The organism is Marinovum algicola (assembly GCF_900109145.1).
In the GTDB taxonomy this organism is placed as follows: Bacteria; Pseudomonadota; Alphaproteobacteria; order Rhodobacterales; family Rhodobacteraceae; genus Marinovum; species Marinovum algicola.
Genome location: NZ_FNYY01000004.1, coordinates 164,730 through 278,436, shown reverse-complemented (window position 1 = coordinate 278,436; position 113,707 = coordinate 164,730). Strand labels below are relative to the sequence as shown.

The following is a 113,707-nucleotide window of genomic DNA, read 5'->3' as shown; positions in this document are numbered from 1 at the left end:
CCCGACTATTGGGTCGGCCATCTTCGGAACACCGTGCGGTTCGCCGATTGCATCGGCACGCTGGCGCAGGGCCAGCCCCGGGTCTTTCTCGAAGTCGGACCGGGCAAGGCGCTGGCCTCGCTGGCCCGTCTGCATCCCGATCTGCCGGCCAACCAGGTGCTGGGCACATTGCGCCATCCCGAAGACAGCATCGAGGATGACGCCTATTTCCTTGCCGCGCTCGGCCGTCTCTCGGCGCTGGGGGTCGCGGTCGACTGGGCGCAGATCTGGGGCGAGGCGCGGCGCAACCGCGTGGTACTGCCGACCTATGCCTTCCAGCATCAGACCTATTACATCGAACCGGGGCAGGTACGCGAGAGCGGGGCCGAGCGTTTCCTCACCCGCTCGGACGAGATCGACACCTGGGCCAGCCGCATGGCCTGGGTGCCGGGACTGGCGGCCTGCGAGGTGGATGTCGAGGCCGAACTGCATCTGACCGCGCCGGAAACCTGGCTGATGTTCATGGATGACGCCGGCCTGGCGCGGCGCACCGCCGAGCGGCTGCGCGCCGCCAATCACACCGTGATCGAGGTCTGGCCCGGCGATGCCTTTGCCCGCTCGGACGACAGCGCTTACGTGCTGGCGCCGGAACGCGGCCGCGAGGGGTATGACCTCCTGATCCGCGATCTGATGGCGCGCGGCATGGTGCCGGGCCGGGTGGCGCATTTCTGGCTGGTCACCCGCGACGAGAGCCACCGCCCCGGCTCGTCCTATTTTCACCGGGTGCAGGAGCACGGGTTCTATTCGCTGCTGTTTCTCGCGCAGGCCATCGAAGAGGAAAACTTGCCCAAGCCGCTGCACATCACCGCGCTGACCAATGGCGCGGCCCGGGTGCGGCAAGAGGCGCTGCGCTGGCCCGAGAAATCGACGCTTGCCGGCCCGCTCCGGGTGATCCCGCGCGAGTTGCCCGGCGTGACCACCGCCATGATCGATCTCGAGCTGCCCGAGGGCCGCGGCAGCAAGGACCGGCTCGACGCGCTGGCCCTGCATGTGCTCGAAGACCTGCTGGCGCCGCCGACGACCGCCGAAGCCGCGCTGCGCGGCGCGCGGCGCTTTGTCCGCGCCCCCCGGGCCCTGCCGCTCGCGGCCGCGCCGGCGCCGCAGATCCGGGACGGCGGCAGCTACCTCATCACCGGCGGCTTTGGTGGCATCGGCCTCAGCATCGCCCGTCGCCTGGTGGCCGAGGGCGCGCGCCATATCGTTCTGGTGTCGCGCGGCGCACTGCCGGCACGCGACACCTGGGACCGGTATCGCAAGAGCCACGGGCCACAGGACGCCACCGCTCGCCGGATCGAGGCGGTGCTGGCGCTCGAGGCGCAGGGCGCCGAGGTTCTGCTGGCCGAGGCCGACGTCAGCAACCTGCAACAGATGCAGGCCGTGGCCGCCGATGCCCGCGCCCGGTTTGGCGCGCTTCATGGCGTGATCCATGCCGCCGGCGTGGTCGATGACGCGCTGCTGCTGACCAAGACGCAGATCGGCATCGAAAACGTTCTGACGCCGAAGATCCACGGCACCAAGGTGCTGGCCGAGGTCTTTCCCGACGGCACGCTCGACTGGCTGGTGCTGTTTTCTTCCAGCTCCACCGTCACCGCCCCGGCCGGTCAGGTGGATTACGTCGCCGCCAATGAATACCTCAACGCCTTTGCCCAAGCCCGCCGCGACGGCAAGACCCGGGTGCTGGCGCTCAACTGGGGCATCTGGTCCGAGGTCGGCATGGCGGCCCAGGCCGTGGCGGAACGCACCGGCGATCTGCCGGAGCCGCCGCGCGAACCGGTCGGCCTGCCGCTGCTCGACATTGCCACCTTTGACGACACCGGTGCGCGGCTCTTCGAGGCGAGCTGGCGGCCCGCCGAACGCTGGGCGCTCGATGAACACCGCACCCGCGACGGCCAGGCGCTGCTGCCCGGCACCGGCTATCTCGAGCTGGCCGCCGAGGCGCTGGCGGCGCAGGGCGAGACCGGGCCTTTCGCGATCCGCGACCTGACCTTCCTGCGGCCGCTTTATACCCCCGACGGCGCCGAAACCGAGGTGCGCCTCTACCTGCGCCGCTCCGACGCCGGCTATGCCATGCAGGTGCGCAGCGCCATTCGCCACGAGGGCCGCACCGGCTGGCAGCTTCATGCCGAGGCCGAGCTTGCGCTCCGGCCGCAGCCCGCGCCGCCGCCGATCGACCTGGCCGCCATTCGCGCGCGCTGCGAGGGCGGGCATTTCAGCGATATCCCGCTGCGGTCGGCGCAGGAGATGCATCTTGATTTCGGGCCCCGCTGGCGGGTGCTGCGGGCCACGGCGCTGGGCGCGGGCGAGGGCATCGCCGATCTTGTGCTGCCGCCCGAGGCGCAGGAGGATGGCGCGCCGCTGCACCCGGCGCTGATGGATATTGCCACCGGCTGGGCGATGGAGCTGATCGCGGGCTACGACCGGGCGGCGCTCTGGGTGCCGATGTCCTATGGCCAGGTCCAGGTCTTTGGCCCGCTGCCGGAGCGGTTGGTGAGCTGGGTGCGCAACGCCGGGGCGAACAGGGCCACCGATCCCGTCGCCCGGTTCGACATTACCCTGACCGACGCGCAGGGCCATGTCTGCGCCGTCATCCAGGGCTTTTCGATCAAGCGGCTCGACGCCGGCGGGTTGGCCGCGGCGCCCCGGCCCACCGCCGCCGATCTGCGCTTTGACCGGGCGCAGGACATCCAGCCGCTGTCGCCGGCCGAGGAACGCCTGCACCACAATCTGAGCCAGGGCATCCGCCCCGACGAGGGCGCCGAGGCCTTTCTGCGCGCCCTGGCGACCGATCTGCCGCAGCTGGTGGTCTCGTCGCTCGACCTGCCGGCGCTGATCTCTCAGGCGAGTGAGACCGGCGCGCCGCAAGGCGCGGGCCAGCAGTTCGAGCGCCCCGACCTCGACACCGATTTCGTGCCGCCGGAGACCGATATCGAACGCACGCTCGCAGGTTTCTGGCAAGAGCTTCTGGGGGTCAGCGAGATCGGGGCCGAGGACAATTTCTTCGATCTCGGCGGTCACAGCCTGATCGCCGTGCGGCTGTTCGCGATGATCAAGAAGACCTATCGCACCGAATTCCCGATCTCGGTGCTGTTCGAGGCGCCCACCATCCGCGCCTGCGCCGCGCTGATCGAGGCCCGCGTCGGCCCGCAGGAGGGCACGACAGCGCCTCAGCGGACCGAAGAGGACCAGCGCCGCTTTACCCATGTGGTGCCGATGCATGAAGGCGAGGGCAGCGACCGCACGCCGTTCTTCCTTGTCGCCGGCATGTTCGGCAATGTGCTCAACCTGCGCCATCTTGCCAATCTGATCGGCAGCGACCGGCCCTTCTATGGCCTTCAGGCGCGGGGACTTTATGGCGACGACCAGCCGCACCGCGATATCCGCGAGGCCGCCCGCGACTACATCGCCGAGCTGCGGCAGGTACAGCCGCGGGGCCCCTATCTGCTTGGCGGGTTCTCCGGCGGCGGCATCACCGCCTACGAGATGGCCCATCAGCTCGAGGCGGCGGGCGAGGAGGTGGCGCTTGTGGTCATGCTCGACACGCCCCTGCCGGTGCGCCGCAAGCTGACATTGAAGGACCGCGCGCTGATTCAGGTACAGGAGCTGCGGCGCGGCGGCGTGACCTATCCGCTGCGCTGGGCGGCGCGGCGCATCCGCTGGGAGTTCGACAAGCGGCGGCGCCCTGTGGCCGAGGCGGCGCCGGAGCACCAGTTCCACAATGCCGCCATCGAGGCGGCGTTCTACGAGGCCATCGCCCGCTATCCGCTGCGCGGCTGGACCGGAAATCTGCACCTGTTCCGGCCGCCGCTGCGGGGCAAGTGGCAGGTGTCGGGCGGGCGCCTGGTGGATGCCGACCGGGCCTATGTGCTGCCCGACAACGACTGGACGAGCCGGGTGCCGGGCCTCCAGGTCGAAGAGGTGCCGGGCACCCATGATTCCATGGTGCTGGAGCCCAATGTCCGCGTCCTTGCCGCCCGCATCCGCGCCGCGATCGAGGCGGCGGAAACGCCGACCCCTGTGTTTGTCCCGAGTGAGAAAGCGGCGGAGTGACCATGAGCCAAGCGCGCCTGTTGTGTATCCTGTTGAATTATCGCACCGCCGAGCTGTGCCGCCGGGCTGCGCGCACGGCGGTGACGGCGTTGCAGGGGCTCGATGCCGAGCTGCTGATCATCGACAATGACAGCGGCGATGGCTCTTTCGAGCAGTTGACCGCCTTCGTCGCCGCCGAGGGCTGGCCGCAGGTCCGGGTGATCTCGGCCGGGCGCAACGGCGGTTTTGGCGCCGGCAACAACCACGGCATGCGCGCCGGTCGCGACGATGGCCAGCCGGCCGATTACATCTATATCCTCAATCCCGATGCCTTCCCCGAACCCGAGGCGATCCGGGTGCTGGCCGATTGGCTCGACAGCCATCCCGAGACCGGTATCGCCGGCAGCCTGATCCGGAGCGAGACCGGCGCACAGGAATATACCGCCTTCCGCTTTCCCTCGATTGCCGGCGAATTCGAACATTCGGTGCGCTTCGGCCCGGTCAGCCGTCTGCTGCACAAGGCCCGCGTGCCGATCGATCTGCCGGACCGGCCGCAGCCGGTCGACTGGCTGGCCGGGGCCTCGATGATGCTGCGCCGCGAGATGCTCGACCGGATCGGGCTGTTCGACGAGACGTTCTTTCTGTATTTCGAGGAAACCGATCTCTGCCTGCGCGCCGCGCGCGACGGCTGGCAGACGGTCTATCTGCCCGAAAGCCGCGTCACCCATATCGGTTCGGTCTCGACCGGCATGAAGTGCTGGGACCGGGTGCCGCGGTATTGGCTGGATAGCCGGCTGCATTATTTCACCAAGTCCCACGGCGGCGCCTATGCCGCGCTGGCCACGCTGACCCATGCCACCGGCGGGCTGATGTGGCGTCTGCGCAAGGTTCTGCAACGCAAACCCGACGCCGATCCGCCGCATTTTCTGCGCGATCTGGTGGCACATCATGTCCGTGCGCTGCTGTCCCGGTCCGAACGCCGCGCCACGCCGCAACCCGCCAGGAGGCTGCCATGAGTGCATTCACCGCCATCGTCGTCGGAAACGACACGCTCACCCGCGCCTGCGCCGAACAGATGCTGGACCGGGGCCATGCCATTGCCGCGCTTGTCACCCGGTTGCCGGAGCTGCGGGCCTGGGCCGAAGCGCAGGGGGTGCGGGTCGAGACGCCGGGGAAGGATCTGCCGGCCCGGCTGGAGGGGCTGGCCTGCGACTGGCTGCTCTCGATTGCCAATCTGGATGTCTTGCCGGCCGAAGTGCCGGCGCTGGCCCGCCGCGGCGCGGTGAATTTTCACGACGGCCCACTGCCGCGTCATGCCGGTCTGAACGCGCCGGTCTGGGCGCTGCTGGCAGGTGAGGCGCACCATGGCATCACCTGGCACATGATCGCGGGCGGCATCGACGAGGGCGATATCCTGGTGACGCGCGAGATCGCGCTGGCCGCGGACGAGACCGCCCTGAGCCTCAACCTGAAATGTTATGCCGCCGGGGTCGAGAGCTTCCCCGCGCTGCTGGATCAACTGGCCGGCACGCCACAGCGTCAGCCGCAGGATTTGAGCCAGCGCAGCTATCACGGGCGGACCGCCCGGCCCGAAGCCATGGGCCTGCTGCAATTCGACCGGCCGGCGGACAGGGTGGCGCGGATGGTTCGGGCGCTGGATCACGGCGATTATCCCAACCCGCTCTGCACTGCAAAGGTCAGGATCGCGGGCGAGGCCTTTGCGGTTGGCCGGGCCCAGCCCGTCGCGGGGCAGGGGGCGCCGGGCGAGGTGCTGGCGGTGGCCGAGGCCCTGACCGTCGCCTGTGGCCAAGGCGCGGTGCGGCTGGCCGGGCTGCGGCGGATGGACGGCAGCTTTCCCGAGATCACGGCGCTTGCGAAGCCCGGCGACAGGTTGGCCCCTGTCGCGCCCGAAGAGGTGCAGGCGCTGACCGGTTTTGCCGAGGCGCTGGCCCCGGCCGAACCTTTCTGGCGCCGCGCCTTCGCCGGTTTCACGCCCGCGACCCTCGCCGGCGGTGGGCAGGGCGCCAGTGGCACCGAAGAGATCGCTTTCGACTGGCCGGAGGCGCTCGACCTGCAACAGAAGGCCGATCTTGTCCGGCACTGGGCGGCCCAGGCCAGCGGCATGCCCGACGCCGGGATTGCGCTGGTGCATGCCGGGCTTGAGACGCGCGGCGGATTGGCCCTGCCCTGGGTACCGTTCCAGCGCGGCGATGACATCGCGCGGCTGCAAACAAGGCCCGCCGTGCCCGCCGATCTGGCGCTGCGCAGTCCGGAGATCCCGGCGCTGCGCCTGCCGGATGTGGCCTTTGCGCTGGACGTCCCCTCCGAGGCTCCGCTCACCGTCACCGCCGCCGGCAGGCTGGTCTTTGACCGCGCCCGGATCAGCCCCGCGATGGGCCGCATCCTCGCCGACCGTCTCGCCGCCATGGCCGAGGCCCGTATCCAGGGCGCGGCGCTGCCCGACATGCCGCCCGCCGAGCGCGATCTGGTGCTGTACGGCTGGAACCGGACCCAAGCCGATCATGACCGCAGCCTGACGATGCAGACCGCCTTTGAGGCGCAGGTCGCCCGCACGCCCGAGGCCACGGCGCTGGTGGTCGGCCGCGAAGAGATGAGCTACGCCGCGCTCAATGCCCGCGCCAATCGCGTCGCGCATGTACTGCGTGGCATGGGGGTCGGCCCCGGCACGCTGGTCGGGCTCTGTACCGCGCGCAACATCCATCTGGTGGTTGGCGCGCTGGCGATCCTCAAGGCCGGCGGCGCCTATGTGCCGATGGACCCCACCTATCCCGCCGACCGGCTCGCGCTCTACCTCGAAGACAGCGGCGCGCCGGTTGTGCTGACGGAACAGGCGCTGAAGGACCAACTGCCCGAGAGCGCCGCCCATGTGCTCACCCTGGACGCCGCTCCGGAGATCGAGACCGCGCCTTCGGACGACCCCGCGCCGCAGGCCAGCCCCGAGGATCTCGCCTATCTGATCTATACCTCCGGCTCCACCGGCCGGCCAAAGGGTGTCATGGTGGAACATCGCAATGTGGTGAACTTCTTTGCCGGCATGGATACCCGGATCGGCCGCGAGACGCCGGGCACATGGCTGGCGCTGACCTCGCTCAGCTTCGACATCTCGGTGCTGGAATTGTTCTATTCGCTGGCGCGCGGTTACAAGCTGGTGCTGGTCAACGAGGAACAGAAGCTCGAGACCACCCAGCCGGGCGAGGGCATGGACTTCAGCCTCTACTACTGGGGCAACGACGATGGCGTCGGCCGCGACAAATATCGCTCGCTTCTGGAAGGCGCGAAATTCGCCGATCAGAACGGCTTTTGCGCGGTCTGGACGCCGGAACGGCATTTCCACGCCTTCGGCGGGCCTTATCCCAACCCTTCGGTCACCGGCGCCGCCGTCGCGGGTGTCACGCAAAACATCGCCGTGCGCGCCGGCAGCTGTGTCGCGCCGCTGCATCATACCGCCCGGATCGCCGAGGAATGGGCGGTGATCGACAACCTCACCAATGGCCGCGCCGGGATGGCGATTGCCAGCGGTTGGCAGCCCGACGATTTCGTGCTGCGCCCCGAGAACACGCCGCCCGAGAACAAGCCCGCCATGCTGCGCCAGATCGAAGAGCTGCGCCGGCTCTGGGCCGGCGAGGCGGTGGAATATCCCAAGGCGGACGGTACCCTGCATGCGGTGGTGACGCAGCCGCGACCGGTGTCGAAAAAGCTGCCGATCTGGGTGACGACGGCAGGCAACCCGGCGACCTGGAAAGAGGCCGGCAAGATCGGTGCCAATGTGCTGACCCACCTGCTGGGCCAGACGGTCGAGGAAGTGGCGGGCAAGATCGCGCTCTACCATGACGCGCTACGCGAGGCCGGGCATGATCCTGCGGAATTCACCGTCACGCTGATGTTGCACAGCTATGTCGCCGAAACCCGCGAGGCCGCGCGCGAGGTGGCCCGCGAGCCGATGAAGGACTACCTGCGCTCGGCCGCCGGGCTGATCAAGCAATATGCCTGGGCCTTTCCTGCCTTCAAGCGGCCCGAGGGGGCCAAGAACGCCTTCGACCTCTCGCTCGACGGGCTCACCGAGGAAGAGATGGACGCGATCCTCGATTTCGCCTTTCAGCGCTATTTCGAGGACTCGGGGCTTTTTGGCACGGTCGAGGATGCGGTGGCGCGGGTCGAGAGCCTGAAAGAGATCGGCGTGACCGAGGTGGCCTGCCTGATCGACTATGGCATTGATGTCGACACCGTGTTGGCCGGGCTGAACCCGCTGGCCGAGGTGCTGCGGCGCTGCAATGCCGGGGTCGAGCGCGATTATTCCATTGCGGCGCAGATTGCCCGCCATGGCGTGACCCATCTGCAATGCACCCCTTCGACGATGCGTCTGTTGCTGTTGTCGCCGGAGACCCGCAAGGCGCTGGCCCAGGTCGAGCGGATCATGCTTGGCGGCGAGCCGCTGGCCGGGGCGCTGGTGGACGAGCTTCACGGGCTCACCGACGCCCGGATCGAGAACATGTACGGGCCGACCGAAACGACGATCTGGTCGTCCACCGGCCCGGCCCGTGGCGGCGAAGCGATCTGTGGCATCGGCACGCCGATTGCCAATACGCAGCTTTATATACTTGATAACAAAGGAAACCCCGCGCCGGTTGGCGTTACCGGCACGCTTCATATCGGCGGCGAGGGGGTGACCCGCGGGTATTGGCAGCGCGCCGGGCTGACAGCGGAACGCTTTGTCGCGACCCCCTTTGCCGACGGTCGCCTCTACGACACCGGCGATCTGGCGCGCTGGCAGGCGGATGGCACGGTGGATTTCCTCGGCCGCGCCGACACCCAGGTCAAACTGCGCGGCTATCGGATCGAACTCGGCGAGATCGAGGCCCGGCTCGAGGCGATGGAAGGCGTGACGCAGGCGGTTGTGGTGGTGCAGGACGGCCAGACGCTGGTGGCCTTCCACGATGGCCCGGCCCCGGCGGGTGCGCTGCGCCGGGCGCTGGCGGAGGCGGTGCCGGGGTACATGGTGCCGTCGCGGTTCGAACATCTGGCGGAATTCCCCCTGACACCCAACCGCAAGGTCGACCGCAAGGCATTGGCCACGCGCGCACCGGCCGCCGCCCCTGCCGCCCCGGCCAAGGCGCCGCCGCCTGCGGCCGGTGCCGATGCAACGGCGGTTCAGGCGCAGGTGGCCGAGGTCTGGCAAAGGGTGTTGGGGCTGGGCGAGATCCCGGCGCAGGGCAACTTCTTCGACCTGGGCGGTCATTCGCTTCTGGCGGTGCAGGCGCATCGCGAGCTGCGCAACGAGCTGGGGCTGACACGGCTCAGCATCGCCGATGTCTTTGGCTACCCGACCCTGACCGGCCTGGCGGCGCGCATTGCCGAAATCGGCGGCGCGAAACCGGCGGCCAGACCACGGCCCGAGCCGCAGCGGGCGCCGCCGCCGGCCAATGGGCAGACCGAGCCGCGCAGCGAAGCGCCCCTGCCGGAGCACCCCGGTGCCGCGGCGCGGAAAGAAGCGATGGCCCGGCGTCGCGAGATGCGTGCGCGGCGGCAGGCGGGGTAAGCGCCTCCGGCCGCTGGCAGAACCGTGATGAGGCCGGTAATCACTTGGATTGTTTATGAAAAAGCCTGTCAGGAAACGGAGTGTTTCCGGAATTCCAGGCTGAAGTAGTGGCGAATTTAGGACAATTCGCCTAGATTGCAGATGGGGCAAATCACCGGGGCCTTCTGCCGACCTGTTTCGGCAGGCGCGGCCGGCTCGGTCAGGTGAACTGCCCCCCGCGGGGGCGCGTGTTGGAGCTAGAAGATGAACCAGTTGGGATCGTTTGCCGATCTGAGAAACGTGCTGCGCCGGCGGCTGCCCCTGATCATGTTGATCACGCTTGTGGGCTGTGCGCTGTCGATCCATTTCGCCCTGAGACAGCCCAAGGTCTACGAGGCGATTGCCGTCGCCCAGATCGAGGATGCCACCATCATCGACAGCCGCACCGGCCGCACCGATGCCGCCCATCGGCTGACGCTGATCGAACAGCGGATGATGGCCCGCGACAACGTGATCGAGATCATCGAGGATTTCGGCCTCTATGCCGATGAGGAAGACTCGATCGGCTACAAGGTGGCGCTGTTCCGCGAGGCTACCTCGATCATTCCGGTGATGGACAGCACCCAGCCCTGGCTGACCAACGGCAGCCCCACCGGCCTGACCATCCGCGTCGCCATGTCCGATCCGGAACAGGCGGCGGATGTGGCCAACGAGCTTTTGGCACGGGTGGTCGATCAGGGCCGCTCGCAACAGGAGACCCAGACCGAACAGGCGCTTGTGTTCTTCAGCGGCGAGGAACAGCGGCTCACGGCCGAGATCATCGCGCTCGAAGAGCGGCTGGCCCGGTTCAAGCAGGAGAATGCCGACAGCCTGCCGTCGGTGATTACCGGCCAGCGCAGCCGGCTCGACACCCTGCGGCAGACCGAGCTCGATATCGAACGCGACATCATTCAGCTTCAGACCAGCGCGCGGCGGTCGCGTGAAGGCGTGCTCGAGGCGCAGATCGCCCAGCTCGCCGAGCAGCGCCGGCTGGTGCAGGAGCGCATCGCCGTGGTCGAGGCGGCGCTGAGCAACAGCCCGCAGGTCGAGCAGGAGCTGAACGCGCTCGATCGTGAGCTGACCCAGCTGCGCGATCAGCTGAGCCAGATCACCGCCAGCAAGGTCAAGGCCGAGACCGATCGGACCTTGCAGCAGCAAAAACAGACCGAGCGGTTCGAGGTACTGGAAACCGCGCTGGTGCCCGAATACCCGGTGTCACGCAGCCGCAAGAAGACGGCGTTCATGGGCGGCGTGGCCAGCATCGTCTTTGGTGTCGGCCTGGCTCTGATCCTCGAGATCATGAACCCCGCGATCCGCAACGCGACCCAGCTTGAACGCGCGCTTGGCATTCAGACGGTGGTGTCGATCCCGGTCGTCCAGACGCAGCGCGAACAGCGAATGCGCAATGTCATGATCCTGGGGTGGCTGTTGGGGATGCTGGCGCTGGTCCCGGCGGCGCTGCGGGTGATCAACGACCGATGGCCCAATATCAACCCTTTTGACACGGGCGAACGCCAGGCGGCCCGGCTCTGACCCCCAGCCCCGCGCGGCGCGGTCTCAGTAGCTGTAGATCTGCGCTGCCTCGCCTTCGGAGCGGTTGAGCACGACGCCAAGCAGCGGCGTCTCGGTGCCGAGCCTGCGCTCGACATCGCGGACCTGCTGCGGCTTGGTGATGCCGCCGCCGACAACGAGGATGATGCCGTCGAACAGCGGCCGCGCGGCCAGCACATCGTCATTGACCAGCGCCGGCGGCATATCGAACAGCACCACATCGGGCGCAAGCGCCACTTCCATCCCGCTCAGCACCGCGGCAGTGTCGGGGTCTTGCAGCAATTCCGCGGCATAGGGTTCACGCCGGGCATTGACGCCGAAAGCCACCTGATCGCCGATCTTGAAGTCGTTTTCCGCCGGGCGGCGCAGCAGATCGCCGAGCGGCAGGTTGCCGCGCAGAAAGGCCGGAAGGTCTGGCGCATCGGGGATATTCAGAACCTTGTCGAGCGTCGGGTGACGCATGTCGAGATCCAGCAGAACCGAGCGGCAATTGCTCTGCCGCGACAGCGAAATCGCCAGGTTGGCGGCGAGGAAGGTCTTGCCGCAGCCTTCGGTGGGCGAGGTGATGGCGACGCGGGTCCAGCCATTTTCGCGCAGCGCCCGCAGGAGCTTGGTGCGCAAGACGTCAAAGGCCGAATGCACCGGGTCTTCGCGGGTGGCGGTGATGATGCGATTGCGCTCGAGCTTGCGGGCATTGACGTGAAAGCTCGGCAGCGCCGCCCAGGCCCCGGGTTCTCCGCGTTTGCGGCGGGGGGGCGGGGCGGGCTCCGTTGGCTGATCGGGCTCCGGCGCCTCAACGGCAGGGGCCGGGGCCGGCTCTGGTGCGGGCTCTCGCGGCGCGACGGCGGGCCGCGCGTCTTTCGCGGGCGCTCTGGGCTTGGCCTCGGGCGAGGGCGCCGCTTCAGATGTACGCTCTGCCTCGGATCTGACGTCCGCCGGTGTGGGTGTTTCCGGTGGCGTCAGCTCTTCCGGCTCCAGCGGCGTTTCGCGTTCGGGCGCCAGGTGGATCGGCCCGGTCAGCGCCGGTTTCGGCGCCGGTCCTCCGGCCTCGCGCGATGCGCGTTTCTTCCTCGTCCAGCGTTTTTCCATGATCAATCGCTCTTGCCCCGGCGGGGTCCGATGTGTCCCGCCTTGTCACTCTCCGGCAGCAAACACCGAAAATCAGGCAGAAATAAGCCTATTCCTTGGACCTTCTCAGAAACCAAAGAGGTTGGCCCCGGTGATTGCCTTGTCCACGAACCTCGCACGGTCGGCCTCGGGCTGCCAGCCCAGCAGGCGCTTGGGCTTGGCATTGTCGAAAGGCGAGAGATGCGCCCGGCTCTTCCAGTCGCGCAACGAGGCGCGGAGTGCGTCCCGGCTACCCAGGGCATGCCGTTTCAGCCGGTATTTCACTGCATCCGCCGCCCAGAACAGGTGCAGATTGCCTGGCTTCACCGCGATCCGCGCGCCGGTGGCCTGATGGATCGCGTCGAAATAATCGCGCGCGCTCATCATCGGCTCACCCACCAGGGTAAAATCTTCGCCCACCGCCTCGGGGTGTTCGCCCATGGCGATCAGCCCGTCGCAGACGTCGTCGATCAGCACGAAGGGCAGGATATTGTGCCCCTTGCCCCAGATCCGCACCGCGCCGGCGCCATGCCAGCGCCCGATCCCCCAGTGCTGCAAGGGTCCGCCGGGGCCGACGACGATACCGGGCCGGGCGATGGTGACCGGCAGGCCGCTGTCGCGATGCATCTGCATCAGCCGGCGTTCGCATTCCGCCTTGGACCGGGCGTAGAGGTTGCGGTCTGCCATGTCGGCGCCAAAGCCGGTGGTCTCGGTGATCGTCTGGCCCGGATCGGACATGTCATACGAGGCGATGGTGCCGGTATAGACCAGCCGCTTGACCCCCGCCGCCTGCGCCGCCTCGGCCACGCGCAGGGCGACACCCACGTCGTTCTCGAGCGCGGCCGCCCAGGTGGTTTCGAGCGCGCGGGCGAGGTTGTAGACCACTTCGATCCCTTCCATCGCCGCCCGCAGCCCGGCGTCATCCTTGAGCGAAACCGCCACCGTCTCGACCTGATCCGGCAGGTCGTCAAATGGCCCGTCACGCCCGCGCGACAGCACCCGCACATCGGTGCCCCGCGCCACCAGCGCCCGGGTCAGGTGTCGGCCGATAAAGCCGGTGCCGCCGATCACCAGCGCCTTGGGCTGCGGATCGCGGGTTCTGGCGGGCAGATTCGGGCCGGCCAGTGCGGGCAGCCTGTCCAGCGTCTCATCGATCGCCCGGGTCACCGTCAGCGCGGCTTCGGGGCCAAAGCGTGCATCCACCGGCGTGCCGCTTTCGGCGGTGGCATAAAAGGCCCGCACAAGGCCCTGAAACGACAGCGCATAAGGTTGCTTGCGGTTCAGCGACAGCAACTGCCGCGTGCCGTTCACCATACCTTCGCGCAGCGCCTGACCGGCGAGACCCATCTGCCGCAGAAAGGGGTTGGCGACGATATCGGCGGTGTTGTCGCGGCTCACCTGCAACGTGTCATTGGCGTAATCCAGCCGCGCCATGGCAGAGGAACCCCGGATCGTGACCGAGCGGTCATCCATGATCTCGACCAGCGAGATGTTGAACGCCAGATCCACCGCGCCGGCCCGCGCCAGTATCCGCCAGACCTGCGGTCTCTCGCCCATGCCGGGCAATGCTACCGGCTTGGCGACATCGAGAAACACCACCTCGACCGGGCCAAAGAGATCGACGGCGAAAGCGAAGAGATGCGGCCCCAGCTCCTTGAGCAGATTGCCCGGCTCGCGCAGCAGCCAGAGGCCGTATGGTCCCGAGCGCAGTGGCGGCAGCGGGAAATGCCAGTTGATCTCGGCCTGTGCCACGCGGCCCAGCGCACCGGAGCGGAGCATGGATTTCAGACGCGCATAGGTCGGCACGCCGAGGAAATTGTGGCCGGCGGCCAGGATCTTGCCCGAGGTCTCGGCCGCCCGCGCCATCTCTTCCATTTCCGGTACCGAAAGCGCGACCGGCTTTTCCACCAGGCAATGCAGCCCGCCCTCCAGGCATTGCACCGCCAGCGAGGTGTGCAGCTGCGGCGGGGTGCAGATATGTACGGCGTCGACCACGCCCGCCGCGATCATCTCGTCCACCGAGGTGAAGACCTGCGCGCCATGTGCTGCCGCCAGCGCGCCTGCCGCATCGGCCGAAAGATCGCAGACAGCCGTCAGCCTGGCCGCGCCGGTCATCTTTACTGCATCCGCATGCCAATCCGCGATGTAGCCCGCGCCGATAATACCTGTTCTCAAAACCATTACGTTCACTTGTACTCGATGATCCGCATGTCCCGCCCCATCCACCTGCGCAGATGAAACCGGAGCATGCCGATCAGGTTGGGAAATTTCGACAGCGTCAGAAAGACCGCGTGATGCAGCGCCGTGGCGCGCGGAAGGCCTTCCTGTCGCATCAGCCCCCGCGCCGTGCGCAGCCAGGACAGGACATAGGCCAGCAGCACCAGCGCCGTCAGCCAGGGCGCCGCAAACAGGCCGACGAGCGCCAGAACCGGCGCCAAGAGCCCCCAGAGCCAGCTGCGCATCCGCTCGCGGCGGAAATAGTCCGGGTGCAGATGGCCGACCTGGGCAAACCCATGCCCGGTCCGCACCGCCCGCTGCCACCAGGCGCCAAAGCGTGTCATCGCGGCGTCATGCTGGGTCATCTCTTCGGCAATGCGCAGCAATTGCCAGCCGGCCTTGCGCAGCCGGCAACACAGCTCGTCATCCTCGGCCGCGATCACCCGCGCGTCGAAGCCGCCGGCCTCGAGATAGGCAGTGCGGCGCAGCATCATGTCGCCTCCGCAGGCGCGGATTTCGCCCGCCGGCCGGTGCCATTCCACCTGCGCCAAGGCATTGTAGATCGAGGCCCCGGGCGCGATCTCGCGCCGCCAGCCGGTGACCAGCCCGCGCTTGGGCTCGGCCAGAAGCGCGGCGCGCGCGGTCTCGATCCAACCCGGTGCAATGGCGCAATCGCCGTCGATGAACTGGACGATCTCCGCCGCGCCGCCGGTGGCTTCGAGATGCAGGAACCCTTGGTGCCGAGCGCGCGCCGCGGTGAAGGGCCGGCTGAGGTCGAGATGTACCACTTCGGCCCCGGCCGCCTCGGCCGCGGCGACGCTGCCGTCGGAAGATCCGCTGTCGACATAGACCATCCGCCGCGCCTGCCCCTGCGCCGAGGCCAGACAGCGCCGCAGCCGGTCGCCCTCGTTGCGGCCGATCAGGATCAGGTCGACCGCGCTCATGGCCGCTTGCCCGGATGCGCCGCGCCGTCGGCGTAGACCTCGAACAACCGGCCGAGCCAGGCCGCCTCCTTGCCGATGTCGAAGTCCTCGACGACGCGGGTGCGCCCGGTCCGGCCCATTTCGATGCGGCGGTCCGGGTCGGCCAGGACGGCGCGGATTGCCTGCGCCAGCCGCTGCGCATCGCCGGGCGGCACGAGAAAGCCGCTCTTGCCGTGCTCGACCAGTTCCGAGACCCCGGCGACGCCGGTGGTGATCACCGGCCGCCCGGCCGCCATCGCCTCCATCAGCACCACCGGCACGCCTTCGGCAAAGCTCGGCAACACCAGCGCGTCGGTCACCTTCAGCGCCCGGGCGACTTCGGACTGGCTGCGATAGCCGGCAAAGTCCACCACGTCGCGCAGGCCGAGATCCGCCGCGTCCTGCTCCAGTCGCGCCCGTTCCGGCCCGTCGCCGATCAGGGTGACGCGCAGCCTGGGCAGCTCGCCTTTCAGGAAGCTCAGCGCCTCGAGCAGCACCGGCACGCCCTTGACCGCCGCCAGCCGCCCGACAAAGGTCAGATGCGGCGGACCCTGGCGCGGGGCCGGATCGTAGCGTGCCGGATCGATGCCGCAATGCACGATGTGCAGCTTGTCCCAGAGCGCGCGGTCGGAAAAGATCATCGCCTGCGCCCGGCAGAATTCGGAGATGCAGGCCACGAAACGCGCCCGGGCGATCTTTTCGTCGAGCCGCCAGTGGTCCGGGGCAAAGAAGATATCCGGCCCGTGCAGGGTAAAGCTGTAGGGGATGCCGCTGAGCTCCGAGGCCAGCATCGCCACGGTGCAGCTCGCCTTGGCGATATGGTTATGCAGGTGGCGCACGCCATGGCGCTGCATGTGATCGGCCAGCACGATGGCCTCGGCGAAATAGAACATCTGCCAGAGCCAGTTGCGCAAGCCGCCGGGCGCGGTGCGCCAGACCAGCGCGAAGGCGCGAAAGAACCGCCCCGGATGGCGCAACAGGCGGAGCTTGGCGGCGGCGAGCCGCAGCGGATGTTTCGCCGCCTCGAGCACGTGAAAGGTCTGCGCCGCCTCGGCGATCTGTTCCTCGCCCACCAGATGCTCTGGCCCGGTGCGGCGGATCGAAGCGGTCATGATCGTGATCCCCTGCGCCCTGAGCGCCGCGACCTCGCGCTGGATGAAGGTATCGGTGGCGCGGGGGTATTCGCCGGTGAGGTAGAGGAGGGGGCCGGTCATCCCTGGGCCTCATGCATCAGCGCCTCGAAGCTCTTCGCCTGCCGCAGGCCCAGGGTCTCGCGCATCCGGCTGTTGTCGTAACACAGCGGCAGAAACCGCGCCCGCAGCACCTCGGGGCGCAGCAGGCCGGGCAGCCTGTGGCGTGGCAGAACCGTCGCGGACAGCCGCGCCAGGGGCATCACCCAGCGCCAGTTGAGCGGCAGGACCAGCGGCGGCGTGCCAGCGAGATTGGCGAGATAGCGCTGCCGGGTCGGCAGGTCTTCGTCGAGCACGTTGATCGGCCCGGTGGCCGGGTGTTCGGCGGCCTTGATCAGCGCCCCGGTGCAGGTGGAGATATGGCACAGCGGGATCTCGCCGCGGCCTGCCAGGCGCAGCAGCACCGGCCCGAGGGCAAGACCCAGATGCGCGTTCCAGAGCCGGTCCGGGCCGAAAACCGCGCCGGGCCGCAGGATGGTGACACCGTGTCCCCGTGTCTTGGCGGTATCGGACACCAGCCGTTCCTGCGCCGCCTTGTTGGTGGCATAGGCATCGGCCCTGGCTCCGGCGTCCAGCAGCGCGGAGCTCTCGGTGATCATCGCGCCCGGGTCGGCGTGGGCCATGTCATAGACCGCCATGGAACTCATGTGGACCAGCCGCGTGCCGTCGGGCAGGGCGGCCAGCAGGCTCCGGGTCGCCTGCAAGGTATCGCGCGCCTGCCGCGTGGCATCGCCGGAGAGCGAGGCCGCCAGATGCAGCACCACGTCGGCCGAGGCGCAGGCCGCGGGCAGGGCGGGGCAGTCTGTCAGGTCGCCGGCAATCACCGTGATACCGGCGTCGTCGCGCCAGCTCTCGGGGGCGGCGCTGGCGTCGCGCAGCACGGCGATCACCGCGTGGCCCCGCGCCCGGGCGGCCGCGACGCTGTGGCGGCCGACATAGCCTGCCGCGCCGGTGATCAACAGGGTCAGCGCGCCCATGGCATCGGCTCCGGTTGGGGACAGGTGGTTGTCATGTCCTGCGGTCCGGTCTCTTCGCCGGCGTTCTGCATTGCCAAGGTCACCTCGGTCAGATGTAGCGCGAAATCGCTGTCGAGCCGGCAGGCGCGGCCTTCGGCCAGCGCGTCCAGCATCTCGACCGGGCCGAGCGCGAAATTCATCGCCGCCGCGCCCCTGCGCGAGACCTTGGGATGGGTCGGCCCGCCGGGCCTGCACCGCCGCCCGAAAGGCAGTTCGAGCAGCCGCCGCCGCAGGTTGACCCGCCGGTGAAAGCACACCGGGGCGGCATTGTTCCAGGCCTGTTTCACCTCCAGCACGCCGGCATCGCCGATGGCGCGGATGCGGTGATCATGCGGCGCGGCGATCGAACAGGTCAGCCGCGCCACCGGTCCCGCGTGGAAAAACAGCGTGGCGGTGGCGAAATCGGGGGTGTTTGCGCCGCCGGGCTTGTCGGGGATCACCTCGGCCGAGGCCGCCACCACGCGCCTGACCGGCCCGAAGGCGGCGATCAGCCATGTCAGGTAATAGCCCGCGTGTTCCAGCGTGCAGCCGGTGCGAAACTCGTCCTCGGCCGGCCAGGGCGCACCGCTTTCGCTGATCCAGCTGCCATGGCGGGCCTGCGGCACAAAACCGTCGTCAAGCTCGGCATAGACCAGCCGCACCGGGCCGGCGGTGCCGCGGCGTATCTCGCGCAGAAAGACCTGTGCCGCCTCGCCCAGCACGCTGCTCGGCGCCGAGGCGAGCATCAGCCCGGCGTCATCGGCCATGGATTTGAGCGCCTTGGCCTCCGCCATCGTCAGCGCCAGCGGCTTTTCGCACCAGACATGCCGGCCGGCGGCCAGGCAGGCGCGGTTGACGGTGTAATGCGCGCCCGGATTGGTCAGGTTGAGCACGATGGCGTCCTCGGGCAGCGCGGCGAGGAAGTCTTGCAGATCGGCCTGCGGCGGCACGTCCCAATGGGCGCAAAAGGCCGCCAGCCGCGAGGCGTCGGTGTCATGTGCGGCGGCAACCGACAGATCGTCATAGAGCGCCAGCGAGCGCATGTAGAGATCGGCGACAAAGCCGCAGCCGATGAGGCCCACGGCGCGCATCAGCACGGCCCCCCGCGCGGGGCAGGGCCAAGGGTCGTGCCGGTCCGTATCAGGGGCATGCGCGCGCGGGTCCGTCTGGTTGCTGTCAGGCGCGGTTTAATCACCCGAAGATGGCAATTTTTCGGCTGTCGCCGGCGCGGGCGCAAAAAATGCCGCGGCGCCGCGTGGAATCTGCGATTTGTTCTTACCTTCGCCATCTTGGACCCCGATGATATGTCCGACCATGCGGAGGACAACGTGTACTTTGAGGTAGGGAATTACCGGCTGGCAATCAACATGCCCCGGCGTGCCGGGCTGATGGCCGAGGTCGCGGCGCGCCTGGCGCGGGGCGAGGGCTTTGCCCTCGCGACGGTCAACCTCGACCACCTGGTGAAACTGCGGCAGAGCGCGGAATTTCGCGAGGCCTATCGGGCGCAGGATCTGGTGGTGGCCGATGGCAACCCGCTGGTCTGGCTGTCACGTCTGGCCGGCGATCCGGTCGAGCTGGTCCCCGGAGCGGACATGGTGGTGCCCCTGGCCGGGCTGGCGGCGCGGCAGGGCGTGCCGGTGGCCCTGCTGGGAAGCACCGAGGCGGCCCTTGCCGGCGCGGCAGAGGCGCTCTCGGCCCGGGTGCCGGGGGTGAAGGTGGCGGCGCGGATCGCGCCTCCGATGGGGTTCGATCCGGCGGGGCCGGGCGGCGATGCGGTGCTGCGTGAGGTCGAGGCTTCCGGCGCGCGGCTGGTCTTTCTGGCGCTGGGCGCGCCGAAGCAGGAGATTCTGGCGGCACGAGGCCGGGTGATCACGCCGGGGCTCGGCTTCGCCTCGATCGGCGCCGGGCTCGATTTCCTTGCCGGGGCGCAGCAGCGCGCGCCGCGGATCATGCGCCGGCTGGCGCTGGAATGGCTCTGGCGGATGCTGTCCAATCCCCGCCGGCTGGTCGCGCGCTATGCGCAATGCGCCGCCATCCTGCCCGCGCATGCCGTCAGGGCCCTGCGCCAACGCCACACCGGGGTCCGAGAGAGAACGCCGTAGGCGGGGCTTCCGCCCGTCCCCTTCCGCCGTCACGCCCGCGAGGACTTGATCTCCGTCACGCCCAGCACTTCGAGCACCTTGGCTTCGATATCCTCGGCGTTGAGCCCGGCCACGGCATACATGTCGCGCGGGCTGGCCTGATCGATGAAGATGTCGGGCAGCACCATCGAACGGTACTTGAGCCCGTTGTCGAAAACGCCCTCTTCGGCCAGAAGCTGCGCCACATGGCTGCCGAAACCGCCCACCGCGCCCTCTTCGACGCAGATCAGCGCCTCATGCTCGGCGGCAAGCTTGAGAATCAGCTCGCGGTCGAGCGGCTTGGCAAAGCGCGCGTCGGCCACGCTCGGGCTGATGCCCTTGGCCCCCAATGCCTCGCAGGCGTCCAGCACCTCCTTGAGCCGCGCGCCAAACGACAGGATCGCCACGCCCTGACCTTCGCGCACCATGCGGCCGCGGCCGATTTCCAGCGGCACGCCCGTCTCCGGCATCTCGACGCCCACACCTTCGCCGCGCGGATAGCGAAAGGCGATGGGGCCGTCGTCATGGGCGGCGGCGGTGGCCACCATATGCACCAGCTCGGCTTCGTCGGCGGCGGCCATCACCACCATTCCCGGCAGATTGGCCATGAAGGCCACGTCGAACGCGCCGGCATGGGTGGCGCCATCGGCCCCGACAAGCCCCGCGCGGTCAATGGCGAAGCGCACCGGCAGGCGCTGGATCGCCACGTCATGCACCACCTGATCATAGCCGCGTTGCAGAAAGGTGGAATAGATCGCGCAGAACGGCCGCATGCCGCCCGCCGCGAGCCCGGCCGAGAAGGTCACCCCGTGCTGTTCGGCAATGCCCACGTCGAAGCAGCGGCTGGGATAGCGTGTGCCGAACAGATCGAGCCCGGTGCCATCCGGCATCGCCGCCGTCACGGCGCAGATCCGGCTGTCCCTTTCGGCGGCCTTGATCAGCTCCTGGCCGAAGACCTTGGTATAGGCGGGCGCGTTGGACGGCGCTTTCTTCTGCTTGCCGGTGACGACATCGAATTTCGCGGTGGCGTGGCCCTTGTCGTCGGCGTTTTCGGCCGGGTGATAGCCCTTGCCCTTGCGGGTCAGCGCGTGGATCAGGATCGGCCCGGTGGCCCGTGCCTGCACCGTGCGCAGCACCGGCAAGAGCTGGTTGAGGTCGTGGCCATCGATCGGCCCGAGGTAGGAAAAGCCCAGCTCCTCGAACAGCGTGCCGCCCACCGCCATGCCCTTGATCATGTCCTTGGCGCGCTTGGCACCTTCGCGGAACGGCTCTGGCAGCAGCGAGACCGCGCCCTTGGCCGCGGCCTTGAGATCCTGGAACGGCGCCTCGGCATAAAGCCGCGACAGATAGGACGACATCGCCCCCACCGGCGGGGCAATCGACATTTCGTTGTCGTTGAGGATGACGATCATCCGCTTGCCGAGGTGGCCGGCATTGTTGAGTGCCTCGAAGGCCATGCCGGCGCTCATCGCGCCATCGCCGATCACCGCGATGGCATCGCCATGGCCGGTGTCGCAGGCGCCGCCGAGATCGCGCGCCACGGCAAATCCCAGCGCGGCGGAAATCGAGGTCGAGCTATGCGCGGCGCCGAAGGGATCGAAGTGGCTTTCCGAGCGTTTGGTGAATCCCGAGAGCCCGTCTTTCTGGCGCAGAGTGCGGATGCGGTCACGGCGGCCGGTGAGGATCTTGTGCGGATAACACTGGTGCGACACATCCCAGATGATCTTGTCGCGCGGCGCGTTGAACACCGCGTGCAGCGCTACGGTCAGTTCCACCACGCCAAGGCCCGCGCCCAGGTGGCCGCCGGTCTCGCTCACCGCGCTGATGGTCTCCGTGCGCAGCTCATGCGCCAGCCGCACCAGTTCCGCGTCGGAAAAGCGTTTCAGGTCGGCGGGGCCGTGGACAGTATCCAGCAGCGGGGTTTCCGGGCGGTCAGACATGCGCGGCTCCTTGGCCTCTCAATTGTCGCGCGAGATAACGAAGCGGGCGGCCTCGCGCAAGGTTCGGGCCCGGGGCCCGTAAGGCGAAAGCGCGTCGCAGGCTTCGGTGACAAGCTCCTGCGCCCGCAGGCGCGCGGCTTCGAGCCCGAGCAGCGAGACAAAGGTCGCCTTGCCCGCCGCCGCGTCCTTTTGCAGCCGTTTGCCGGCCTTCTGCGCATCGCCTTCCACATCCAAGATGTCGTCGGCGATCTGAAAGGCAAGGCCCAGCGCCTGCGCATAGTGCCGCAAGGGGGCGGTGTCGGCGCGGGCGAGCCGCGCCCCGGCTTCGGCCGACCATTGAATGAGCGCGCCGGTCTTGCCGGCCTGAAGCCGGGTGATTTCCTGAAGGCCGAGCGGTGCATCGGCGCTTTCGGCCGCGATATCAAGCGCCTGGCCCAGCACCATGCCGCGTGCGCCCGCCGCCCGTGCCAGCGAAAACGCCAGCTCGGCACGGACTTCGGCGTCGGGGTGGCAGCGCTGATCAGTGACCATCTCGAACCCCAGGGTCTGGAGCGCATCGCCGGCCAGCACTGCCGTCGCCTCGTCCCATCTGACATGCACCGTGGGCTGACCGCGGCGCAGATCGTCATCGTCCATGCAGGGCAGGTCGTCATGCACCAGGCTGTAGGCGTGTACCGCCTCGATCGCCCCGGCGGGCCAGAGCGCATGGGTCTCGGCGATGTCGTGCAGCCGGGCGCTTTCCATCACCAGAAAGCCGCGCAGCCCCTTGCCGCCCGCGACCGCATAGCGCATCGCCCGGGTCACCGGCAGGTCGTCGATTCCGGCGATCAACAGGTCGAGATGGGCCGAGACGCGCGCGGCGTCGGATTTCAGGGTATCGGTGAACATCCGGGGCGGTCCTCTTGGCGGGCACACTCAGGTGGGGCGGCCTCTGCGGGGCCTCCGGCGTGTGTCGGGCTGGGTGAAGCCGGTGCGCCGGCGCTCAGAGGCCTTCGACGGGCTTGGTGCCGGTGGCATTGCCCTCGGCATCGGTGGTGATGGCGTGCACCTTTTCCTCGGCGTCCTTGAGCTTTTGTTCGCAGCGTTTCTTCAGCGCCGCGCCGCGCTCGTAGAGCTTGATCGAATCGTCGAGAGCCACGTCGCCCCGTTCCAGCTGGCCGACCACGCGCTCCAGCTCGGCCATGGCCTCTTCGAATGTCAGTTCGTCTACCTTTTTCTCGCTCACGCCGCGGCCTCCTGAAGCGTTTTCACATGGACGGTGACTGCCTCCGCCAATGCGGCGAGATCATAACCGCCTTCCAGAACAGAGACCACCCGGCCCTCGCAACACTCTTGCGCGACCTGACAGATCTCCTGCGTCAACCAGACGAAATCCTCGGTGGACCAGTTGAGATTGGCCAGCGGATCGTCGCGATGGGCATCGAACCCGGCCGAGATCAGGATCAGCTCCGGGGCAAAATCGCGCAACCGGGGCAGCACGTCATGGGTATAGGCGTCGCGCATCTCGTAGCCGTCCGAGCCGGGGGCGAGCGGAATGTTGCACACATTGTCATGCGCGCCGCGTTCCGACGGGTCGCCGCTGCCGGGCCAGAGCGGCATCTGCTGGCTGCTGATCAACTGCGCGCGCGGCTCGTCCCAGAGCAGCGACTGGGTGCCATTGCCGTGGTGAACGTCGAAATCCACCACTGCGACGCGCGCCAGGCCGTGCCGTTCGAGCGCGTGTTTCGCGCCGATGGCGGCATTGCCGAAGAAGCAAAAGCCCATCGGCGTTTCCTGTTCGGCGTGATGGCCGGGCGGGCGCATGGCGCAAAAGGCGTTTCGCGCGTCACCGGCAAGCACGCGGTCCACCGCCTCGCGCACCGCGCCGACGCCGTGCCAGGCCACGGCCAGGCTGCCGGGCGATATCCAGGTGTCGGCGTCGAGCTGGTGCAGCCCCTCGGCCGGGAGCGCCGCCTCGAGCCGGGCGATGTACCGCTCGGGATGGCAGAGCAGCACATCCTCGCGCCGGCCTTCGGGCGCGGTTTCCACTGCGATGTCGTTCTGGCGGAAGGCGTGCAGGATGTGCTCGAGCCGTGCCACCTGTTCGGGGTGGCCCTGCGGGGTTTCATGCCGCAGCCCGGTCTCATGGGTCAGTACCAGCGTGGTCATGGTCTCTCCTCCCTCTGGGTGGCGGTTTTGCCGATCTGGCAGGTTTCGGGGGCGGGTTGCAAGCTGGGCGTTGCGGGCGGTGGGTTGAAAACTCACCCTACAGGGGTGGCCGGCCGTGGGCTGGGGTGGCAACCTGTTGCGTGGTCATGAAGCGGGCGTGGGGTGGGTGCGCGGCCCCCGCCGGGTCACAACTCGGCCGTAGGGTGGGGTTGTGAACCCACCATCGCCTGCGGCTCAGTCCGGCGCCAGCATATAGCCCGCGCCGCGCACGGTTTGAAGGTAGCGCGGCTGTTTCGGATCGGCCTCGAGCTTGCGCCGAAGTCGGGTGATCTGCACGTCGACGGCGCGTTCCTGGCTCTGCCCCTTGTCGCGGCCCAGGTCCTCGACCAGCTGCGCGCGGCTCACCGCCTCGCCCGGCCGGGCCGCAAAGATCCGCATCAGCTGGCTTTCTGTGGCGGTCAGGCGCACCGCGTCCTCGCCCTGCCACAGTTCGCCGCGCTCGATGTCGTAGCGCAGCGGCCCGAGCGACAGCAGCTTGGGCATGGCATTGGTCTCCGGCGCTTCCGGCATGCGGCGCAGGATGGCGTTGATCCTGAGCAGAAGTTCCTTGGGTTCGAAAGGTTTGACAAGGTAATCGTCGGCCCCGGCCTCGAGCCCGGCGATGCGGTCCTCGGTCTCGCCCTTGGCGGTGAGCAGCAGGATCGGCGTGGCCGAGTCCTCGCGCAGATCGCGGGTCAGGCTGATGCCGTCTTCGCCGGGCATCATCACGTCCAGCACGATGAGATCGAAATCGAGCCCCGAGAGGATGCGCCGGGCATGGCCGGCGTCCCGCGCGGCAGACACCAGGAAACCGTTGCGGATCAGGAATTTCTGCAACAGCACCCGGATGCGTTCGTCGTCGTCGACGATCAGAAGATGCAGATCCTGCGCGCTCATGTCCTGGGCTCCCGCAGGGCGCGGTAATTGCGCCGCATGTCGGCGTCCATCATCGCCTCGAGCACCTGGCGAAAGCCGGCCACGGCCTCCGGCCCGGCTTTGCGATAGGCGGCGCGCATCCGCGCTCTCTGGGCATCCGACAATTTCGCCTCCAGGGCTTTTCCCTCCTCGGTCAGGTACAGGTGGCGTTCGCGTTTGTCCAACCGGCCGACCCTGCTTTCCACAAGACCGTCCGCGATCAACGTGCGCAACACACGGTTCAGCGATTGTTTCGTGACTCCGAGGATATTCAACAGGTTGTTGACCGTCGTGCCGGGGGCGCAATTGATGAAATGCACCGCCCGGTGATGGGCGCGGCCATAAGACAATTCGTCGAGGATCCGGTCGGGATCGGCGGTAAAGCCGCGATAGGCAAAGAACATCGCCTCAATCCCTTGCCGAAGCTGTTCGTCGGTCAGATAAAGCAGCTGTTCTCCGCTGGGCTCTGCCATGCCTCTCCCTTGTGTACTGGCGCTGTCGGGTCACAGTACGTCAGCCTTGTTGACATTCCAAGTCTCAACTGGTAGCGACTCACAGTTTTTGCGCAATATTATGTCCACACCGGACCAAATTCGCGCAACATATGGAAAATGAAGGGCTTTGGAGGAGCGACATGGCTGGCTCATATGATGATCGCGACGGCAAGATCTGGTTGGATGGCACGCTTGTCGACTGGCGGGATGCAAATGTGCATATCCTGACCCACGGGCTGCATTACGCCAGCTCGGTGTTCGAGGGCGAGCGCGCCTACAATGGCAAGATTTTCGAGAGCCTGCGCCATTCCGAGCGGCTCCTGGCCTCCGGCGCGCTGCTCGACATGCCGGTCCCCTATTCGGTCCAAGAGCTCGAGGCGGCGAAATACGAGGTGCTGAAGGCCAACGGGCTGACCGACGCCTACGTTCGCGTGGTGGCCTGGCGCGGCTCGGGCGAGGACATGGGGGTCGCTTCGGCCAAGAATCCGGTGCGGGTCGCGGTCGCGGCCTGGGAATGGGGCGCCTATTACGGCGATGCCAAGATGAAAGGCGCCAAGCTCGACATTTCCAAGTGGAAACGCCCAAGCCCGGAAACCATCCCGACCTCGGCCAAGGCCGCCGGTCTCTACATGATCTGCACCATGTCCAAGCACGCCGCCGAGGCCAAGGGCTGCTCGGACGCGCTGTTCATGGATTATCGCGGCTATGTGGCGGAAGCGACCGGGGCCAACATCTTCTTTGTCAAGGAAGGCGAGGTGCACACGCCGCTGCCCGACTGCATTCTCAACGGCATCACCCGCCAGACCGTGATCAACATGCTCCGGGACCGTCAGATCAAGGTGCACGAGCGCCACATCATGCCGGAAGAGATGGAAGGCTTCGAGCAATGCTGGCTGACCGGGACGGCGGCAGAGGTGACACCGGTGAGCCAGATCGGCGACTACACCTTCGAGGTCGGCGCGCTGACCCGCGAGATGTCGGACGCCTATGAGAAGCTGGTGCGCAACTGACCGATCGGTCCCGCGCCACCCGCCCCGGCCCCCGCGCCGGGGCCTCCCGCTACAGGCCAGGCGACCGGCCCGGCGCAATGTCCCGGATCAGGTCCGGGGCGCAAGACACTCCGGCCCCTCATTGGAAAGGAGAGCGGTCCCGCCACCCGGCTCCCGCTGGATGACACCGCCGCCGGAAGCTCCGGCAAAAAAAGACCCGGGCCGGGGCCCGGGTCAGTCCAACAGGGAGGAGCATGTGATAACCCGCACATGCAACGGGATCTCTGTCACCTACAAAAGGTGACCGTAACATAGCACTTTATCGCCCTTCGATCTATGCGCCCTTTCAGGCATTGAGCCGATATCCGCCAGATTCGGTTACAAGGAGGCGGGCGTTCGAGGGTTCCGGCTCGATTTTCTGGCGCAATCTGTAGATGTGCGTCTCGAGCGTGTGTGTCGTCACGCCTGCATTGTAACCCCAGACCTCGTGCAGCAGAACGTCGCGTGGCACGACGCCTTCGGGGGCGCGATAGAGGTATTTCAGGATGTTGGTCTCTTTCTCGGTCAGCCGGATCTTCTTTTCGTCTTCGGTCACCAGGGTCTTCATCGCCGGCTTGAACGTATAGGGGCCCAGCGCAAAGACGGCGTCCTCGCTCTGCTCGTGCTGGCGCAGCTGGGCGCGGATACGGGCCAGGAGCACCGGGAACTTGAACGGCTTGGTGACATAATCATTGGCCCCGGCGTCGAGGCCGAGAATGGTGTCGGCATCGCTGTCATGGCCGGTCAGCATCAGCACCGGCGCCTTGACGCCCTGCTTGCGCATCAGCCGGCAGAGCTCGCGGCCATCGGTGTCGGGCAGGCCCACGTCGAGGATGATCAGGTCGAAATGCGAGGCCTTGACCCGCTCCATCGCCTCGGCGCCGTTGGAGGCCTCGAAGACCTCGAAATCCTCGGTGATGATGAGCTGTTCGGCCAGCGCCTCACGCAGGTCGTCGTCATCATCGACAAGAAGCAGGTTCTTGAGCTGTGCCATCTCGGTCCTCCAAATCTCTTCTTCGTGAGATTGGGGCGCAGCCGGCGAGGGGCAAGATTTGCTGCAAGCCGTTCACGCGCTCGTGTGAATATCACCCGGGAGGCGAGGAAATGTTTCAATTCCCGATCATTACCGGCTACATGACAGGCCTGATGACTGGACATTTTGCACCTGACACGGCGGAGCTGATCAACCGCGCCCGCGCCGATCTTCGGATGGGGGTGCCGGTCGTGCTCTGCGGTCACGGCAGCGCCGCGCTGGTGCTTGCGGCCGAAACCATGGGGCCGGCGCGGCTGGCCACCCTGCGGGCGCTGGGCGGGGCGCCGGTGCTGGCGATCACCGGACGCCGGGCCGAGACGCTGAAGGCGCGCCCCTATGACGGCGATGTCGCCCGGCTGCCGCTGCCGGAAGAGGCCGATTGCGCCTGGATCCGCGCCATCGCCGATCCGGCCGATGATCTGCGGACACCGATGAAGGGCCCGCTGTTCGCCTTGCGCGAAGGCGATGCGGCGCTGCACCGGCTGGCGGTGTCGCTGGTGAAATCGGCACAGCTCCTGCCCGCCGCCGTGGTGCTGGAAACCGCGGTCGAGAGCCTGCCGGAAGCCGCGCTGCTCACACGGCTCGAGGCCGGGAGCGCCGGGCCGCTGCTGCTGCGGGCCACCGATCCGCATCCGGTGGTGGCGGCGCGCCTGCCCACCCGGCTGGCCCATGGCGGACGGTTGCACATCTTCCGCCCCGATGATGGCGGGGTCGAGCACTACGCCTTCGAGATCGGCCGCCCGGATCGGGCGCAGCCGGTGCTGGCACGGCTGCATTCCGCCTGTTTCACCGGCGATGTGCTGGGCTCGCTGAAATGCGACTGCGGCCCGCAGCTTCATGCCGCCCTGGCGCAGATGGGCGACGAGGGGCAGGGGGTGCTGCTCTATCTCAACCAGGAGGGTCGCGGCATCGGGCTCGCCAACAAGATGCGCGCCTATTCCTTGCAGGATCAGGGCTTCGACACGGTCGAGGCCAATCACCGGCTGGGCTTCGAGGATGACGAACGCGATTTCCGCATCGGCGCCGATATCCTCAAGGCCATGGGCTTTGCCCGGGTCCGGCTGCTGACCAATAATCCACGCAAGATCGCGATGATGCAGGGCGCCGGTCTCGCGGTGACCGAACGGGTGCCGCTCAAGGTCGGGCTGACCGATCAGAACGCCGCCTATCTCGCCACCAAGGCGGCGAAATCGGGGCATCTGCTGTGATGGTCCTCACCCTGCGCGGGCTGCGCTTTGCCGGAAGGCTCTGGCCCTGCACCATCGGCCGCGGCGGGCTGACCGCCGACAAGCGCGAGGGCGATGGCGCCACCCCGCGCGGCCGGCACCACATCACCGGGCTGCTGTATCGCCCCGACCGGATGGCCCGCCCGGCGCCCTGGGCCGAGCCGATCCGCCCCGGCGATCTGTGGTCCGACGAGCCGCAAGACGAGGATTACAACACTTTGGTCCGCGCGCCTTACACCGGCTCGCACGAGGCGCTGCGCCGCGCCGATCCGCTTTATGACCTGGTGCTGCTGACCGATTGGAACTGGCCCGATGCGACGCCCGGCCGTGGGTCGGCGATCTTCCTGCACCGCTGGCGGCGGCCCGGCTTTCCGACCGAAGGCTGCATCGCCTTCCGCCCCGACCACCTGCGCCAGATCGCGGCACTGGCCGCCCCCGGCACAAGGCTGATCGTGCCCTGAACCCTAGCGCTGCCTGCGCGGCGTGCAGTCGCCGCCGGTGTGACAGGCGATCACCTGTTCGGTCATCTCGGGCGTGGGTCTGGCAAAGGCAAAGCCGCCGCAGGGGTGATCGTCACCTCCGGGGAGGCGGCGTCGAGATTGACGAAGGCCAGCACCGGATCGCCGCTCTTGGCCCCTGCGCACCACGGGCCGAAACATTGCACGTTCAGCACGATGTCCGCGTCATAGGGATGGATGAATCCGGCGCGGCTCAACGCGTCGCCGGTCAGACGCGCCGGAATTCGGGTGTCGGGCGGAGTGTTGGCCTGATCGGTCATATCGGTCTCGGGCAGCCGCGTCGCGTCAAAGCTCATCCGGCCCAGCACCACCATGTAGCGATCCTCGCTGTCTCTGGCATCCTGGTAGACAGCGGCCACGTCATGCGGCAGGCAGGTCAGCGCCTGCGCCCCGGCGGCCCAGACAAGCAACGGCAGACAAGTCAAGAGACGCATCACTCACCTCTCAAGATAGGGGCGGAACTCCTCGACCACGCGGGCATAGACCTCGCGCTTGAACGGTACGATACGATCGACGAGCCGGTCGTGCGGCAGCCAGCGCCATTCGGAAAACTCCTGATGATCGTCGGCATCCAGCCGCACCTGATCGTCGGTGCCATGGAAACGCATCAGGAACCATTTCTGTTCCTGGCCGCGAAACCGGCCTTTCCAGATATTCGGCACCAGATCATGCGGCAGGTCATAGGGTATCCAGGCCCGGGTTTCCGCCTCCACGGTCACCAGCTCGGGCAGGACACCGGTTTCTTCCTGCAATTCGCGCAGCGCGGCGGCGCGGGCGTCCTCGCCCTTGTCGATGCCGCCCTGCGGCATCTGCCAGGCCGGCGTTTCGCTGTCGATCCGCTGGCCGACAAAGGCCTCGCCCGCGGCGTTGACAAGCATCACCCCGACATTGCGGCGATAGGGCAGGCGGGCGATGTCTTCGGGGGTCATGCGGGCCTCGCGGTCACTCGAGATCGCCCCCGGCACGGCGGCCGGGGGCAGAGCAGTTTCACTCGTCTTTCGGACCCAGCGCCGACAGGCCCTTGAGGATGTCGATGGCATAGGCCAGCTGGTAATCCTCTTCGCGCAGCGCGGCGGCGGCTTCGGCCTTGGCGCGGTCGGCTTCGATCTGTTCGATCTCGTCCTCGCTCAGGCTGTCATTGTCGAGCGAGCCGCGCAGGTCGGCCTCGGAACGCGAATTGGGGGTGGTTTCCTCATCCTCTTCGTTGGCCACCCGACGCGGCTGTTCGACAACGATGTCGGGCGAGACGCCGAGCGCCTGGATCGACCGGCCCGACGGCGTGTAATAGCGCGCCGTGGTCAGCCGCATGGCGCCGTCTCCGCGAAGCGGCATGACGGTCTGCACCGACCCCTTGCCGAAGGATTTGGTGCCGACCACGATGGCGCGGCGGTGATCCTGCAAGGCACCGGCGACGATTTCCGAGGCCGAGGCCGAGCCGCCGTTGATCAGCACCACCAGCGGCTTGCCCTCGGCAAGATCGCCGGGCGTGGCGTTGTAGCGCTCGCCGTCCTCGGGGTTGCGGCCGCGGGTCGAGACGATCTCGCCTTTCTCGAGGAAGGCATCCGACACCCGGATCGCCTGGGTCAGCAGACCGCCGGGGTTGTTGCGCAGGTCGAGCACGATGCCGTTGACGTTCTCGAGCCCGCCGGCGGCCGCGATCTCCTCGGCCAGTCCCTCTTCGAGATTGGGCGTGGTCTGATCATTGAAGGTGGTGACACGCAGCACCACGGTCTCGCCTTCGGTGCGGGTGCGCACGGCGGTGAGGGTGATGGTGTCGCGGATGATCGAGACATCGAAGGGCTCGGGCTGATCCTCGCGGACCACGGTGATGATGATCTCGGAGCCGACCGGCCCGCGCATCATCTCGACCGCCTCGTCCAGCGTCAGGCCGAGCACCGATTCGCCATCGACATGGGTGATGAAATCGCCGGCCTCGATCCCGGCGGCATCTGCCGGGGTGTCGTCGATCGGCGACACCACCTTGATGAAGCCCTCTTCCTGGGTCACCTCGATGCCCAGACCGCCGAACTCGCCCCGGGTCTGCACCCGCATGTCGGCGGCGTCATCCGGCGACAGATAGCTGGAATGCGGGTCGAGCGAGGTCAGCATGCCGTTGATCGCGGCCTCGATCAGCTCGCCTTCGTCGACCTCCTCGACATATTGCGCGCGAATGCGTTCGAAGATGTCGCCAAACAGGTCAAGCTGCTCGTAGACATTGCCCGATGAACGCTCTTCCTGGGCCAGCAGCGGGCCGGCAAGCTGGGTGGTTGCGACAATGCCTGCCAGCGTACCGCCGACGGCGGCCATGACGAACTTCTTCATTGGTGTCTTATCCCTTGTCGGTGGTGCGGAACCAATCTTGTGGGTCCACAGGCTGATTCAGCTCTCTGACCTCTATATAGAGCGTTTCCGGGCGGGCGTTTCCAGCCCCATCACCCGATAGTGACACATCCGTCCGCAACTCTCCGCCCATCAGCCCTAGAGGATCGCCCGCCGGCAGGACCTGGCCGGTCTGGCCAAAGACCGCCTCGAGCCCGGCAAAGATGAACAGCGTGTCGGCCTGCGGCTCCAGAATGGCGACCAGCCCGTAGTTCAGGAGCGGCCCGGCATAGCGGATGGTGGCGGCGGTGGGGGTCGTGACCACTGCCTGCGGCCCGGTGGCGATCAGCAGCCCGGGGCGGCGCACACCGGCGGCATCGGCCTCGCCGGCGCGGCGCAGGAGCTGGCCCTGCACCGGCAGCGCCAGCTTGCCCTTGCGGTGGCTGATGTCGGGCAGGCTGCCCGGCGCCTCGTCCTCGGCGATGGTGCTGAGACCGCTGGCAAAACCCTCCAGTGTTTCGGTGGCGGCGATCAGCACGGCGGTCTGCACCGGGTTCTCCACAAAGCGGCGCGGCAGATCGGTACGGTCGGCCACCGCCTTCGACAGCGCGGTGCGCGCCTCCTGCGCACCTTCGAGCCCCTCTTGCAGCTTGGCCGCGGATTGCGCCTGCAACAGCCGCAGCGCCTGCACCTCCTCGAGATCGGCGCGCAAGGCATCGGCGCGGGCCTTCAGCCCCGGCGTCACATCCGACAGCAGCATGCCGGCCCGTGCGGTGCCCGTCGGGCCCGAAGGATGCAGCAGGGTGACCGGCGCCGGCGCCCGCGAAATGGATTGCAGCACGCCCAGAAGCCGCGAGATTTCCTTGTCGCGGGCCTGGAGATCCTCGGTGAGCTGCGCCTCTTTCAACGAGGCCGCGCGCATGCCGTCGCGCAGCGCCGCCAGACCGGTCTCATAGCCCTTGACGATTTCGGTCAGCGCCTTGACCCGCTCGCGCCCGCCACGGGCCTCGCTCAGCGCCTGGGCGCTTTCCTCAAGCATGCGCACGGCATCGCGCGCCGCTTCGGCTGTGGTCATCTGCGCCTGCGCCGCCCCGGCGAACAGGCACAGGAGGGTCACGGCGCGCAGGATCATGCCAGCAGGCTTTCTCCGGTCATTTCCTCGGGCGTGTCGAGCGCCATCAGCGCCAGAAGCGTGGGCGCCAGATCGGCCAGCCGCCCGCTCTGCCGCAGCCTGGCCCCCTCGGGCCCGCCGACCAGGATCACCGGCACCGGGTTGAGCGTATGGGCGGTATGCGGCCCGCCGGTCTCGGGGTCGACCATCTGCTCGCAATTGCCGTGGTCGGCGGTCACGATCATCGCGCCGCCGGCCTTGTCCAGCGCCTCGAGCGCCCGGCCGAGGCCGGTATCCACCGCTTGACAGGCCGCCTTGGCCGCCTCCAGATCGCCGGTGTGGCCCACCATGTCGGGGTTGGCAAAGTTCACCACGATCAGGTCATAGCCGGTCTCGATTGCCTTCACGAACTGGTCCGAGACCTCCCCGGCGCTCATTTCGGGCTGCAAGTCATAGGTCGCCACCTTGGGCGAGGGCGCCATGTAGCGGTCTTCGCCCTCTTCGGGCACCTCCTTGCCGCCATTGAGGAAGAAGGTGACATGCGGGTATTTCTCGGTTTCGGCCAGGCGGAACTGCTTCAGCCCCTTCGCCGCGACCCAGGCGCCCAGCGTGTTGACCACGACCTTCTTGGGATAGGCGGCGGCCATGAAGGTGTCATGGGTCTTGGAGTAATCCACCATGCCCAGGATCGAGGCCCATTGCGGCCGGTTGCGGCCTTCGAAGCCGTCAAAGTCATCCTCGCCCACCGCCAGCAGGATCTCGCGCGCCCGGTCGGCCCGGAAGTTGAGGCAGAAGAAGCCGTCGCCATCCCGGGCACCGTCGTAATCGCCGATCAGCGTGGCGGGGATGAATTCGTCGGTCTGATCGCGGTCATAGGCCTCTTTCACCGCCGCCACGGCGGTGCCGGCCTTGTGTTCGGCGGCGCCGCCCACCATGGCGCGATAGGCCTGTTCCACCCGGTCCCAGCGATTGTCGCGGTCCATGGCGAAATAACGCCCGGTGACGGTGCCCACCCGGGCACCCTCGGGCAGCTTCGACACCAGCGTCCGCAGGAAGCCCTCGGCCGATTTCGGCGCCACGTCGCGGCCATCGGTGACCGCATGCACCACCACCGGCACCCCGGCGCTGACGATCATTTCGACGGCGGCCAGCACATGGTCGATATGGCCATGCACGCCGCCATCGGAAATCACCCCCATCAGATGCGCGGTGCCGTCGTGGCCGCGCACGCTCTCGATGAAGGCATGGATCGCCGCGTTGGAAAAGAACGAACGGTCCTCGATCGCGAGATCGATCTGCCCGAGGTCCATCGCCACCACCCGGCCGGCGCCGATATTTGTGTGGCCGACCTCGGAATTGCCCATCTGCCCGCTGGGCAGGCCGACGTCATTGCCATGGGTGGTCAGCGTGGCATTCGGGCAATTCGCCATCAGCCGGTCGAAATTCGGCGTCTCGGCCAGCGCCACGGCATTGGCCTCGGTTTCGTCCCGCAGGCCCCAGCCGTCGAGAATACACAGAACCACGGGTTTCGGAGCAGGCATCAAAGGTTCCTCGTTCTGATCGCGCCCCGGGCGGTGACACCCTGCCACCGAAAGGGGCTTCTTCTCTTATCAAATACGCATCTCGGCCCGTGACACGGGCGCGCGGCTTATTCGGAATAGGTCGGGTGAAACAGGCCGCCGGGCGAGAGCGTGAAGATCTCGGCGCCCTCCGCGGTCACCCCGACCGAATGTTCGAACTGTGCAGAAAGCGACTTGTCGCGGGTCACAGCGGTCCAGTCGTCCGACAGCACCTTGGTCTCGGGACGGCCGAGGTTGACCATCGGCTCGATGGTAAAGAACATGCCTTCCTCGAGCACCGGCCCGGTTCCCGCGCGGCCGTAGTGTAGCACGTTGGGCGGCGCGTGAAACACCGTGCCCAGCCCGTGGCCGCAGAAATCCCGCACCACCGACATGCGCTGGCCTTCGACGAAGCTTTGGATCGCATGGCCGACATCGCCAAAGGTGTTGCCGGGCTTGACCGCCTCGATGCCGCGCATCAGCGCGTCATGGGTCACCTGGATCAGCCGCTCGGCCTTGCGGCTGAGCTTGCCGGCGACGAACATCCGGCTGGTGTCGCCGAACCAGCCATCCTTGATGACGGTCACGTCGATATTGAGGATATCGCCGTCCTTCAGCTTCTTGTCGCCGGGAATGCCGTGGCAGACCACGTGATTGACGCTGATGCAGGAGGCGTGCTGATAGCCCTTGTAGCCGATGGTGGCCGATTTGGTGCCCAGCTCGCCCACCCGCTTCTCGATGAAGGCATCGAGCGCGCCCGTGGTCTGGCCGACCTCGACCAGAGGGGCCACTTCGTCGAGGATCTGGGCTGCGACCCGGCCGGCCTCGTGCATGCCGGCGAAATCCGCCTGTTCATGGATCCGGATCCCGTCGCGCGTCATGCGCCCCTTGTGACGGTTCATGCAATTGCTCCGTAAAAAACGTCTTGCTGGCTGTCTTATGCGTTTGCAGCGTAAAGAGCCAGCCCGCGCGGGACAAGTTCCCGTGCTGCCGCGGTGAGGGGGCGCCGCCGCGATGCAATCAAGAGGTGACCAGAACGCCCATGCCGGCCAGAATCACCCCCGCCCAGATCATCCGGTGGCGAAGATGGCCTTCGCCCAGCAGCAGGCTGCCCGCCAGCACGGTCAGCAGCACGCTGACCTCGCGGGTGGGCGCGACATAGGCCACCGGGGTGAAGGTCAGCGCATAGAGCACGAGGATATAGGCCAGCGGATTGAACAGCGCGATGATCACCAGCCCCGCGCGGTGATCGCGCCATTGCAATCGCATGACCGCGCGGCGTTTCAGGGCCATCGGCGCCAGCAGCACCGATCGCGCCACGCTCGAGACGTAATCGAGCAGCAGCGGCGGGATCAGCAGCGCCGAGACCGCATAGGCGTCCCAGACCGTATAGCTGCCGATCAGCCCGCCGGCGGCCAGGCCAAAGAGGAGCGAGGTCGAGATCTGCTGGCCCTTCACGCGCCCGCCGGTGGTCAGCATCAGCACGCCAAAGACGATGCCGACCGCGCCAAGCGCCATCTGCGCGCTGACGATCTCGCCCAGAAAGAGCACGGCAAAGCTGGTGGAGAGAAGCGGCCCGGTCGAACGTGCGGTGGGATAGACCAGCGACAGATCGCCCTTGCGATAGCCGACCTGCAAGAGCAGGAAATAGGCCATGTGCAGCGCCGTGCTGCCGGCCAGCCAGATGAGTTGCTGCGGCCCGAAGCTCGGCGCCTGTGACACCAGCACCCAAAGCGCCAGCGGCGCATAGATCACCACCGTCAGCGCCGAGAACAGCCAGACCAGCTCCGGCCCGCCGCCGATCCGCTTGAGCTGAAAGTTCCAGGTCGCATGGCAGACCGCAGCAGCGAGAACGAGGGCCAGACCAAGAAGAGACATGCAAGACCTCGTCGTCGGAGATGCGGTTACGCCGGAGTGAAATCCATCCGCCCGCCGGGCCGGATGGCCTCGGGCGTCAGTTCGCAGCCCAGTACCATCACCTCGACCCCGGCGGCGCAAGCCTCGACAAAGCCCGCCGCATAGGCCGGGTCGATATCGGCGGCCAGCCGCATCGTGGTGCAATCGTTGCGCTGCACCAGATAGAGCATCACCGCCCGGTGCCCGGCCTGCGCCATCGCGGCAAGATCGGCCAGATGCTTGGTGCCGCGCGCGGTCACGCTGTCGGGAAACTCCGCCACGCCGTTTTCGCGGCTCAGCGTGACCGATTTCACCTCGACATAGCAATCGCGCCGCCCGGCGGCCTGCAACAGGAAATCTATCCGGCTGTTCCGGCTGTACTTCACCTCGGGCCGCACCGTCCGGTAGCCTTCGAGCCCCGGCACGCTGCCGGCCTCGAGCGCCCCGCGCAGCGCGCGGTTCGGCACCGAGGTATCCACCCCCACCAGCACGCCCTCGGCGGGCGAGACCAGCCTGAGGCCGTAATCCAGCTTTTTCTTGGGATCGTCGTTGGGCTCGAGCCAGACCCGAAAGCCGGGGTCGGCAAGGCCGAGCATCGAGCCGGGGTTGGCGCAATGGGCCACAACCTCGCGGCCGTCATCCAGCCGGCAATCGGCGAGGAAGCGTTTGTATCGCCGCAGGAGCGTGGCCGGAACAAGAGGGGTTTGAAAGCGCATGCGCCCGGCCTATACCTCTGAAAATCTGCATTCAAGGAGGCCCCGATGGCCAATCCCACCGCCGCCATGCTGGTGATCGGCGACGAGATCCTCTCGGGCCGCACCCGCGACGCCAATATGCATTACCTCGCCGGCGAGCTGACCAAACACGGCATCGACCTCAAGGAGGTGCGCGTGGTCAGCGATGACGCGCCCGCCATCGTCGCGGCGGTCAAGGCGCTCTCGGCGGCGGTCACCCATGTCTTTACCTCCGGCGGCATCGGCCCGACCCATGACGACATCACCGCCGATTGCATCGCCGAGGCCTTCGGCGTGCCTATCGACGTGCGCGAGGATGCCCGCGCGCTGCTGGCCGAGCATTACGCCAATACCGGGCGCGAGCTGAACGCCGCCCGCCTGCGGATGGCCCGCATCCCCGATGGCGCGACCTTGATCGACAACCCGGTGTCGATCGCGCCGGGCTTTCTCTTGGGCAATGTGCATGTCATGGCCGGCGTGCCCAGCGTGTTTCAGGCCATGGTCGCCTCCGTCCTGCCGACGCTCACGGGGGGCGCGCCGCTGCTGAGCCAGACCCTGCGGGTGCAGCGCGGCGAAGGCGATATCGCCGGGCCGCTGGCGGCGCTGGCGGAGGAATTCGACGACCTGTCCTTCGGCTCCTATCCGTATCAGCAGAACGGGGCCTATGGCGCCAATATCGTGATCCGCGCGCAGGACGGGGCGAGGATCGATCTGGCGATGACCCGGCTCAAGGCGCTGTTTTCCGAATGAGGCCCGGCGCCGATCAGCTGATGGCGCTTTGCGAGGCGACATGGCCCCCGGCGCGCAGCTTTGCCAGCGGGGCCTTCCTGCTGCGCGATGGCGCCGGCGGCGGCAAACGTGTCTCGGCGGCGACGCTTCTGCCCGGCGCCAGCTGGTCCGAGGACGATCGGCTTCGGGCCGAGCAAGAGATGCGCGCGCTGGGCCAGCAGCCGCTGTTTCAGATAAGGGCCGGCGAAGAGCGGCTCGATGCCACGCTCGAGGCCGCCGGTTACCGGATCGTCGATCCGGTCAATCTCTATGTCGCCCCGGTGCAGGATCTGACCGACCGGCCCATTCCCCCGGTCACCACCTTCTGCATCTGGGAGCCGCTGGCAATCATGCGCGAACTCTGGGCCGCGGCGGGCATCGGCCCGGAACGGCTGGCGGTGATGTGGCGCGCCACCTGCGACAAGACCACCATCCTGGGCCGGATCGAGGACAGCCCCGCTGCCACCGCTTATGTCGGGCTGGTTGACGGGCTGGCCATGCTGCATGCGCTCGAAGTTGTCCCGGCCAAGCGCCGCAAGGGGCTGGCGCAGTGGATGATGCGGCAGGCGGCGGTCTGGGCGGCAGACCGCGGCGCCACGCATCTGTCGGTGCTCTGCACCGAGGCCAACACGGGCGCCAATGCGCTTTATGCCGGCATGGGCTTTGCCTGCGTCGGCCATTATCACTACCGGATCGCCGAAGCCTGACGCACAACCGCCCCCCGACAGCATCGAGGGGCGGAGAAGTCATCTGTCTGAACGGTCAGATCCAGTACATCGGCGCGCCGTAGTGCTCATGCACCCGCTGCTCCCAGGCGCGGTCGCGGTGCCAGTCGCTGGTCCGCTCCGGTGCGCCCTTGACCTCGGCTTCGGTCAGATCGGTGGTAAACCCATCGCGGCTGACGTCATAATTGAGCTTGCCCCAGGGCACCGGGTGGTGTTCTTCGCCAAGCCCGAGAAAGCCGCCAAACCCCATGACCGCATAGGCCACCTTGCCGGATTCCTTGTCGATCATCAGGTGATCGATCGTGCCGATATGCGTGCCATCGCGGCTGTAGACGGCGGTGCCGTTCACGTCGGACGAGGACACAAGACTGTGGTTCCCTTCGGTACTCATCACTAATTCCTCCAATCGGTGTGCAGAAGAAACCGCCGAGCGCCGCGGATGTTCCGACGTGGTGCCCCGCCACGGCGGATATTCGCCCGGCGTCGCGGCGGCGAAAAGCCAGCCGAGACCGGGAGTTGAATGCCCGCGCGTTTTGCGATTTGCTGCGTCGGGCACCAAACAGGCACGCAACCGGAGCCCTGCCCATGTCCGCCTCTGACCAGCCTACAGCGCTCGACCTTCCGATGGTCGATCCGCTGCCCGACGAGACCCGCAAATATTTCGATGTCTGCGAAGACAAGCTGGGCATGGTGCCCAATGTCCTGCGCGCCTATGCCTTCGACATCGACAAGCTCAACGCCTTTACCGCCATGTACAACGACCTGATGCTGGCCGGCAGCGGGCTGAGCAAGCTCGAGCGGGAAATGATCGCCGTGGCGGTGTCGTCGATCAACAAGTGTTTCTATTGCCTCACCGCCCATGGTGCCGCCGTGCGGCAGCTGTCCGGCGATCCCGAGCTGGGCGAGCTGATGGTGATGAACTGGCGCGCCGCCGATCTCGACAAGCGTCAGACCGCGATGCTGGAGTTTGCCGAAAAGGTGACCAAGGCCAGCGCCGAGATCGCCGAGGCCGACCGGCAGGCGCTGCGCGACGCCGGCTTCTCGGATCGCGACATCTTTGACATCGCCTCGGTCGCCGGGTTCTTCAACATGTCGAACCGCGTGGCCAGCGCCACCGACATGCGGCCCAACCGCGCCTATCACGCGATGGCGCGCTGAACTTGCGGGCGCTCGCGCTCATCGCATGTTGCCTGGCGGGGCCGGCCGTGGCGCAGGACCTTGCGCTGCCTGCCGGGGCGGTGCTGACCTACGAGGAAAAGCGCGATCCGGGGTCTTATGCGCTGCCGACGGGTGCCTTTGCCGAGGGCGCGATCCCGGCCGAGGTAATCGAGGGCGCGGTGCTGCGGCAATCCTACCGGGTGCCGGGGGACATCCGCACCACGCTGCAACTGCTGGCGCCGCTGAGGACACAGATTGCCGCGTCGGGCTATGACATCCAGTTCGACTGCAAGACCCGGCGCTGTGGCGGCTTTGATTTCCGTTTCGGCACCGAGGTGCTGCCCGGCCCGGGCATGTATGTCGATCTCACCGATTTCCGTTTTCTCGCCGCGCGCCACCCCGATGGTGGCGCGGTTTCGGTGCTGGTCTCGCGCAGCGCCGCGGCGGGCTTTGTCCAGATCATCCGGGTCGGCGATGCGGCCGAAGGCGGGGTCAGCGCCGCGCCGGGGCCGGTTGCGCCGACCCCGCCGGGTGACAGCGGGCAGATTGCCAGGCAACTCGAAAGCCTCGGCCGGGTCGTGCTCGCCGATCTGTCGTTTCAGACCGGTTCCTCGGCGCTGGGCGAGGGGGATTTCGACAGCCTGACCACGCTTGCGCGCTATCTCGCGGCCTTTCCCAACCGGCGGATCGCACTGGTCGGCCATACCGACGCGGTGGGCTCGCTGGACAACAACATCGCGCTGTCGCGCCAGCGGGCGATGTCGGTGCTGGACCGGCTGGTGCGCGAGCACGGCGTCGACCGCGACCAGCTCGAGGCCGGCGGTATGGGCTATCTGGCGCCGCTGACCAGCAACCTGACAGCCGAGGGCCGCGAGGCCAACCGAAGGGTCGAGGCGGTGCTTGTCTCGACCGAATGACGCCGGCCGACCTGCCGTCACGTTACCCGGGTAAGGCGAGTCGACTTGCGATATTCGAAGCGCTTTCAGGGGAATATATCTGCCAAGCTTCCCGTGAAAAGTGTCGCAAGTGTGCGCCATATCATCCGGGACCGCAAATTTCCCGCGCTAGGTTTTGACCTGACTGCAAGGGGCGCGGCCCCGTGATTCGCGAGGGACGACGTCAGTTGGACATGAGAATGACAGAGCTTTCCATGGGCTTGACCGTCGAAGAACGCGCCGCTCTGGCCACCGCCTATTCCGCGGCGCTGTCCTATCGGTCGAACCTGCCGCATCAGCCGGTGCGGCCCAGCGTCGGGCTGGACGAGGCGGTGGCGCGGTTTCGCCAGCCTCTGAGCGAAACGGGAGAGCCTGCGCCGCAGGTGATTTCCGGGATCACCGCCGGCGCCGACGGCGCGTTACACGCAATGACCGCGCCGGGCTTTTTCGGCTATGTCCTAGGCGGCTCGCACCCGGTGGGCGTGGCGGCGGATGCGCTGGTGTCGGCCTGGGGGCAGAACGCCGGCTCGGCCAGCGAAACCCCGGCGATCACCGGCATGGAGCGCACGCTCTGCGACTGGCTGGTCGATCTCTTCGGCCTGCCGCAAGGCACCGGGGCGGGGCTTGTCACCGGCGCCAGCGCGGCGAATTTCTCGGGGGTGCTGGCGGCGCGGCATGCGCTGCTGGCGGCGCAGGGCTGGGATGTGGAACAGGACGGGCTGATCGGCGCGCCGGCGATCCCGGTGCTGATCGGCGCGGAGGCGCATTCGGCGGTAAGCGCGGCGCTGCGCTATTCCGGGCTTGGCGCCGGCCGAGCCCGGCGGGTGGCGACCGACGATCAGGGCCGCATCGACCCGGCGGACTTTGCCGAGAAACTGGCGCAATGCGAGGCGCCGCCGCTGGTCATCCTGCAAGCCGGCCAGATCAACACCGGTGCCTTCGATCCCTTCGAGGCGCTGATCGCGCAGGTTCATGCGCGGGGCGGCTGGGTCCATGTGGATGGCGCCTTCGGCCTCTGGGCCGCCGCGGTGCCGGAGCTGGCGCATCTCTGCGCCGGGGTGGCGCGGGCCGACAGCTGGGCCGTCGATCTGCACAAGGGGCTGAGCGCGCCGTTCGACGCCGGCGTGGTGCTCGTGCGCGACCGGGCGGCGCTGGTGGCGGCAATGTCGGCGCGCGGCGCCTATCTGCCGAGCCGGAATGACGACTGGGAGCCGTCCGACAGCACGCCGGAGCTGTCGCGCCGCGCCCGCGGGGTGCCGAGCTATGCCATTCTGCGCCATCTCGGCCGCTCCGGCCTCAGCGCGCTGATCCTGCGGCATCACCAGCTGGCGGCGCGGATTGCCTGCACGGTGGCGGCCGAGCCGGGGCTGACCGTGCTCAACGACGTGGTGTTCAACCAGGTGGCGCTTTGCTGCGGTGCCGGGGCCGAGGGCGACCGGCAGACCGAGGCCGTGCTGCGCGAGGTCCAGGCGCGGGGGCGGGTCTATCCCTCGCATGGCGTCTGGCGCGGGCGGCAGATCATTCGCATCTCGGTCTCGGGATATGCCACCCAGGCCGAACATGCCGACCTGGCGGCGCACGAGATCATCACGGCCTGGCGCGGGCTGCACGCCGGCTGAGGGCCGGCGGCTTTGCCTCCCGGACCCCCTACGGTTTTATTCAACAGAAGAAGCAGGGGGCGCCTTGCGGCAGAGGCCGGGGAGCGGCCGGTTGCGACGGCTTGTTGCGTGCTGATGGTTGAAGTCCCCCCCGGCCTAAGCCAATGTCGGCGGCAACAGGCGCAAGGACGGGGATCGGCATGGCGGGCAGCGACAGAAACAGGGCGGTGCAGACCCCCGAGCTTGGCAGCGAGACATTCTTTACCGATGCCGACAAGGCGGTCGACCAGCTCTGTATGCTCTATGAGAAGGCCACCGCCTTTCTGGCCGATGCCTTTCGCCGGGCGATGGTCGAGGGGCAGCCGGCCACGCGGTATCGCGCCTTCTATCCCGAGGTGCGCATCACCACCACCAGCTTTGCCCATGTCGACAGCCGGCTGAGCTTTGGCCATGTCTCGGCGCCCGGCACCCATGCCACCACGGTGACGCAGCCGCGGCTGTTCCGGCGCTATCTGCGGCAGCAGATCCACCTGCTGATGGAAAACCACGGCGTGCCGGTCTGTGTCGCGGTGTCGGACACGCCGATCCCGGTGCATTTTGCGGTTGCCGCCCAGACCGATGTGACCGTGCCGCAGGAAGGCGCGGCCGAGTTCATCCTGCGCGATGTCTTTGACGTGCCCGATCTGAGCACCACCAACGACGACATCGTCAATGGCACCTATGACACCGCGCCGGGCGATCCGGCGCCGCTGGCGCCCTTTACCGCGCAGCGGATCGATTATTCGCTGGCCCGGCTGGCGCATTACACCGCCACCGACCCCGGGCATTTCCAGAATTACGTGCTGTTCACTAACTACCAGTTCTATGTCAGCGAGTTCGAGGCCTTTGCCCGCGCCATGCTGGCCGATCCGGACAGCGGCTACACCAGCTTTGTCTCGACCGGAAATGTCGAGATCACCGCCGCCGATCAGGAGATTCCGCCGACGCTGAAACAGCCGCAGATGCCGACCTATCACCTCAAGCGGCCGGGTGATGCGGGTATCACCCTGGTCAATATCGGCGTTGGCCCGTCGAACGCCAAGACCGCCACCGACCACATTGCCGTGCTGCGGCCGCATGCCTGGCTGATGGTGGGCCATTGTGCCGGCCTCAGGAACACCCAGGCCTTGGGCGATTTCGTGCTGGCGCATGCCTATCTGCGCGAGGACCGGGTGCTGGACGACGATCTGCCGGTCTGGGTGCCGATCCCGGCGCTGGCCGAGATCCAGATCGCCCTCGAAGAGGCGGTGGCCGAGGAGACCCAGCTCAAGGGCTACGACCTCAAGCGGATCATGCGCACCGGCACCGTGGCCAGCGTCGACAACCGCAACTGGGAGTTGCGCGATCAGGAGGGACCGGTGCAGCGGCTCAGCCAGTCGCGCGCCGTGGCGCTCGACATGGAGAGCGCGACTATCGCCGCCAACGGCTTTCGCTTCCGGGTGCCGTACGGCACGCTGCTCTGTGTCTCGGACAAGCCGCTGCATGGCGAATTGAAGCTGCCGGGCATGGCCAGCGCCTTCTATCAGACTCAGGTCGCGCGGCATTTGCGCATCGGAATCCGGGCGATGGAACGGCTGCGTGAGATGCCTTTGGAGCGGATTCACAGCCGGAAATTGCGGGCTTTCGACGAAACCGCCTTTCTGTGACGTTGGGTCAACCGGCAAAACCCCATATTTTTAAGGCCCGACGTGCCACTAATCGTTGTGTCCCCCCGCAACATGACGTTTAATGCGTCCGATGAGGCCCAAGTGCTGGGCAGACTGAAGGAGACCAGAAAATGGCAAAACCGTTGACCAAGACCCAGCTCGTTGCGGCTCTGGCAGAAGAACTCGATTCCGACAAGAAAGCCGCGACCGCGGCGCTCGACGCGGTGTGCAACATCATCACCCGCGAAGTGGCCGGCGGCGGCGCGGTGACCCTGCCGGGTGTCGGCAAGTTCTATCTGAAAGAGCGTCCGGCGCGGATGGTGCGCAACCCCGCCACCGGTGAGCAATTCCAGAAAGAGGCGGACAAGGTCGTCAAGGTGACCATCGCCAAGGCTCTGAAAGACAGCGCCAACGACGAGTGATCCGCCGTTCGGCGCCCGGGGCGCCAACCGGAGAATTTTGAATGGCCGGCGCCCCTCGCGCTGGCCATTTTTCGTCTTGACCTTCCAGCGGTGGCCATAGGTTTCTGGGAACCCGACCCCCGCGAAAGGACGCCACCCATGCCGCATGATCATGGCCATGCCCATCTCGACCCCGGCTCCGGCGACCGGCGGGTGGCGATTGCGATCTGGGCCAATGCGGCGCTGACCCTGGCGCAGATCCTCGGCGGGCTCCTTTCCGGCAGCCTCGCGCTGATCGCCGATGCATTGCACAACCTGTCGGACATGGCCGCGCTGGTGATCGCCTTTGCCGCGCGCAAGATCGCCCGGCGGCCGGCCGATGCGCGGATGACCTTTGGCTATGGCCGGATCGAGGTGGTGGCGGCGCTGATCAATTATACCACGCTGATCCTTGTCGGGGCCTACCTGATCTACGAGGGCGGGCTGCGGCTGATCGATCCGCCGGCGGTGGCGGGCTGGACCGTGGTGATCCTGGGCGGTCTGGCGCTGCTGGTCGATGCGCTGACCGCCGGGCTGACCTGGAGCATGCAGAAACACAGCGTCAACATCCGCGCGCTGTTCCTGCACAACCTGTCCGATGCCCTGGCTTCGGTGGCGGTGATTGTCGGCGGCACGCTGATCCTGCTCTATGATCTGCGCTGGGTCGATCCGGCGATCACCATCGGCATCGCGCTTTATATCCTCTACCTCGCCCTGACCGAGATCGGCGGCCCGATCCGCACCCTGATGCTGGGCAGCCCGCCCGAGATCGACGCCGCCGAGGTGATCGCGGCGCTTCAGGCCACCGACGGCGTCGAGGATGTGCACCATGTCCATCTCTGGCAGATGCAGGAGGATGCGGCGGCGCTCGATTGCCATGTGGTGCTGACCGCAGCCGGTTGGGGCCGGCTGGAGGCGATCAAGTCCGAGATCAAGGCGCGGCTGGCGGCGCGTTTCGACATCACCCATTCCAGCCTGGAATTCGAACATGAGGCGCGCTGCGGCCGCGATGCCCGTCTTTACGGCCACGGCTGAGGCCGCGGCGCCGCAAAACGCTTGCCTTTTGACGCCGGATCGCCAATCTGGCCGCGGGCCGGGCGATGGCGTCGCCCCTCAGGGCCTTTCCCCAAATTCCTGAACGCCGGGAGCTTTCCTTGACGAGGAGGGTCGCCATGACGGCACGTCCTGATTTCTATCGGTTTCACAACGGCCAGAAGGCCCCGCTGCAATTCTCCGAGGCGGAATACGAGGCCCGGCTGGCGGGGCTGCGCGCCCGCATGGCCGATCTCGGCTGCGAGGCGGCGGTGCTGACCTCGATGCACAATGTCAGCTATTACAGCGGGTTCACCTATTGCGCCTTTGGCCGGCCTTACGCTCTGGTGGTCACGCCGGAAACCAGCGTCACGATCAGCGCCGGCATCGACGCCGGCCAGCCCTGGCGCCGGTGTCATGGCGACAACATCACCTATACCGACTGGCAGCGCGACAATTACTGGCGGGCGATCCTTTCGGTCACCGGTCCGGGGCGTGCGCTGGGCTATGAGAGCGACCACCTGACGCTCTGGCAGATGGGCAAGCTCGAGAGCTTCCTGCGGCCGGCGCAGATGGTCGATCTCTTTGACACGACGATGCGGCAGCGGATGATGAAAAGCCCGGCCGAGATCGCGCTGATCCGCGCCGGGGCGGCGGTGGCCGATGTCGGCGGCTATGCGATCCGCGAGGCGATCAGGCCCGGCGCGCGTGAGATCGAGGTCGCCATGGCCGGGCGCGATGCGATGGAACTGGAGATCGCCCGGCGCTTTCCAGAGGCGGAATATCGCGACACCTGGGTCTGGTTCCAGTCGGAGCTCAACACCGACGGGGCGCACAACCCGGTGACCGCGCGGGCCTTGCAGCGTGGTGATATTCTGTCGCTGAACACCTTTCCGATGATCTCGGGTTATTACACCGCGCTGGAACGGACGCTGTTCGTGCAGGAGGTCGATGCCGCTTCGCTGGCGCTCTGGCAGGCCAATATCGGCGCGCATGAGCTGGGGATCTCGCTGCTCCGGCCGGGGGCGCGCTGTTCCGAGGTGACCGAGGCGATCAACCGGTATTTCGAGGAGCGCGACCTGCTGCAATACCGGACCTTCGGCTACGGTCATTCCTTCGGCGTGCTGAGCCATTACTACGGCCGCGAGGCGGGGCTGGAGCTGCGCGAGGATATCGACACGGTGCTGGAGCCGGGGATGGTGATCTCGATGGAGCCGATGCTGACGATTGCCGAAGGCCAGCCCGGGGCTGGGGGCTACCGAGAGCATGACATCCTGGTGATCACCGAGGACGGGAACGAGAACATCACCGGCTACCCCTATGGGCCGGAATTCAACGTGGTGGGTTAGGTCGCCCCGCGCCCCGGCCCCCGCGCCGGGGCCTCCCCGTTGGCCGCGAGGTCCAGGGTCGCGCCCGGGACGGGGACGGTTCGGGTGTCGGACCAATGGACGACAGGTTCACATCCGCCTCTCCACGCCCCGGCCCCCGCGCCGGGGGCTCTCCGTTGGCCGCGAGGTCCCGGGTCGGGCCCGGGGCGGGGACGGTTCGGGTGTCGGGCCAATGGGTGACATGTTCACATCCGCCGCTCCGCGCCCCGGCCCCCGCGCCGGGGGCTCTCCGTTGGCCGCGAGGTCCCGGGTCGGGCCCGGGACGAGGACGGTTCGGGTGTCGGGCCAAGGGGTCACAGGTTCACATCAGCCGCCCCGCGGCCCGGCCCCCGCGCCGGGGCCTCTCCGCTGGCCGTAAGGTCCCGGGTCAGGCCCGGGACGGTTCGAATGTCGGGTCAAAGGGCGACATGCACCTTTCAGGACCCGCACCCCGAACGTGCCGGCAATCAGCCCATATGGCCCATTTTCGAACGTGCCTTGCCGCGCTCGAGGCCCAGCTGGCGTTCGCGCCAGATGATCAGAACCCCGGCGGCGATCACCACCAGCGAGCCCCAGATCGTCGCCGCGGTCGGGATCTCGGCGAACAGCAGATAGCCCGCCGCCACCGCGAACAGCATCTGGCTGTAATCGAAGGGCGCCAGCACCGAGGCCGGCGCAAAGCGATAGGCCGAGGTCACCAGGATCTGCCCGATCCCGCCGATCACCCCGGCGGCGACCAGCATCGCTGTCTCGGTGGCATTCGGCACGGTCCAGCCGAAGGGCAGGGTGAAAAGCGAAAAGCCGGTGGCGGTGAGCATGAAGTAGAACACCACCGCCGCCGCATCCTCGGATTGCACCAGCCGGCGGATATGCACCTGGGCCAACGCCCGCAGCCCGGCCGAGATCAGCGCCACGATGGCGCCGATGGTGGCCAGCCTGTCGGCGGTGCCGTCAAGGCTCAGCCGCGGCCAGAGGATGATCATCACCCCGATCAGCCCGATCGCCACCGCGCTCAACCGGAACAGCCGCACCTTTTCGCCCAGCAGAAGCGCCGCAAGGATCACCGTCATCAGCGGCGCGGCAAAGCCGATGGCGGTCACCTCGGGCAGCGGCAACAGGCCCAGCGCGGCAAAGCCCAGCCCCATCGACGACACGCCGATCACCCCGCGCCAGACATGGCCCATGACATTGGCGGTGCGCAATCCGGTGCGCAGCTCGCCGCGCGCGACCAGCCAGATCAGGATCACCGGGATGGAAAAGGCCGAGCGAAAGAAGACGGCTTCGCCGGGCGGCACCGCGTCCGAGGTTGCCTTGATGAGAACGGCCATGATCGTGAACACGGCAAGAGCGGAAATTTTGAGCGCGATACCGCGACTGATGAACATGGCGGCAGTTAGCCCTCGTCTTCGTCGAAGGTCAATGGCCACGGCCTCCGGGCGGAGTTTTGTCACCAAGGCGTCTTTGCTCCGTCATTCCAGCGTTACATCGCCGGCGCAGGAGATTTGCGACATTGTCCTACCAGGAGACGTTTCATGGGCTTTCGCAGCATCTGTCTGACTTCCGTCCTCGCGCTGAGCGCCGGGTCGGCCATGGCCGAGATGAATTTCAACCGCGTTGCATCCTTTCCGGTCATCGCCAACATGGCTGCGGGGGAAGACACCAGCCGCGAAAGCTCGCCGGAGATCATCGATGTCACCGCCGACGGCATGACGCTGGTCTATACCGACAGCCCGCTCGAGGTGATCGGCCTGATCGACATCACCGAACCTGCCAATCCGCAGCCCAAGGGCAATATCGCGGTCGGCGGCGAACCGACTTCGGTGGCGGTGATCGGCACCACCGCCTTTGTCGGCGTGAACACCTCGGAGAGCTACACCGCCCCGTCGGGCCGGATCGCGGCGATCGACACCGTCAGCGGCACCGAGATCGCCACCTGCGATCTCGGCGGTCAGCCCGACAGCCTCGCCAAGGCGCAGGACGGCTCGTTTGTTGCGGTCGCCATCGAGAACGAGCGCGACGAAGACCTTGATGGCGGCAGGCTCCCGCAGATGCCCGCCGGCACGCTGGCCCTGGTCAATGTCACCGAGGGGCGCCTCGATTGCGGCTCGATGCGGTTTGTCGATCTGACCGGCCTGGCCGAAGTTGCCGGCGAGGACCCCGAGCCGGAATATGTCTCGATCAATGCCAAGGGCGAGATCGTGGTGACCCTTCAGGAAAACAACCACATGGTCGTGGTGTCGAAAGAGGGTGAAATCCTGTCGCATTTCTCGGCCGGCACGGTGGATCTCGACGGCATCGACGCCACCGACGAACGCGGCGCGCTGATCTTTAGCGAAAGCCAGAAGGCCCGCAAGCGCGAGCCCGACGCGGTGGCCTGGATCGACGAGGACCACTTTGCCACCGCCAACGAAGGCGATTATCAGGGCGGCGCGCGCGGCTGGACGATCTTTCACAAGGATGGCACCGTCGTTCATGAAAGCGGCACCAGCTTCGAACAGGCGATCATCCAGATCGGCCATTACCCCGACAAGCGCTCCGACAGCAAAGGCGTGGAGCCGGAATCGGTGACCTTCGGCCGATTTGGCGAGACGCCTTTTGTCTTTGTCGGCGCCGAGCGTGCCTCGGTGGTCGGCGTCTATGACGTGACCGACCCGGCCGCTCCGGTGCTGAAACAGCTGCTGCCCTCGGGGGTCGGCCCGGAAGGATACGTCGTCATTCCCGAGCGCAACCTGCTGGTCTCGGCCAATGAATCCGACCTGATCGAAGATGGCGGCGCCCGCGCGCATGTCATGCTCTTCGAATACCAGGAGGGTGCGGCGCAATATCCGCATCTCACTTCCGAAGGCATGGCGACGCTGACCGGCTGGGGCGCGATCTCCGGCATGGTCGCCGGCGAGGGCAAGACGATCCATGCGGTCAACGACAGCTTCTATGGCTACCAGCCGACGATCTACACCATCGACGCCGGCCAGACCCCGGCGCGGATCACCGCCGCGATGCAGGTCACCCGTGCCGGGCGCGTGGCGCAGAAACTCGACCTCGAAGGCATCACGCTGGACGGAGAAGGCGGCTTCTGGCTGGCTTCCGAAGGGCGCAGCGACCGGCTCATCCCGCATGCGCTTTATCACGTGACCGCCAGGGGCGAGATCGACCGGGAAATCGGCCTGCCGGCAGAGCTGATGGCGGTGGAGCGGCGCTTCGGCTTCGAAGGTGTGACCCGTGTCGGCGACACCCTGTGGATGGCGGTGCAACGCGAATGGAAGGACGACCCCGAGAATCACGTGAAACTGGTGGCCTACAATACCGAGACCGGGGATTGGGGCGCCGTGCTCTATGAGAAGGCCGCGCCCGAGACCGGCTGGGTCGGGCTGTCGGAAATCACCGCTTTCGGTGATCATGTCTATGTGGTGGAACGCGACAACCAGCACGACGACCGCGCGGTGACCAAGAAGATCTATCGCATCGCCCTGTCCGAGATGCAGCCGGCGCCGTTGGGCGGCCCGCTGCCCGTGGTGGCCAAACAGGAGGTGCACGACCTGATCCCCGATCTGAAATCGACAGGCGGCTATGTGCTCGACAAGGTCGAGGGCCTGGCGATCACCGAAGACGGCGAGATCTTCGTCTCGACCGACAACGACGGGGTCGACGATCATTCCGGAGAGACCATGTTCTTTTCGATCGGCGGCGCGATGTAGGTCGCGGCTGACGTGCGACACCTGCAGCGGGAGAGCCCAGGCTCTCCCGTTTGCATTTGGGGGCTGGGCTCCCGATCTCCGGCCGGGCTTGGCGCGGCGGTCGAAGGCTGGCACTGTGGCGCCAGACAGAAGGAGGCCCGAGATGTCCGTCACCGAAATTCGCCCCAACATGCAGCATTGGCAGGAGCGCGTCGATCTGGCCGCCGCCTTTCGCTGGACCGCCCGGCTCAACATGCATGAGGCCGTGGCCAATCACTTCAGCCTCGCGGTCGATGACCAGGGCACGCGGTTCCTGATGAACCCGAACCAGATGCATTTCGCCCGCATCCGGGCCAGCGACATGATCGAGGTCGATCTGGACGACCCCACGGCGCAGGAAGGGCCGGATGCGCCGGACCCGACCGCCTGGGGGCTGCATGGCTGGCTGCACCGGCACTGTCCGCAGGCGCGCTGCGTCATGCATGTGCATTCGATCTTTGCCACCGTCCTGGCCAGCCTGGCCGACAGCCGGCTGCTGCCGATCGACCAGAACTGCGCCACCTTCTTTGGTCGCTACGTGATCGACGAAGGGTATGGCGGGCTGGCCTTCGAGGACGAGGGGGAGCGTTGCGCCCGGCTCTTTACCGATCCGAAGCAGAAGGTGATGATCATGGGCAACCATGGTGTGCTGGTGATCGGCGCGACCGTCGCCGATACCTTCAACCGGCTGTATTACTTCGAGCGCGCCGCCGAGACCTATATCCGCGCCTTGCAGACCGGCCGGGAGCTGCGGGTGCTCTCCGACGCGGTGGCGGACAAGGTGGCGCGCGAGGTCGAGACCTATCCCGAGCAGGACATTCGGCATTTCGCCGAGCTGAAGGCGATCCTCGATGGCGAGGGTTCGGATTACGCGGCATGAGCCTGTCGCGCTTCATCGCCGCGCAGGATGGCGTCTGGGAGCAGGTGCTGGGCGAGTTGCAGGCCGGGCGCAAGCGGAGCCACTGGATGTGGTTCATCTTTCCGCAACTGGCCTCGCTCGGCCGTTCGGCCAAGGCGCAGCGTTACGGTCTCGCCGATCTGGCCGAGGCGCGGGCCTATGCGGCGCATGCCGTGCTTGGCCCGCGGCTGCGCGAGGCGGGCGCCGCGGTGCTGGCCCATCGCGGGCGCGCGGCAGAAGAGATCCTGGGCGGGATCGACGCCCTCAAGCTGTGCTCCTGCGCCACGCTGTTCGAACGTGCGGACCATGGCAGTGACGTGCATGCCCGGCTGATCGATAACTTTTACGGCGGCGACCGCTGCCCCCTGACGCTGGCAGAGATCGGCGCGGCCTAGCCGGGGGCCGGTCAGCCCGGCCGCAGCCCGGTTTCCACCAGCATGCCGCGCCGCTTGGCCTCGTAATAATAGCCGCGCGCGTACCATTTGATCGCCGTCGTCTCGCTGCCGTTTGACAGGAGCCAGGCACCGCGCAGGTATTTGCCGGCATATTGCAGGTTGGTATCGGCATCGAGCAGGTCGGCGGGTTTGCCGCGAAATCCCATGGTGCGCGCGGTCTGCGGCAGGATTTGCAGCAGGCCCCAATAGGGCCCGTTGCGCGCCCAGGGCCGGTGCGTGCTCTCGCGGATCGCCAGCTTGTGCAACAGCGTGCGGGGGATCTCGTAGTGATCGGCCCATCTGTTGATCTTCCGGCGCAGCTCGGGCGTCTCGTTGGGATGGAGCGGCGGGTTGAAGGCGGCGGGCGGCGCGGGTTCGGGCGCGCGTTGGCGGCCACAGGCGGCGAGGCTGGCAAACGCGCCGAGAAGCAGCGCGCGGCGGGAGAGGTGGGGCATCCGGACGACTCGGTCAGTGGCAGATGGCGCGAGCCTAGCGAGGCCGGGGCAAGGTTGCATCCTCCCGCCGGAAAGCTGCGCGGACCGCCGCCGAAACGCTTGCCTTCGGGCGCCGCTGCGGACAGGTTGCGCGCATGACACACACGCTTTTGTCTTTTGGCCATGGCTACAGCGCCCGCGCCCTTTCCCCTCTGCTTCTGGCCGAGGGGTGGCGCGTCATCGGCACCACTCGCAGCCCCGACAAGCGGCCGCAGCTCGAAGCCGAGAGCATCGAACCTCGGCTTTTTCCCGGCGACGACCTGCGCCCTGCGCTGGAGGCCGCCGACCACCTGCTGATCTCGGCCGGGCCGGATGCGGCGGGCGATCCGGTGCTGGCCGCGCTGGGCCAGGAGATTGCCGCGCGCGCCAGGCAATTCGCCTGGGTGGGCTATCTCTCGACCACCGGGGTGTATGGCGATCACGGTGGCGGCTGGGTGGACGAGGACACGCCGCTGGCCCCCTCGACCCGGCGCGGCGTCTGGCGCCAGCAGGCCGAGGCGGCCTGGCAGGCGATCCCCGGCCTGCCGCTGCATATCTTTCGGCTGGCGGGCATCTACGGGCCGGGGCGCGGCCCCTTTGCCAAGGTGCGGCAGGGCAGCGCGCGGCGGATCATCAAGCCGGGGCAGGTGTTCAGCCGCATCCATGTCGAGGATATCGCCCAGGTGCTCAGGGCCTCGATCGCCCGGCCCGACCCGGGCGCGATCTACAACCTCTGCGATGACGATCCGGCGCCGCCGCAGGACGTGATCGCCTATGCCGCCGAGCTTCTGGACGTGCCCATTCCCGAGGCGGTGCCGTTTGACAGCGCCGAGATGACGCCGATGGCGCGCAGTTTTTATGCGGAAAGCAAGCGGGTGAGAAACGACCGGATCAAACGCGAACTGGGGGTGACGCTGAAATACCCCGATTACCGCAGCGGTCTGCGCGCGCTGCTTGACCGGGATCGCGGAAAGTGACGCCGCCGCGCAGCCTCGGCGAGGTGCTGAGCGCCATCGAACCCGAGGCGGATTGCGCCGACAAGGTCACGGTTGCGGAGCTGTTGCAGGAAATCGGCGAGCGCTCTTTCGCGCCGCTGGTCCTGGTGGTGTCGGTGCTGCTGGTCACGCCGCTCTCGGGCATTCCGGGGACGCCCACCATCGGGGCGCTGATTGTCGTGCTGATCTCGGCGCAATGGCTGACCGGGCGGCGGCATCTCTGGCTGCCCGGTTTCGTGTTGCGGCGGGCGGTGACCGGCGCCAGGCTGGCCCGCGCGATTGCCTGGCTCAGGCCGATGGCGGCATGGGTCGACGCGCGCAGCCAAAGCCGGCTGCGGCCGATGACGGCGCCGCCGATGGCGCTGGTGACCAAGCTGCTGATCCTGTTGATCGCGCTGACCTGGCCGCTGCTCGAGCTGTTGCCGATGGTCACCTCGGTGGGCGCTATGGCGGTGTCGCTGCTGGCCTTCGGGCTGATGGTGCGCGATGGCCTCTGGCTGGTGGCGGGCTATGCCACGCTGGCCGCCATGGCGCTGCTGGTCAGCTGGTTCGCCGGGCAGGTGCCGGCCTGAGCGCCAGCGGATCGGGCCGGGTGGCGGCGGGGGTGAGCGTCCACTCATAGACATCCGCCACCTGCCGGGCCTTGGCGTGCCAGGTGAAATGGTCGAACACCCGGGCGCGGCCGGCCTCGGCCATCGGTCCGAGCTGGCCCGGATTGGCCACCACGTCCTTGAGTGCGGTGCGCAGGCCCTTGATGATCGCGGCCCGCGGCCCGATCGGGATCTTGAGCCCGGTGCCGGCGGTGACAAGCTCGCCCGGGCCGGCGTAGTCGACGATCAGCGGCACCAGCCCCAGCGCCATCGCCTCGAGAACCACGCCGCCGCCGAATTCGCGGATCGAGGGGAAGGTGAGCATATGACAGCGCCCGGCGACGCTTTCGACCTCGCCGTGGGGCAGCCAGCCGTGAAAGGTGACGGCCGCGTCGGTGCCTTCTTCGGCGACCTGGGCGCGCAGCTCGTTCATCATCGGGCCATCGCCGATCATCTCGAGGGTCATGGCCCCTGATTGCAGCAGCGGCGCGGCGGCGGCGAGCAGCATGTCGGGCCCCTTGTACGGCACCATGCGGCCGATGAAACAGGCGCGCAACGGCTTCGGCCCCGGCCGCGACAGGCGCGAGAATTTCGCCGGATCGACGGCGTTCTCGGGCAGATAGATCACTTTGTCCTGGTAGCGGGCCGGGATCTCGGACTGGGTGTGGCGCGATCCGGTCAGGATCGCCGCCGCGTGGCGCAGGGTGCGGGCGCGGCCGGGCAGGTAGCGATAGGCCGACCGCAGATAGCTCAGCAACTCGCGTTCGCGCAGGCGTTCGCTGTTGAACCCCTCGGGCCAGGGCACGCCGCCATTGAGCGGGCCAAGCACGAAAGGCACGCCGGCGCGCGCGCAACGCGCCGCGACGGGGCTGGCGATGGTCGGGCTGAGCGGCGTGATGCGGTGCACGATGTCATAGGCGCCGGCCTTGATCTCGGCCCCGAAGGCGCGCCAGACCAGCCGTTCGAAATGCGGATAGGCCAGCGCGTTGAGCGCCTGGATCGTCGTCCAGCCCTTGCCCTGGCCCATGCGCAGCGCCTCGCCCAGCTGCCACAGCGGGCGGGCCAGCCTGTCGCTGTCGATAAAGGTCACCTCGCGGCCTTCGACATAGCCGGCATCGAGAATCGCCGCGCGGTTGCGGGCATGGGTGACCAAGTGGACATCGGCCACCTCGCGCAGCGCATGCGCCAGCGACCAGCCCACCAGCGGCACCGAGACCCAATCGGGATTGGCGGCCTCCGCAATCGCCAGAACGCGGCGTCTTGTCATACCATCTACTCCATCACCGGGCGCCATTTCAGCGCGAACCGCGAATTGCGCCCCTTGGGCGCGTCTTCCCGAAGCCGCAGTCTTTCGCGGCGCAGGGTTTCGGCATAGCCCATCAGCGCGCCGGACAGCAGCCAGGTCAGCGGCGTCAGCGTGGCATTGGGCACAAGCTCGGCGGCATTGGCTGCCAGCATCAGCGTCAGCGGGCCGACAAAGGGCGAGATTTCGTCGGGTTTGCGCGCCAGCATCTCGCGCCAGAGCAGGAAGATCGGCAGCACCAGCAAGCCGAATTCCGCCAGAAAGCCGAGCCAGCCGTATTTGCCCATGACGATGATCCAGCGGCCATCGGTGATCGTCTCGATCGCGCCGGTGATGTCGTTGTAGATCATGTTCCGACCCCAGCTGCCCCAGCCGAAGACCGGCTTTTCATAGGCGCGCTCCAGCAGCATATCCTCGTTGTCGAAGCGGAACTTGAGCGAATTGGCGCGCTCGGTCTCGATGCTGGCGGCGGCGGCGAGTAGCCGTTCGCTGGGGATCATGTCGACCGCCTTGAGCATCGGATAGCCGATCGCCAGCAGCGCCACCAGCGCCGCCACCTTGAGCTGCGCCCGCACGCCGAAAAGCAGAACCACCGGGATCAGCGCCGCGGCAAAGAGCATGGCGCCGAGCGATTTGTACAGCACCAGGCTCGCCCCCAACCAGAGCGTCAGCCCGGCATACATCAGCTTGCGCTTCTTTTCGAACTTGAACAGCGCCGCCGCAGCGGTCAGGGCCATCATCCCGAAAAAGGCCAGCCAGATGCCGTGATACAGGAACACCGTCGGCCGCCAGCCGCCAAAGCGCATGGTCTGGGCGAAATCATGCTGGAAATAGCCGTAGATCCAGATGTTGAGCTGCGGCGAGAGCCGGGTTTCGAGCAGCGCCGGGAAGCTGTAGGCAAAGCCGGCCCACATCAGCACCACCAGCACCATGCGCTGCGAGGCGGCTTCGACCAGATACTGACGGGCCAGCACGAAGGGAATGAAGATCAGGATCTGGGTCAGCGTCAGGGCGATCGCGTCGGTCACCAGAAGCCCGGGCAGATGCAGCACGTCGCCCCAGCGCACCGGCTCGGTATTGGTGATCACCGTGGCGATGGGTGAAAAGATGAAGATCAGCATCAGCGCCTTGCCGAGAAGCGTGTCGGGCAGCACCGATTTGCGCAGGCCGTAGGTGGCAATGGCCATCATCAGCGCGGTCAACGCCGGGATAGAATGCTTGTCGAGCGGCGGCAGCAGCGGAAAATCGAAGGCGGCCGGTGGCGGCGGCAGGATCAGGAAACCGCTGACCAGACAGATCACCAGCGCCTGCGGCAGGGACAGGCGGCGAAACAGGATCACCGTCACCACTGGCCAGACAGCCAGCATCAGATTGGCCAGGATATTGGGCATCAGCGCGTCTTTGGTTGCAACAGCGGAACACTAGAACAGGAATGCGGCAGGTTTTGGGCCGGTCGCAGTCTAGCCGCCGGCGGCCGGTTTGGGAAAGGGGGCGTTTGCCCGGCGCCATACGCGCCGAAATGGCGCAGGGCAGATTTTTCGCTTGCACTCGGCCCGGCGCTTGGCCAGCGTATGCGCGATTGTCCCTAATTCATACAAGACTCCATTGCCCGACCGCCGCAAGATAGCCTATCTCTGCGATCTTTCTCCGCAGGATCCGCTGACCTATTCCGGCGGCAATGCGCGCATTTTCTCTGCCTTGCAGACCCATGTCGGCGATGTCTCGGTGCTCGATCCCGGCTGGGGCCGGATCGATCCGTTGCGTCGGCTGATCTGCGCGCTGCCCGAACCGGTGACCATTCGCGCGCTGTGGCGCGCCCGGCTGGGGCTGTCGCGGCTGATCGCGCCGGAGCTTCAGAAACAGCTGACCCGGGGCCGCTATGACGTGCTGTTCTGCGCCTATGCCTTTCACGCGCTGGCCGGGCTGCGGGTGCCGCCGGGGGTGTTCTCGATCTATTCCTCGGACGCCACGCCAACCACCTACAAGCGCTCCGAGGTGGGGCAATCCTTCGGTTCCTACCTCAGCCTCTCGCGGATGTTCGATCCGATGATCCTGGGCGCCGAGCGGCGGGTGTTCCGGGCGATGGACCTGCTGCTCTGGCCGACGGAATGGCTGAAATCGGGTGCGGATGTGCTTTACGAGCTGGCTCCCGAGCAATCTGTCATCCTGCCCTGGGGCGCCAATGTGGCCGATCCTGGCGCGGTCGATGTCCCGCCGGCGCTCAGCCGTGGCACACGGCTGCGCTTTGCGCTGATCGGTCGCGACTGGCACGCCAAGGGCGGGCCGCTGGTGCTCGAGACCGTTGAGCTGCTGCGCGCGCGGGGGGTGGACGCGGTGCTTGATGTGATCGGCGTCACGCCGCCAGAGGCGGCCGGCGCGGAGTACATCACCGCGCATGGCGTGCTGGACAAATCCCGCCCCGAAGACATGGCGCGTTTCGCGGCGGTGATGCGCCGGGCGCATTTCCTGTTTCAACCCTCTTTCGAGAGCTTCGGCTTTGCCTTCTGCGAGGCCTCGGCTTATGGGCTGCCGGCGCTCTGCCTGCGCATTGGCGGCGTGCCGGTGCGCGAAGGCGTCAATGGCCATGCCCTGCCGCTGGGCACCGGCGCCGAAGGCTTTGCGGCCCGGGTCGAGGCCTATCTGGCGGCGCCGCAGAAGTACGAGGCGCTGCGCCGGTCGTCCCGGCGGGAATACGAAGAGCGGCTCAACTGGGATGCCTGGGGTCGGTCGGTCGACGCTCATCTGCGCGCGCGGCACCGCTAAGAGCGCCCAGAGCGCTTTGATTTACCGAAACTGGACCTATCCGCTGGAATTCACTGGCGCTATCGCGGGCGCGGTCAAAGCTTTAGCCTGCGGCCACACAATGGGCGCCGTCCGTTCCACAGATTCTTCAGGAGATGCCGACCGATGAAAATGACCACCGAAGAAGCCTTCGTGAAAGTGCTTCAACGCCACGGGATCGAACATGCATTCGGCATCATCGGCTCGGCTTTCATGCCGATTTCGGACCTGTTTCCCAAGGCCGGCATCCAGTTCTGGGATTGCGCCCACGAAGGCTCGGGCGGGATGATGGCCGACGGCTACACCCGCGCCTGCGGCAAGATGAGCATGATGATCGCCCAGAACGGGCCCGGCATCACCAATTTCGTCACCGCCGTGAAAACCGCCTATTGGAACCACACGCCGCTCTTGCTGGTGACGCCGCAGGCCGCCAACAAGACCATCGGGATGGGTGGTTTCCAGGAAGTCGAGCAGATGAAGCTGTTCGAGGACATGGTGGCCTATCAGGAAGAGGTGCGCGACCCGTCGCGCATCGCCGAGGTGCTGAACCGGGTGATCCTGAACGCCCATCGCGCGTCTGCTCCGGCGCAGATCAACGTGCCGCGCGACTACTGGACCCAGGTGATCGACATCGAACTGCCGGAGATGGTCTCCTTCGAGCGGCCCTCGGGCGGCGAAACCGCGATTGCCGAGGCGGCCAAGCTTCTCTCCGAGGCGAAATTCCCGGTGATCCTGAACGGCGCCGGCGTCGTCCTGGCGGATGCCATCGACGACTCCATGCAGCTGGCCGAACGGCTTTCGGCGCCGGTCTGCGTCGGCTATCAGCACAATGACGCCTTCCCGGGCTCGCATCCGCTGTTTGCCGGGCCGCTGGGCTACAACGGCTCCAAGGCCGGGATGGAGCTGATTTCCAAGGCCGATGTGGTGCTCTGCCTCGGCACGCGGCTCAACCCGTTCTCGACCTTGCCGGGCTATGGCATCGACTATTGGCCCAAGGATGCCAAGGTGATCCAGGTTGATATCAACCCCGACCGCATCGGCCTGACCAAGAAGGTCTCGGTCGGCATCGTCGGCGATGCCAAGAAGGTGGCGCAGGGCATCTTCGCGGGGCTGGATGACAGCGCCGGCGACGACGGCCGCAAGGACCGCGAAAACCTGATCATCCAGACAAAATCGGCCTGGGCGCAGCAGCTCGCCTCGATGGACCATGAGGACGACGACCCCGGCACCACCTGGAACCAGCGCGCCCGCGACGCCAAGCCGGACTGGATGAGCCCGCGCATGGCCTGGCGCGCGATTCAGAATGCGTTGCCGCGCGAGGCGATCATCTCGTCCGACATCGGCAACAACTGCGCCATCGGCAATGCCTATCCGACCTTCGAGCAGGGCCGCAAATACCTGGCGCCCGGCCTCTTTGGCCCTTGCGGTTACGGACTTCCGGCGATCATCGGCGCCAAGATCGGCTGCCCCGACACGCCGGTGGTGGGTTTTGCCGGCGACGGCGCCTTTGGCATCGCGGTGACCGAACTGACCGCCATCGGCCGCGCGGAATGGCCGCCGGTGACCATGGTCGTCTTCCGCAACTACCAATGGGGCGCCGAAAAGCGCAATTCGACGCTGTGGTACGAGGACAATTTCGTCGGCACCGAGCTTGACGACGGGGTGAGCTATGCCGGCATCGCCCAGGCCTGCGGGCTCAAAGGCGTTCAGACCAAGACGATGGACGCACTGACCGAGGCGCTGAACACCGCGATCAAGGATCAGATGGAGAACGGCAAGACCACCTTGATCGAGGCGCTGATCAATCAGGAGTTGGGCGAGCCCTTCCGCCGCGACGCGATGAAGAAACCGGTGGCGGTGGCCGGGATCGACCGGGCCGACATGCGCCGTCTTTAACGGCGGGGCGGGGCCCTGATCCGCCAAGGGGAAAGGGCCCGGCTAAAGCGCCAACGTCACCACGGTTGCGGCGACGATATCCGCGACCGTCGCCCCGCGGCTGAGATCGCAGACCGGGCGGCGGAACCCTTGCAGGAAGGGGCCGATGGCCTGGGCGCCGGCCAGTTCCTGCGCCAGCTTGTAGGCGATGTTGCCTGCGTCCAGAGAAGGGAAGATCAGCACATTGGCATCGCCCGCGCCCGCCCCCTTCTTTGCCGCGATCCGCGCATTGAGTGCCGCATCCGCCTGGACCGGCCCGAGAAAGCCGGTGGCCTCGGCCGCCGCGCGCACCATTTCGACGCCGGGCCCGCTGCCGCTGCGGCCGGTGGAATACGACAAGAGCGCGACGCGCGCCGGGCCGAGCAGCGCCTCGCAGGAGGCTGCCGACGCCAGGGCGATGGCGGTCAGGCCCCTGGCATCCGGGGCGACGGTGACCGCGCAATCGGCAAAGATGATCTCGCCCCCGTCGGGAAAGACCATGACAAAGAACGACGAGGGCTGCGCCACGCCCTCTGCCAGGCCGATGGCCAACCCGGCCGCCTCGATCACCTTGGCGGTCGGGCTGTCGGCGCCGGCGACCATGGCATCCGCCTCGCCCGCCGCCACCATCGCCGCCGCCCGGATCAGCGGCCGCGTCAGCATCCGCCGGGCGATCCCTTCCTTCATGCCACGGTTGGCCGCCAGTGCCGCGATCTGCGCCTCGCTCACCGGGCCCAGGCCCACCGGCTCGGCCAGGCCCTGCCGGCGCAGCCGCGCGCAGGCCTCGGCGACGCGTGGCTCGTCGATCTCGGGGAAGACCACGCGGGCTCCGCGCCCGCGCACGGCCTCATATGCCTTTTCAAGAACTGCCATGCCCCGCCTTTCCGCATTTCCAGGAGACCATGATGACTGACGACGTGAAGATCAACCGGGGCCTCAAGGGCATCTACTTTGAACGCTCCGGCGTCAGCCATATCGACGGGCGGGCCGGCGAACTGCTGTACCGGGGCTACACGATCCATGATCTGGCCGAGCACAGCACCTTCGAGGAGGTCTGCTATCTGCTGATCCATGGCGAATTGCCCGGCGCCGCAGAGCTGGACGCCTTCGACGCCGCGCTCAGGGCCGCTCGGCACCTGCCGGCGGCAGTGCATGAGATCATTCGCGCCACGGCCGACGGCCACCCGATGGATGTGTTGCGCACCGCCGTCTCGGCGCTGGCGGCGCTGGAGCCGGACAGCCGCGAAACCGGCGCGGAGGCCTTTCTGCGCAACGGCATCCGTCTCACCGCCCAGGTGCCGATGATCATTGCCGCGCATGAGGCCATCCGCAACGGCCGCGACCCGGTGGCGCCCGATCCGGCGCTGGGTCATGCCGCCAACTGGCTCTGGATGCTGACCGGCGAGAAACCCTCGGCCGAGGCGGCACGGCTGGCCGATGTCGATTTCATCCTGCACGCCGAGCACGGCGCCAATGCCTCGTCCTTCGCCGCCCGGGTCACCGTCGGCACCGAGGCCAATCTGCACGGGGCCATCGTCACCGCCCTGGCCACGCTGGCCGGGCCGGCGCACGGCGGCGCCGCCGAGGACGTGATGAAGATGGTGCGCGAGATCGGCACGCCGGAGAACGCCGCCGCCTACGTCAAGGCCAAGCGCGCCGCCAAGGAGCCGGTTACCGGCTTTGGCCACCGGGTCTATCGCGCCGAAGACCCGCGCGCGCGCCACATGCGCGACGGCGTGCGCAAGCTGGGCGAGGAAAAAGGCGCGCCGGAGTGGTACGAGATCTTGCAGGCCGTGGTCACGGCGATGCAGCCCTATGCCCGGCACGGGCTGAACGTGAACGTGGATTTCTATTCTGGGGTCGTCTATCAATTGCATGGCATTCCGATGGATCTCTACGTGCCGATCTTTGCCATCGGTCGGATGCCCGGATGGATCGTGCAATGCCTCGAACAGCAGCAGAGCAATATCCTGATCCGGCCGCTCACCCTGTACAACGGGCCGCAACGGCGCGCCTATGTGCCGCTGGGAGACCGCGATTGACCCGCAAGCCGCCCACGCTCCGCCCCGACAGTCGCGTCAGCGAATGGCTGGGCCGATGGCGTGGCATGGCGGTCAGCGTCGCCGACCCCGACCTGCCGCGCTCCAACGCGCCCGAGGCGCCGCCGGCCGCCGCCGCAATGCTCGGGCTGGGGCTGCGGGCCTTCGATCGGGTGGTGCTGCCCAAGGCGGTCAGTGCCGCGATCGCGGGCTGCAAGCACCGCTTCGGCTGGGTCGCCGGGCCGCCGATCGAGGAGTGGGAGCCGATCGCGCTTCATATCGATACAGAGGCGCGGCTCTGGCTGGCGGTGCAGGATTACGAGACCGACGAATATGCCATGTGGATCGTCGGTTTTGACGGCGATCTCGCACCCCGCAGGCTGCGCCGGGCGCCGGATCTTGCCGGTGCCGCCCAGCCGCCCCTGCCGGAGCGAGGCGACGAGGTTCTGACCTTCTGAGGGGGCTTACTTGCGGCCGCCGAACCAGCCGCGCATCCGGCTTCCGGTGCCTTTCACCGCGTCGGAGGCATCGGCAAAGCCTTCCTCGACATCCTCGAGCATCGGATCGATGCGCCGTCTGCGGAACCGCCGCCAGCGCACGTAGATCGCCCAGAACACCAGCGCCGTCAGCGTCAGGATGATGATGTTGGTCCAGGGGATGATCGTCACGTCGGGGCTGTCCACCCGCCGCACGTCGACGGCGTTGGGATAGATCGACAGAAATTCGTTGCGCCAGCCGTAATGTCTGATCACCACCCAGCGCGGGTTGTCCGAGGTCGAGCGCAGGTCGGCGGCCTCGGTTTGCAGGTTGGCGGTGTCGAACTTGAAATAGGGCGGCCAGCCCCAGCCGGTATCCTCGTTGCGATAGACCATCGGCCGGCCATTGTCGCGGATCGTCTGGATGAAAAAGACGTCGCGGTTGACCTGACCGGTGGCATTGCCGCTGTCGGGGCTGGACCAGAAAATCGAGTTCTCGCCGAAATCCACCCGGCGGATCTCGGTATCGGTGATACGCGCCACGTCATGCTGCGGCAGGGTGTAGTGGAAAAAGGCGCCAACCAGGGCCCAGAAGGCCAGGATGAAAAACCATTTGATGTAACGCATGTGAGAGGCCCCGTGATTTACTGGATATGTAGTGCCTTGCCGGGCATTTGGAAACATCTGCCGGCGGCTTGAGCCCGCCCGCCGGAGATTTTCAGACCGCGACACAGGGGCGCGCGACGATGGTTCGGCCCGCGAGGGGCCGGGCCGGCGGACGCTAGTGGAAGTTGGTGAAATAGATCACCGCGGTGATCAGCACCAGCGGCACGACATAGACCCCGAGGATCAGCTTGCGGCGCAGGGATTTGTCGTATTCGGCAAGCCCGTCCTCGACAAAGGAGCGGCGGGTCGCCTCGTCGCCTTCGAAACCGTCGGCCTCCCATTGCGCCTCGAGCTTGTCGCGGCGGATCGCGCGGGAATAGAGCGACAGGCAGATATAGACCACGGTGAGAAGGAGAAAGCCCAGGCCCGCGAGTTTCAGGAATGCCAGCATCGTCTAACGTCCTTTTACCGCGCCCCAGGGGCCGACCCGGGCGATCAGGTCGTCGCCCGGCTCTTGCATCGGGGGCTCATGGCCAAAGAGTGCGGCACGCGCCCCGGCCTTGTCCACCTGATATTCACGGGTCAGGAAATCGACAACATAGCTGCGCTTGGTCTCGGACCAGGCGCGATAGAGCTGATAGAACAGTTGCTTGTGGCAGATGAAGAGCTGGCGGATGTCGCGCGGGGCCAGCTCGGCCAGCAGCATGTTGACGAGGTCGCGGTCGGGCGTGTCGGCGGCGCGCAGCGACAGGAAATAGGACGGGTGCTCCGAGGTGATGCGCGGCCAGTCGCCGGCGCCCTCGGCCCAGTGCACCAGCCGGCCCAGCCCGTGATAGGCCTCGGGCAATTGGCCGGCGTGGCGCCGCGCCAGGTGGCGGATGTCGCGCCGCGTCGCCCCGGTGAGATCGATCCCGGCGTCCTGGGCGGCGTCGACGACGACGAAATCCATCTTTTGCCGCAGGATGGCGGCGGCGTCGAGGCCGGGCGCGGTGACGATGGGTTCGACCAGGCGGTTGCTTTCGAGAAAGCGGGCGATGCGGCTGCGGTCCGACAGGTCGAAAACCGCGCCGATCGGCAGGTCTCGCAGCGCGGTCTTGTCGCCGGCGGTGATCAGCGCCGGCCGATCGACCGCGCGGAACAGGTAGCAGCCTCCGAAATGGCTGGTCCAGAAATTCTGCGTCTCGAAGCTCATGGTCTCGAGCAGCACCGGGTTGCGCAGGATGTCGCCGGTGTTCCGCGCCGCGCCGATCATCCGTGCGATCAGCGGGTCATCGAACCAGGCATCCTCGCGGGTCTTGAACTCATCGACCATTTCCGCCAGCTCCCGCGCCTGCCGCAACGTGCCGCCGGTGGTGTCGGCCTCGACGGTGATCTTGCGGATGTCGAGCAGGCGGGCGGGCGTGGTCAGGCTGAAGACCGAATTCACCAACTCGCCGGCGACGGCATCGCGGGCGGTGAGCGCAAAGAGCTGGGCCTCGTTGGTTTCGATGAACTGTCTGAGAATGGTGCGGCTGGTGGAGAAGGTGGCATCGAGCAGCGGCGCGGTCTTCTGCTCGGTGGTGAGCAGGATGAACTGCCGGTTGACGCCATGGTGATTGAGATAGAGCGGATCGCCCAGCTCGTCGCCGATTTCCGGGGAGAAGCCGGAGATGTCGATGTGGAATTCCGTGAGGGCGGTCTGCTGCCCGGTCAGATGCTGGAGCGCGCGGTTGTAACGGTCGATGAGCGCGGGGCTGTCGACGCGGATCAGGTTGCCGAACATGAGGCCGGATTGGATGAGGCGGTTCATTTCCGTGGCTGCCCGTCGAGTGTCCATTTTTCAAAGCGAAATAATATAGATTTGTAAGTTGGGTCTTCTTTGAAGAATCTTTGAAAGTCTAACCCCAGATTGGCCCACTCATTAGTTTCAAGTGTTCCTCGCACGGGATAATTTTCTGCAATCCACTTGTGCAGATAAAGCATAATTTTATGAACGTGTTGCAGTGCTTCACAAAAGAGTTCTTCGCATTCGCTATCGGAAAATGCGGTCAACTTCACGCCGTTTGGCGTTGGATGTCCACCGAAGTCACAATGATCGCCGTATTCCTCTTTTGAGAAAGGGCTGCCCGGAATGTTGTAGAAATGACGAGGTGACCAAGAGTTCAATCGTTCCTTTTTTGAAGACTGGAACCATTCTTTGAACGCTCTATGACCTTTATAGAAAGCATACATTAAGTATTCGACCTCGACTAGTTGACGCGCAATCGCTGCTACGCAGTATGCATTCTTAGTTTTGGCTAGAACCGCCAGACCCCCAACCAGCGCAGAGGTAATTTTGCACAATTGAGCTGCGGCAATTTCTTCTTCTTCCGAGCCTGATGGATGATAGGCAACCGAAGCGAGCAGAGATGCCGAGCGGTACGCCAGCACCAGTCTAGATTGGTTCGCTCTGTCCACTGAGGAAAAATCGATTTCGTGCATGCTCGATCCTTTTTCCAAATTGTATTTTCTTCCGGCATTTGGTCTACCCGGGTGCACCTGGGCCGCGGCCGTCTGGGTCTCCGACCTTTCTCGGGCGAAACGCTACCCCATATCGGTTCGGAGCGGCCCTCGAACCCTCCCCCGGAAAGCGCAACGGCGGTGTCGCGCGACATCGATGCTTCAAGGCGGGCGCATTTACCCGGCGACCCGTATGCGCTCTCTAGCTCGGGTGCGGCCTTCGGCGCATTGGCGCCGTCCCGGACGGGATCCGGGGCCTCTTGGCCAACTTCACGACGAGGTCCCGGATCAGGTCCGGGACGGGAAAACGCAGGGATCACGCCTTGCCCTCCAGATATCGCCGCTTTGCCTCTTCCTGCCGGCCATACTCCCGCACCATGGCCGCGATGGCCGCCTCGTCGGATTTGTCGGCGTAGCGGAATTCGCTGTCGGCGTAGCGGTTGATCTCCTGGATCACCATCTCCGGCGTCACCGGCACGCGCAGCTCGGAAATCATCGCCAATTTGGTGTCATAAGGCTGGTGCAGGAACAGCGTCGGGTCCTCCATCCATGTGTCCGGAAGCTCGAAATCCATCGAACGCACCTTGACCGCATCGGTGATGTTCTTGATCGCCCGGCCGGTAAAGCGCGGGTCGGCCTGCTGGATGGCCTTCAGATAGCTGCCCATCCTGGCAATCGTGTCCAGCGCGCCGACCTGCGCGTGCACCCGGTCGAAGACACGCAGCAGGCCCTCCTCATGCGGACGGGCGTGGCTTTCGAAGCTGGCGGCGACGGCGCGTTTGATCTCTTGCGCGGCAAAGGCCTGGTGGTCGCCCAGGGGGATATCGTGGCCCTTGCCCATCAGCAGATGCAGGATGTCGATGTAATCCTCGCGCGTTTGCGGCCCGTCGACGAGAAACCGCGCCCCGGCGCGCTGGCGCAGCGCGTCGTCGACGTTCTCGGGGTAGTTCGAGAACATGCCGAAGGTGCAATTGCCGCGCACCACGGTATTGGCGCCGGCAAAGCTCTCCATCAGGACGGCGGTGATCTCGTGCTGGCCGGCCGAGGACTGCCGGTCGCCGCGTTTGCCGGCAAGCTGGTCGATGTCGTCGATGGTGCCGAAGCCGATGACGTTCGGGTCGACGATCGTGTTGATGAAGGCCTTGGCGTTCTGGCCCGATTTGCCCTGGTAGCTGTCGATGTTGTCAGTTGACAGATTCTGGTAGCGGAACGGGTAGTCGGCCACCTTGCAATAGTCGTTGATCAGCCCGGCCATCATCTGGATCAGCGTGGTCTTGCCGGTGCCCGGCTTGCCGTCGCCCATGAAGGTGAAAATGAAGCCGCCCAGTTCGGCAAAGGGGTTGAGCCGGCGGTCGAAGTCATAGGCCATCAGCATCTTGGACAGCTTCATCGCCTGGTACTTGGCGATATGGTTGCCGACCACCTCATGCGGCTTCTTGAAGGTCATGGTGAGCGTGGTGGATTTGGCCTTGGCCGCCGGGGTGAAGCCGCGGATCGTCAGACCGTCGGCCTCGACCTGCCACGTCGCGTTCTGGAACGGCGCGAGGTGGGGGGCGGCCTGGCTGCGCAAGCTCACCTTGTCCATCACCTGCTCGGCAAAGGCAGTCAGGGTGGCAATCAGATGGGCATCGTCGGGGGCGTGGGTGTCGATGTCCTGTTCCAGTTCCCACAGGAGGCCGTGCAGCGCGATCTGGGCATTGTCGGGGATCAGCTCCTCGACCTCGCCGACCTCGACGCTGGTTTCGGAGGCGTGGGGCGACAGCAGATAGGCGGTGGCATTGGCCCAGCAATGGGCGGTGATCAGCGCCTCGGCACTCAGACGCTCGGAGAATTCGGTCTTGCGGTTGGCGGGCAGGGCATGTGCGAGGTTGGCGCGTTTCAGATCGGCAAGGCCGGTGGCCTCGGCATAGGCCTCGCCCATGGCCTGGGCGATGGCGATGGCGCGGCGCAGGGCGTGCAAAGCGGTGGCTTGCAGGGGCGTCGTAAGGGCATCGTCGGCGTCTGCCGCCTCGATCGTGGCGCGCAGGCTGACGCCGTGTTTGGCGGCGGTGCGGCGGGTGGCGAGGCCGGGGGTGGTGGAGCGGAACCGCAAGCTGCGGGGAATGCCGGGGGAGCGCTCCTGCGCCCTTGCGGGAGCCGTGGCGGTGGCAATGCGCGGGGTGTGATCGAACCCGGTCAGAAGCGCCGTGGCGGCGGGGTAGTGTTTCCGGATGTCCTCTTCGCGAAGCTCCATCTGGTCGGTGGTCTGGCTCATGCGATTTTCTCCAAACGGGGCCGGGCCTTTGCCCGGCGTCCGGGTCAATAGGACAACACCCGTCCGCCCGGGCTGACGACGAACTTGCGCACCGCGGCAAAGCCCGGCGGGTTCTTTTCCGCCAGCACCTGAAACGGGCGCTGCGGCAGGATGATGGCGCGCTGGGTCTCGGTGGCGCCGGTGTCGACGCCCCGGCCCGAGAAGGGATCGAGCGCAAACATCTCGCGCTCCACGGTCGAAAACCAGCCGGCGCGGGTTTCGGTCACGTCTTCGCTGCGCAGCATTTCCGAGGTCCAGGCGAGCGTCCAGTCTTCGCCCGGCGGCGATTTCGCCTCGGCCAGCACGTCGCGGATCGGCCCGGACTGGCGGGTGAAGCTGTGCGAATACATCGGCCCGATGTGGAACCGGCGCAGGCGTTTGGGGTGGAGATCGTCAAAGCTCTCGTCGAAGCCCCGGGCGATGGTCAATAGCTTCAGTGCGCCAAGCGATTGCGCCATCAGATGCCGCTGCACCTCGGGCCAGCGGCGCTCGTCCTTGGGCAGGGCGGTGCGGCCGGTGTCGTCCAGTTCGAGCACGTAGATCGTCGGCAGGTTAATCTGGCCGTCATAGACCGCCCAGTAAATGCGGTACTTGCGCCGCCCCTCGAAACCCTCGACCCAGTCGATGCGCGGGTCCATCCGGGCCCAGAACAGATGGCCCCCGAGCAGCTCCTCGTAATAGAGCCGCTGCGACAGGGCGAATTGCAGCCGGGTCGGGATCGCCTGTTCCGAGACGATCTGGCGGACCATCCGGTCCTTCAGCGCCGCGATCCCGGGCATGTTTTCCAGATGCGCCTCGGCCTGCTGCGCGTCATTGGCCATGACCAGCAGCTCCTGAAAGGTCGGAAAGCCGCTCTCGGTGGCGTCGATGGCCAGCGAGCCAAAGAACTGGCCGGTGTCGCGGCCGACCAGCAGGTACTTCATGCTCAGCGCCTTGAAGGTGTAGGCGATGCCGCGAATGTAGCGCGCGAGGATCTTGACGTCTTCGCGGCTCAGGCTGCCCTCAGCCTCCATCACCGCCGCCACCCGGCCGAGATGGGTGGTGATCGTCTCGAACTTGCGGAAATAGCGGCGCGAGGCGAGGAGGTCGGTGAGGCCGCGATGGTCCTGGGCCGGGTTGGTCACGATGCCACCTCGCGCCCCGGACGTGATCCGGGGCCTCGTGCCAATGGTGAGCCAAGAGGTCCCGGGGCAGGCCCGGGAAGGGGGCGTCGGGAGCGGGGCGGGCGGTGCGACGCGGGGGCGACAAGGCCGCGACCGGTTTGGCGGCTCTGCCGTGATGGGATGCCGCCTTGCGCCCCGGACGTGATCCGGGGCCTCGCGTCTGTGGCCGGCCAGGAGGTCCCGGGGCGGGCCCGGGACGGGGGTGTCGGGGGCGGGACCGGTCGTGCAACGTGGTCGGGCGGCGGTTGCATCGGGTAGCCCAGCGATGTCGAAATGTCACCTCGCGCCCCGGACCTGATCCGGGGCCTCGCGTCAGTGGCGGGCCAGGAGGTCCCGGGGCGAGCCCGGGACGGGGGTGTCGGGGGCGGGACCGGTCGTGCGTCGCGGTCGGGCGGGAGTTGCATTGGGTGGCTCAGCGATGTCGAAATGTCACCTCGCGCCCCGGACCTGATCCGGGGCCTCGCGTCTGTGGCGGGCCAGGAGGTCCCGGGGCGGGCCTGGGACGGGGGTGTCGGCGGCGGGGCCGGCCGTGTGTCGCGGTCCGGCGAAGGTTGCATCGGCTGGCTCAGCCCTTTCACGATAAAGGGCATCAGGCGCCGTAGGCGTTACTGTCGTGTTTTTCGACGATCTCGGCAAAGCGGCGGGCGAAACGCTCGTCGGCTTTGGCCTTGGCCTCGAGCACGTCGCGGGCAAAGACCATGTGATCCTCATGCGCCTCGAGCATGTCGGCCATCTTCTGGTTGGTCGCGGTGCCGATGGCGGCCATCGCGGTCTGGGCCTCCTGATCGGTCTTGACCCCGATCTCGTTGATCCGGTGCGCCACGTCCTGCTGTTGCGCGGTCTTCAGAGATTTGGTCAGGGCGTCATAGAGCACCACCCGCTGCCGGGTGTCGGTCTGAAGCTTGTTGATCAGCACCATCTGCGTCGCCGCCTGGTTTTGCAGGCTGTCGACCCAGCTCTTGCCCTTTTCGATGTAGCGCTCCAGCGTCTGGCTCTTGGCCAGCTTGACTTGTTCCTGCTGCACCCGTTCGTTGTAGGCCTTGTTCAGATCGGCCAGTTCGGTTTCGAGCCGGGTGCGGGCGCTGGCATCCTGTTCGACGGCGATCTTGTTTTCCAACGCGATGATCTCGGGGTCCATGGCGAGGATCTCCGCCTTGGTGGCCTCAAGCTCGCCGACGGTAAACTCGCGTTCGTCCAGCGTCTCGGTGAGATTGCTCTCCACCCGGTCCTTCTGGTCGTTGAGCACCGCAAGCTGGCTTTCCAGCAGCTTGGTGATGATGTCGGACTTGGAAATCAGGTCTTGCAGCTTGTCATCGATATTGGCGGTCTTCATCCGCTCCTGCCGCAGGGCGTCGGACCGGTCCTTGGAGAAAAAACCGACAAAGCTCTCCCAGCCGGTCTTGGACCGCATCTCGTCGAAATCGCGGGAAAAGGCGGCGGTGACATCGTCAAGCCCCATGATCAGCTCGGCGATATTGGCGTTCATCACCTCGGTATGGGCATGCACATCCTCGAGTGTGGCGTTTTCCACGTCGATTGCGGCCTCGGTGCCCTGTTTCATCTTTTCCCGCGCGGTCTCGATCCGGCTGGTGATCTCGGAGATCTTGGATTGGGCCTCGGCCACCTGGGCCTGGCTTTCGCGCAGCTGCGTGTCGAAATTGGACATGGGTGGCTTCCTGTTGCGAATGTATCTGGTGAATATAGGTAATGTTATGCGTATTTAGATCGGGGCGATGCGCTGGCCTTGGGGAAAGTCTGGCAAATGTTCCCCCTGTTGGGAAGGTCTGAAATTCCTGCCCCGCCGCTGGCTCGGGCTACCTGTCCAGCAGCGACATCACCCCGGTCGCCAGGGCCAGCAGCGCCCGGCGGTGGCGGCCCAACGGGAAGCGGCGCGGTGGTGTGGCAAAGGCGGCCGGGTAGGGCGCGTCGGGCTGTTTGTCGCGGACCAGGTCGGCGAGCAGACGGCCGGCATAGCTGCCCATGGCGACGCCATTGCCGTGAAAGGCGAGGCCGGCGAATGCGCCGGGCATCTCGGGGATCGGGCCGACAAAGGGTGTGCGGTTGCGCGCGAGGCAGACGAGGCCCGACCAGAAATGCGGCCGCTCCACCTGCGCCCAGGCTGGGAACATGGCGTCGCAATCGGCCTCGATCTTGCAGCGGAACTGGGCATTGGCACGGGGCGTCGTAAAGGTGCCGCCGCGCATGCCGAAGAGAAAGCGGTTGTCCGGCAGCAGGCGGAAGTAATGCAGCAGTCTACGGGTGTCATAGGCCATCTGCCGCGAGGTCCAGCCCTGGGCGGACAGTTCGGCCTCGGTCAGCGGACGGGTGGCGAGGATGTTGGATTGCAGCGGCATGTAGCGGGCGCGCAGCCAGCCGGGGATGTCGTCGCTGGAATAGCCGTTGGTGGCGAGGATCAGCCGTTTCGCTTTCAGCGGACCCTTGGGCGTGGTCAGGGTAAAGCCGTCGCCCTGGGTGATGGCGGTGACCGGGCTGGCGTCATGCAACCTGGCGCCGGCCGCCTCGGCTGCGCCGGCGAGGCCGTTGACATATTTGCGCGGGTTGAGCGCGAAGCCCAGCGGGATCGTCATCCCGCCATGGAACGGACCGGTGATCCCAAGGCCAGCGAGATCGGCTGGTTCGTGCAATTGGGGCGTGACGCCATAGACCTCGGCGACATGCGGCAGCTCGCGGCGCAGCGCGGCCATGTGGCGCGGGGTGTGGGCGAGCAGGGTCTCGCCCTCGGAATGGGTTTCGGCGTCGATGCCGTGGCGCGCCAGACGCTCGGCCACCAGCGCCACGGCGGCTTTCTCGGCGGCACGGTAAATCGCCGGGGCCTCGGGTCCGAAACGGCGCGCGAGCTGCGGATTGGAGATCATGCCGCCGCCGAGACAGCAGAAGCCGCCATTGCGCCCCGAAGCGCCCCAGCCGATGTGGCGCGCCTCGAGCAGCGTCACTTCCGTGCCGGCCTCCGCCAGATGCAGCGCCGCCGAGAGCCCGGTGAAGCCGCCGCCGATCACCGCGACCTCGGTGCTTTGCGGCCCGTCAAAGGCCGCGCGCGCCGGGGCCGCATCGGCAGTCCACAGGCATCCCGACAGCGGCGCGTCGGAATAGGCGTGATCCTCGTAGAGCCGTTGCATCAGGCACGGACGGCGGCCTGGGCCTCGGCCTGTTGCCGGATGCTGGCGCGTTTCGACACCAGCGAGGCGGTGATCACGCCCAGGGTGACGATCCCGATCATGATCGTCGACAGCGCGTTGATCTCGGGGCTGACACCCAGCCGCACGGCCGAGAAGATCTTGATCGGCAGGGTGGTGGCCGAGGGTCCGGCGGTGAAGGACGCGATCACCAGGTCGTCGAGCGACAGGGTGAAGGCCAGAAGCCAGCCCGAAATCACCGCCGGGGCGATGATCGGCAGGGTGACCAGCCGGAACGCCTCGAACGGCGTGCAGCCGAGGTCCAAGGCGGCTTCTTCCAACGAACGGTCGAAGCTGACCAGCCGCGACGAAACCACGACCGAGACGTAGCACATGGAGAACGTCGTATGCGCGAGGATGATGGTCAGGATGCCCCGGTCGAGCCCGATGCCGATGAAGAGCAGCAGCAGCGACAGCCCGGTGATCACCTCTGGCATCACCAGCGGTGCGTAGATCATGCCGGAAAACAGCGTGCGGCCATGAAACCGCCCGGCGCGCACCAGCACATAGGCCGCCATGGTGCCCAACACCGTCGCGATGGTGGAGGAGACGACGGCGACGCGGATGGTGACCCAGGCCGCGTCGAGAAAGGCCTCGTTCTGCAACAGCTCGGCGTACCAGCGGGTCGAGAACCCGGCCCAGACGGTGACCAGCTTGGAGGCGTTGAAGCTGTAGATCACCAGGATGATCATCGGCAGGTAGAGAAAGGCGAACCCCAGCGTCAGCGACACGGCGTTGAAGGCGGAAAAGCGTTTCATCCCTCGGCCTCCCGTTGCTTCTGCTCGTTGCGCTGGAACAGCACGATGGGCACGATCAGGATCAACAGCAGGATCACCGCCACGGCCGATGCAACCGGCCAGTCGCGGTTGTTGAAGAACTCTTCGAACAGCACCTTGCCGATCATCAGCGTGCCCGAGCCGCCCAGCAGCGAGGGGATGACGAATTCGCCCACCACCGGGATGAAAACCAGGAAACAGCCGGCGATGATGCCCTGTTTCGAAAGCGGCACGGTGACCAGCCAGAAAGCTTGCAGCCGCGAGCAGCCAAGGTCTTCGGCGGCTTCGAGCAGGCTGTCATCCATTTTTTCCAGCGCCGAATAGATCGGCAGGATCATGAAGGGCAGATAGGTATAGACCACGCCGATATAGACGGCCGTGTTGGTGTTGAGGATGGTCAGCGGCTCCGAGATCAGGCCGATCTGGATCAGCAGGCTGTTGAGCAGACCTTCGTTCGACAGGATCCCCATCCAAGCGTAGACCCGGATCAGGAACGAGGTCCAGAACGGCAGGATCACCAGCATCAGGAGCGTCGGCCGCCATTCCGGCGCGGCGCGGGCCATGGCATAGGCGATGGGGTAGCCCGCGATCAGGGTCAGGATCGTCGAGATGAAGGCGATGCGGACGCTGGAGAGATAGGCTTTCCAGTAGAGGTCATCCTGGGTGAGCCAGGTGAAATTCTCCATGTCGAGCTGCGACAGGAAGGCCTTGAAGCCGGCCCAGCCCTCGGAAAGATCGAGTGTCGGCGTGTAAGGCGGGATGGCGATGGCGGTGTCCGACAGGGAGATTTTCAGGACGATGAGAAACGGCACGAGAAAGAGCGCCAGCAGCCAGAGGTAGGGAATGGCGATCAGGGTCAGGCGGCGCATGTGGGGGCCTCCTTGGGGAAATGGGTAACGGCGCCAGACCGCTCGAGGTTCGCAGGGCCACCCTGGCTCCAGGGCGCGAAGCCCGCCCGAGGTCGGGCAGCGCGCAGGCGGGCCTTTTGGCGGGTGTCGAGCGCCGTGCGGGCCTGCGGCCCGCCGTCTTGAGAGCTTCGCGCGGGGTGAAGGCGCGCCGTCTGGCCGGTCTCCTGCCCCATCTCCTACTCCTCCAGCATCACGGCGGCGGTGTCGGTCCAGCTCAGCCAGACGTCGTCTTCCCAGGTCAGCGCGCGGCGTGACAACCGGCGGGTGTTGGCGGTCTGGGCCTTGATGATGCGTTCGCCCGGCACCCGGACGTGATAGGTGGAGAGATTGCCGAGATAGGCGATGTCATGCACCGTGCCGCGCACCTTGTTGCGGGTCTCGGGCTCCTCGGTGCTGATCGATATCTTTTCCGGCCGGATTGCAAGGTGACAGCTCTGGCCGTCGGAAAATCCGCGTGTCGTCTGGGCATGCAGCGGCGGCTGGCTTTCGGCCCAGGCGATGTCATAGCCATCGCCTTGCGGCGTAGCCACGCCGTTGATGATGTTCACTTCGCCAATGAAATCAGCCACATAGACCGAATTCGGCTGTTCGTAGATCTCCGAGGGCGTCGCCACCTGCACGATCCGGCCCTCGTCCATCACCGCCACGCGGGAGGCCACTGTCATCGCCTCTTCCTGGTCGTGGGTGACGATCACGAAGGTGGTGCCGGTCTTTTCCTGGATGTCGACCAGCTCGAACTGGGTCTGCTGGCGCAGCTTGGCATCGAGCGCGCCCAGCGGCTCGTCGAGCAGCAGCAGCTTGGGCGCCTTGGCCAGCGACCGCGCCAGCGCCACGCGCTGCCTCTGGCCGCCGGAAATCTGGTGCGGTTTGCGCTGGGCAAAACGTTCCAGCCGGGTCAGCCGCAGCATTTCAGCGACGCGGGCCTCGATCTCGTCCTTGGGTTTGCCCTCGCGTTTCAGGCCAAAGGCGATGTTGTCGAACACCGTCAGATGCGGAAACAGCGCGTAAGACTGGAACATCATGTTGACCGCGCGCTTGTTCGGCGGCACCCGCGACATGTCTTGCCCGGCGATGAGGATCTGGCCTTCGCTTGGCGTCTCGAACCCGGCCAGCATCCGCATCATCGTTGTCTTGCCACAGCCCGAGGGGCCGAGCAGGGCAAAGAATTCGCGGGCGTAGATGTCCTGGGTCAGGTTGTCGATGGCGGTGAAATCGCCAAACCGCTTGGTCACGCCCTTGAACTGGATCAATGGCTTTTCGTTCGGATCGGTCCAGGGGGCAAAGACGGGTTCGGCCATGATATCTCCTGCTCGCAGAAAAAAGGCCCGCGCCTTGCCAGGCGCGGGCCGCTTCGTCAGGCTCAGGTGCCGGACTTGATCTTGGTCCAGAGACGGGTGACCACGCGCTGTACCTTCGGCGGGTAGGGCGTGGTGGTATAGGTGTTGTCCATCGCCGCCGGCGTCGGATAGATCGCCGGATCGGTGATCACGTCCTCGGCCAGAAACTCCTGCGCGGCTAGGTTGCCGTTGGCGTAGTAGACGTAGTTCGACGCCGCCGCCATGTTCTGGGCATCCATGATGAAGTTCAGGAACGTGTGGGCGCCCTCGGGGTTCGGCGCATCGACCGGAATGGCCATCATGTCGAACCACATCTGCGCCCCTTCATTGGGTGCGAAATAGCCGATCTCGACGCCGTTGTCGGCCTCGGCCGCGCGGTCGCGTGCCTGAAGCACGTCGCCCGACCAGCCGACCGCGACGCAGATGTCGCCATTGGCCAGCGCATTGATGTATTCCGAGGAATGGAACTTCTGGATAAAGGGCCGGACCGGTTCATAGACCGCTTCCGCCTTGGCGATCACCTCGGGGTCATGGCTGTCGGGGTCTTCGCCGATGTAGTTCAGCGCCGCCGGGATCATCTCTGCCGGAGCGTCGAGGAAATGCACGCCGCACTCGGCCAGCTTTTCCATGTTCTCCGCCTTGAATACCAGATCCCAGCTGTCGACCGGGGCATCCTCGCCCAGCACTTCGCGCACCTTGCCGAGGTTCACCCCAAGCCCGGTGGTGCCCCACATGTAGTTGATCGCATGGGCGTTTTCGGGGTCGTATTTCGCGGTACGATCCGAGATCACATCCCACATGTTGTCGAGATTGGAGAGCTTCGACTTGTCGAGCGGCTGAAAGGCGCCGGCCGCGATCTGCCGTTGCAGGAAGGTGCCGGTGGGCACCACAACGTCATAACCCGAGCCGCCGGCCAGCATCTTGGTCTCGAGCACCTCGTTGCTGTCGAAGACGTCATAGACCAGCTCGAGCCCGGTCTCCTGTTCGAATTTCTCCAGCAGGGCCTCGTCGATGTAATCCGACCAGTTGTAGACCCGGACCTCTTCCGCCGCCGCCATCGAGGCGCCAAGCGCCAGCGCCGCGGTGCAGAGCATGAGTGCATTCTTCATATTTGACTCCCGTTGGGTTCTGGCGGTCATTTTGCTTGCCACCTTCCCTTGATTTGATCAAATTATGCCGTATCAGGCAATATGGAAATGCTGCATCGGGCGCGGTAAAGTCGCAAGACCCCATAAGATGGTGATAAATTGAGCGCATGAACCAGATCGACACCCAGCCAGACAAGCCCGGGCTGCCGGCGCATGAACGGGTTTACCGGCAATTGCGGGCGCTGCTGCTGTTTGGCGAAATGCCGCCCGGCGCCCCGATCACCATCCAGGGGCTGACCGCCCGGCTCGACGCCGGCATGACGCCGGTGCGCGAGGCGATCCGCCGGCTGACCGCCGAGGGCGCCCTGACCTTTCAGGGCAACCGCCGGGTCTGTGTGCCGCGGCTCGATGCCGGAGCGGTGAGCGAGCTGATCCACGCCCGGGTGGCGATCGAGCCGGAGCTGGCGCGACGCGCCTGCGGCTTTGCGACGGCAGAGGATATCGCCGACCTGCGCGCCATCGACGACCGGCTCGACGCCGCCATCAACAGCGGCGACGTGCGCGGCTATCTCGAGGAAAACTACCGCTTTCACGCCGGCCTGAACGCCCTGGCCGGGGCACCGATCCTGCTCGATCTGGCCGAGGGGCTCTGGCTGCGTTTTGGCCCCTCGCTGCGGGTGGTCTGTGGCCGCTACGGCACCCAGAGCCTGCCCGATCAGCACAAGGCGATTCTCGCCGCGCTGGCGGCCGGCGATACCGAAGCCGTGGCCCGCGCGATGGAGGATGACGTGCGTCAGGGCATGGAACATATCCAGCAATCGGTGGAATGACGCGCCGGCGGCGCTCGATTCGATTGACAGCGGATAATTTGATCATATTCTCTCCGCAAACCATGGCGCGCGAGGAGTGAGCCCGATGAACATGATCACCAATCACCTTCCGACCGAAGAGCTTCAGGCGCTGGACGCCGCCCATCACATGCACCCGTTTACCGAGGGCGAGGGGCTGGCGGAAAAGGGCGCGCGGGTCATCACGCGCGCCAACGGGGTCTGGATCACCGACAGCGACGGGCAGGAGATCCTCGACGGTATGGCCGGGCTCTGGTGCGTGGCCATCGGCTATGGCCGGGACGAGCTGGCCGAGGTGGCGGCGCGGCAGATGCGCGAGCTGCCGTTCTACAACACCTTCTTTCAGACCACCCATGTGCCCGCCATCGCGCTGGCGAAAAAGCTGGCCGAACTGGCGCCGGATGATCTCAACCATGTGTTCTTTGCCGGCTCCGGCTCCGAAGCGAATGACACCAACATCCGCATGGTGCGCCACTACTGGGCGATGAAGGGCCAGCCGGAACGCAACATCATCCTGTCGCGCAAGAATGCTTATCATGGCTCCTCCATGGGCTCCGGCTCGCTGGGCGGCATGGCGGGCATGCATGCCCAGGGCGGCCTGCCGATCCCCGACATCCACCACATCAACCAGCCCAACTGGTGGGCCGAGGGCGGCGACAGCGATCCGGCCGACTTCGGCCTCGCCCGCGCGCGCGAGCTGGAAACGGCGATCAAGGAGCATGGGCCCGAGCGCGTGGCGGCCTTTATCGGCGAGCCGGTGCAGGGCGCCGGCGGGGTGATCGTGCCGCCCGAGACCTACTGGCCGGAAATCCAGCGTATCTGCGACCACTACGGCATCCTGCTGATCGCCGACGAGGTGATCTGCGGTTTTGGCCGCACCGGCAACTGGTTCGGGTCGCAGACCATGGGCATCCGGCCGCATATCATGACCGTGGCCAAGGGGCTCAGCTCGGGCTATGCGCCGATCGGCGCCTCGATTGTCTGTGACGAGGTCGCCCAGACCATTGCCAAGGACGAGTTCAACCACGGCTACACCTATTCCGGCCATCCCGTCGCCGCCGCGGTGGCGCTGGAGAACCTGCGCATTCTCGAAGAGGAAAAGGTGGTTGAGCATGTGCGCGATGTGGCGGGGCCATATCTGAAAGAAAAATGGCAGGCGCTGGAAGATCACCCGCTGGTCGGTGAAGCCCGGATCGTCGGGTTGATGGGGTCGATCGCGCTGACGCCCGACAAGGCCAGCCGTGCGGGGTTTGCCGGCGAAGCGGGGACGGTGGGTTATATCTGCCGCGAACGCTGTTTCGCCAACAACCTGGTGATGCGCCATGTTGGCGACCGGATGATCATCGCCCCGCCGCTGGTGATCACCCGCGACGAGATCGACATCCTGATCGACCGCGCCCGCAAGTCGCTCGACGAGACCTATGAGAAAATCCGCAAGGACGGGCTCTGGGCGGCGGCGTGACCGGGCCAGACTTTGACTTTGCACCGGTCCTGACCGGCGAGACGCTGCACCTGCGGCCCTTGCGGGCGGAGGACCGGGACGGGCTCTACCGCGCGGCCCGCGATCCGCTGATCTGGGCCGGGCATCCGGCCAGGACGCGGCATGAGCGGGCGGCCTTCGACCCCTATTTCGATTTTCTTCGCACTGCGGGCGGCACGCTGGCGGTGACCGACCGGCGCAACGGGGCGATCATCGGCGCCTCGCGATTTTACGAGGTGGCCGAACGCCCCGGCACCATGGCCATCGGCTTTACTTTCCTGACCCGCGCCCATTGGGGCGGGGCGGCCAATCGCGAGATGAAGGTGCTGATGTTTGCTCATGTGTTCCGCTGGTTTGATGCGGTCTGGCTCGATATCGGCGTCGACAACCTGCGTTCGCAACGCGCCGCCGAGAAGATCGGCGCCCGGCGCATGGGCGCGGCGCGGTTGAGCATCGGCGTCCAGCCCGCGGACTACCTCTGCTATCGCATGCGCCGACAGGATTGGCCGGGCTGAGGCGGCCGCCATCCGGGCGCCGGGATTCGCGCGGCTTGGGGTAAACTCCGGGTGCGGCTCTGATTCGAGCCGCGCATTTCAAAAAGGAGATTAGCCGTGCGACACGTCGTATCTGCCATGTTTCTTGCAAGTCTGGCCGGTCTGGCCGGTGCCGAGGGTCATATGGACCGCGGAGAATACCTTGTCACCACCGTGATGGCCTGCGGCAATTGCCACACGCCGATGGGCCCGCAGGGCCCGATTGCCGATCAGGCGCTGGCCGGGCGCCTGGTGGAAAAGAACCCGATGTTCACCGCCATCGCGCCCAATATCACCCCGGCGGGCCGGGTGTCGGACTGGTCCGACGAGGCCCTCGCCCGGGCGATCCGCGAAGGCCTGCGCCCGGATGGCACGGTGATCGGACCGCCGATGCCGATGCTGCTCTATCGTCATATTTCCGACGATGACCTGGCGGCTGTCGTGGCCTATCTGCGCCGGGTTCCTGCGGTCGAGGCCGACCCCGGGACCTCGGAATACAACATGCCGCTGCCGCCGGCCTACGGCCCGCCGATCGACAGCGTCGGCGCGCCGGCCGCCGCGGTGAACGCGGAGTACGGCGAATATGTCGCGCAGCTGGCCCATTGCATGGAATGCCACAGCCCGATGACGCCGCAAGGCCCCGATCTGGGCGCGAACATGGGGCGTGGCGGCTTTGAGTTTCACGGGCCCTGGGGCACCTCGGTCTCGGCCAATCTGACCCACCACGACGACGGGCTGGCGGGCTATTCCGATGCCGAGATCAAGACCATGATCACCCAAGGCGTGCGGCCCGATGGCGAGCGGATGATGCCGCCGATGCCCTACGGCCAGTTCGCCGGCATGACGGATCAGGATCTCGATGCCCTCGTCGTCTATCTGCGTGCACTCCCGGGCCAGCCCGACCTCTGAGCGGTGGCGCGCGCGGCCCAGGCGGCGCGCGCGCCTGCACCCTTTCGGCGGCGAGGGGCCAGCCCCTCGCGCTCCCCGCGGTATTTGCAGCAAGAGGAAGGGGCGGCGGGGCACCTCATACCAGCCGGTCGAGCATGTCGAGGCAGGCCTGCATCTGGGCGACGGTGATGTATTCGTTTGCCATATGCGCCTGTTCGATCGAGCCGGGACCGCAGACGATGACATCGGCGCCGAGGCTCTGGAACAGACCCGCTTCGGTGCCGAAGGCCACCAGATCGGTGCCGTTGGCGCCGGTGAGCCGGGCCACCAGATCGCGGGCGGCGTTGAGCTCCATCGGTTCCAGGCCGGGGATTTCGCCGATGGTCTCGACGGTGATGTCGGCCTCGGGGTCGACGGCCTGCATCGCCGGTTTCAGCACGGCATCGACATAGCGCGTCATCTCGGCCTTGACGAAATCGGCGTCGCCCCAATGCACCGGGCGCATGTCCCATTCCACTTCGGCCAGGGCGGCAATGACGTTGTGGGCATGGCCGCCGTGGATGCCGCCGATGTTGATCGTGCTCCAGGGCGGGTCGAAGCGGCTCAGGGCCGGGGTGCGCGCCTTGAGCTCTTCGCGCAGCTCCAGCAGCCGCATGGCGTAGCGGGCGGCATATTCGGCGGCGTTGACCCCTCGGTCCGGCGCCGAGCCGTGGCCCTCGAGGCCGCGAAAGCGGGCGGTGTATTCGCAACAGCCCTTGTGGCCTTCGATGATGCGCATCGAGGTCGGTTCGCCGACAATGGCCATGTCGGGGCGGATTTCCATTTCCCGCAGCGAGGTGACCAGCGCCTGGCCGCCGAGACAGCCGACCTCTTCGTCATAGGTAAAGGCGAAATGCACCGGGCGGGTCAGCGGGCGCCGGGCATATTCCTCGGCCATCACCATGGCGCAGGCGATAAAGCCCTTCATGTCGCAGGTGCCGCGGCCGAAAAGCGCGCCTTCCTTTTCGACCATCTCGAAGGGGTCGCTGTCCCAGGGCTGTTCGACCACCGGCACCACGTCGGTATGGCCCGAAAGCATCAGCCCGCCGTCGCCCTCGGGGCCCAGCGTGGCAAAGAGATTGGCCTTGCCACCGCTGTCGTCCCCCAGCACCCGCACCCGGGCGCCGACATGTTCCAGCCGGTTGGCCAGGTGGTCGATCAGCGCCAGGTTGCTGTCGGCCGAGACGGTGGGAAAGGCGATCAGCTCGCCCAGCAATTCGGTACTTGATCTGAGGTGGCTCATTTCACCACCACGTCGCGCGGGCGGTTGCAGAGCGGTTCGGCCGGGCCGTCGGGGGTGATCAGGATCGATTCGGTGATCTCCAGCCCCCAATCCTCCATCCAGAGGCCGGGCATGAAATGGAAGGTCATGCCCGGCTCCAGCACGGTCTCGTCCTCGGCGCGGAGCGAGATCGTGCGTTCGCCCCAGTCGGGCGGATAGGACAGGCCGATGGGATAGCCGCAGCGGGCGGCGCGCTTGATGTCGGATTTGCCCAGTTCGTCGGCCAGCGCCTCGGCCACGTCACAGGCGCGGTTGCCGGCACGGGCCATGTCGATCCCGGCCTCGAGCCCGCGCAGGAGCGCCTCTTCGGCGCGTTTGAGGAAATCCGGCGGCGTGCCGAGAAAGATCGTGCGGCAGAGCGGCGCGTGGTAGCGGCGGTAGCAGCCCGAGATCTCGAAGAAGGTGGCCTCGCCGCCGGCGAAGGGCCGGCCGTTCCAGGTCAGATGCGGCGCGGCGGCGTCGGGGCCGGAGGGCAGCAGCGGCACGATCGCCGGGTAGTCGCCCCAATGCCCCTCGGCCCCGGTCACCGCATCGGCCATGGCGGCGGCCACCACCTCGTTCTTGGGCACGCCGAGGGCGGTGCGCTCCATCAGCCCGTCGATGATCTTTTCGCTGATCCGCGCGGCGCGGCGCATGAAGGTCAGCTCTTCGTCGGATTTCACCGCCCGGCACCAGTTGACCAGCGCCGTGGCATCGGCAAATGCGCATTGCGGCAGGGCCGAGAGCAGCTCGGCATGGGCCTTGGCGGAATAGTAGTAGTTCTCCATCTCCACCCCGATGCAGGCGGCCGACAGTTCGAGATCGCCAAAACGCACCGCGAGATCCTGCATCGGGTGCATCTCGGTCGATTGCACGAAGTGATCGGCATAGCCCATCACCCGGTCGTCGGCCATCCAGACGGTGCGCAGGGCGCCATTGGCATCCTGCGCCCGGCCCCACCAGATCGGATCGGCATCGGGCAACACGATCACCGCCTGATGCACGTAAAACGACCAGCCGTCATAGGCGGTGAGCCAGGCCATGTTCGACGGATCGGTGACCAGCAGCGCATCGAGCTCGCGTTCGGCCATGGCAGCGCGCACCTTGGTCAACCGGCGGGCATATTCCGCCTGAGTGAACGGGATGTCCTTGGCAAAGCGGTGGTCTGACATGGCACTTCCTTCCTACTAACTGTGTACGGACCTTGGCCTGCAAGCCGCGTTGGCTGCGTGCCGGAAAACGACATTTCACCTCGCTTTTGGGCGCAATACATTCTTGGTCGCCTGTGTGAGTCGAGCCGGTTCCGTGCCGGATTCCGAAGCGTATGCCACAAGATTGAGCGGACTAATGTCCAGTGAAATCCTGACAGTGCAGGAAAAATTCCCCGAACTGTGCAAATTCGAGTTCGCTTTGCCTTATACGTGCCTGATATTCAGTCAATTGTCCCGCGATGGCGGGAACGTCCCCTAAAGTGTCGCAACTCAGTTGCAGTCGGGGGGATTGCGCGTTTTACTCTGTTACAAAGGGATCAACCCTTGCAAAATAACAGGGAGCCAATTTTGGCAGACGCTTCAGCGAACGGCGCATTCGTCGAATTCGAACGGGTGCAGAAAAGCTATGATGGCGAAACGCTCGTCGTCAAAGATCTCAACCTCTCGATGCCGAAAGGCGAGTTTCTGACCATGCTCGGGCCGTCGGGCTCCGGCAAGACCACCTGCCTGATGATGCTGGCCGGGTTCGAGACCGCCACCCATGGCGACATCCGCCTCGATGGCACCTCGATCAACAACATTCCGCCGCACAAGCGCGGCATCGGCATGGTGTTTCAGAACTACGCGCTGTTTCCGCATATGACGATCGCCGAGAACCTCGCCTTTCCGCTCGAGGTGCGCAAGATCGGCAAGGCCAAGCGCGAGGAAAAGGTCAAACGCGCGCTCGACATGGTCGAGATGGGCGATTTCGGTGGCCGCCGTCCGGCGCAATTGTCCGGCGGGCAGCAGCAGCGGGTCGCTCTGGCCCGCGCGCTGGTGTTCGAGCCCGAGCTGGTGCTGATGGACGAACCGCTGGGCGCGCTCGACAAGCAGCTGCGTGAAAAGATGCAGTTCGAGATCACCGATCTGGCGCACCGGCTGGGGATCACCACGGTCTATGTCACCCACGACCAGACCGAGGCGCTGACCATGTCGGACCGGGTCGCGGTGTTCGACGACGGCCGCATCCAGCAGCTGGCGCCGCCGGATCAGCTTTATGAAGAGCCGGAAAACAGCTTCGTGGCCCAGTTCATCGGCGAGAACAACACGCTGGAAGGCACGATCAAGGAAATCAAGGGCGGCCTGGCGCTGGTGCAGCTTGACGATGGCGGGCTGATCGACTGCAAGCCGATCAACGTCAGCGAGATCGGGCAACGCACCCGGGTCTCGATCCGGCCGGAGCGGGTGGAGTTCAACCCCGCGCGGTTGAGCGACGATGCCCATACGCTCAAGGCCGAGGTGCTCGAGTTCATCTACATGGGCGACATCTTCCGCACGCGGCTGCGGGTGGCGGGCAACAACGATTTCATCGTCAAGACGCGCAATGCGCCCGGCCAGGTGCGGCTCAAACCCGGCGAGCAGGTCGAGATCGGCTGGTTGCCCGAGGATTGCCGCGCGCTCGACGCCGCCTGACGAATACATCGCGCAGACCGGCAACGGCGCTGCGCTTCAGGGATGCGGTCCGGCTTGGCGTCACCCGTCGCGTACCGGCCCGCACAGTACAGCAACGGGTGAATCAGGGAGCTATAAATGAAACGTACCAAATTACTTCTGGCCACTTCCGTTCTGACGGCTGTCGGCGGCATCAGTTTCGCCGCCTCGCACAGCGAGATGGAAGCCTGTGAGGACTGCGCCAACGACATGACGCTGGTCAGCTGGGGCGGCGCCTATCAGGCCTCGCAAACCAAGGCCTACGCCGAACCCTACATGGAAATGTTCCCCGAGGTCTCCGTGGCCTGGGACGAAAGCTCGGCCGAGGCCGTGGCCAAGCTGCGCGCCATGAACGAAGCGGGCAACGTGACCTGGGATCTCGTCGACGTGGTGGCCTCGGACGCCATCCGTCTCTGCGACGAAGGCCTGGCGATGGAAATCGACCCGGACGAAGACCTGGCCGCCGCGCCTGACGGCACCTCGGCCGAGGACGATTTCGGCGATCTGCTGGTGTCGGATTGCTTCATTCCGCAGATCGTTTATTCGACCACCTTCGGTTATCGCACCGACCTGGTGCCGGATGGTGTCGAACCGCCCTCCGACATCTGCTCGGTCTTCGACCTGGAAACCTATCCGGGCAAGCGGTCGCTCGAGAAACGCCCGATCAACAACATGGAATGGGCGCTGCTCTGTGACGGCGTGGCCAAGGAAGACGTCTACGACGTTCTGGAAACCGACGAAGGCCAGGAACAGGCGCTGGCCAAGCTCGACACCATCAAGGATCAGGTTGTCTGGTGGTCCGCCGGTGCCGACACGCCTCAGCTTCTCGCCGATGGCGAGGTCTTCATGGGCTCGACCTACAACGGCCGTCTGTTCTCGGTGATCGAAGAGCAGGATCAGCCGGTTGCGATGATGTGGGACGCGCAGGTCTTTGACCTCGACGGCTGGATCATCCCCGAGGGTCTGCCCGAAGACCGCCTGAACCGCGTCAAGCACTTCGTCAAGTTCGCCACCGACACCCAGCGTCTGGCGGATCAGGCCAAGTACATCTCTTATGGCCCGGCGCGTGAAAGCTCGGCGCCGCTGGTCGGCCAGCACGCCGAACTGGGCATCGAGATGGGTCCGCACATGCCGACCGATCCGGCGAACGCCACCAACACCTTCCTCTACAACTACGAATGGTGGGCGGATTACCGCGACGACATCGACGCCAAATTCCAGGCGTGGCTGGCGCAATAAGCGCCCCGTCTGAACACCAAGCGGAAGGGCCGGATGCGGCCCTTCCGCCCCGACAGAAACGCGCGACCGCCACAGGCTGGGCTCGCGGCAGAGGGAAAGACAGATGAGCGATCTCAAGAGCACCGGTCCCCAGACCATGGATGCGCCGACGCCGGAAGACGCGTTGCACGAAGCCAAGGCGCTGAACGCCGAGGATCACCGCGACGCCAGCGGGCGATTGGTGACGGCGGACGGCCGATCGCTGAAATCCTCGCTGAACCGGGCGCTGCGGTTGCAGAAGGCGCGCGCCATGATGCTGATCGCCCCGCTTTTGATCTTCGTTCTGGTCACCTTCATCGCGCCGATCGCCTCGATGCTGTTCCGCTCGGTCGAAAACGAGATCGTTGCCAACACCCTGCCACTGACCACCGACCGGCTGGAAAGCTGGGATGCCACTCAGGGCGAGCTGCCGCCGGAAGCGGTGTTTCAGGACCTGTTTTTCGATCTGTTCCTCGCCGCCGAGGCCAAGGAACACACCAAGCTCGGCACCCGGTTGAACTATGAAAGCACCGGCGTCTCGTCGCTGTTCCGGCAATCCGGCCGGCGGCTCGACGACATTGGCGAGGCTTACCAAGACCCGCTCGAAGACCTCAACGAAGCCTGGAAAGAGGGCGCCGTCTGGTTCGAGCTGATGTCGGGCCAAGGCCAGACCTCTGACGGCGTCGTCACCAACCAGATCGACCGTTTCAACAAGCTGACCTCTTCGAACCTGCGGGGCGACATCGGCTTTGCCCCCTCCGAAGAGATCGCGGCGCTGCTGCCGAAAACCACCCGCGCCTATACTGCATGGGCGGTGTTCACCGTATTCGAAGACGAGGATGTGGTGGCCGCCGAAGACCCCTGGGAAGCGGTCTATGCCGCCCTGGCGCTCGACCTTCAGAGCCCCGGCGCGGCCGACAGGATCGCGGCCTATGACGGCCCGCAGGCCGAACTCCTGCAAGAGGCTGCCGCCAACCTCGAGATTCTGCCGGAAGCCGATTTCACCGCCGCCTTCCTCGACATCGACGAGGACTGGGGCGACATCAACCGCTGGGAGACCTTCCAGGTCTACAGCCCGAAATACACCGACGGCTATTTCCTGAATTCGGTCGACCTGCAAAAGACGCCCGACGGCTTCGAGGCGCGGCCCGAAAACGAACGCATCTACATCACCCTGTTCCAGCGCACGATCTTCATGTCGCTGGTGATTACCGGCTCCTGCATCCTGCTGGGCTATCCGGTGGCCTGGATCCTGGCCAACCTGCCGACGCGCACCGCCAACCTGCTGATGATCCTGGTGCTGCTGCCGTTCTGGACCTCGCTTCTGGTGCGGACCTCGGCGTGGAAAGTGATGCTGCAACAGCAGGGGGTGATCAACGACGTGCTGGTCTGGCTCGGACTGGTCGGCGACGGATCGCGGCTGGTGATGATCAACAACCAGTTCGGCACCATCGTGGCGATGACCCACATTCTGCTGCCGTTCATGATTCTGCCGATGTATTCGGTGATGCAGACCATCCAGCCGTCTTATCTGCGCGCCGCCAAATCACTGGGCGCGACCAACTGGACAGCCTTCTGGCGGGTTTATTTCCCGCAATCGGTGCCGGGCATCGGCGCCGGGTCGATCCTCGTCTTCATCCTGTCGATCGGCTATTACATCACGCCCGAAATCGTCGGCGGCACCAAGGGTGTCTTCATCTCGAACCGGATTGCCTATCACATCTCGTCATCGCTCAACTGGGGCCTTGCGGCGGCGCTGGGCACGATCCTCTTTGTGGTCGTCCTGGTCCTCTACTGGGCCTATGACAAGATTGTCGGCATCGACAACGTGAAGCTGGGGTAAGCGACATGGCAGCACTGACACCGATCGAACCCAAGCCGTTTTCCTTTGTCGGGCCCGTCATGGCCGGCGTCGGCGGCTTCATGGGCCTGCTGGTGGGCATCGCCAACGACGCCGGGCTGATTGGCCTGATCGTCGGCGCGGCGCTTCTGGCCGGGGTGGCTTTTGTCTTCACCCAGATGTGGCGGCAGGAAAAACCGGCGAAATGGATCCTGATTGCCGGCTTCGGCCTTGGCGGGTTCCTGATGGGCGGGGTTTCGGCGGCCATCATGGGGCTGCTGTTTGGCTGGTTCGTCGGCTGGTTCCTGTTCTGGATCGCCGAAGGCCGCTACCGCGCCAAGCTGGTGCCCTATCTCACTGCGGGGCAGGTGCTCTGGCATTATGCCTTCCGGGTGATCTGCGGCGCGATCTTCATCTTTCTGATCACGCCGATCATCGTGGTCATGCCGCTGAGCTTCAACGCCGAGGATTTCTTTACCTTCACGCCCGAAATGCTGCGGTTGGACCCAGAGGGTTATTCGCTGAAACACTACCGCGATTTCCTGACCAACTCGGAATGGACCGGCGCGGTGTGGAACTCGGTCAAGATCGCACCGGTGGCGACGCTGATCTCGGTCTCCCTGGGCACCCTGGCGGCAATCGGGCTGAGCCAGAGCCACGTGCCGGGCAAACGGACGATCATGGCGATCCTGATCTCGCCGATGATCGTGCCGCTGATCATCTCGGCCACGGGCATGTATTTCTTCTATTCCTCGATCGGCATCCAGGGCACCTATTGGGGCATCGTGCTGGCCCACGCCGTGCTGGGCATTCCCTTCGTCATCATCACCGTGACCGCCACGTTGGTCAGCTTCGACAATTCGCTGACCCGGGCGGCGGCCAACATGGGGGCCGATCCGGTGACCACGTTTTTCCGGGTGCAGATGCCGCTGATCCTGCCTGGCGTGATCTCGGGCGGGCTGTTTGCCTTCATCACCTCCTTCGACGAGGTGGTGGTGGTGATCTTCCTCGGCTCGGCTGAGTGGCAGACCCTGCCGTGGCAGATGTTCACCGGACTGCGCGAGCAGATCTCGCCGACCATCCTGGCGGCCGCGACGATCCTCGTGGCGATCTCCATCGGGTTGCTGTCGACGGTGGAAATCCTGCGGCGCCGGTCCGAGCGGCTTCGGGGCATGTCGCCGTCGTAAGAAGGGCGCGGGGCGGGTTCTTGACCCGCCTTGGCGCAAGCGGCGGGTTGCAAACCCAGCCTGCGGAGCGGCGGACCTGTCCCGCCCGGGAGAGGGCCGGGCAGCCACCGACTCTGGCTCTTGCAACCCGTGGCGTGACCGGTCATTCTCCGCCAGCCTTTCACGTCTCGGAGCCGCCTCATGTCATTTTCCCTCGCCACCTGGAACATCAATTCCGTCCGCCTGCGGGCGGGGCTGGTGGAGCGGCTCCTGACCGAAGAGGCGCCGGATGTGCTCTGCCTTCAGGAATGCAAGAGCCCGGTCGAGAAGATCCCCGTGGCGCAGTTCCAGGCGCTGGGCTACCGCCATGTCGTGGCGCGCGGCCAGAAGGGCTATAACGGCGTCGCCATCCTGTCGAAACTGCCGATCGAGGATGTGGGAGACAAGGATTTCGCCGCCCTGGGCCACGCCCGCCATGTGGCGGCCAGGCTGGAAAACGGCGTTACCATCCACAACTTCTATGTCCCCGCCGGCGGCGACAAGCCCGACCGCGAGATCAACGAGAAATTCGGCCAGAAACTCGACTATCTGACCGAGATGCGCGACTGGTTCCGCGCCGAGCCCCCGGAAAAGGCAATTCTGGTGGGCGATCTCAACATCGCCCCGCGTGAGGATGACGTCTGGGACCACAAGAAGCTTCTGAAAGTGGTGTCGCATACGCCGATCGAGGTCGAGCATCTGGGCGAGACCCAGGATGCCGGCGGCTGGGTCGACATCACCCGCAAGGACATTCCCCAAGGCAATCTCTACAGCTGGTGGTCCTATCGCTCGCCCGACTGGGACAACGCCGACAAGGGCCGCAGGCTCGATCACGTCTGGGCCACGCCCGATATCGCCAGCGCCGGCCATTCCAGCCGCATCCTGCGGCCGGTGCGCGGCTGGCAGCAGCCATCGGACCATGCGCCGGTCTTCGCCAGCTTCGATCTCTGACCACGCGCCGGAACTTCGCCCCGCCCTGGGCGGGGGAGGCCCCGGATCAGGTCCGGGGCGGGCGCGCTACCCCATGGCGCGGACCACCTCGGCCAGCGCCGCGCCAAGCGTTTGATGCGCCTCCGGCTCGAAATGCACGCCGTCGACCGCGCTGGTTGCGATCACCGAGCCGGCATCGAAAAACGCCAGCCCGCGGGCCTCGGCCACGGCCCGGTAAGATGCGGCAAGCGCGGGCCCGTGCATCTCGGCGCCAAGGAAATCGGCCCGGAGCGGTTCGGTCTCCTGGACCGCTGGCGGGCAGATCACCAGCACCTGCATGCCGGGATGGCGCGCCAGCATGTCTCGGTGCAGCGCAATGTCGAGCAGCCCGGCCAGCCCTGCGGTGATCCGCGCCGGGCTGGGTTGAAACCGGTGCTTGAGGTCATTGGTGCCCAGCATGAGCGCCAGCACGTCGACCGGCCCATGCGAGGCCAGTGCGATCTTCAGCCCCTCCTGACCGTTCATGTGGGCGCCCATCACCGGGTCGCCCATCTGCGTCGTACGCCCCGGCAGGCCTTCCTCCACCAGCTCCCAGCCTGCGCCGAGCCCGGCCGCCATCACCCGCGGCCAGCGAATGTCGGGGCCGAAGCGGCGGGATTCGCCCGGGGTGAGGATTGGCATGGTGCCATGGGTGTTGCTGTCGCCGAAGGTGAGAACGATGCGCGCCATCTCTTGCCCTTTCACATTTGCCGCGCGCGATGCTAGATAGCCGGCAAGTCAAGGTAAACCGCCGTGTGGCTTGCAGCCGGCGCGGCAAGGCCCATATCAGGCGCAACACGCATATCTCAAGGAGCCGTCAATGCTGGAACTCGGACAATCGCAGAACGCCGCCGCAGCCCCGGGCGACCTGATCAAGGACGTCTCGGAAGCGGATTTCATGGCCGAGGTCGTCGATGCCTCGATGACGACGCCGGTGATCGTCGATTTCTGGGCACCCTGGTGCGGCCCCTGCAAGACGCTGGGCCCGATGCTCGAAGAGGCGGTGACCAAGGCCGGCGGCGCGGTCAAGATGGCCAAGGTCAATGTGGACGAGAGCCAGATGATCGCCGGCCAGCTTCGGGTGCAGTCGATCCCGACGGTCTATGCCTTCTGGCAGGGCCAGCCGGTCGACGGATTTCAGGGCGCGGTGCCGGGATCGGAGATCCAGGCCTTTGTCGACCGGGTGATCGAGGCCGCCGGCGGCACGCCGGCCGACAACGGGCTCGACGATGCCATTGCCGCCGCCGAAGAGATGCTGGAGCAGGGCGCCGCGGTGGATGCGGCCCAGACCTTTGCCGCGATCCTCGAAGAGGAGCCGGCCAATGCCAAAGCCTATGGCGGGCTGGTCCGGTCGCATATCGCGATGGGCGATCTCGATCAGGCCGAGGCGGTGCTCAATGGCGCGCCGGTCGAAATTTCCAAGGCGCCCGAGCTGGAAGCCGCCCATGCCCAGCTTGAACTGGCGAAACAGGCCGCCGGCGCGGGGCCGCTGGGCGAGCTGTCCGCCGCGGTCGAGGCCAACCCGGAGGATCATCAGGCGCGATTCGATCTGGCGCAGGCGCATTATGCCGGCGGCGATGCCGCGGCGGCGGTGGACGAATTGCTGGAAATCTTCCGCCGGGACCGTGAATGGAACGACGGTGCCGCTAAGGCGCAGCTGTTCACGATTTTCGAGGCGCTCAAGCCGAATGACCCGGTGGTTCTCAACGGACGGCGAAAACTGAGCTCGATGATATTTGCCTGATCGCATTCGCAGGCTAGGTTAGCCTTCATGATCAGCGCAGCAGACTTGCCCGACACACTCCCGGTCTTTCCCCTGCCCGGGGCGCTTCTCTTGCCCCGGTCGCGGCTGCCCTTGCACATCTTCGAGCCGCGCTATCTGGCGATGATCGAGGATTGCATGAAGACGCCGCAACGGTTGATCGGGATGATCCAGCCAAACCCCGGCCCCGGGGACGAGGACGGCCGGCTGCATGCCATCGGCTGCGCCGGACGGCTGACCCAGTTTTCCGAAACCGAGGACGGCCGCTACATGGTCACTCTCGGCGGGGTGTCCCGCTTTCGCATGGTCCGCGAGATCGAGGGATTTGCCCCCTATCGCCGCTGCGAGGTCGACTGGAGCCACTTTGCCCGCGATCTCGGGCAGGACGAGCAGGACCTGGGGTTCGACCGCGCCGGCTTCATGTCGTTGCTGGAGCGGTATTTCGACGCGCAATCGCTGGCGGCGGACTGGGACACGCTGAACGACGCCGAGGACGAGCTCTTGATCAATTCCCTGGCGATGTTGCTGGAGTTCGCCCCCGAGGACAAGCAGGCGCTGCTCGAGGCGCCGTCGCTGCCCACCCGGCGCGAGACGCTTGTCACCCTGATCGAATTCGCCCTGCGGGGCGGCACAGCCGAGGAGATCATGCAATGATGGACCAGGAGATCAAGGAAGGCGGTTTTGACCGCCGGATGCTCGAGGCGCTGGTCTGCCCGCGCACCCAGTCGCGGCTGGAATATGACGCCGCGAAACAGGAGCTGATCTCGCGCAAGGCCGGGCTGGCCTTTCCGATCCGCAATGGCATCCCGGTGATGCTGACCGAAGAGGCGCGCGAGATCGACTGAACGGGCGCAGCCGGAGGGCAAAGGAAAGGGGCCCCGAAGGGCCCCTTGAGGTGCTGCTCTGGCTTTGTTGCCTGTTTGTTATGCCTGTCCGGTCACATTGCCGGAATCTTCAATCTCATGCCGGGCCGCACGGCCCCCGGTGACGCCAGCTTGTCGCGGTTGGCGCGATAGATAATCTCCTCCGCCGTGGCGGTGCCGTAGTGGCGCAGCGCGATCCCGGCCAGGCTGTCGCCCGGTTGCACCACATACCCCATCCCCTCGGGGCTTGCCGGCACCCCGGGCAGCCGCAGCGCCTTGCCGGTGGTGGCACCGGTGACAAGCGGCGCGTCGGGGCCACCGTCCCCGGGTGCGACGGCAAAGGCCAGCACCATTGCGCAGGACAGAAAACCGCCGCTGAGCAGGAGACGGGTCACGCGGCAGGCTCCCCATCGGGTATCCGGGGCTGGCTGTCGCGTGGCCGCGGCGGCACGGGCGGGATACACCCGTACCCGGCATCGACCGCCTGGCGTGCCAAGGGCAGGCCGGCGGAGAAGCTCTCCACAATCCACAACATTTAATGTTCCCCGAGAGCGCCCCCGCCACATGTCGATGGAAAGTATTGATCTGGGCGGAACGCTCGCTATTAGGCCCAAATATAGCGAAAAATGGCCGAATCAGTCAATGATTTCCTGATTCGTCGGGCGATTTCCTGGGGCGGCCGGCGAAAAGGACTCATCCTCAGCGTGTTAGCCGTTTTCGCGCAGGACCGACCCGGCGAGATAGAGCGATCCGCAGATCAGTATCCGGGCCTCCGGCGCGGTTGCCACTACGGATGTCAGCGCCTCGGCCACCGTGGTGGCGGCCTTGGCGGGCAGGCCAACGGCCTTGGCGGCGGCAACGGTTTCCTCGGCCGGCAGGGTGTTGGCCTCGCCCGGGATCGGCACGGCGGTGAGGCTTTGTGCGACCTGTGCCAGCGGTCGCAGATAGCCTGTGACGTCCTTGGTGTTGAGCATGCCGCAGATCAGATGCGTCGGCCGCGCCGGCAGCCGGGCCAGATGCGCCGCCAGCGCCACGCCCGCCGCCGCATTATGGCCGCCGTCGAGCCAGAGCTGGGCCCGGGGCGCCATTTCGGCCAGCGGCCCTTCAGTAAGACGCTGCATCCGCGCCGGCCAGACCGCCCGGGTGACGGCCGCCGTGCAGGCGGCTTCGTCAAAGCCCAGGTGCCGCAGCGCGGCCAGGGCGGTGCCGGCGTTGTCGATCTGATGCGCGCCGGGCAGATTGGGCAACGGCAGGTCGAGCAGTCCGGCGTCATCCTGAAAGACCATGCCGTCACGTTCCTCATGGGCATGCCAGTGCTGGCCGTGGGCGAGCAGAGGCGCCCCTAGCTGCGCGCCCCGGGCCTCGATCACCTCCAGCGCTGCCTCCTGTTGCGGGCCGATGACACAGGGCACACCGCGCTTGAGGATGCCAGCCTTTTCGGCGGCGATCTTTGCCAGCGTGTTGCCGAGGAATTGTTCGTGGTCGATCGAGACCGGGGTGATCACCGTCAGCGCCGGGCGGTCGATGACGTTGGTGGCGTCCAGCCGACCGCCGAGGCCGACCTCGAGCAGGGTGTAATCGGCCGGGGTGCGCGCCATGGCGAGGATGGCGGCGCAGGTGGTGATCTCGAAGTAGGTGATGCTTTCGCCGCCGTTGGCGGCATAACATTCATCGAGATAATCGGTCAGCGCCGGTTCGGATATCAGCGTGCCGGCCAGCCGGATGCGTTCGTGAAACCGCGCCAGATGCGGCGACGTATAGGCGTGCACGCGTTTGCCGGCGGCTTCCAGCCCGGCGCGGATCATCGCCTGGGTCGACCCCTTGCCGTTGGTGCCGGCGATATGGATCACCGGCGGCAGGTCGTTCTGCGGATTGCCCAGCGCTTCGAGCAGGCGCCAGACCCGGTCGAGCGTCAGATCGATCACCTTGGGGTGCAGCGCCATCATCCGTTGCAGGATGACGTCGGAGGTCTCGGCGCTCATTCCTTTGCGGCGTGCTCGTCCGCCGCTTTCGGCGGCTTTGTCGGTTCCGGCTTCGGTTCCGGCACCGCATCGGCCGGGGCGGGCAGGTCACCGTGAACCGCCGGCGGTTGGCCCATCAGCATGCGGCAGATGGTGATCAGCTCGTCGCGCAGATCCTTGCGGCGCGTCACCCGGTCGAGCATGCCGTGTTCGAGCAGATATTCGGCGCGCTGGAAGCCTTCGGGCAGCTTTTCGCGGATCGTCTGTTCGATCACCCGCGGCCCGGCAAAGCAGATCAGCGCATTGGGCTCGGCGATCTGCACGTCGCCCAGCATCGCATAAGAGGCCGTCACGCCGCCGGTGGTGGGATGGGTCAGCACGACGATATACGGCAGGTTGGCCTCTTTCAGCATCTGCACCGCCACCGTGGTGCGCGGCATCTGCATCAGCGACAGGATGCCCTCCTGCATGCGCGCGCCGCCGGCGGCCGAGAACAGGATCAGCGGACAGCCCCGGGCCACGGCACGTTCGGCGGCGGCGATGATCGCATTGCCGACATACATGCCCATCGACCCGCCCATGAAGGAGAAATCCTGGCCGGCGGCCACGATCGGCGTGCGGCCGATCTCGCCCTCGGCGACCAGCATCGCCTCTTTTTCACCGGTGGTCTTCTGTGCCGCCCGCATGCGGTCGGGATACTTTTTCTGATCGCGGAAATGCAGCGGATCGGCCAGCGGTTCGGGCACCGCAACCTCGCGGAAGATGCCGCCATCGAACAGGGTGTGAAACCGGTCGCGCGGGCTGATCGGCATGTGATGGCCGCAGCTGGTGCAGACGTTCAGGTTTTCCCGGATCTCGCGGTGAAACAGCATGGTGCCGCATTCGCTGCACTTGGTCCAGAGGTTCTCCGGCACCTCGCGCCGCGAGAAAATCGAATTGATGCGCGGACGCACGTAGTTGGTGATCCAGTTCATGTCCGACCTGTTCTTCGGGCCATATCACGGCCATTTGCCCTCGACTTAAGCGGGATGGCGGTGAAATGCAATCATGACCGGAGCCGCGGCGGGGCACCGGAAAGCCGGCCGGGAAATGTCGCGCATCGGGGCTTGCGGCAAATCCGACACCCGGCATAGATTGCACCAGGTCACTTCAACGGAGATGGCCCGCCGGGTTCTGGCGGGACGAGGGCATGCCAGGACGACAAGGGATCACGGTGCCAAAGGCGGCCGGCATGGCGCTGCTGCTTGCCGGGCTGACCGCCTGCGGCGAGGAGGTGCCGCGACTGGCGCTGATCGACCGGCCGGCGGGCGGGGGCTTCTTGTCGGCGCTGACCCAGCCCCGGCAGCCGGCGGCGCCGCAATCGCGGGCGGCGCTGGCGCGGGGCGATGTGCAGCTTACCGCGCCGCGCGGCTGGTGCATCGAACCGGAATCGCTTCAGGCGCGCGGCCAGCAGGGTTTTGCGCTGCTGGTCGGGTGTCATGCGCTCGGCGCGACCGAGACCGGCGGCGCCGTGCCCAGCGGCGTGCTGACGGTCGCGGTCTCGGCGCGGCGCGCCCCGGGCGAGGCGGATGCGGTCGAGGCGCTGCGCCAGGCGGTCGAGAGCGGTGCGGTGCGCAGCGAGGACCGGGTGGACGACGTGGCGCTGATGCGGCTGCGCCCCCGGGTGTCCTCCGATCCCTCGCAGCTCGGCGATCCGGTCTGGCGCGCGGTCTTTGTGCATGAACAGCGGGCGATCTCGCTGGCGGCCTATGGGCCGGAGGACGGCCAGATCGCCGGCGGCGCCGGCGCGGCGCTGCTGCTGGCCATTGCCAAAGGGATCCGCGGCAACAGGCCAGAGTGAGTTCGCGCCGGGGCGGGCACATGGGTCTTGACCCGGCAGCACGGTTCGGGCGTTTGTGGAATTGTAAGGGTTCGGGGTAAGACTGCGTGCGGCAACGACACGCGGCACCGGTGCAGCAGGGGCAGTAGAACAGGCAGGGCAATGGCAGGGCAGAGACGCGGCTTTCTGGATCGGATCACCCATCGCGGCGCGCTGCGCCGCTGGCGCAACGCGGCGCTGGCCGCGCCGCAGGCCGACCTGGCCGAATTGCGCCGCCAGCGCGGCCGCGCCCGCAAGCTCCGCCGGCAGCTCGACGAGCTTCTGCATGTGGCGGACTACCGGCTGGCCCTGCCGGCGATCGGCAGCGATGCCATCGCCGCACCGCATGACAGCGACTGGACCTGGCGCCCCGAGGCCTGGCGCGGCCCACTGCCGGCGGCGGGGGGCGCGGCGGTCGAGAGCGGCGTGCAGCTGGGTGGCGAAGTGACGCTGTTTCATGATTGCACGATCTCCGAGCTGACCCTGCGCCAGCTGCGCAACACCCGCGAGGCCGACCTGGCGCCCTTTGGTTTGCGGATGGATGTGTTCCGGTTCGACGGCTCCTATCTCTCGCTGGCGGTGGCGCTGCCGTCGGCGGCGGTCGCGGGGCTGACCAAGGCGCATCTGGTGCGGGTCGACTGCATGGTCGAGCTGGAGAGCCCGCTGGAGATCTTTGCCCGGCTGAACGTAAAAAGTGGGCCCAATACCGAAAAGCTGGTGCGCGAAGTGCCGCTGAACAGCGGCGAGCGGCATGTGGAGTTCGACCTCGCCTATTCCCGGCTGAACGAGAAACGCATCGACAAGGCCTGGCTCGACCTGATCTTCGAGGGGCCGCAGATGAACCAGGTGGTGCTGCGTGACCTGACCTTCAGCCGCCGGCTGCGCGCAGAGATATGAGGGGGATGACATGTCGGAACTGACGCTGACCAGGACCCGGTTCTTTGAGGGCACATGGGAGGGCGTGGTGCAGGACCGCGCCCCCGGGGCCGGCGACCCGGCGATTCAGGTCCTGCTCAAGGATCGGCCGGTCGAGGGCGTGGAGCTGCGCCGCGACGCCGCGCCGGGCAGCTGGACGCTGCGCTTTCCGGTGCCGGCGCGGCTGTTGAGCGAGGGCAGCCATACCTTTGTCTTTGCCGATGCCAGCGATGGCGGCGTGCTGGACAGCTTCTCGATCATCGCCGGCGAGGCGCTGGGCGACGATATCCGTGCCGAGGTGGACATGCTGCGGGCCGAGCTCGACATGCTCAAGCGCGCCTTTCGCCGGCATTGCCGCGAGACCGGCTGAGGCGGGGATTTCGTCCTGCCTGCGCAGGCCGACAGGCCGGGGGCGCTGCCCCCGGACCCCCGCGGTATTTTCCGCAAGAGGAAAGCCGTGACCGGGTGACGGAACGGCGGATGGCGTTCTGACCCCACGTTCCGCGTGACAAAGTCACGTCAATCCGCTGACCTCCGCTGCGAAAGAGGAGGCTGCCGATGACCCGCTACCCAAACCTGTTCCGCCCGCTGGATCTGGGCCATGTCACGCTGAAGAATCGGGTGCTGATGGGGTCGATGCACACCGGGCTCGAGGAGACGCGGGACTGGAACCGGGTGGCGGAGTTCTATGCTGCGCGGGCCCGCGGTGGCGTGGCGCTGATGGTCACCGGCGGCATGGCGCCGAACCGCGAAGGCGGGGTCTTTCCCGGTGCCGCCGGGCTGTTCAGCCCCGAGGACATCGCCAATCATCGGGTGGTCACCGACCGGGTGCATGCCGCCGGAGGCAAGATCGCGATGCAGATCCTGCATGCCGGACGGTATGCCTATGGCCCCGATTGCGTCGCCCCCAGTGCCGTCAAATCGCCGATCTCGCCGTTTCCGCCGAAGGCGCTGGACGAGGCCGGCATCGAAAAGCAGATCGCCGATATTGCCGAGGCCGCCCGCCGCGCCAAGGAGGCGGGCTATGACGGCGTCGAGGTGATGGGCTCGGAAGGCTATTTCATCAACCAGTTCATCGTCAGCCATACCAACAGGCGCACCGACCGCTGGGGCGGCTCCTACGAGAACCGCATCCGCCTGCCGATCGAGGTGGTCAAACGGGTGCGGGCGGCGGTGGGGCCGGAGTTCATCGTGATCTACCGACTGTCGATGATCGACCTGGTGCCCGATGGCTCGACCCATGAGGAGGTGGTGCAGCTGGCGCAGGAGATCGAGAAGGCCGGGGCCTCGATCCTCAACACCGGCATCGGCTGGCACGAGGCGCGGATTCCCACCATCGCCACCTCGGTGCCGCGCGCGGCCTTTGCCTGGGTCACCAGGAAGCTGATGGGGCAGGTGGGCATTCCGGTGATCACCTCGAACCGGATCAACACGCCGGAGGTGGCCGAGAACGTGCTGGCGGAGGGCTGTGCCGACATGGTCAGCATGGCCCGGCCCTTCCTGGCCGATCCGGCCTTCGTCGCCAAGGCCGAGGCCGGCCAGGCCGATCTGATCGCGCCCTGCATCGCCTGCAACCAGGCCTGTCTCGATCACACTTTCGGCGGCAAGATCTCGAGCTGTCTGGTCAATCCGCGGGCCTGCCATGAGACCGAGCTGGTGATCGCCCCGGCCGGGACCAAGAAGAGGGTGGCGGTTGTCGGCGCCGGGCCGGCGGGGCTGTCGGCGGCGATCACCGCGGCGGAGCGCGGCCACGCGGTGACGCTGTTCGACCAGGCCGAGGAGATCGGAGGCCAGCTCAACATGGCCAAGCGCATCCCCGGCAAGGAGGAATTCGTGCCCTTCGTCGCCTGGTTCGAACGCATGGTCGAAGCGGCCGGCGTCACCGTGACGCTGGGCCGGAGGGTCGGGGCGGAGGATTTGCAGGGCTTTGACGAGGTGATTGTCGCCACCGGCGTGCTGCCGCGCGACCCCGGCATCGAAGGGCAGGGGCGGCCGAATGTGCTCAGCTATGTCGAGGTGCTGCGCGGCACCGCGGTGCCGGGCCGCCGGGTGGCGGTGATCGGCGCCGGCGGCATCGGCTTTGACGTCGCGGAATTTCTTGTCGAGCAGGGCCAGTCGCCGACGCTGGACCTGCCGGAATGGATGCGGACCTGGGGCGTGACCGACCCCGAAACCGCACGCGGCGGGCTGGCGCCCGAGGGGCCGCGGCCGGAGGCGCCGCAGCGCGAGGTCATTCTGCTGCAACGCAAGCCCGAGCGGCCGGGCAAGCGGCTGGGCAAGACCACCGGCTGGATCCACCGGGCGGCTCTGAAGATGAAGTCGGTCGAGATGCGCGCCGGGGTGAACTATGAGCGGATCACCGATGAGGGGCTGTGGATCTCGAAGGGGGAGGCGCGCGAGGCTCCCGAGCTGCTGGAGGTCGATACCGTGGTGCTCTGTGCCGGGCAGCTGTCGGAGCGGTCGCTGGCCGATGCGCTGGAGGCGCGCGGCGTTTCGGTGCATGTGATCGGCGGCGCCGATGTGGCGGCGGAGCTCGACGCCAAACGCGCGATCGACCAGGGCACGCGGTTGGCCGCGGCGCTCTGAGGCCGGCCGGCCCACGGGCCGCGCGTCTTGGGGGGGGCGATGCCGCGGCGCTGGACCTCACGCGGGCGTGACCGGAGAAGCCGCGGGCCGGGGGGAACGTACGGCGCCGGACTGCGTTGGGCAGGCTGAACCGAAAACAGGAGGCCGCGTCATGCCCAAGATCGAAAATGCCCGTATCCTCGTCGTCGCCACCCATGGCTTCGAGCAATCGGAACTGGAATTCCCGCGTGACCAACTGCGCGTCAAAGGCGCCAAGGTCGACGTGGCGACGCTTGACGGCAAAGCCATCACGGGCTGGGAAGGCACCGACTGGGGCCGCGAGGCCGAGGCCGACCTCAGGATCGTCGAGGCCAAGGCCGAGGACTATGACGCCATCGTTCTGCCCGGTGGCCAGATCAACCCCGATCTGCTGCGCGTCGAAGCCGATGCGATCTCGCTGATCAAGGCGTTCTATGCCAAGGGCAAGGTCGTGGCGGCGGTCTGTCACGCGCCCTGGCTGCTGGTCGAGGCCGGGCTCGTCAAGGGCCGCCAAGTGACCTCGTATCCGTCGATCCGCACCGATGTCGAAAATGCCGGCGGCCTCTGGCAGGACAAGGAGGTCGTGGCCGACCTGGGGCTGGTGACCTCGCGCAAGCCCGAAGACCTCAAGGCGTTTGTCTCGAAGATCGTCGAGGAGATCGAAGAGGGCAGGCACGATCGGCAGGCCGCCTGACGCGCGCCGTGAATCGAGGAAAGGGCGGGCCGCTGTGCCCGCCCTTTTTTTGTCGCCCGGACGTCACGGAGCGGCCACAATCTTTGGAAACAAAGTGCGGGCTTGCACCGCAAAATGGTGCGACGATGAGGGACACCCGCCATGCGTGTTTTGCCCTGTGAACAGTGCGCTAGATACCGCGATATTGTCAGCGCACGGCCCCGGTTCTGCCCGAATTGACGATCATTACTGTTCTTCGGGATGTCACAGTTTATCGAGGAACACGTATGGATCGCCTGACTGAAATGGAAGCTTTCGCCACCGTTGTCGATCAGGGCGGGTTTACCGATGCCGCCAAGAAGATGGGAATTTCGAAGTCCGCCGTTTCCAAACATGTCTCCTCGCTCGAGGCCCGGCTGGGCGCGCGGCTGCTGAACCGCACCACCCGCCGGGTGAGCCCGACAGAGATCGGACTGGCTTATTACGACCGCGCCCGACGGGTGCTGAACGATGCCGGCGAGGCGGATGCGCTTGTCACCTCGATGCAATCGGCGCCATCTGGGCTGCTGCGGATTTCGGTCGCGACCGATTTCGGCGTCAACCACATGTCGCCGATCCTGGGAGAGTTCCTGTCCGAATTTCCCGACATCACCGTCAACATGGTGCTGAACAACCGCTACGTCGAGCTGATCTCGGAAGGTTTCGACATGGCGGTGCGGATCGGCGAGCTGGAGGACAGCACGCTGCGCGCCCGCAAGCTGACCGAAACCACCAAGCGGATGATCGCCAGCCCGGCCTATTTCGAGAAATACGGCCGGCCGACCAAGATCGACGATCTGAACGAGCACAAGCTGCTGCATTATTCCAACCAGTCGAGCGGCAATGTCTGGAAGGTGACCGCCCCCTCGGGCGAAAAACGCCAGGTGCGCACCGCCGGCTGGCTGAGCGTAAACGACGGCCAATCGCTGCTCAATGCCGCGGTGGCGGGGCTGGGCATCGCCTATCTGCCGTCTTTCCTGTACGGCGAGGCGATGGAGAAAGGCCTGGTCGAGGATGCGATCCCCGATCTGCCGGTCGAGACCCAGGGCGTCTATGCGGTCTATCCGCCGGGCCGGTTCACCCAGCCCAAGGTGCGCGCCTTCATCGATTTCCTGGTCCATGCCTTTGCCGACAAGGGCCCGACCGACTGGTAAGTTTTGTCTCCGTGTAACGATTTCACCCCCGGTCCCTGTGCCGGGGGTTTTTACATTGGCGCCTTGTCAGGCGACCACCGCGCCCCGGCTTCCGCGCCGGGGCCCCTTGGCCTGGGGCGGAGAGGTCCCGGCGCGGCGGCCGGGACGGGCGGGAGACCGGTGGCATGAATAGGTCCGGAAGACGGTCTGTGGGTGCGGCAAAGAACCCGCGCGCCCCGGACCCGATCCGGGGCCTCCCGGCCAATCAAGGCACGGCGCCGGGGCGCGATCACGCCGGTTGCAGCATGCGGCCCAGCCCGCGGCCGCCGAGAACATGGACATGCAGGTGCGGAACCTCCTGCACACCGTCGCGGCCGGCGTTCGAGATCAGGCGAAAGCCGCCGCCTTCGCCCAGGTCGACGCCGCACATTTGGGCGACCTGGCCGATGGTGCGGACATAATCGATGATTTCCGCTTCGCCGGCCTCGCTGGCGAAATGGTCAAAGCTCACATAGGCTCCCTTGGGGATCACCAGCACATGGGTCGGCGCCTGCGGCGTGATGTCGTGAAAGGCCAGCGAATGCTCGGTCTCGATCACCGTGGTGTTGGGGATCTCGCCGCGCAGGATCTTGGCGAAGATGTTCTGGTCGTCATAGGCATAAGACATGGCGGTTCCTCAATCGGCAAACAGGTGATCGGTGTGGGCGACGTCCAGCGCGGTCTCTGGCGGGACTTGCAGGAAATCTGCGAGGGCGCGGGCATTCTGCTCGGCGGTTTCCCATTCGCGGATTTGGCTGTGATTGGCGAACCCGGCATCGCGGATCGTCTCGCTCTCGAACAGCACGTCGTTGCGGATGGTGGGCAGCAGACGGCGCAGCGCGTCGGGCTTGGTGTGGTCCCCGGCCAGACCCACGCGTTTGGCGTGGCCGACGAGATAGGCGTCGGTAAAGTGGCATTGCACCTCGAGCAGCCGGGTCACCGAGCGGTCGCCGTAGAAATCCTGCAACAGGTCGATGTTCGCCGGGTCGAGGCAGATCAGCAGCCGGTCGGTGTCGTAATAGTCGAACAGCATCCGCATCAGCGCCCTGCGGTGGCGGTGGCGTTTGTCCATCGAGGCCTGGATGCCCCCGAGATCGGGCAGGGCGCAATTGTCTTCGTTGAACAGATATTCGACCGCCGGAACATTGGTAAGTTGCTGGATGCGCCAGACCAGCCGCTTGGCGACGTGCCATTTCTTGCAGACCACGATCAGCATCTCGCGGTCGCGGCCCAGCGACCCCTCGTTCTCCCAGAAGCGCGGGGCGAAGCGCCGGCCTTCGCGGCCCCGCCCGGTGAGAAAGGTGTAAAGGCTGCGGCCCTCGTTGGAAATCTGGAACTCGGCCCCGTCCGAGGAATAGAGCACCCCCAGCCGGCGTTTGAGCTCTTGCGCTTCGGGGCTGATCTTGCGGGCGAAGAGGTAATCCTGGCTCATCAGGAGATCGTAGTGATCGTTGTAGAAATTCACCGGCATCCCGTAGTCCGAGAACATCAGGAAGGTGAGCGTGCGGTTGCGAATTTCCTCTTCCGGCACCAGATGGCGCACCAAGGTCTGAAAAAATGTCTCGTCGGGGATCCAGGTGGTGCGAAAGAACCGCATCACGTCGCGACGTTCGCGGGTGAAGGCCAGGATCCATTCGATGGTGCGGCGGCGCAGGCACCACCATTGGCTGCCGATCATGATCTGCAAATCCGACGGGATTTCGCGCTCCAGCCCGAGCCGTTTTTGCAGGTTCATCGCGGCGTAGAACAGCCGCTTGTTCTCGCGCTCGTTGAAATAGTGGCGATAGATCAGCCGCTCGGCCTGGATACCGGTCTTGATCCAGTCCGACTCGAAGAAATCGAAGCTCTCGATGAAATCGGCGTCGTTCTCGTCGAGGAACTCATGCGTGTATTCGGCCGATTTGATCGCCATGCAATCGCCCGAGAGCATGTAGAAATGCGTCGCCTTGGGAAAGGCGGCGACTGCCGCCTCGGTGGCCAGAAGCGTCGCCTCGACCAGCGACCAGGCCCCCCAGCCGCATTTGATCCTGCGCTTGGCAAAGGTGACATGCGCATTGTCGGCCAGAGCGCTGCGGATCCGGTCATAGGCGGCCCGCGGCGCCCGCGCGTCGAAATGGATCGACATGTAGTCGTCTTTTGCCGTAAGCCGCTGGGCCTGCTTGATAACGGCCTCTGGATCCTTGTGGCAGAGCAATATGAAGGCTATTTTCGACATTGTGATCTAGGTCATATTCCGCGCGTCCCGCCCTGGCCCTCAGTTAAAGCCGATGACGTGTTGAATAAACAGGGTTTATTAACAAAAACAAACGAGCGTATAAGCTTTGCAACGACAAGAGCAGACTGGAGGCAGCAGCCCATGGGCTTTCCCGGCACATGGATGACGGAGAGTGAAAGCGTGGTCTATCGCGTGGTGCCGAAATGCGCCTGCTCGACCATCGGACAGATCCTCTATTATTCCGACCACGGCGAATTTTACGATGGCGACATTCATGACGCCACCACGGGGCTGCACAAATGGTCCCGCGAGGACAGCCAGAACCTGATCAACGCCAACGTCAAGACGCATCAGGCCTATGCCTTCACCTGTGTGCGCAACCCCTATACCCGCATCCTGTCGTCCTTTTTCGACAAGATCTGCGGCATCCAGCGCAACGGCAACCGCTACCGCGGCAACCTGGTGCCGATGCTGGTGCAGAAATACGGCATCGAGGTCGGCGGCGACGACGGCAAGGGCGAGTTCGACCAGATCGCCAGCTTCCGTCGCTTCCTGCTGTTCGCCCGCGACACCATTCGCTGGCGCAAGCCGATGGACCCGGACATCCACTGGTCGGCGACCTCCGGCCACGTTTCGACCTTTATCTGCAACGGCGGGCGCTACGACAAGATCATCTGGACCGAGAAGTTCAACGAGGGCATGTCCGAGGTGCTGGGCAAGATCGACACCCGCCACGAGGTCAAGCTCGCGGAGATCCCGCGCTTCAACGAGAGCGAGGGCCACGGGCCGAAACGCGCGCATCCGGTCGAGGATTACTTTGACGACCTGTCGATGCACCTGGTCTACGAGATGTACAAGCGCGATTTCGACGTCTTCAAATACGATCCCGCCGATCCGTCGAACAAGATGCCGGTGGCCGAGATCGACCTCGACGAGGTACACGCCAAGCTGGGTGAATAGGCCAGGGCACCGGGCGCCGGTTTGTCACCCGTTGCTCAGAAACCGGCCACCCCGAAAACCGTGCCCCGGCCCCCGCGCCGGGGCCTCTTGGCCGGCCTCAACGCGCAAAACCGCGAGGTTCGGGGCCGCGGTCTCAGGCCAGGCCCGCAGCCTCCAGAACCTGCAACAATTCGGTCTCGGCCCGCGGGCCGACGTGGCGGATCACCTCGCCGGCCACGGCACAACCCATGCGGCCACAGGTCTGCATGTCACGGCCCTGCGCCAGACCGAAAAGGAAGCCGGCGGCAAAGCCGTCGCCCGCCCCGGTCGCATCCACCGGCACGATCCGCTGCACGCCGACATCGGTACGCTGGCCGTCGGCCACGATCGTCACCCCGTCGCCGGATCGGGTGCAGCAGACCAGCGAACAGATCGCCGAGACCTTGGCCAGCGCCTCTTCGGTGTCGTCGGTTTCATACAGCGAGCGGATCTCGGCCTCGTTGCCGATCACGTAATCCAGCTCGTTCTCGATCAATTGCAGGAAATCCGCCCGATGGCGCTCGACGCAGAACGGATCCGAGATCGCGATCCCGGCCTTGCCGCCGGCGGCGCTACAGGCGCGGGCCATGCGGGTGAAGGCGTCCTTGCCCTTGTCCTTGTCGAACAGATAGCCCTCGAGAAAGACGATCTCGGCCGCAGCCGCCACCGCCTCGTCGACATCCTCCGGCCCGAGTTCGGCGGAAATCCCGAGATAGGTGTTCATCGACCGCTCGCCATCGGGCGAGACAAAGATCATCGAGCGCGAGGTCGGCAGTTCGCCGCCCGGCACCGGCGGATTGACAAAGGCGGTGCCCACCTTCTCCATCGCCTCGGCATAGAAGCGGCCCAGCGCATCGTCATGCACCCGGCCGACAAAGGCTGTCCGCATGCCCAGATTGCCGGCCCCGGCGATGGTATTGGCCACCGACCCGCCAGCCGCCTGCTTGCGTTCGCCCATGGCACCATAGAGCACCTCGGCGCGCTCGCGCTCGATCAGCTGCATGATGCCCTTGCCGATCCCCATGTGTTCGAGAAAGCTGTCGTCGGCTTGGGTGATCACATCGACGACGGCGTTGCCGATGCCGACAACCTGATAGGTCTTCATAGGTTCTTGTCCTCGTACATACAGAGATCTCGGATGATGCAGGTGGCGCACATCGGTTTGCGCGCCTTGCAGACGTAGCGGCCGTGCAGGATCATCCAGTGATGGGCGTGCTGCTGGAAATCCACCGGGATGTGATCCTCGATGGCGCGTTCGACGGCTTCGACATCCTTTCCCGGGCAGATGCCCGACCGGTTGCCGAGGCGAAAGATATGGGTGTCCACCGCCTGCGCCGGGTAGCGCCACCACATGTTGAGCACCACATTTGCGGTCTTGCGCCCGACCCCGGGCAGCGAGATCAGCGCGGCTCGGGAATTGGGCACCTCGCCGCCATAATCCTCGACGAGGATTTTCGACAGCTTGATGACGTTCTTGGCCTTGTTGCGATAGAGCCCGATGGTCTTGATGTGCGCGGTCAGCCCCGCTTCGCCCAAGGCCAGCATCTTCTCCGGCGTGTCGGCGATGCGAAACAGCTCCTTGGTCGCCCGGTTCACCCCGGCATCGGTCGCCTGCGCCGAAAGCGCCACGGCGACCACCAGCGTATAGGCGTTCACATGGTCGAGCTCGCCCTTCGGTTCGGGCTCGGCGGCGTGAAACCGGCTAAAGATCTCGCGGATCGTGTGATAATCGAGCTGCTTGGCCATGCCCGTTCTATGGCCCAGCCCCGACGCAAGCGCAACATTCGGGTCGCGACAGTTCGGCCTGCACCCTAGATTGAGGCAAAGGAGTTGCCCGATGACCATGCAGGAAAACGGATATCACTATCAGGTCATGCGCCGCGCCATCGATCTGATCGACGCCAGCCAGACGCCGTTGACGCTGGAGGCACTGGCCGGCGAAATGAACATGAGCCCGGCGCATTTCCAGCGGCTGTTCTCGAAATGGGTCGGTGTCTCGCCCAAGCGCTATCAGCAGTATCTGGCGCTGGGTCATGCCAAGGCGCTGCTGCGCGAGCGCTTCACCACGCTGGCGGCGGCCGATGGTGCCGGGCTTTCGGGGGGCGGCCGGTTGCACGATCTGTTCCTGCGCTGGGAGGCGATGAGCCCCGGCGATTATGCCCATGGCGGCGCCGGGCTGAGCATATATTGGGGCTGGTTCGACAGCCCCTTTGGCCGGGCGCTCGTGATGGGCACCGACCGCGGGCTTTGCGGGCTGGGCTTTGCCGCCGAGATGGGCGAGGCGGCCTGTATGGAGGATCTGCGCCGCCGCTGGCCCGAGGCCCGCTACCAGGAGGCGCCGGAGCGCCTCGCCGCCTGGGTCGGCGCCGCCTTTGGCGAGGTGCCGGGCGAGACCCCGCTCTACCTGATCGGCGCGCCGTTCCAGATCAAGGTCTGGGAGGCGCTGCTCGCGATCCCTTCGGGCCATGTCACCACCTATTCCGAAATCGCGACGAGCATCGGCAGGCCCAAGGCGGTGCGCGCGGTGGGCACGGCGGTGGGCCGCAACCCGGTCTCCTGGCTGATCCCCTGTCATCGCGCCCTGCGCAAATCAGGCGCGCTTGGCGGATATCACTGGGGCCTGCCGGTGAAACGCGCGCTGCTGGCATATGAATCGGCCCGCGCCGAAGCCTGACGCCGGTCCTTCTTCGGTTCACAGATATCCTCGGTCGGGTCGGGGGCGGCACCGCCCCGCCCTCGCGACACCGCGTCAACGCCGAGAGGTGGCAAGCTTTCGCCGATTCCCCCTTGCACGTAATTGTGAGCGGCGACAGGATCGCGACCAGTGTAAAGCACGCGCGGCGTGCGACAGCGCAATCAATGAGGCGAACGACTATCATGACTTTTCTGAGCAAACCCATCCTGCTGGCTTCGGCCGCCGCGCTTTCGCTTGCGGCCTGCACCACCCAGGGCCCCAACCAGAACCAGAAAGCCCGTCAGGGCGCGATCCTCGGCGGCCTGGCCGGGGCGGCGGCCGGCGCGATTGCCGGCGGCAACGAGGTCGAGAAACGCAACCGGATCATCGGCGGCGCGATTGTCGGTGCCGGCGCCGGCGCGGTCATCGGCAATCGTCTGGACCAACAGGAAGAAGACCTGCGCCAGAGCATGAGCAACGGCACCATCACCAACACCGGTGACCGGCTGATCGTGACCCTGCCGAACGACATCCTCTTTGCTGTGAATGACGCCACCGTACGTCCCGATCTGCAACGCGACCTGCGGGCGCTGGCCGGCAACCTCCAGGCCTATCCGAATTCGACCGTCCAGATCGTCGGCCACACCGACAGCGACGGCGACGCCGCCTATAACCTCGGCCTGTCGCAGCGCCGGGCGCAATCGGTCGCCAATGTGCTGGTCGCCGCGGGCGTCTCGGGCAGCCGGCTTCAGACCATCGGCCGTGGCGAAGACCAGCCGGTGGCGGACAACCTGACGGCGCAGGGCAAGGCCCAGAACCGCCGCGTCGAAATCGTGATCCTTCCGAACGCCTGATCGCTTCGGCCGGGTTCTTCGACCCGATCCCATGTCCGGCCCCGGTCCGCAGTTGATGCGGGCCGGGGTTTTTCATGCGCCCCCGGGGCCGGACCGGCGCCTTGCCTTGCGCCGACATCGAGGTATCTCCTTGGGGCAGACAGAAAGAGAGGCAGCACATGGCAGTAACCCTTCTGGGCATCTCCGGCTCCCTGCGCGCGGAATCGTCCAACACCAAGCTGATGCGCGAGGCGCTGCGGCTCTTCGGCGCGGCCGAGACCGCCGAGGCCGACCTGCGCCTGCCGCTGTATGACGGCGATCTCGAGGCGGAAGAGGGCATTCCGGCACCGGCGCGACGCCTGGCCGATCAGATCGCCGCGGCCGATGCGCTGGTGATCTCGGGGCCGGAATACAACAAGGGGGTCTCCGGTGTGCTGAAAAATGCGCTCGACTGGATCAGCCGCACCGATGTCTTTCCCTGGCAGGGCAAGCCGGTGGCGATCATGTCCGCCGCATCGGGCCGCGCCGGGGGCGAGCGCACCCAGATGATGCTGCGCGCCAGCCTGGTGGCCTTTCGGCCCAGGTTGCTTCAGGGGCCGGAGGTTCTGGTGGCACAGGGGCGCGAACAGTTCGATGCCGAGGGCCGGCTGATCAATGACCGCTATGAGAAGACGCTGACCGCGCTGATGGCGGCGCTGCGCGAAGAGGTGCGACGCCAGGGGCTTGCCGCCGGGACGGCGATTGACCACTCTGCCTGAAACAGCCGGCAGGAGACCCGATGACAGATCACGTCGATCCGACGCGCGAGAGCTTTGCAGCGTTCCGCGAGATGCAGCGCGAGGGGCCGGTGCATATGCTCAACCTCGTGCGCCTGCACGCCCGCGCCCGCTATGACGACGGCACCGAGGCCAGCGGTGCCGAAGCCTATCGCGCCTACGCCCGCGAAAGCGGCCCGATCTTTCAGCGGTTGGGCGGGCGGCAGGTCTGGGTCGGACAGCCCGAGCTGATGCTGATCGGCCCCTCGGAAGAGCGCTGGGACATTGCCTTCATCGCCGAATACCCCTCGGTCGATGCCTTTGTCGCGATGATCCGCGACCCGGACTACCGGCGTGCGGTGCGCCACCGGCAGGCGGCGGTCGAGACCTCGCGGCTGATCCGCATGGCGCCGGGTGCGCCGGGGGCGCATTTCGGCGAACTGGCCGAAGGCTGACCGGCGCCGCACCCCAGCAGGCCGGCCCCGTCGGCCGGCCGCCGCGCTCAGCGGCGCGACAGCGCGTGATAGATATGGGTGAAGGTGGCGGCGCCGAGGATCGGCACCAGCAGGTTCAGCAGCGGCACGCTGAGCGGCATGGCCATCAGGATGCCGGCGATCCAGATCGTCGTGCCATGTTTGCGGCGCATCTCCCGGGCACCCTCGCGGCCGATCCGGCGCATCGCGGCAAGGGTGAAATACTCCCGCCCGAGCAGAAAGCCGTTCATTCCCCAGAAGATGAAGGGCGTGGCCGGCGGAAAGAACACATAGAGCACGAAGGCCACAAGGTTGGCACCGATCAGGATGCCAAGAAAGCTGACCGTATCGCGCGCCGCATCGGCAAAGGGCACCGGGGTGGCCGGCGGCAGGCTGGGATAATGCCGGTCTTCGACCGCCTGCGCCACCTCGTCGAGGAACATCGAGGTGATTGCCGAGGCCACCGGAATCATCAGGAAGGCCGAAAGCACGATCATGAAGACCAGCGAGCCGATGCTCAGCAGATCGCCGACCCAGGTGACCTCGCCCACAAGCGGCAGGGTCATGCTTTCGCCGGTGAGCCATTCGATCAGCCAGAGCAGCCCGGCATAGGCCCCGAAGAGCAGCGCCACGGTCAGCCCGATGCCCATCCAGAGCACCTTGCGGAACCGGGAATCGCTGAGCTGGCTGAGCGATTTGAGAAAGGCGGACAGGATCATTGGTCCATCCAGGTGACCTTGGCCCCCTGATCGGGGCGCGGGCGGTCCGGCGGTGCGGCGCGTTCGGTGCCGATGTGGATGATGCCGGCAACGCTTTCCTGCGGTGCGAGCGCAAGGCCCTGTTCGACAAAGCCGCGGTCATGGCTGGCCCAGCCGGAGAGCCAGTTCGCACCCCAACCGGCCGCCAGCGCCGCATTGAGCAGCGATAGGCAGACCGCCCCGGCGGAATAGAGCTGTTCGATCTCGGGCACCTTTTCAGAGGCCACGGGTGCGGCCACCACCACCACCGCCAGCGGGCTGTCGGCATAGGTGGCGCGGGTCTTTTCCACCTGGTCGGGGTCGAGCCCGAGCGCCGCGCCGCGGGTTTCGGCAAGGCCCGCCAGACGGTCGAGTGCGGCCCGGTCGAGCACGATCAGCCGCCAGGGTTCGAGCTTGCCGTGATCGGGGCTGCGCAGGCCGGCGGTCAGGATCGGGTCCAGCGCGGCGCGGTCCGGCGCCGGGGCCTGAAGCGTCTTGGCCGGGCGCGAGCGGCGGCTCAGCAGAAAATCCAGTGCAGCTTGATTGGGTTGGGGCATGCGGCTCTCCTGACGTGTCGCCGCTTATGTCACCCGTCGGGCCGGGGTTTTCAAGGGCAGGCGGCGTCCCGGTCGGGGAATGGCCCCAGATGAATGTTCCGAGCTGTCTGGACGGGCCCAGTGTGCAAATGCTTTACCGGAGGCCGGGCTGATGCCTCAGCCCTGTTGCGCGGCGCGGCGATAGACGCCTTCGGGCAGGTCGATGGCGGTGGCCAGATCGCGCATCTGGGCGATCGACAGGGTGATCCTGTGCATCCTGTCCTCGCGCGGGTCATATTGCTCGACGGTGATGCATTCGGCAAAACCGTTGACAACGACGTCCTCCTGAAGCGGGGCGTCGCCTTCATCCACAAGGGTGACGACGGTGGCGTCGAATTCGTGCTCGATCGTAAACATGCCACCAGATTAGAGGCTGGCGGGGCATTTGCAACCGGCGCCGGGGGCCGGGATAAGCAATTCCCCGCCTTGCGGCTTTTCACATCTGGCACCCGGCTGTTGCGCGGCCTATTTTCGATCTGACATGACTCGTATCTCTCTCCTGTTCCTGACGCTCTTCCTTTCGGCCTGTGCCGCGGTCGCGCCTGCGCCGCGGCTGCCTCAGGATACGGCGGGGCCACTGACCGAAACCCAGATTCAGCGCCGTGCCGATGCGGCGGCGCGGCAGTTCGTGGCCGTGGTGGAACAGGTCGAACCCGTGGCCGAGGCCGAATGCCGCAAGGTGCGGTTGCGCGGGCCCTGCGATTTCCAGATCGTCGTCGACGATCGGCCCGGCCAGGCCCCCAACGCCTTTCACACGCTCGACCGGCAGGGCCGGCCGATCATCGCCTTCAACCTCGCGCTGATCCTGAATGTCGACAATGCCGACGAGCTGGCCTTTGTCATGGGCCATGAGGCGGCGCATCACATCGGCGGCCATATCGAGCGGGCGCAGCGCAATGCGACGCTGGGCTCGGAGCTTTTCGGGCGGGCGGCGGCGACCATCTCGGGGGGTGACAGCGGTGCCATAGAGGCCGGGCTGGAGCTGGGTGCGGCGCTTGGACGGCGCAGCTTTACCAAGGATTTCGAGCTCGAGGCGGATGCCATCGGCACGGTCATCGCCCATCGCGCGGGCTTTGATCCGGTGCGCGGCGCCGAATTCTTTGCCCGCATTCCCGATCCCGGAAACCGGTTTCTCGGCACCCATCCGCCCAATTCCGCGCGGATCGAGACGGTGCGGCGGGTGGCGCGCCGGCTGAAATGAAAAACCCCCGCGACCGTCCGGTCGCGGGGGTACTTTTCAGTCCTGACGCAGCGCTCAGTCGAGCCGCGCGTTGCGGTGCAGCAGTGGCGTGATCCGACGCACGGTGGCGCGGCGGTTGGCGCGCTCGGGGCCTTCACGCGGCACCAGTAGATCGCTTTCGCCATAGCCCTGGATGATCAGGTTCTCCGGCGGCACGTCGAAATATTCCACCAGCGCCAGCGCCACCGATTCCGCCCGGCGGTCCGACAGAGCGAGGTTATAGGCGGCGTCGCCCACGGTGTCGGTGTGGCCTTCGACGATAAACAGCTCGTCGGGATTGGCGGCAAGGAAATCGGCAAGCTGGCTGCCCAGATCGGCCAGTTCCTCGGCTTCGCCCGGCTGGATCACCGCAGAGCCGGTTTGGAAGTTGACCGCATCAAGCGTGACCTCGGGCATCAGGTGGCGGACCTCACGGATCGAGCGGACCTGATTGAGCGAAAAGCGGCGGTCGACATCGGCGGCCAGCTGCGCGTTCAGCGCGGCTTCCAATGCGGCCCGATCGCCAGAGGTGACGGTAACGGGCTGTTGTCGGCGCGGCTCTGGCAGGGTGGTCACATCGACTGGTTCTGCCGCTTCCTCGGTGTCGTCGAAAAGCACGATGCGGCGGCCGTCGGCACGCACCTGCACCCGGCGCACCACGGTGCCATCGGCGGCCCGCACGGTGATCACCTGGCTGCCGTCGGGGCGGGTGACGACCACACGCGACGAGCCGTCGGCAAAGTTGCGGGTCTCGACCTCCGAGCCGGGCTGGCGCAGCAGCACGTCATCATCGCGGATGACCTGAAGATCGTTGCCGCGCCGCACCACCACCCGGTCGCCCGAGTTGGACACAACCTCGTCGGCGTCGCCGAGAATCTGGCTCAGCGCCAGCACGCCAAGCCCCAGGGCGGCGGCGGTTTCGGCATTGCTGAAGCCGCGATCATCATCGTCATCGTCGTCTTCACGGGTGCCGCGCTGCTCGGCTTGCTGTTCGACGATGACGTCGCTGCCGAATTCCTCGCTGCTCGAGCGGACGTCGGCCTCGGTCACGGTCTCCACCACGACCTCGCCTTCGGCGGTGGCGGCATCATCCTCGGCCGCCATCGGTGTGCTGTCGGCAACGGTCGTGTCCGGCTCGGTTTCTTCCGGGGCGGGCTCGACCACCTCCACCTCCATGCCCAGAGCGGCCTTCACCGCGGTGCGCAGTTCGGCCTCGGACATATTTTCCGTGGCTCCGAGGTCGAGCGACAGGTCGGAGGCCAGCGCGAGAAGCTGATCGCGGCTCATGGCGTCGATGTCGTTGATACCGGCCAGGCCACCGAGGGAGGTCTCTGCCTGCGTCTCGGTCTCAGCTTGCGCCTCGGTCTCCGCTTCCGCTTCGGCTTCGGCCTCACTTTCGACCTGGGTTTCGGTTTCGACCTGCGCTTCGGCCTCGGCCTCCGCTTCGGTTTCGATCTGTTGTTCGACCTCCGGCGCTTCCTCTGCCTGCGCGTCTTCCAGCGCCTCGCGGAGCTCTTCGGTCTGCTCGCCGGCCTCTTCGCTGGCCGTTTCTGCCGCGTCCGCCGCCTCCTCGACGACGTCCTGGGCTTCTTCGACAGCTGCTTCGGCCGCGCCCTCGACCTCTGCGGCGGTCTCCTCGGCGGCCTCGGCGGTCACTTCGGCGGCGCCCTCGGCCGTGACTTCCGCCGTCTCGGCCGGCGGTTCTTCGCTTTCTGCGGCCTCGTCGACCGGCAGGCCAAGCTCCGTCTTGATCGCGACGCGAAGCTCTTCGAGCTCCATCGCCCGCGCGGCATCGCGGTCAAGGCCGATCAGCACGCCAAGCTGTTCGAGAATGTCGCGGCCCATCTCGTCGATCTGCTCGGCCGAGGGCATTTCGCCGGCTGCAAAGGCTGACACGTCGCCGCTTTGTGCCGGGGCGACCGTGGGAACGGCCAGCGCGAGAGACAGCACAATGGCCGTGCTTTTCATCAATGTCGATCTGGTCATCTTGATACCTCTTCTCAACTCGCTGGCCCAACGCCGCAGCGGCCCGACTGTTCCAGCCGGCGAGATCGATCGGCACAAATTCGCGTGACGCCGGGTTTTGACCCAGATCAAAGGCCGAGGCGACCCGTCCTGCTAGGCTGGGGCCGTCGTTGCACAGCAAAGGGGAACGCCATGCAGTCACCACAGAAGATCAAGCGCCATGCGATCTTGATGGATCGGATGGCCGAAGCGCGGGGGCTCGATATGGAAGAGCAGGTCTTGCGCGGACGGATCAGCAGCGAAGCGGTGGCCGATGCGGTGCTGAGCTGTACCAATTGCCCCCGGCCGGACGACTGCGCCAGATGGCTCGACCGGCAGGCAGCCCCGGTGGCCGCGAGCCCCGGCTATTGTCGCAACGCCCGGATGTTCGACGATTTGTCAAAGGGTTGACCGGCGCTGTCGGGCCCGGTGCCCGGCGCGACGGCCGAAGGCCTGCGCGGAATCC

104 protein-coding genes (1 of these 104 running past the window's edge) are annotated in these 113,707 nt (G+C 66.4%); 51 read left to right on the top strand and 53 right to left on the bottom strand.

Annotation, left to right across the window (positions count from 1 at the left end):
• From BMW90_RS08490 to BMW90_RS08475, 4 genes are all read left to right on the top strand, one after another.
• On the top strand, positions 1-4,086 hold the 3' portion of the coding sequence (locus tag BMW90_RS08490) for a type I polyketide synthase (protein ID WP_074836078.1). The gene continues 2,331 nt to the left of window position 1, outside the view; only the last 4,086 of its 6,417 coding nucleotides appear in the window; its start codon lies off the left edge, out of view; the stop codon is at positions 4,084-4,086.
• Positions 4,087-4,088: 2 nt separating this feature from the next.
• On the top strand, positions 4,089-5,081 hold the full coding sequence (locus BMW90_RS08485; protein ID WP_074836077.1) for a glycosyltransferase family 2 protein: 993 nt from the start codon (positions 4,089-4,091) through the stop codon (positions 5,079-5,081).
• A complete protein-coding gene (locus BMW90_RS08480) occupies positions 5,078-9,622 on the top strand; it encodes a MupA/Atu3671 family FMN-dependent luciferase-like monooxygenase (protein WP_074836075.1) in 4,545 nt (1,514 codons plus the stop codon). The genes BMW90_RS08485 and BMW90_RS08480 overlap by 4 nt, the downstream gene beginning before the upstream one ends.
• Positions 9,623-9,865: 243 nt before the next feature.
• Entirely contained in the window at positions 9,866-11,173 is a 1,308-nt protein-coding gene (locus BMW90_RS08475; RefSeq protein ID WP_074836074.1) for a GumC family protein, read from the top strand.
• 24 nt (positions 11,174-11,197) lie between these two features.
• Here the strand turns inward: BMW90_RS08475 and BMW90_RS08470 are convergent, their stop codons facing one another.
• The 6 genes from BMW90_RS08470 to BMW90_RS08445 all read right to left on the bottom strand — a co-directional run bounded on the left by BMW90_RS08470 (position 11,198) and on the right by BMW90_RS08445 (position 18,753).
• Positions 11,198-12,280 (bottom strand): CpsD/CapB family tyrosine-protein kinase, encoded by a 1,083-nt coding sequence (locus tag BMW90_RS08470; protein WP_083415999.1) that lies wholly within the window; start codon positions 12,278-12,280, stop codon positions 11,198-11,200.
• Positions 12,281-12,385: 105 nt separating this feature from the next.
• A complete protein-coding gene (locus BMW90_RS08465) occupies positions 12,386-14,479 on the bottom strand; it encodes an NAD-dependent epimerase/dehydratase family protein (RefSeq protein WP_074836072.1) in 2,094 nt (697 codons plus the stop codon).
• A 5-nt stretch (positions 14,480-14,484) separates the two neighbouring features.
• Positions 14,485-15,459, bottom strand: coding sequence for a glycosyltransferase family 2 protein (locus tag BMW90_RS08460; RefSeq protein WP_074836071.1), 975 nt, complete (start codon positions 15,457-15,459; stop codon positions 14,485-14,487).
• Complete coding sequence (locus tag BMW90_RS08455) at positions 15,456-16,691, bottom strand: glycosyltransferase (RefSeq protein ID WP_074836069.1); 1,236 nt, start codon at positions 16,689-16,691, stop codon at positions 15,456-15,458. The genes BMW90_RS08460 and BMW90_RS08455 overlap by 4 nt, the downstream gene beginning before the upstream one ends.
• Positions 16,688-17,644, bottom strand: a complete 957-nt coding sequence (locus BMW90_RS08450; protein WP_074836067.1) for an NAD-dependent epimerase/dehydratase family protein — start codon at positions 17,642-17,644, stop codon at positions 16,688-16,690. The genes BMW90_RS08455 and BMW90_RS08450 overlap by 4 nt, the downstream gene beginning before the upstream one ends.
• On the bottom strand, positions 17,632-18,753 hold the full coding sequence (locus BMW90_RS08445; protein ID WP_074836116.1) for a Gfo/Idh/MocA family protein: 1,122 nt from the start codon (positions 18,751-18,753) through the stop codon (positions 17,632-17,634). The genes BMW90_RS08450 and BMW90_RS08445 overlap by 13 nt, the downstream gene beginning before the upstream one ends.
• Positions 18,754-18,990: 237 nt before the next feature.
• Between BMW90_RS08445 and BMW90_RS08440 the strand changes: the two genes are divergently transcribed.
• Complete coding sequence (locus BMW90_RS08440; protein WP_074836114.1) at positions 18,991-19,764, top strand: WecB/TagA/CpsF family glycosyltransferase; 774 nt, start codon at positions 18,991-18,993, stop codon at positions 19,762-19,764.
• 29 nt (positions 19,765-19,793) lie between these two features.
• Here BMW90_RS08440 and dxs read toward each other — a convergent pair whose 3' ends face one another.
• From dxs to BMW90_RS08410, 6 genes are all read right to left on the bottom strand, one after another.
• Complete coding sequence (gene dxs, locus BMW90_RS08435) at positions 19,794-21,722, bottom strand: 1-deoxy-D-xylulose-5-phosphate synthase (protein ID WP_074836066.1); 1,929 nt, start codon at positions 21,720-21,722, stop codon at positions 19,794-19,796.
• A gap of 18 nt (positions 21,723-21,740) precedes the next feature.
• Positions 21,741-22,610 carry a polyprenyl synthetase family protein gene (locus BMW90_RS08430; RefSeq protein WP_074836064.1) on the bottom strand — a complete coding sequence of 290 codons (870 nt, stop codon included), beginning with the start codon at positions 22,608-22,610 and terminating at the stop codon, positions 21,741-21,743.
• A gap of 94 nt (positions 22,611-22,704) precedes the next feature.
• Positions 22,705-22,947 carry an exodeoxyribonuclease VII small subunit gene (locus BMW90_RS08425; RefSeq protein WP_048533345.1) on the bottom strand — a complete coding sequence of 81 codons (243 nt, stop codon included), beginning with the start codon at positions 22,945-22,947 and terminating at the stop codon, positions 22,705-22,707.
• Positions 22,944-23,870: a histone deacetylase family protein gene (locus BMW90_RS08420; RefSeq protein ID WP_074836063.1), complete on the bottom strand. Its 927-nt coding sequence runs from the start codon at positions 23,868-23,870 to the stop codon at positions 22,944-22,946. Before BMW90_RS08420 ends, BMW90_RS08425 begins: the two co-directional genes overlap by 4 nt.
• 234 nt (positions 23,871-24,104) lie before the next feature.
• Positions 24,105-24,806, bottom strand: a complete 702-nt coding sequence (locus BMW90_RS08415) for a response regulator (protein ID WP_048533343.1) — start codon at positions 24,804-24,806, stop codon at positions 24,105-24,107.
• Positions 24,803-25,297: a MarR family winged helix-turn-helix transcriptional regulator gene (locus BMW90_RS08410; RefSeq protein WP_048533342.1), complete on the bottom strand. Its 495-nt coding sequence runs from the start codon at positions 25,295-25,297 to the stop codon at positions 24,803-24,805. The genes BMW90_RS08415 and BMW90_RS08410 overlap by 4 nt, the downstream gene beginning before the upstream one ends.
• A 161-nt stretch (positions 25,298-25,458) precedes the next feature.
• On the opposite strand from BMW90_RS08410, the gene BMW90_RS08405 reads away from it, so the two are divergent.
• Positions 25,459-26,328, top strand: coding sequence for a branched-chain amino acid aminotransferase (locus BMW90_RS08405; RefSeq protein ID WP_074836061.1), 870 nt, complete (start codon positions 25,459-25,461; stop codon positions 26,326-26,328).
• A 325-nt stretch (positions 26,329-26,653) separates the two neighbouring features.
• Here BMW90_RS08405 and BMW90_RS08400 read toward each other — a convergent pair whose 3' ends face one another.
• On the bottom strand, positions 26,654-27,340 hold the full coding sequence (locus tag BMW90_RS08400) for a response regulator transcription factor (protein ID WP_048533340.1): 687 nt from the start codon (positions 27,338-27,340) through the stop codon (positions 26,654-26,656).
• A 152-nt stretch (positions 27,341-27,492) separates the two neighbouring features.
• On the opposite strand from BMW90_RS08400, the gene ribA reads away from it, so the two are divergent.
• Both ribA and BMW90_RS08390 read left to right on the top strand, forming a co-directional pair.
• Entirely contained in the window at positions 27,493-28,587 is a 1,095-nt protein-coding gene (gene ribA / locus BMW90_RS08395) for a GTP cyclohydrolase II (protein ID WP_074836113.1), read from the top strand.
• A complete protein-coding gene (locus tag BMW90_RS08390) occupies positions 28,587-29,066 on the top strand; it encodes a L,D-transpeptidase family protein (protein WP_074836060.1) in 480 nt (159 codons plus the stop codon). Before ribA ends, BMW90_RS08390 begins: the two co-directional genes overlap by 1 nt.
• Positions 29,067-29,128: 62 nt before the next feature.
• On the opposite strand, the gene BMW90_RS08385 is transcribed toward BMW90_RS08390, so the two are convergent.
• The 8 genes from BMW90_RS08385 to sfsA form a co-directional block, all read right to left on the bottom strand.
• A complete protein-coding gene (locus BMW90_RS08385) occupies positions 29,129-29,557 on the bottom strand; it encodes a hypothetical protein (protein WP_083415998.1) in 429 nt (142 codons plus the stop codon).
• 3 nt (positions 29,558-29,560) lie between these two features.
• Positions 29,561-30,052, bottom strand: coding sequence for an RNA pyrophosphohydrolase (locus BMW90_RS08380; RefSeq protein ID WP_074836111.1), 492 nt, complete (start codon positions 30,050-30,052; stop codon positions 29,561-29,563).
• A gap of 58 nt (positions 30,053-30,110) precedes the next feature.
• Positions 30,111-31,445 carry a S41 family peptidase gene (locus BMW90_RS08375; RefSeq protein ID WP_048533337.1) on the bottom strand — a complete coding sequence of 445 codons (1,335 nt, stop codon included), beginning with the start codon at positions 31,443-31,445 and terminating at the stop codon, positions 30,111-30,113.
• Positions 31,446-31,452: 7 nt separating this feature from the next.
• A complete protein-coding gene (locus BMW90_RS08370) occupies positions 31,453-32,574 on the bottom strand; it encodes a murein hydrolase activator EnvC family protein (RefSeq protein WP_074836058.1) in 1,122 nt (373 codons plus the stop codon).
• On the bottom strand, positions 32,571-34,094 hold the full coding sequence (gene gpmI, locus BMW90_RS08365; protein ID WP_074836057.1) for a 2,3-bisphosphoglycerate-independent phosphoglycerate mutase: 1,524 nt from the start codon (positions 34,092-34,094) through the stop codon (positions 32,571-32,573). The genes BMW90_RS08370 and gpmI overlap by 4 nt, the downstream gene beginning before the upstream one ends.
• Positions 34,095-34,201: 107 nt before the next feature.
• The gene (map, locus tag BMW90_RS08360; RefSeq protein WP_074836055.1) at positions 34,202-35,014 is read right to left on the bottom strand and encodes a type I methionyl aminopeptidase; all 813 of its coding nucleotides are present in this window, start codon (positions 35,012-35,014) and stop codon (positions 34,202-34,204) included.
• A 118-nt stretch (positions 35,015-35,132) separates the two neighbouring features.
• Positions 35,133-35,990, bottom strand: coding sequence for a DMT family transporter (locus tag BMW90_RS08355; RefSeq protein ID WP_074836053.1), 858 nt, complete (start codon positions 35,988-35,990; stop codon positions 35,133-35,135).
• Between the two features lie 26 nt (positions 35,991-36,016).
• Positions 36,017-36,724, bottom strand: coding sequence for a DNA/RNA nuclease SfsA (sfsA, locus tag BMW90_RS08350; RefSeq protein WP_074836052.1), 708 nt, complete (start codon positions 36,722-36,724; stop codon positions 36,017-36,019).
• 45 nt (positions 36,725-36,769) lie between these two features.
• Here sfsA and BMW90_RS08345 point away from each other — a divergent pair, with 45 nt between their 5' ends.
• Complete coding sequence (locus BMW90_RS08345; protein WP_074836050.1) at positions 36,770-37,492, top strand: competence/damage-inducible protein A; 723 nt, start codon at positions 36,770-36,772, stop codon at positions 37,490-37,492.
• Complete coding sequence (locus tag BMW90_RS08340) at positions 37,489-38,217, top strand: GNAT family N-acetyltransferase (protein ID WP_074836049.1); 729 nt, start codon at positions 37,489-37,491, stop codon at positions 38,215-38,217. The genes BMW90_RS08345 and BMW90_RS08340 overlap by 4 nt, the downstream gene beginning before the upstream one ends.
• 55 nt (positions 38,218-38,272) lie before the next feature.
• Here BMW90_RS08340 and BMW90_RS08335 read toward each other — a convergent pair whose 3' ends face one another.
• Positions 38,273-38,626, bottom strand: coding sequence for a PRC-barrel domain-containing protein (locus tag BMW90_RS08335; protein WP_048533329.1), 354 nt, complete (start codon positions 38,624-38,626; stop codon positions 38,273-38,275).
• A 194-nt stretch (positions 38,627-38,820) separates the two neighbouring features.
• On the opposite strand from BMW90_RS08335, the gene BMW90_RS08330 reads away from it, so the two are divergent.
• The 7 genes from BMW90_RS08330 (at position 38,821) to BMW90_RS08300 (ending at position 46,432) form a co-directional block, all read left to right on the top strand.
• Entirely contained in the window at positions 38,821-39,393 is a 573-nt protein-coding gene (locus BMW90_RS08330; protein WP_048533328.1) for a peroxidase-related enzyme, read from the top strand.
• A 47-nt stretch (positions 39,394-39,440) separates the two neighbouring features.
• A complete protein-coding gene (locus tag BMW90_RS08325) occupies positions 39,441-40,310 on the top strand; it encodes an OmpA family protein (RefSeq protein WP_244526460.1) in 870 nt (289 codons plus the stop codon).
• Positions 40,311-40,528: 218 nt separating this feature from the next.
• Entirely contained in the window at positions 40,529-41,947 is a 1,419-nt protein-coding gene (locus BMW90_RS08320; protein WP_170850524.1) for a pyridoxal phosphate-dependent decarboxylase family protein, read from the top strand.
• Positions 41,948-42,126: 179 nt separating this feature from the next.
• On the top strand, positions 42,127-43,611 hold the full coding sequence (locus BMW90_RS08315; protein WP_048533325.1) for an AMP nucleosidase: 1,485 nt from the start codon (positions 42,127-42,129) through the stop codon (positions 43,609-43,611).
• 131 nt (positions 43,612-43,742) lie between these two features.
• Positions 43,743-44,033 (top strand): HU family DNA-binding protein, encoded by a 291-nt coding sequence (locus BMW90_RS08310; RefSeq protein ID WP_048533324.1) that lies wholly within the window; start codon positions 43,743-43,745, stop codon positions 44,031-44,033.
• A 138-nt stretch (positions 44,034-44,171) separates the two neighbouring features.
• Positions 44,172-45,086 carry a cation diffusion facilitator family transporter gene (locus tag BMW90_RS08305; RefSeq protein WP_074836044.1) on the top strand — a complete coding sequence of 305 codons (915 nt, stop codon included), beginning with the start codon at positions 44,172-44,174 and terminating at the stop codon, positions 45,084-45,086.
• A 137-nt stretch (positions 45,087-45,223) separates the two neighbouring features.
• Positions 45,224-46,432, top strand: a complete 1,209-nt coding sequence (locus BMW90_RS08300) for an aminopeptidase P family protein (protein ID WP_074836043.1) — start codon at positions 45,224-45,226, stop codon at positions 46,430-46,432.
• 485 nt (positions 46,433-46,917) lie between these two features.
• On the opposite strand, the gene BMW90_RS08295 is transcribed toward BMW90_RS08300, so the two are convergent.
• Positions 46,918-47,835, bottom strand: coding sequence for a DMT family transporter (locus BMW90_RS08295; RefSeq protein WP_048533321.1), 918 nt, complete (start codon positions 47,833-47,835; stop codon positions 46,918-46,920).
• Between the two features lie 147 nt (positions 47,836-47,982).
• Between BMW90_RS08295 and BMW90_RS08290 the strand changes: the two genes are divergently transcribed.
• From BMW90_RS08290 to BMW90_RS08280, 3 genes are all read left to right on the top strand, one after another.
• Positions 47,983-50,145 carry an esterase-like activity of phytase family protein gene (locus BMW90_RS08290; protein ID WP_074836041.1) on the top strand — a complete coding sequence of 721 codons (2,163 nt, stop codon included), beginning with the start codon at positions 47,983-47,985 and terminating at the stop codon, positions 50,143-50,145.
• Positions 50,146-50,287: 142 nt separating this feature from the next.
• On the top strand, positions 50,288-51,043 hold the full coding sequence (locus BMW90_RS08285) for a class II aldolase and adducin N-terminal domain-containing protein (protein WP_074836039.1): 756 nt from the start codon (positions 50,288-50,290) through the stop codon (positions 51,041-51,043).
• Positions 51,040-51,456: a DUF1810 domain-containing protein gene (locus BMW90_RS08280; protein ID WP_074836038.1), complete on the top strand. Its 417-nt coding sequence runs from the start codon at positions 51,040-51,042 to the stop codon at positions 51,454-51,456. The genes BMW90_RS08285 and BMW90_RS08280 overlap by 4 nt, the downstream gene beginning before the upstream one ends.
• 11 nt (positions 51,457-51,467) lie before the next feature.
• Here the strand turns inward: BMW90_RS08280 and BMW90_RS08275 are convergent, their stop codons facing one another.
• A complete protein-coding gene (locus BMW90_RS08275; RefSeq protein ID WP_074836036.1) occupies positions 51,468-51,950 on the bottom strand; it encodes a transglycosylase SLT domain-containing protein in 483 nt (160 codons plus the stop codon).
• A 134-nt stretch (positions 51,951-52,084) separates the two neighbouring features.
• Here BMW90_RS08275 and BMW90_RS08270 point away from each other — a divergent pair, with 134 nt between their 5' ends.
• Both BMW90_RS08270 and BMW90_RS08265 read left to right on the top strand, forming a co-directional pair.
• On the top strand, positions 52,085-52,945 hold the full coding sequence (locus tag BMW90_RS08270) for an SDR family oxidoreductase (RefSeq protein WP_074836035.1): 861 nt from the start codon (positions 52,085-52,087) through the stop codon (positions 52,943-52,945).
• Positions 52,942-53,535: an exopolysaccharide biosynthesis protein gene (locus BMW90_RS08265; RefSeq protein ID WP_074836034.1), complete on the top strand. Its 594-nt coding sequence runs from the start codon at positions 52,942-52,944 to the stop codon at positions 53,533-53,535. Before BMW90_RS08270 ends, BMW90_RS08265 begins: the two co-directional genes overlap by 4 nt.
• Here the strand turns inward: BMW90_RS08265 and BMW90_RS08260 are convergent.
• Both BMW90_RS08260 and BMW90_RS08255 read right to left on the bottom strand, forming a co-directional pair.
• The gene (locus BMW90_RS08260; protein WP_074836032.1) at positions 53,504-54,820 is read right to left on the bottom strand and encodes a glycosyltransferase family 4 protein; all 1,317 of its coding nucleotides are present in this window, start codon (positions 54,818-54,820) and stop codon (positions 53,504-53,506) included. The genes BMW90_RS08265 and BMW90_RS08260 overlap by 32 nt on opposite strands.
• A 5-nt stretch (positions 54,821-54,825) precedes the next feature.
• On the bottom strand, positions 54,826-56,247 hold the full coding sequence (locus BMW90_RS08255) for a hypothetical protein (RefSeq protein WP_074836031.1): 1,422 nt from the start codon (positions 56,245-56,247) through the stop codon (positions 54,826-54,828).
• 214 nt (positions 56,248-56,461) lie between these two features.
• Here BMW90_RS08255 and BMW90_RS08250 point away from each other — a divergent pair, with 214 nt between their 5' ends.
• Together BMW90_RS08250 and xsc are read left to right on the top strand one after the other, a co-directional pair.
• Positions 56,462-57,619 (top strand): glycosyltransferase family 4 protein, encoded by a 1,158-nt coding sequence (locus BMW90_RS08250; RefSeq protein ID WP_074836030.1) that lies wholly within the window; start codon positions 56,462-56,464, stop codon positions 57,617-57,619.
• 144 nt (positions 57,620-57,763) lie between these two features.
• On the top strand, positions 57,764-59,533 hold the full coding sequence (gene xsc, locus BMW90_RS08245; RefSeq protein ID WP_074836028.1) for a sulfoacetaldehyde acetyltransferase: 1,770 nt from the start codon (positions 57,764-57,766) through the stop codon (positions 59,531-59,533).
• A gap of 42 nt (positions 59,534-59,575) precedes the next feature.
• Here the strand turns inward: xsc and BMW90_RS08240 are convergent, their stop codons facing one another.
• Positions 59,576-60,424: a phosphate acyltransferase gene (locus BMW90_RS08240; RefSeq protein WP_074836027.1), complete on the bottom strand. Its 849-nt coding sequence runs from the start codon at positions 60,422-60,424 to the stop codon at positions 59,576-59,578.
• A 32-nt stretch (positions 60,425-60,456) separates the two neighbouring features.
• Between BMW90_RS08240 and BMW90_RS08235 the strand changes: the two genes are divergently transcribed.
• Both BMW90_RS08235 and BMW90_RS08230 read left to right on the top strand, forming a co-directional pair.
• Positions 60,457-61,593 carry a citrate synthase gene (locus BMW90_RS08235; protein ID WP_074836026.1) on the top strand — a complete coding sequence of 379 codons (1,137 nt, stop codon included), beginning with the start codon at positions 60,457-60,459 and terminating at the stop codon, positions 61,591-61,593.
• A complete protein-coding gene (locus BMW90_RS08230) occupies positions 61,590-62,048 on the top strand; it encodes a hypothetical protein (RefSeq protein WP_139211267.1) in 459 nt (152 codons plus the stop codon). The genes BMW90_RS08235 and BMW90_RS08230 overlap by 4 nt, the downstream gene beginning before the upstream one ends.
• A 6-nt stretch (positions 62,049-62,054) precedes the next feature.
• On the opposite strand, the gene BMW90_RS08225 is transcribed toward BMW90_RS08230, so the two are convergent.
• The 12 genes from BMW90_RS08225 to BMW90_RS08170 form a co-directional block, all read right to left on the bottom strand.
• A complete protein-coding gene (locus tag BMW90_RS08225; RefSeq protein WP_048533307.1) occupies positions 62,055-62,693 on the bottom strand; it encodes a DUF1523 family protein in 639 nt (212 codons plus the stop codon).
• 154 nt (positions 62,694-62,847) lie between these two features.
• Positions 62,848-63,123, bottom strand: coding sequence for a hypothetical protein (locus tag BMW90_RS08220; protein WP_074836023.1), 276 nt, complete (start codon positions 63,121-63,123; stop codon positions 62,848-62,850).
• 3 nt (positions 63,124-63,126) lie between these two features.
• The gene (locus BMW90_RS08215; RefSeq protein ID WP_074836021.1) at positions 63,127-64,461 is read right to left on the bottom strand and encodes a DUF6638 family protein; all 1,335 of its coding nucleotides are present in this window, start codon (positions 64,459-64,461) and stop codon (positions 63,127-63,129) included.
• Positions 64,458-65,132 carry a hypothetical protein gene (locus BMW90_RS26310; RefSeq protein WP_139211265.1) on the bottom strand — a complete coding sequence of 225 codons (675 nt, stop codon included), beginning with the start codon at positions 65,130-65,132 and terminating at the stop codon, positions 64,458-64,460. The genes BMW90_RS08215 and BMW90_RS26310 overlap by 4 nt, the downstream gene beginning before the upstream one ends.
• 334 nt (positions 65,133-65,466) lie before the next feature.
• A complete protein-coding gene (locus BMW90_RS08210) occupies positions 65,467-67,404 on the bottom strand; it encodes an AAA family ATPase (protein WP_074836020.1) in 1,938 nt (645 codons plus the stop codon).
• A 44-nt stretch (positions 67,405-67,448) separates the two neighbouring features.
• Positions 67,449-68,567 (bottom strand): hypothetical protein, encoded by a 1,119-nt coding sequence (locus BMW90_RS08205; RefSeq protein WP_074836018.1) that lies wholly within the window; start codon positions 68,565-68,567, stop codon positions 67,449-67,451.
• 628 nt (positions 68,568-69,195) lie between these two features.
• Entirely contained in the window at positions 69,196-70,272 is a 1,077-nt protein-coding gene (locus BMW90_RS08200) for a coiled-coil domain-containing protein (RefSeq protein WP_074836017.1), read from the bottom strand.
• 148 nt (positions 70,273-70,420) lie between these two features.
• The gene (locus BMW90_RS08195; protein ID WP_074836015.1) at positions 70,421-71,743 is read right to left on the bottom strand and encodes an NAD(P)/FAD-dependent oxidoreductase; all 1,323 of its coding nucleotides are present in this window, start codon (positions 71,741-71,743) and stop codon (positions 70,421-70,423) included.
• On the bottom strand, positions 71,743-72,558 hold the full coding sequence (locus BMW90_RS08190) for an ABC transporter permease (protein ID WP_048533298.1): 816 nt from the start codon (positions 72,556-72,558) through the stop codon (positions 71,743-71,745). The genes BMW90_RS08195 and BMW90_RS08190 overlap by 1 nt, the downstream gene beginning before the upstream one ends.
• Positions 72,555-73,445, bottom strand: coding sequence for an ABC transporter permease subunit (locus tag BMW90_RS08185; RefSeq protein WP_048533297.1), 891 nt, complete (start codon positions 73,443-73,445; stop codon positions 72,555-72,557). Before BMW90_RS08185 ends, BMW90_RS08190 begins: the two co-directional genes overlap by 4 nt.
• A gap of 215 nt (positions 73,446-73,660) precedes the next feature.
• Positions 73,661-74,782: an ABC transporter ATP-binding protein gene (locus BMW90_RS08175; RefSeq protein ID WP_074836012.1), complete on the bottom strand. Its 1,122-nt coding sequence runs from the start codon at positions 74,780-74,782 to the stop codon at positions 73,661-73,663.
• Between the two features lie 62 nt (positions 74,783-74,844).
• Positions 74,845-75,930 (bottom strand): polyamine ABC transporter substrate-binding protein, encoded by a 1,086-nt coding sequence (locus BMW90_RS08170; RefSeq protein WP_048533294.1) that lies wholly within the window; start codon positions 75,928-75,930, stop codon positions 74,845-74,847.
• A 146-nt stretch (positions 75,931-76,076) separates the two neighbouring features.
• On the opposite strand from BMW90_RS08170, the gene BMW90_RS08165 reads away from it, so the two are divergent.
• The 4 genes from BMW90_RS08165 (at position 76,077) to BMW90_RS08150 (ending at position 79,679) form a co-directional block, all read left to right on the top strand.
• Entirely contained in the window at positions 76,077-76,739 is a 663-nt protein-coding gene (locus BMW90_RS08165; RefSeq protein ID WP_074836010.1) for a GntR family transcriptional regulator, read from the top strand.
• Between the two features lie 85 nt (positions 76,740-76,824).
• Entirely contained in the window at positions 76,825-78,219 is a 1,395-nt protein-coding gene (locus BMW90_RS08160; RefSeq protein ID WP_074836009.1) for an aspartate aminotransferase family protein, read from the top strand.
• Complete coding sequence (locus BMW90_RS08155; protein ID WP_170850523.1) at positions 78,216-78,752, top strand: GNAT family N-acetyltransferase; 537 nt, start codon at positions 78,216-78,218, stop codon at positions 78,750-78,752. Before BMW90_RS08160 ends, BMW90_RS08155 begins: the two co-directional genes overlap by 4 nt.
• Positions 78,753-78,848: 96 nt before the next feature.
• Positions 78,849-79,679 (top strand): c-type cytochrome, encoded by an 831-nt coding sequence (locus BMW90_RS08150; RefSeq protein ID WP_244526459.1) that lies wholly within the window; start codon positions 78,849-78,851, stop codon positions 79,677-79,679.
• 115 nt (positions 79,680-79,794) lie between these two features.
• On the opposite strand, the gene argE is transcribed toward BMW90_RS08150, so the two are convergent.
• Positions 79,795-80,940: an acetylornithine deacetylase gene (gene argE, locus BMW90_RS08145; RefSeq protein WP_048533290.1), complete on the bottom strand. Its 1,146-nt coding sequence runs from the start codon at positions 80,938-80,940 to the stop codon at positions 79,795-79,797.
• Entirely contained in the window at positions 80,937-82,130 is a 1,194-nt protein-coding gene (locus BMW90_RS08140; RefSeq protein ID WP_048533289.1) for a M24 family metallopeptidase, read from the bottom strand. Before BMW90_RS08140 ends, argE begins: the two co-directional genes overlap by 4 nt.
• Positions 82,131-82,517: 387 nt before the next feature.
• On the opposite strand from BMW90_RS08140, the gene BMW90_RS08135 reads away from it, so the two are divergent.
• From BMW90_RS08135 to BMW90_RS08115, 5 genes are all read left to right on the top strand, one after another.
• A complete protein-coding gene (locus BMW90_RS08135) occupies positions 82,518-83,621 on the top strand; it encodes an ABC transporter ATP-binding protein (RefSeq protein ID WP_048533288.1) in 1,104 nt (367 codons plus the stop codon).
• 117 nt (positions 83,622-83,738) lie between these two features.
• Positions 83,739-84,878: an extracellular solute-binding protein gene (locus BMW90_RS08130; RefSeq protein ID WP_048533287.1), complete on the top strand. Its 1,140-nt coding sequence runs from the start codon at positions 83,739-83,741 to the stop codon at positions 84,876-84,878.
• A 103-nt stretch (positions 84,879-84,981) separates the two neighbouring features.
• Positions 84,982-86,739: an ABC transporter permease gene (locus BMW90_RS08125; protein ID WP_083415995.1), complete on the top strand. Its 1,758-nt coding sequence runs from the start codon at positions 84,982-84,984 to the stop codon at positions 86,737-86,739.
• 5 nt (positions 86,740-86,744) lie between these two features.
• On the top strand, positions 86,745-87,923 hold the full coding sequence (locus BMW90_RS08120; RefSeq protein ID WP_074836007.1) for an ABC transporter permease: 1,179 nt from the start codon (positions 86,745-86,747) through the stop codon (positions 87,921-87,923).
• Between the two features lie 180 nt (positions 87,924-88,103).
• Positions 88,104-88,892, top strand: coding sequence for an exodeoxyribonuclease III (locus tag BMW90_RS08115; RefSeq protein ID WP_074836006.1), 789 nt, complete (start codon positions 88,104-88,106; stop codon positions 88,890-88,892).
• 66 nt (positions 88,893-88,958) lie between these two features.
• On the opposite strand, the gene BMW90_RS08110 is transcribed toward BMW90_RS08115, so the two are convergent.
• On the bottom strand, positions 88,959-89,600 hold the full coding sequence (locus tag BMW90_RS08110) for an SGNH/GDSL hydrolase family protein (protein ID WP_074836004.1): 642 nt from the start codon (positions 89,598-89,600) through the stop codon (positions 88,959-88,961).
• A gap of 130 nt (positions 89,601-89,730) precedes the next feature.
• On the opposite strand from BMW90_RS08110, the gene BMW90_RS08105 reads away from it, so the two are divergent.
• From BMW90_RS08105 to BMW90_RS08095, 3 genes are read left to right on the top strand one after another with little or no spacing between them, the layout of a single operon-like run.
• The gene (locus BMW90_RS08105) at positions 89,731-90,654 is read left to right on the top strand and encodes a thioredoxin family protein (RefSeq protein ID WP_048533283.1); all 924 of its coding nucleotides are present in this window, start codon (positions 89,731-89,733) and stop codon (positions 90,652-90,654) included.
• A 27-nt stretch (positions 90,655-90,681) separates the two neighbouring features.
• Positions 90,682-91,326 (top strand): LON peptidase substrate-binding domain-containing protein, encoded by a 645-nt coding sequence (locus BMW90_RS08100; RefSeq protein ID WP_048533282.1) that lies wholly within the window; start codon positions 90,682-90,684, stop codon positions 91,324-91,326.
• Positions 91,323-91,517: a Trm112 family protein gene (locus BMW90_RS08095; RefSeq protein ID WP_074836003.1), complete on the top strand. Its 195-nt coding sequence runs from the start codon at positions 91,323-91,325 to the stop codon at positions 91,515-91,517. The genes BMW90_RS08100 and BMW90_RS08095 overlap by 4 nt, the downstream gene beginning before the upstream one ends.
• 92 nt (positions 91,518-91,609) lie before the next feature.
• Here BMW90_RS08095 and BMW90_RS08090 read toward each other — a convergent pair whose 3' ends face one another.
• The 3 genes from BMW90_RS08090 to accD form a co-directional block, all read right to left on the bottom strand.
• Entirely contained in the window at positions 91,610-91,930 is a 321-nt protein-coding gene (locus BMW90_RS08090; RefSeq protein WP_074836001.1) for a LysM peptidoglycan-binding domain-containing protein, read from the bottom strand.
• A gap of 312 nt (positions 91,931-92,242) precedes the next feature.
• Positions 92,243-93,517 (bottom strand): bifunctional folylpolyglutamate synthase/dihydrofolate synthase, encoded by a 1,275-nt coding sequence (locus tag BMW90_RS08085; protein ID WP_074835999.1) that lies wholly within the window; start codon positions 93,515-93,517, stop codon positions 92,243-92,245.
• Positions 93,514-94,470, bottom strand: a complete 957-nt coding sequence (gene accD, locus BMW90_RS08080) for an acetyl-CoA carboxylase, carboxyltransferase subunit beta (RefSeq protein ID WP_074835997.1) — start codon at positions 94,468-94,470, stop codon at positions 93,514-93,516. Before accD ends, BMW90_RS08085 begins: the two co-directional genes overlap by 4 nt.
• Positions 94,471-94,685: 215 nt before the next feature.
• On the opposite strand from accD, the gene BMW90_RS08075 reads away from it, so the two are divergent.
• From BMW90_RS08075 to BMW90_RS08050, 6 genes are all read left to right on the top strand, one after another.
• Positions 94,686-95,336, top strand: coding sequence for a hypothetical protein (locus tag BMW90_RS08075; RefSeq protein ID WP_139211263.1), 651 nt, complete (start codon positions 94,686-94,688; stop codon positions 95,334-95,336).
• A gap of 141 nt (positions 95,337-95,477) precedes the next feature.
• The gene (locus BMW90_RS08070) at positions 95,478-96,251 is read left to right on the top strand and encodes a DUF6478 family protein (RefSeq protein ID WP_074835994.1); all 774 of its coding nucleotides are present in this window, start codon (positions 95,478-95,480) and stop codon (positions 96,249-96,251) included.
• Positions 96,252-96,261: 10 nt separating this feature from the next.
• Positions 96,262-96,639, top strand: coding sequence for a hypothetical protein (locus BMW90_RS08065; RefSeq protein WP_048533275.1), 378 nt, complete (start codon positions 96,262-96,264; stop codon positions 96,637-96,639).
• Positions 96,640-96,827: 188 nt separating this feature from the next.
• Positions 96,828-98,855, top strand: coding sequence for an NADPH-dependent 2,4-dienoyl-CoA reductase (locus BMW90_RS08060; RefSeq protein ID WP_074835993.1), 2,028 nt, complete (start codon positions 96,828-96,830; stop codon positions 98,853-98,855).
• Between the two features lie 151 nt (positions 98,856-99,006).
• Complete coding sequence (locus BMW90_RS08055; RefSeq protein WP_074835991.1) at positions 99,007-99,567, top strand: type 1 glutamine amidotransferase domain-containing protein; 561 nt, start codon at positions 99,007-99,009, stop codon at positions 99,565-99,567.
• Between the two features lie 266 nt (positions 99,568-99,833).
• Entirely contained in the window at positions 99,834-100,739 is a 906-nt protein-coding gene (locus BMW90_RS08050) for a LysR family transcriptional regulator (RefSeq protein ID WP_048533272.1), read from the top strand.
• Positions 100,740-101,007: 268 nt separating this feature from the next.
• On the opposite strand, the gene BMW90_RS08045 is transcribed toward BMW90_RS08050, so the two are convergent.
• Together BMW90_RS08045 and BMW90_RS08040 are read right to left on the bottom strand one after the other, a co-directional pair.
• Positions 101,008-101,385 (bottom strand): HIT domain-containing protein, encoded by a 378-nt coding sequence (locus BMW90_RS08045; RefSeq protein ID WP_048533271.1) that lies wholly within the window; start codon positions 101,383-101,385, stop codon positions 101,008-101,010.
• Between the two features lie 9 nt (positions 101,386-101,394).
• On the bottom strand, positions 101,395-102,972 hold the full coding sequence (locus tag BMW90_RS08040) for a DUF5928 domain-containing protein (protein WP_074835989.1): 1,578 nt from the start codon (positions 102,970-102,972) through the stop codon (positions 101,395-101,397).
• Between the two features lie 141 nt (positions 102,973-103,113).
• Between BMW90_RS08040 and BMW90_RS08035 the strand changes: the two genes are divergently transcribed.
• Positions 103,114-103,932 carry a sulfotransferase family protein gene (locus tag BMW90_RS08035; RefSeq protein ID WP_074835988.1) on the top strand — a complete coding sequence of 273 codons (819 nt, stop codon included), beginning with the start codon at positions 103,114-103,116 and terminating at the stop codon, positions 103,930-103,932.
• A 133-nt stretch (positions 103,933-104,065) separates the two neighbouring features.
• Here BMW90_RS08035 and BMW90_RS08030 read toward each other — a convergent pair whose 3' ends face one another.
• Together BMW90_RS08030 and nth are read right to left on the bottom strand one after the other, a co-directional pair.
• A complete protein-coding gene (locus BMW90_RS08030) occupies positions 104,066-105,055 on the bottom strand; it encodes an adenosine kinase (protein WP_048533268.1) in 990 nt (329 codons plus the stop codon).
• Positions 105,052-105,696: an endonuclease III gene (gene nth, locus BMW90_RS08025; RefSeq protein WP_074835986.1), complete on the bottom strand. Its 645-nt coding sequence runs from the start codon at positions 105,694-105,696 to the stop codon at positions 105,052-105,054. Before nth ends, BMW90_RS08030 begins: the two co-directional genes overlap by 4 nt.
• Before the next feature lie 91 nt (positions 105,697-105,787).
• Here nth and BMW90_RS08020 point away from each other — a divergent pair, with 91 nt between their 5' ends.
• The 4 genes from BMW90_RS08020 to BMW90_RS08005 all read left to right on the top strand — a co-directional run bounded on the left by BMW90_RS08020 (position 105,788) and on the right by BMW90_RS08005 (position 108,667).
• Positions 105,788-106,624 (top strand): methylated-DNA--[protein]-cysteine S-methyltransferase, encoded by an 837-nt coding sequence (locus tag BMW90_RS08020; protein WP_048533266.1) that lies wholly within the window; start codon positions 105,788-105,790, stop codon positions 106,622-106,624.
• A gap of 203 nt (positions 106,625-106,827) precedes the next feature.
• Positions 106,828-107,478, top strand: a complete 651-nt coding sequence (locus tag BMW90_RS08015) for a YiaD family glycine zipper/OmpA-like lipoprotein (RefSeq protein WP_074835985.1) — start codon at positions 106,828-106,830, stop codon at positions 107,476-107,478.
• 158 nt (positions 107,479-107,636) lie between these two features.
• On the top strand, positions 107,637-108,215 hold the full coding sequence (locus tag BMW90_RS08010) for an NADPH-dependent FMN reductase (RefSeq protein WP_074835983.1): 579 nt from the start codon (positions 107,637-107,639) through the stop codon (positions 108,213-108,215).
• A gap of 20 nt (positions 108,216-108,235) precedes the next feature.
• On the top strand, positions 108,236-108,667 hold the full coding sequence (locus BMW90_RS08005; RefSeq protein WP_048533263.1) for a DUF1330 domain-containing protein: 432 nt from the start codon (positions 108,236-108,238) through the stop codon (positions 108,665-108,667).
• Positions 108,668-108,714: 47 nt separating this feature from the next.
• Here the strand turns inward: BMW90_RS08005 and BMW90_RS08000 are convergent, their stop codons facing one another.
• The 3 genes from BMW90_RS08000 to BMW90_RS07990 form a co-directional block, all read right to left on the bottom strand.
• A complete protein-coding gene (locus tag BMW90_RS08000) occupies positions 108,715-109,404 on the bottom strand; it encodes an EI24 domain-containing protein (protein WP_048533262.1) in 690 nt (229 codons plus the stop codon).
• On the bottom strand, positions 109,401-109,979 hold the full coding sequence (locus BMW90_RS07995) for a nitroreductase family protein (protein WP_074835982.1): 579 nt from the start codon (positions 109,977-109,979) through the stop codon (positions 109,401-109,403). The genes BMW90_RS08000 and BMW90_RS07995 overlap by 4 nt, the downstream gene beginning before the upstream one ends.
• Positions 109,980-110,135: 156 nt before the next feature.
• On the bottom strand, positions 110,136-110,375 hold the full coding sequence (locus tag BMW90_RS07990) for a hypothetical protein (protein ID WP_048533260.1): 240 nt from the start codon (positions 110,373-110,375) through the stop codon (positions 110,136-110,138).
• Positions 110,376-110,499: 124 nt separating this feature from the next.
• On the opposite strand from BMW90_RS07990, the gene BMW90_RS07985 reads away from it, so the two are divergent.
• Positions 110,500-111,219 carry a M48 family metallopeptidase gene (locus BMW90_RS07985; RefSeq protein WP_074835980.1) on the top strand — a complete coding sequence of 240 codons (720 nt, stop codon included), beginning with the start codon at positions 110,500-110,502 and terminating at the stop codon, positions 111,217-111,219.
• Between the two features lie 54 nt (positions 111,220-111,273).
• Here the strand turns inward: BMW90_RS07985 and BMW90_RS26665 are convergent, their stop codons facing one another.
• The gene (locus BMW90_RS26665) at positions 111,274-113,223 is read right to left on the bottom strand and encodes an OmpA family protein (RefSeq protein WP_170850522.1); all 1,950 of its coding nucleotides are present in this window, start codon (positions 113,221-113,223) and stop codon (positions 111,274-111,276) included.
• A gap of 171 nt (positions 113,224-113,394) precedes the next feature.
• Here BMW90_RS26665 and BMW90_RS07975 point away from each other — a divergent pair, with 171 nt between their 5' ends.
• Positions 113,395-113,652: a DUF6455 family protein gene (locus BMW90_RS07975; protein WP_074835978.1), complete on the top strand. Its 258-nt coding sequence runs from the start codon at positions 113,395-113,397 to the stop codon at positions 113,650-113,652.
• Positions 113,653-113,707: the final 55 nt, after the last annotated feature.

Bases quoted from the DNA above. Each gene is read 5' to 3' on its own strand.
- BMW90_RS08485 (WP_074836077.1), top strand. From the start codon at position 4,089: ATGAGCCAAGCGCGCCTGTTGTGTATCCTGTTGAATTATCGCACCGCC.
- BMW90_RS08480 (WP_074836075.1), top strand. From the start codon at position 5,078: ATGAGTGCATTCACCGCCATCGTCGTCGGAAACGACACGCTCACCCGC.
- BMW90_RS08475 (WP_074836074.1), top strand. From the start codon at position 9,866: ATGAACCAGTTGGGATCGTTTGCCGATCTGAGAAACGTGCTGCGCCGG.
- BMW90_RS08470 (WP_083415999.1), bottom strand. From the start codon at position 12,280: ATGGAAAAACGCTGGACGAGGAAGAAACGCGCATCGCGCGAGGCCGGA.
- BMW90_RS08465 (WP_074836072.1), bottom strand. From the start codon at position 14,479: ATGGTTTTGAGAACAGGTATTATCGGCGCGGGCTACATCGCGGATTGG.
- BMW90_RS08460 (WP_074836071.1), bottom strand. From the start codon at position 15,459: ATGAGCGCGGTCGACCTGATCCTGATCGGCCGCAACGAGGGCGACCGG.
- BMW90_RS08455 (WP_074836069.1), bottom strand. From the start codon at position 16,691: ATGACCGGCCCCCTCCTCTACCTCACCGGCGAATACCCCCGCGCCACC.
- BMW90_RS08450 (WP_074836067.1), bottom strand. From the start codon at position 17,644: ATGGGCGCGCTGACCCTGTTGATCACCGGCGCGGCAGGCTATGTCGGC.
- BMW90_RS08445 (WP_074836116.1), bottom strand. From the start codon at position 18,753: ATGCGCGCCGTGGGCCTCATCGGCTGCGGCTTTGTCGCCGATCTCTAC.
- dxs (WP_074836066.1), bottom strand. From the start codon at position 21,722: ATGTCTGACCGCCCGGAAACCCCGCTGCTGGATACTGTCCACGGCCCC.
- BMW90_RS08430 (WP_074836064.1), bottom strand. From the start codon at position 22,610: ATGTTCACCGATACCCTGAAATCCGACGCCGCGCGCGTCTCGGCCCAT.
- BMW90_RS08420 (WP_074836063.1), bottom strand. From the start codon at position 23,870: ATGACCACGCTGGTACTGACCCATGAGACCGGGCTGCGGCATGAAACC.
- BMW90_RS08415 (WP_048533343.1), bottom strand. From the start codon at position 24,806: ATGAGCGCGCAGGATCTGCATCTTCTGATCGTCGACGACGACGAACGC.
- BMW90_RS08410 (WP_048533342.1), bottom strand. From the start codon at position 25,297: ATGGCAGAGCCCAGCGGAGAACAGCTGCTTTATCTGACCGACGAACAG.
- BMW90_RS08405 (WP_074836061.1), top strand. From the start codon at position 25,459: ATGGCTGGCTCATATGATGATCGCGACGGCAAGATCTGGTTGGATGGC.
- BMW90_RS08400 (WP_048533340.1), bottom strand. From the start codon at position 27,340: ATGGCACAGCTCAAGAACCTGCTTCTTGTCGATGATGACGACGACCTG.
- ribA (WP_074836113.1), top strand. From the start codon at position 27,493: ATGACTGGACATTTTGCACCTGACACGGCGGAGCTGATCAACCGCGCC.
- BMW90_RS08390 (WP_074836060.1), top strand. From the start codon at position 28,587: ATGGTCCTCACCCTGCGCGGGCTGCGCTTTGCCGGAAGGCTCTGGCCC.
- BMW90_RS08385 (WP_083415998.1), bottom strand. From the start codon at position 29,557: ATGCGTCTCTTGACTTGTCTGCCGTTGCTTGTCTGGGCCGCCGGGGCG.
- BMW90_RS08380 (WP_074836111.1), bottom strand. From the start codon at position 30,052: ATGACCCCCGAAGACATCGCCCGCCTGCCCTATCGCCGCAATGTCGGG.
- BMW90_RS08375 (WP_048533337.1), bottom strand. From the start codon at position 31,445: ATGAAGAAGTTCGTCATGGCCGCCGTCGGCGGTACGCTGGCAGGCATT.
- BMW90_RS08370 (WP_074836058.1), bottom strand. From the start codon at position 32,574: ATGATCCTGCGCGCCGTGACCCTCCTGTGCCTGTTCGCCGGGGCGGCG.
- gpmI (WP_074836057.1), bottom strand. From the start codon at position 34,094: ATGCCTGCTCCGAAACCCGTGGTTCTGTGTATTCTCGACGGCTGGGGC.
- map (WP_074836055.1), bottom strand. From the start codon at position 35,014: ATGAACCGTCACAAGGGGCGCATGACGCGCGACGGGATCCGGATCCAT.
- BMW90_RS08355 (WP_074836053.1), bottom strand. From the start codon at position 35,990: ATGTCTCTTCTTGGTCTGGCCCTCGTTCTCGCTGCTGCGGTCTGCCAT.
- sfsA (WP_074836052.1), bottom strand. From the start codon at position 36,724: ATGCGCTTTCAAACCCCTCTTGTTCCGGCCACGCTCCTGCGGCGATAC.
- BMW90_RS08345 (WP_074836050.1), top strand. From the start codon at position 36,770: ATGGCCAATCCCACCGCCGCCATGCTGGTGATCGGCGACGAGATCCTC.
- BMW90_RS08340 (WP_074836049.1), top strand. From the start codon at position 37,489: ATGAGGCCCGGCGCCGATCAGCTGATGGCGCTTTGCGAGGCGACATGG.
- BMW90_RS08335 (WP_048533329.1), bottom strand. From the start codon at position 38,626: ATGAGTACCGAAGGGAACCACAGTCTTGTGTCCTCGTCCGACGTGAAC.
- BMW90_RS08330 (WP_048533328.1), top strand. From the start codon at position 38,821: ATGTCCGCCTCTGACCAGCCTACAGCGCTCGACCTTCCGATGGTCGAT.
- BMW90_RS08320 (WP_170850524.1), top strand. From the start codon at position 40,529: ATGACAGAGCTTTCCATGGGCTTGACCGTCGAAGAACGCGCCGCTCTG.
- BMW90_RS08315 (WP_048533325.1), top strand. From the start codon at position 42,127: ATGGCGGGCAGCGACAGAAACAGGGCGGTGCAGACCCCCGAGCTTGGC.
- BMW90_RS08310 (WP_048533324.1), top strand. From the start codon at position 43,743: ATGGCAAAACCGTTGACCAAGACCCAGCTCGTTGCGGCTCTGGCAGAA.
- BMW90_RS08305 (WP_074836044.1), top strand. From the start codon at position 44,172: ATGCCGCATGATCATGGCCATGCCCATCTCGACCCCGGCTCCGGCGAC.
- BMW90_RS08300 (WP_074836043.1), top strand. From the start codon at position 45,224: ATGACGGCACGTCCTGATTTCTATCGGTTTCACAACGGCCAGAAGGCC.
- BMW90_RS08295 (WP_048533321.1), bottom strand. From the start codon at position 47,835: ATGTTCATCAGTCGCGGTATCGCGCTCAAAATTTCCGCTCTTGCCGTG.
- BMW90_RS08290 (WP_074836041.1), top strand. From the start codon at position 47,983: ATGGGCTTTCGCAGCATCTGTCTGACTTCCGTCCTCGCGCTGAGCGCC.
- BMW90_RS08285 (WP_074836039.1), top strand. From the start codon at position 50,288: ATGTCCGTCACCGAAATTCGCCCCAACATGCAGCATTGGCAGGAGCGC.
- BMW90_RS08280 (WP_074836038.1), top strand. From the start codon at position 51,040: ATGAGCCTGTCGCGCTTCATCGCCGCGCAGGATGGCGTCTGGGAGCAG.
- BMW90_RS08275 (WP_074836036.1), bottom strand. From the start codon at position 51,950: ATGCCCCACCTCTCCCGCCGCGCGCTGCTTCTCGGCGCGTTTGCCAGC.
- BMW90_RS08270 (WP_074836035.1), top strand. From the start codon at position 52,085: ATGACACACACGCTTTTGTCTTTTGGCCATGGCTACAGCGCCCGCGCC.
- BMW90_RS08260 (WP_074836032.1), bottom strand. From the start codon at position 54,820: ATGACAAGACGCCGCGTTCTGGCGATTGCGGAGGCCGCCAATCCCGAT.
- BMW90_RS08255 (WP_074836031.1), bottom strand. From the start codon at position 56,247: ATGCCCAATATCCTGGCCAATCTGATGCTGGCTGTCTGGCCAGTGGTG.
- xsc (WP_074836028.1), top strand. From the start codon at position 57,764: ATGAAAATGACCACCGAAGAAGCCTTCGTGAAAGTGCTTCAACGCCAC.
- BMW90_RS08240 (WP_074836027.1), bottom strand. From the start codon at position 60,424: ATGGCAGTTCTTGAAAAGGCATATGAGGCCGTGCGCGGGCGCGGAGCC.
- BMW90_RS08235 (WP_074836026.1), top strand. From the start codon at position 60,457: ATGACTGACGACGTGAAGATCAACCGGGGCCTCAAGGGCATCTACTTT.
- BMW90_RS08225 (WP_048533307.1), bottom strand. From the start codon at position 62,693: ATGCGTTACATCAAATGGTTTTTCATCCTGGCCTTCTGGGCCCTGGTT.
- BMW90_RS08220 (WP_074836023.1), bottom strand. From the start codon at position 63,123: ATGCTGGCATTCCTGAAACTCGCGGGCCTGGGCTTTCTCCTTCTCACC.
- BMW90_RS08215 (WP_074836021.1), bottom strand. From the start codon at position 64,461: ATGAACCGCCTCATCCAATCCGGCCTCATGTTCGGCAACCTGATCCGC.
- BMW90_RS26310 (WP_139211265.1), bottom strand. From the start codon at position 65,132: ATGCACGAAATCGATTTTTCCTCAGTGGACAGAGCGAACCAATCTAGA.
- BMW90_RS08210 (WP_074836020.1), bottom strand. From the start codon at position 67,404: ATGAGCCAGACCACCGACCAGATGGAGCTTCGCGAAGAGGACATCCGG.
- BMW90_RS08200 (WP_074836017.1), bottom strand. From the start codon at position 70,272: ATGTCCAATTTCGACACGCAGCTGCGCGAAAGCCAGGCCCAGGTGGCC.
- BMW90_RS08195 (WP_074836015.1), bottom strand. From the start codon at position 71,743: ATGCAACGGCTCTACGAGGATCACGCCTATTCCGACGCGCCGCTGTCG.
- BMW90_RS08190 (WP_048533298.1), bottom strand. From the start codon at position 72,558: ATGAAACGCTTTTCCGCCTTCAACGCCGTGTCGCTGACGCTGGGGTTC.
- BMW90_RS08185 (WP_048533297.1), bottom strand. From the start codon at position 73,445: ATGCGCCGCCTGACCCTGATCGCCATTCCCTACCTCTGGCTGCTGGCG.
- BMW90_RS08175 (WP_074836012.1), bottom strand. From the start codon at position 74,782: ATGGCCGAACCCGTCTTTGCCCCCTGGACCGATCCGAACGAAAAGCCA.
- BMW90_RS08170 (WP_048533294.1), bottom strand. From the start codon at position 75,930: ATGAAGAATGCACTCATGCTCTGCACCGCGGCGCTGGCGCTTGGCGCC.
- BMW90_RS08165 (WP_074836010.1), top strand. From the start codon at position 76,077: ATGAACCAGATCGACACCCAGCCAGACAAGCCCGGGCTGCCGGCGCAT.
- BMW90_RS08160 (WP_074836009.1), top strand. From the start codon at position 76,825: ATGAACATGATCACCAATCACCTTCCGACCGAAGAGCTTCAGGCGCTG.
- argE (WP_048533290.1), bottom strand. From the start codon at position 80,940: ATGAGCCACCTCAGATCAAGTACCGAATTGCTGGGCGAGCTGATCGCC.
- BMW90_RS08140 (WP_048533289.1), bottom strand. From the start codon at position 82,130: ATGTCAGACCACCGCTTTGCCAAGGACATCCCGTTCACTCAGGCGGAA.
- BMW90_RS08130 (WP_048533287.1), top strand. From the start codon at position 83,739: ATGAAACGTACCAAATTACTTCTGGCCACTTCCGTTCTGACGGCTGTC.
- BMW90_RS08125 (WP_083415995.1), top strand. From the start codon at position 84,982: ATGAGCGATCTCAAGAGCACCGGTCCCCAGACCATGGATGCGCCGACG.
- BMW90_RS08120 (WP_074836007.1), top strand. From the start codon at position 86,745: ATGGCAGCACTGACACCGATCGAACCCAAGCCGTTTTCCTTTGTCGGG.
- BMW90_RS08115 (WP_074836006.1), top strand. From the start codon at position 88,104: ATGTCATTTTCCCTCGCCACCTGGAACATCAATTCCGTCCGCCTGCGG.
- BMW90_RS08110 (WP_074836004.1), bottom strand. From the start codon at position 89,600: ATGGCGCGCATCGTTCTCACCTTCGGCGACAGCAACACCCATGGCACC.
- BMW90_RS08105 (WP_048533283.1), top strand. From the start codon at position 89,731: ATGCTGGAACTCGGACAATCGCAGAACGCCGCCGCAGCCCCGGGCGAC.
- BMW90_RS08100 (WP_048533282.1), top strand. From the start codon at position 90,682: ATGATCAGCGCAGCAGACTTGCCCGACACACTCCCGGTCTTTCCCCTG.
- BMW90_RS08095 (WP_074836003.1), top strand. From the start codon at position 91,323: ATGATGGACCAGGAGATCAAGGAAGGCGGTTTTGACCGCCGGATGCTC.
- BMW90_RS08085 (WP_074835999.1), bottom strand. From the start codon at position 93,517: ATGAGCGCCGAGACCTCCGACGTCATCCTGCAACGGATGATGGCGCTG.
- accD (WP_074835997.1), bottom strand. From the start codon at position 94,470: ATGAACTGGATCACCAACTACGTGCGTCCGCGCATCAATTCGATTTTC.
- BMW90_RS08075 (WP_139211263.1), top strand. From the start codon at position 94,686: ATGCCAGGACGACAAGGGATCACGGTGCCAAAGGCGGCCGGCATGGCG.
- BMW90_RS08070 (WP_074835994.1), top strand. From the start codon at position 95,478: ATGGCAGGGCAGAGACGCGGCTTTCTGGATCGGATCACCCATCGCGGC.
- BMW90_RS08065 (WP_048533275.1), top strand. From the start codon at position 96,262: ATGTCGGAACTGACGCTGACCAGGACCCGGTTCTTTGAGGGCACATGG.
- BMW90_RS08060 (WP_074835993.1), top strand. From the start codon at position 96,828: ATGACCCGCTACCCAAACCTGTTCCGCCCGCTGGATCTGGGCCATGTC.
- BMW90_RS08055 (WP_074835991.1), top strand. From the start codon at position 99,007: ATGCCCAAGATCGAAAATGCCCGTATCCTCGTCGTCGCCACCCATGGC.
- BMW90_RS08050 (WP_048533272.1), top strand. From the start codon at position 99,834: ATGGATCGCCTGACTGAAATGGAAGCTTTCGCCACCGTTGTCGATCAG.
- BMW90_RS08045 (WP_048533271.1), bottom strand. From the start codon at position 101,385: ATGTCTTATGCCTATGACGACCAGAACATCTTCGCCAAGATCCTGCGC.
- BMW90_RS08040 (WP_074835989.1), bottom strand. From the start codon at position 102,972: ATGTCGAAAATAGCCTTCATATTGCTCTGCCACAAGGATCCAGAGGCC.
- BMW90_RS08035 (WP_074835988.1), top strand. From the start codon at position 103,114: ATGGGCTTTCCCGGCACATGGATGACGGAGAGTGAAAGCGTGGTCTAT.
- BMW90_RS08030 (WP_048533268.1), bottom strand. From the start codon at position 105,055: ATGAAGACCTATCAGGTTGTCGGCATCGGCAACGCCGTCGTCGATGTG.
- nth (WP_074835986.1), bottom strand. From the start codon at position 105,696: ATGGCCAAGCAGCTCGATTATCACACGATCCGCGAGATCTTTAGCCGG.
- BMW90_RS08020 (WP_048533266.1), top strand. From the start codon at position 105,788: ATGACCATGCAGGAAAACGGATATCACTATCAGGTCATGCGCCGCGCC.
- BMW90_RS08015 (WP_074835985.1), top strand. From the start codon at position 106,828: ATGACTTTTCTGAGCAAACCCATCCTGCTGGCTTCGGCCGCCGCGCTT.
- BMW90_RS08010 (WP_074835983.1), top strand. From the start codon at position 107,637: ATGGCAGTAACCCTTCTGGGCATCTCCGGCTCCCTGCGCGCGGAATCG.
- BMW90_RS08005 (WP_048533263.1), top strand. From the start codon at position 108,236: ATGACAGATCACGTCGATCCGACGCGCGAGAGCTTTGCAGCGTTCCGC.
- BMW90_RS08000 (WP_048533262.1), bottom strand. From the start codon at position 109,404: ATGATCCTGTCCGCCTTTCTCAAATCGCTCAGCCAGCTCAGCGATTCC.
- BMW90_RS07995 (WP_074835982.1), bottom strand. From the start codon at position 109,979: ATGCCCCAACCCAATCAAGCTGCACTGGATTTTCTGCTGAGCCGCCGC.
- BMW90_RS07990 (WP_048533260.1), bottom strand. From the start codon at position 110,375: ATGTTTACGATCGAGCACGAATTCGACGCCACCGTCGTCACCCTTGTG.
- BMW90_RS07985 (WP_074835980.1), top strand. From the start codon at position 110,500: ATGACTCGTATCTCTCTCCTGTTCCTGACGCTCTTCCTTTCGGCCTGT.
- BMW90_RS26665 (WP_170850522.1), bottom strand. From the start codon at position 113,223: ATGACCAGATCGACATTGATGAAAAGCACGGCCATTGTGCTGTCTCTC.
- BMW90_RS07975 (WP_074835978.1), top strand. From the start codon at position 113,395: ATGCAGTCACCACAGAAGATCAAGCGCCATGCGATCTTGATGGATCGG.